This is a genomic window from Polaromonas sp. P3_B4 (assembly GCF_056402835.1).
Genome location: NZ_JBFUGQ010000001.1, coordinates 1 through 110,371, shown reverse-complemented (window position 1 = coordinate 110,371; position 110,371 = coordinate 1). Strand labels below are relative to the sequence as shown.

Sequence of the window (110,371 nt, the reverse complement as noted above, 5' to 3'; positions counted from 1 at the left end):
ACCTGCCGGCCAGGCGGGAAGCATCAGCTCCGGAAATTTATTTGCTATTAATTTAATAGCTGCTCGCGCTTACCCCTATTGGATAAAACGGCCAAAACCCTTGAATTCGGGCGCAAACCTGCGAAGCTAGGCTTTGACGAACAAACCGTCCAGTCGCTTGTCCCACCTGGCCCCTGGCAACACATCAGCCAGCTGCGTATCGCCAAATGCAAAAGTCCCCCGCAGCACCTGCGCCAGCACCGCGCGGTAATCATGGTGCGCCGGCAAGTCGCGTCCTTCGTTGAGTTGGGCCAGGCCCGTCCATTGGCCATGCCAGCGTCCGCCGGCGACGCGGTTGCCCATGAGCCACATGGCATTGCCGAAGCCGTGGTCGGTGCCGCGTGTGCCGTTTTCGGCGCTGGTGCGGCCGAATTCGCTCATCACCACGACAACATCGCCGGGTTCGGAAAAATCCTGGCGCAGCTGCGCGATGCCGCGCGCCAGGTTGCCGAGGTTGTTGGCCAGCTGGCCGGTGGCAGCGCCCTGGTTGGCATGGGTGTCCCAACCGCCGGCCGACAAAAAGCCGATGCGCAACTTTCGGTCGTTGCGCATCAGCGTGCCCAGGTGCTGCGCATCGAGTTGCAGGCCCACCGGGTCGGCCGCGCCGTTGCTGGCCGCCTGCATTTGCGCGTTCAGCGCCTGCGGATTGCCGGGCGTGCCATCGCGGTCCAGGCGCTTGTCTGCCATGCGCCTGCTGTCTTCCGCCATTTTTTCGGCCCTGGCGTTTTTCTGCTCCGTGAGCTCCTGCGCACTCTGCATGCGGCTACCCGCACCCTGGCGGAAGGCTTCGCTGATCTTGTCGTCACCGGCATACAGGTCCATCAGCGCCTGGCGGGTTCTGTCGTTGGCCAGCACGCCGGTGCGCTCGGCCGACTGGCCGCGAGGGATCAACCTGACGGCCGCCTGCCCGCCCAGAATGGCCGGATTGGCCTCGCCCACGCCGAGAGCGGTGGCGCCCGGTGCAGCGGCTTTGCCCAAGCCCGCTGTGGTGTTGAGCCACCCGGGCGCGCTGCTGGTCTTGCCGCCCTGCGCGATCTCCATCTGGTACTGTGCATCGAAATGCGAACGGTTGGGCGCAGGCAGGCCGGCCGCGGGCACAAAGCCCAGAACGCCTTGCTGCCACAGCGGCAGCAGTGGAGCCAGCGCGGGATGCAGGGCAAAGGTTTTGTCGAGCTTCAAGGCGGTTTGCGTCGTGCCGTCGGGCACCGCAATCGCGATGTTCGGGCGCAAAGCGTAGTAGTCCTTGTCTGCGTAGGGCACAAAGGCCGACAGACCGTCATACGCGCCGCGCAGGAAGACGACGATAAGGCGCCCGCCATCCAGGCCTGATCGGCTTGCGGGCAAGGCTTGCGCCCACACGCCGGGCGCTGCCAGCGACAAGGCGGACAACGCGCCCAGGCCCACCAGCTGGCGGCGTTGCAGCAGATTCGCCGATGAAAAAAAATTGGGGTTCATAGGAGTCCTTGTTGCGGCATATTCCATGTCCAGATCAAGCGTGAACGCGAAGGCCCGCTGCAGACAGTGCTACAGCACGGCAAGGCGGGCCGACAAAGTGCACTTTGATTTGGACATGGAATTATTTGCGCATGAAGTCAGGGCTGGCGAGCATCAGGCCGGTGCGCATCTGCGCGGGTTCCTGCGCAATGCGCTCGCGCGTCGCAATGCTGAAAAAGGCGTTGAGGTAAGCCGGCTCAGCTGTGCGCTGGGCCAGGCCCATGGCGTAATCGGCGCGGCGCGTCAAAGCCTCGGGCGCAAGCCAGGTACCGGCATCGGTTTTGTAGCCGTCGGGCGTTTGCCAGCCATGCATGGGCTGGCCGGCCTGCGCCAGGAAGCCCAGGGTTTGCACGATATCGCGGCGCTCCTTGACACCCCCGGCCGCAGTGAGCGCCGAACAGGCAAAGTCCAGCGGGGTTTTAAACAACTGGTTGTCTTGCGCCCAGAATTCCGGTGATTCGATCAGGGTGCGCATCACCGCGCGTATGTCGCCCTGGGTAGCCGTGAAGGCAGTCGCCAACCGGTTGACCAGCGCGGGCGAGGGTTTGTCGGCCACAAAAAAACTGGCCAGCCGGATGGACACACGCCGTGCCGTCTCGGGCCGGCGTGCCAGGAAGCGAATGGCTTCCTCGCCTTCCGCAACGCCCTCACTGCCGAACGTACGGCCCAGCAGCACCTTGCCCTCCTTGTCGTGCAGGCGCTCGGCAAAACGAAAACCCTCGCCGTCCTTGAGGTTCACCGTCCAGCCGGTGAGGATGCGGGCCAGTTCGTGCACGTCTTTTTGCGTGTAGCCGCTGTTCACGCCCAGGGTGTGCAACTCCATCAACTCACGCGCGTAGTTTTCATTGAGGCCGCGGCTGTTGCTCTGCGCCTGGTCCAGGTAGAACAGCATGGCCGGATGCCTGGCGCTGGCCAGCAGCAAGTCTTCAAAACGGCCCAGGGCGTTGGCGCGAATCACATTGATCTCGTAGTGGCCGACAAAGGGGCGCACCGGTCCCTTGCCGACGAACACATTGAGGTGGTTGAACCAGAACTCGGTCATGCGGGCCAGCAGCGGATTTTCCAGCGCCGGATCGCTGCAGGACATCAGCCGCCAGGCGGCCGCGCCCTGAGCCATCTCGCGGCTGAATTTTTCCCCGCCTGTATCGGCCGCGGCGGCCATACCGGGCTTGGGCGTTTCGCGCGCAGCCCGGCGCATCTCGCGCTCGGCCTGGAAGCTGCGCGCGATTTCATTGAGCGGTGCGTTGATGCCGGCGATTTCGGCAGGAAGGGTGGGAGGGCGCAGGCTTGCGGCATAGGCCGCATCCAGTTGCTGCAGCGCCCAGGCGCGCGGCGAGGCCGCGGCGGCCTGCGTCGAGGCCGGCGTGGGTGCATACCCCAGGCGCGAAGCGGCGCGCCATGTGGCGGCAAGCTTGGCCGGCGGCGGCACGGCATCGGCCTGCGCCTGCGCCGCCGGGGCGGCGAGGCAAGCCAGGAAGGCCGCGAGCATGCCGGCCTGGGTGATCGCTGTGGGCATCGTGTTCTCCTGGGGTCTGTTAGCAGGCCCTCGCCCCTTGTAACGCATCCGCCACGCCTTGCGTTGAATGCCGCCCGTGGCTTTACACAGGTTTACCGCCCCAGGGCCGGTGGTTACAGCGTCAGGATGGTGCAGCCCGTGGTCTTGCGGGCTTCAAGCGCACGGTGCGCCTCTGCCACGTCGGCCAGGGCAAAACGCTGGTCTATGGGGATATGGACTTTGCCGCTGATGACCATGGCGAACAATTCATCCGCCATTTCCTGTGTGGTCTCACGCGTCGCAATGTGGGTAAAGAGCGTCGGCCGTGAAACGTAAAGCGAGCCCTTGGCTGCCAGCAGGCCGATGTCCAGCGGCGGCGTCTTGCCCGAGGCATTGCCAAAGTTGGCCAGCAGGCCAAAGGGGCGCAGGCAGTCCAGTGACTTGAGGAAGGTGTCCTTGCCAACCGAGTCGTACACCGCCTTCACGCCCCTGCCGCCGGTGATTTCCTTGACACGGGCCACGAAATCTTCCTGGGTGTAATTGATGGCAAAGGCCGCGCCCTGCGACAACGCCAGCGCGCATTTCTCGTCAGAGCCGGCGGTGCCTATGAGTTGCAGGCCCATGGCCCTGGCCCACTGGCAAGCGATCAGGCCCACGCCGCCGGCGGCCGCGTGAAACAGCACATGGTCGCCGGCGTGCAAGCCGCCCTGTGGCTGCGTGCGCCGCAGCAGGTACTGCGTGGTCAGCCCCTTGAGCATCATGGCCGCGCCGGTTTCAAACGAGATCGCATCGGGCAGCTTGCACACGCACTTGGCCGGCATCACGCGCACTTCACAGTAGCTGCCGGGCGGCTGGCTGGCATAGGCCGCGCGGTCACCCGCTTTCAGGTGAGCCACGCCCTCACCAACAGCCTCGACGATGCCGGAAGCTTCCATGCCTAGCTGAAGCGGCATGGCAAGCGGGTAGACACCGCTGCGTTGGTACACGTCGATGTAGTTCAAGCCAACGGCCTTGTGACGGATGCGTATTTCGCCCGGGCCGGGGTCGCCTACCGTCACGTCTACCAGTGTGAGTTCTTCAGGTCCGCCGTGCTGGTTGATTCGTACGGCTTTGGAGGTGATGGAGGCCATGGATTTCCTTGCAAAGGTTGCAGATGGAGAAAGAAAAGGGGTGGCCGTCATGGTGCCATGAATCGAAATGGGCCGCAGGCGCCGAGGGTTGAACCCCGCGCGGCGAGAGGAAAACGGTCGTGCTTGATAAAGTCCCCGTCATGACCCAACGCCTCACGCCCGCCACCGCCACGCTGCTGGTGGTCCCTCCCTTGCTCTGGGCCGGTAACGCCGTCGTCGGCCGCCTCGTCACCGGCCTTGTGCCGCCCATGACGCTCAACTTCCTGCGCTGGGCCCTGGCCTTCGTGATCCTGTTGCCGCTGGCCTGGCGCCTGCTCAAACCGGGCAGCAGCCTGTGGCCTCACTGGAAACGTTTCGCGGTGCTGGGCCTGCTGGGTGTGGGTTGCTACAACGCCTTGCAGTATCTGGCGCTGAAAACCTCCACACCGCTCAACGTGACGCTGGTGGCGTCAAGCGTGCCGATCTGGATGCTGGTCGTGGGGGCGCTGTTTTTTGGCCAGACTGTGTCGAAGCGACAGACCACAGGTGCCGTGCTGTCGATTGCCGGCGTGCTGGTGGTGCTGTCGCGTGGCCAACGGGAATTGCTCATGCAGGTGCAGCTGGTGCCCGGCGACCTGTACGTGCTGCTGGCCACGCTGGCCTGGGCGTTTTACAGCTGGCTGCTGTCGCAACCCAAAGAGCCGGCGGAAATCCGCCGCGACTGGGCGGCCTTCCTGCTCGCGCAAATCGTGTTCGGACTGGCCTGGTCGGGTGCGTTTGCCGCCGGCGAATGGGCGTTGACCGACGCGCACATCCAATGGGGCTGGCCGCTGGCCGCAGCCCTGCTGTACGTGGCCGTGGGACCCGCGGTGATTGCCTATCGTTGCTGGGGCATGGGCGTGCAGCGTGTCGGGCCGGCGATTGCGGGCTTCTTTTCCAACCTCACGCCGCTGTTCGCTGCATTGCTGTCGGCGGCCTTTCTCGGTGAGTTGCCGCACCTCTACCACGCGCTGGCTTTTATGCTGATCGTGGGCGGCATCGTGGTGTCGTCGCGGCGCTGAAGCGCGCAGCAATTAGCGCAGCAGCGGTTTGATTTTCACAACACATTGTGAGAAATCGCTGCATAAAACTTGCCAAGCCCGCGTGGGCTCTTCAGAATCCGTTCCTTGCTTTGAGCCACTGTGCAACGAATAACCTTGCGCAGTAAACACCTTGAAGCCCTCAAGACCATGACTTTGTTCACTCACACCTGACGCACCCTCCACTGCCCCCGGCTGGATGTGGTGTCAACCATACCCAGCCCTGCGGGCAGTCGGTGCTGTGCCTTCACGTGTGAAGCGCGCTCCGAAAACCCCAGGCTGATTTTTCGCCGGGGTTTTGCTTTTTCGGAGCGTGCACATGAGCGCCAAAACTTTTTCCCGTGACTTTGCCGCAGGCAAGGTCAAGCATTTGCGGCGCATGAAGCAGCCGCTGGCCTTGACCTTGCCGTCACCCACACCGCGCAATCCCGTGGTGCGGGCCCTCGTCCAGCGTGCCATCACGTCGGGTGCGGGCAAACATATTCGCAGCAACGGCGCCCATCGCCGGGCTGAAACCGTGGCTTTGCAAAAAGCCCTCAAAAATTTGACTGACTGACATGAAGAACGATATGACAACCGAGACGGTGGCCGCAGCCCGCGTGCCGCCCGAGCTCATGCGCGAACGCAGTGCCCACCTGGCCCTCGTCGCCACCGAGCTGAAGACCGAGCTGTTCGGTATTGACGACATCATCGACCGGGTGATCGAGTCGATCCGCGCCTGGTATGTGCTGCCGCACATCATTCGCCGCCCGGTGATCGTGTGCCTGTGGGGCCTGACCGGCACCGGCAAAACCCAGCTCACGCGCCGCCTGGCGCAGAAGCTGGGTTTCTACGACCGCTTTGTCGAAGTGCAGATGGACGGCTTCAGCAACGGCAGCAGCTGGCGTAGCGCCGACTCCATCAGCGGCATGCTGGCGGAGTCCGCCGTTGCCGAGAGCGAGCCTGGCATTCTGGTGCTGGATGAATTCCAGCGCTTTCGCACCATCAACGAAAAGGGCGATGAGGTCGCCGTCAAACGCTACCAGGACGTGTGGCAGCTGCTGTCCGACGGGCGCCTGCCGCCGTCGCTGTCTTTTCTGCAGGAGCTGGAATCGTCCCTGGCTTTCTCGCTGTATGACCACGAACGCGAGGAACAGGCTGATGAAAAGCCTGCCAAGGACGGCGTCCAGGCCAAAAAGCTGAAGTTCGCCCTCTCGCCCTACCAGGCTCAGGAATTCAAGCAAAGCCTCAAGCTCAAGGAACCACTACAGGAGGTGATGACCTGGACACCCCAGCAACTGCAGGAGCGCATGCTGGCGTTCAGGGCATCGACCGACTCGTGGGAAACGGATTACAGCCGCTTGCTCATCATCGTTTCGGGCAACCTCGACGAGATGTATGAGGGAACCGCCAAACGCGTGGAAGACTGCGACACCGATGCCGACATCTTTCATGCACTGACGAAAAAACTGTCGGTCATTGACGTCAAGAAGGCCCTGGGAGAGCGCTTCAAGCCCGAGCAGATCGCCCGGCTGGGGAACAACCATGTGATCTACCCCTCGCTGAGCCAGGCCACGTATGAGCGGCTGATCCGCAGCACCTGTGCCAGATACGTTGGTGAAATGCAGGCGAGTGCAGGACTGTTTTTTGATCTGCATGAATCGGTGTACCAGGGAATTTATGCCAATGCGGTCTTCCCGGCCCAGGGCACACGCCCGCTGTTCTCGTCGATTCACGCCATCCTGAGTGCGCCGCTGGTGAATGCCGTGCTGTGGGCGTTTGAGCATGATGTGCCGGCGGACACCACGCTGCACGTGAGGCTGGACGCCGCCACGCAATCCCTGCACGTCAGTCATGGCGAGTGCGGGGGCGGGAGCATCGCCTACCCCGTGCCGCTGGACCTCAACCAGCTCAAGCAGCGCGCCAGCCCCGACTTTCGGGCCTTGCTGGCCGTGCACGAAGCAGGCCACGGCCTGGCCTACGGCCGCCTGTTCGGCCATGCGCCGCAGGAAGTCAAGATCAACGTGGCGTCTTTCGAGGGCGGCTACAACAGCTATGTGCGCATGAAGGCCGAATCACGTCAAAGCTGCCTGGACCGCCTCTGCGTGGGTCTGGCCGGCCGCGCCGCCGAAGCGCTGGTGTTTGGCGAAGACGCCTGCACCACGGGCAGCGAGAGCGACTTCAAGAACGCCACCGCCCTGGCCGCGCGCTTTGTGCGCCACTTCGGTTTCGGCAACCGGCTGAGCCACACCGACGTGACCCACGACATGGACGACAACCTCAACACCGATGTTGAGCCGACCAACGCCGAGATCGAGGCCCTGCTCGCGCAGGCGTACGCGCGCGCACAGGAGATTCTCAAAACCGATTCGGCCTTGCTACTGAGCATCGTGGACGAACTGCTGGCGCACGGCCAGGTGAGCAAGGAGAAGATGGCCGGCCTGCTGGGAGTGGGCATCGCGACGGAAGAGAGAATGCTCATGCCTTATGCCGAGCAGCTCCAGCTGTTCAGCCTGCAACACGGGCTGATGCAGCGGGTTAGCGCTACTGCAGTGGAGGCTGTCGAACCTGCGCTTGAATGATTGCCTGAACGTTAACGCTAACTTGAGCGCTGGGGCATTCAATCCAGGTCCAGGCCGAAGTTCCGCCTGAAGGCATCGCAAAACTCCACAGTCCCACTGAGGGACAGGGTGAGCGTATGCCGCGGCTTGCCGGGCAGGCCGGCTTCCACCTCCAACCGTCGCGAAACCTCGTCATAGTGCAAGGCCTCGGGCGCCGTCAGCTCCTGCATGCCGTGCAGGTCGTAATCCCAGTCAAAACCCTCCTCGAGCGGGCCGCGCCGCCCGGGGAATTCCGCGTGGGCCCATGCCAATACCTGGACGGCTTCAGCATGGACGGCCAGCACCTGGTCCGGCCATGTGGAGGCCATGGCTTCCAGCGTGCCCGTGCCGTCGCTGCTCTCGGCGTAATCGAATTGGAGGTAGTCCAGGCTCAAGGGAAGCGCCTGGTGCTCAATAAGTGCCCGGATAAGCCCCGCCGTCAGCCAGCACGTTTTGCCCCGTCATGTAGGCGGCATGCGTGCTGCACAGGAAGGCGCAGATGGCGCCGAATTCTTCGGGCGTGCCGAAGCGCTGGGCCGGGATGTTCTTGCGGCGCGCATCCATGATGGCTTCCAGGGGCTGGCCGGTTTTTTGCGCAGCGCCGCTCATGGTGCCGCGCAGGCGGTCGGTGTCGAAAGCGCCCGGCAGCAGGTTGTTGATGGTCACGCCTTGCGCCGCGAGTTTGGTGCGTGCCACGCCGGCCACAAAGCCGGTCAGGCCGCTGCGCGCGCCGTTGGACAGACCCAGGATGTCGATAGGCGACTTGACTGAGCTGGAGGTGATGTTGACGATGCGCCCGAAACCGCGCGCCGCCATGCCGTCGACCGTGGCCTTGATGAGCTCGATGGGAGTCAGCATATTGGCGTCCACCGCCTTGAGCCAGGCGTCACGGTCCCAGTCGCGGAAGTCACCGGGCGGCGGGCCGCCGGCATTGGTCACCACGATGTCGAAGTCCTTGCGCAGCGCGAACACCGCGGCGCGGCCTTCGGGTGTGGTGATGTCGGCGGCGACATACTGGACGCTGGCGCCTGCGGGTTTGCCCTTATCCGTCTTCAGTTTTTCAGCCGCGGCCTTCAGCGTTTCCTCGCCGCGCGCCACGATCAGCACATGCACGCCTTCGCGCACCAGCGCCTCGGCGCAACCCAGACCCAAACCCTTGCTGGCGCCGCAGACCAGCGCCCATTTGCCTGCAATACCCAAATCCATAATAATTCCTCATTACAACCACGGGGGAGAGCGGCTCATGATACTGAGTAAATACAAAATGCAGGCGGGAATGGTTATCGCTCCCCTGCTCACATCGCTGCTGGTTTTCAGTGCGGCGACACAGGCCCAGCCGCAAGGCGAGGCCGTACTGATCAAGCGCGCAGCCCAACTGCGCGAAGGTCCGGGCGAATCGGCCCGCAGCCTGGCCCCGCTGCCGGTTCAAACCTCGGTGACCCGGCTGGGCGAGCGCAACGGCGCATGGATCAAGGTCCGCATGGCCGACGGCACCAGCGGCTGGGTGCACATGTTTGACATCACGGCCCCCAGCTCGCAGGCCGGTGCCGGCACCGGTGCACTGCGCAGCCTGTCGAGCTTTTTCAACAAGGGCAGCGCACAGGCGCCGGGCGGCGCAGTGGCCACATCCACCGTCGGCATTCGCGGCCTGGGTGCGGAAGACCTTGCCAATGCCGTTCCCAACCTGGCGGCCGTGGCGCAAGCCGACGCCAACCGTGCGAACGCTGCGCAAGCCAGGCAGTTCGCGGGCGGTGCCTCGCTGAACGTCCGGCAGGTCGATCCCCTGCCCACACCCACACCGCCGGCTGCCGCACCCAGCACCAGAACCGAACAATACGGCGGCTAAAAACAAGACAAGAGGCACCGCAATGAATCTTCACACCCTCCAAACACTGGCAACTCCCGCACGCCATGCGGTTTTTGCATTGACCCTGCTGGCCGGCTTGCTCCCTCTGGGCGCTCATGCCCAGGATGCGGGCAAGGCGCTAGGCGGCCTGTTCCAGTCACTGATACGCCCGAACCAGCCGGCGCAGCCCGCCCCCGCGCAACCCAACTCTGCGGCCGGCCTGGCCGGCGCGTTGCTGGGCGCCAGCCTTACACCGGGCGGACAGCAGGCAGCCCAGGGTGGTGACCTGTTCCAGCTGTTGTCACAGTCGCTGGATCAGATTGACGAACCACGTGAAATCCAGATCGGCCAGCAACTGGCCGCCGTGCTACTGGGCAGCAAACCGCTCTACCCTGACGTGGCTGCGCAGCGCTATATCAACCAGCTGGGCCGCTGGATCAGCCTGCAGTCATCGCGGCCCGACCTGCCCTGGACCTTCGCCATCCTCGACGACCCCGGGTTCAACGCATTTGCCACGCCAGGCGGTTATGTCTTCGTCACCAAGGGCCTGATGGACCGCGTGGCGGACGAAAGCGAATTGGCCGGCATCCTGGCCCATGAAATCACCCACGTCACAGCCAAGCACCACTTGATCGCCATGAACAAGGCGGCACGCGCCGGCCTTCTGACGCAGGTGATCAGCTCTCAGCTGAAGAACGACCTGGGCGGCCTGGTGTCGTCGCAGTTGCTGGCGCTGGGCAAGAACATGTACACCAAGGGCCTGGACCAGCAGGACGAGTTTGACGCCGACCGTACCGGCGTGGCTCTCGCCGCGCGCGCTGGGTTCGATCCCTACGGCCTGGTGGCTGTGCTGCAGCAACTGCGCAGCGCAGCGCCGGATGACGCATTGTTTGCGCTGTCCCTGAGCACGCATCCGCCCGCCCAGACGCGACTGAATCAGCTTGAGCAGGCCATGGGTACCCGGCTGGACGCGTATGCAGGACAGCCATCCGTCACGGTGGCGCAGCGCATCAGCGGTGCGAACCGCAGGCCTACAGCGCAAGCGCCTGCGTCGACGCGTACACCCGCAAAGAAGTAGCAGCGCCCCTGACACCACGCGCTATTAAATTAATAGCCGCTTGCGCACGTATTACCTGGGCTAGAGGCCGATCTGATGCCTAAGCAGCTTCGGTGCGCGCGGGAATCCTTAACCCAGCATGAGCCGCGGGACTGGCTTTGCCAGACCGCAGGCGGGCGGCCCCTTCTGTAATGAAAGGGGCAGGGAGAAAGGCCGTAGGCCACACGAAGTGAGCGACCGTGAGGGCCACTATCTGCCTCTCGTGAAAACGAAGATCCCTGCAATCACCAGCACCGTCCCCGCCGCCACCCAGACCGTGAACGGCTCACCCAGAATCAGCACACCCATCAGGATGGTGGACATCGGGCCCACCATGCCGGTCTGCGCGGCCATGCCGGCGCCGATGCGTTCGATGGCCATCATCACCATCAGCACCGGTACCGCTGTGCACAAGGTGGCATTGAGCAGCGACAGCCAGATGACCTCGGGCGCGACGGCGGCGGCGCTCAGGGGCCGCAGCAACACAAACTGCAACAGGCACAACAGGCAGGCCACGGTGGTAGCCAGCCCCACCAGGCGCAATGAGCCGAGCCGCCTGACCATCTCACCGCTGTAAACCAGATAAAGCGCGTAGCTCACCGCGCTCAGGAACACCAGCAGCGCACCCCAGGCAGCGTCCGCGCCCTGCAGCGTGATCTCGTGGCCGAACACCAGCACCACGCCGCAGTAGCTGATGGCCATGCCGATGATTTGCAGCGCGCCAACTCGGCGCTTGTACAACACCAGGCCCAGCAGCAACACCAGCGTGGGATTGAGATAGAGGATGAGTCGTTCCAGTGACGCACTGATGAACGCCAGGCCGGCGAAGTCCAGGAAACTGGCGAGGTAGTAACCCGTGAAGCCCAGCCACAGCACGCCCAGCCAGTCCTTGCGCGTCAGCGGCGCCTTGCCCCGGCTGGCCCACCACGCCATCACCGCAAAGATGGGCAAGGCAAACAGCATGCGGTACATGATCAGCGTGACGGCGTCGACGCCGTAGCGATAGGCCAACTTGACAATGATGGCCTTGCCGCTGAACGCGATGGCACCGAAAGTGGCCAGCAGCAAACCAGGCGCTATGCTTTTAGTAGCTGCTTGCGCTCGTCCTGCTTGGGCTGTCGGCCTGTTTTTATCAGATTTATCGCTCAAGGTCGTTTCTTAAAAGCCCACGGCCTGGCCGTCGCGGCGTGGATCGCTGGCCGCCACATAGCCTTCGACCTTGGGGTTGCCGGCACGCCAGATGAACTGGCCGGCGCCAAAGTCCTGGTAGGAGTCGTTGATGACTTCCATGCGGTGGCCGCGGTCGGCAAGGCCCTGCACGGTACTCGGGTCCATCGTGGCCTCCACATTGATCTCAAGGCCGGCGTTGTAGCGCCAGCGCGGCGCATCGCAAGCCACCTGTGGGCTCTGGCCGTAGTCCAGCATGCGCACCAGTGTCTGCATGTGGCCCTGCGGCTGCATGTTCGCGCCCATCACGCCATAGCTCATCACGGGTTTGCCATCCTTGCTGAGGAAGGCCGGAATAATGGTGTGGAAAGGCCGCTTGCCCGGTGCGACCTGGTTGGCGCCCGGCAGCAGGCTGAAGGCGTGGCCGCGGTTTTGCAGGCTGATGCCGAACTCGGGCTCGACGCAGCCTGAACCAAAACCCATGTAGTTGCTCTGGATGAAGCTCACCATCATGCCGTCTTCATCGGCTGCCGTCAGGTAGATCGTTCCGCCCTTGACGGGATTTCCCGCGCCAAAGTCCTGTGCCTTTTTCATGTCAATGAGTTTGGCACGGGATGCCAGATACGCGTCATCGAGCATTTGCTCGGCCGTCACCTCCATTGACGAAGGCTCGGCCACGTACCGGTAAATATCGGCAAACGCCAGCTTCATGGCTTCGATCTGCAGATGCTGGGAATCCACGCCATCCACCGGGAGCCCGGCTACATCGAACTTATCAAGGATGCCCAGCGCAATCAGCGCCGCAATGCCCTGCCCGTTGGGCGGAATTTCGTGCAGGGTATAGCCCCGGTACTCCTTGCCGATGGGCTTGACCCATTCCGGCTGGTAGCTTTCAAAATCTTTGGCGGTGATGCTGCCGCCGTTTTGTGCGGAGAATTTTTCGATGGCCTGGGCGATGGCGCCGCCGTAATACGCCGTGCCCTTGGTTTGCGCAATAGCACGCAACGCTTTGGCTGCGGCCTTGAACTGGAACAGTTCACCGACATTCGGCGCCCGGCCCCAGGGAAGGAAAGATTGGGCAAAGCCCGGCAGCGATTTCAACTCCCCCGTAGCGGCCGCCCACTTCTGCTGCACCACGGGCGGCAACAAATAGCCGCGCTCGGCGATTTCAATTGCAGGCTCCATCAGGTCGGCGAAGGGAAGCTTGCCGAAACGCTCGCTCAAGGCCACCCAGCCGGCCACCGCACCCGGTACGCTCACGGAATCCATACCGCGTTTGGGCGGCGTCTGCGCATCGCTGCCGTATTTGCGCTTGAAGTAATCCGGCGTCCAGCTTTGCGGCGCGCGGCCCGATGCATTCAGTCCATGCAGTTCCTTGCCGTCCCAGAGGATGCAAAAAGCATCGCTGCCCAGGCCGTTGCTGACAGGTTCGACAATGGTCATGGCGGCGGCAGCAGCGATCGCGGCATCTACCGCATTGCCGCCCTTGAGCATCATGCGCAAACCGGCCTGCGCGCCCAACGGGTGCGAAGTCGAAACAACGTTGCGGGCAAACAGCGGCAGGCGGGTGGAGGTGTAGGGGTTGCTGTAGTTGAAATTCATGGGTCACCTGTGGAAGGCAAGGCAAGGAAGAATGGATGCCGGCGGTCATGGTGTGCAACCGCAGGCGGGAAGTCAAACTGACCGGCATCGTCACGACCAGGCGGCGCGATGCGGTGAAAGGCATCAATCGGCGCTGATTTTCCGCTCGACAATGATTTTCTTCCACCTGGCCGTGTCCGTCTTCACCATGGCCGCAAAGGCCTGCGGGGTGCCACCCGCGGGTTCGGCGCCCAGTCTGGCAAAGCGGTCTTTCACATCGGAATCGGCCAGGGCTGCGTTCACCGCCTGGTTGACCTTGCCTGCCAGGTCTGGCGCCATGCCTTTGGGGCCGTAAACCCCGAACCAGGTGACCGACTCAAAGCCCGGCAGGGTTTCCGCCACCGCCGGCAGATCGGGAGCGAGCGCCGTGCGTTTGAGGCTGGTGACCGCAAGGGCCCGCAGCTTTCCATCTTTCACATGCGGCATGCCGGTGACAAAGGAGTCGAACAGCACGTCGATCTTGCCGCTGATCAGGTCCGGCATGGCCAGTGCCGTACCGCGGTAAGGGATGTGCAGGATGAAGGTCCCCGATTGCGCCTTGAAGTATTCGCTCATCAAGTGGATGATGGTGCCGTTGCCGCTGGACGCGTAGTTCAAACGCCCGGGGTTCTTGCGTGCATGATCGATAAATTCGCCCATGGTCTTTGCCGGCGACGTGTTAGGCACCAGCACCACATTAGGGGAACTTGCCACATAGGCAATCGGCGTGAAGTCTGTTTCCGCGTTGTAGGGAATCCGGGGGTTGACGGCCGGCCCGATGCTGTGGGTGCTTGAAGTCGCCAGCAGCAGCGTGTAGCCGTCAGCAGGCGATTTGGACGCAGCATCGGCGCCTATCGTGCCGCCGGCGCCCGGCCGGTTTTCGACCACAACCGTCTGGCCGATTTTCTCGCCCAGCTTTTGCGACAGGGCCCGTGCCAGGATGTCCGTCGCGCCGCCTGCCGGAAACGGCACGATCATGCGAATGGGTTTGGACGGATAGTTCTGGGCCATGGCGGGGCCCACGAGAGTCACGGCGGAAGCCGCAGCCAGGGAAATAATATGTCTACGTTTCATCTGGCCATTGTGCAACGATTTTGAGCGCCGACTATGTCGCAAACAGGCAAAACAAAAGGCACCCGAAGGTGCCTTTTTTGTATGTGCTTCCCGTTGATCAGTCAGCTTCAACGAAAGCTTCTTCCCGTTTGTTTTTGATGCTTGGCAGCAGCACGATGGCCAGCAGCAGCACGGCGGCTCCCAGCAGTCCGGCCGACAGTGGACGCGTCACAAACACGCTCCAGTCGCCACGTGAAAGCAGCAGGGCCCGGCGCAGGTTCTCTTCCATCATGGGGCCCAGGATAAAGCCCAGCAGCAAGGGAGCGGGTTCGCAGCCGAGCTTGACGAACATGTAGCCGATCACACCGAAGATGCCCACCATCCAGATGTCGAAGGTGTTGTTGTTGGTGGAATACACGCCAATCGCGCAGAAAAGCACGATGGCCGGGAACAGGTAGCGGTAAGGCACAGTCAGCAGCTTGATCCACATCCCGATCAGCGGCAGATTCAGGATCACGAGCATCGCGTTGCCGATCCACATCGAAGCGATCAGGCCCCAGAACAGTTCAGGGTTGCTGGTCATGACCTGCGGGCCGGGCTGAATGTTGTGAATCGTCATGGCGCCCACCATCAAGGCCATTACGGCGTTGGGCGGAATGCCCAGCGTCAGCAGCGGAATGAAGGAGGTCTGCGCGCCGGCATTGTTGGCCGACTCAGGTGCTGCGACGCCGCGGATGTTGCCCTGACCGAAAGGCACTTCACCAGGCCGCATCTTGATTTTCTTCTCAAGGGCGTAACCCGCAAATGCGGCAAGCAAGGCGCCACCGCCGGGGAGAATCCCCAGTGCCGAACCCAGGAAAGTACCCCGCAGCACGGCAGGCGCCATGTTCTTGAAGTCTTCTTTGGTGGGGAAAAGTCCCGAGACCTTGGCGGTGAAAACCTCACGCTCATGCTCCGGCTGCGCCAGATTGCTGATGATCTCGCCGTAGCCGAATACACCCATGGCGATGGTCACGAAACCAATGCCGTCAGTCAGTTCGGGAATGTCAAAGCTGAAGCGGGCAACACCGGAATTCACGTCGGTTCCGACCAGACCCAGCAGCAGGCCCAGCACGATCATGGCAATCGCCTTGAGCAGCGAGCCGGAAGCCAGCACCACGGCGCCGATCAGACCCAGCACCATCAGTGCGAAGTATTCGGCGGGGCCGAACTTGAAGGCCAGCTCGGTCAGCGGCGGTGCAAACGCGGCCAGGATCAAAGTGCCTACGCAACCGGCAAAGAAAGATCCCAGGCCTGCCGCGGCAAGCGCGGGCCCGGCCCGGCCTTTTCTCGCCATCTGGTACCCGTCAATACAGGTCACCACTGAAGACGACTCCCCCGGCAGATTCACCAGAATGGCGGTGGTGGAGCCGCCGTACTGGGCGCCGTAATAAATACCGGCCAGCATGATCAACGCCGACACGGGAGGCAGCGCGTAGGTGGCCGGCAGCAGCATGGCAATCGTAGCCACAGGGCCGATACCCGGCAGAACACCAATCAAGGTACCCAAAATACAGCCGATCAGGCAGTACAACAAATTGATCGGCGTGAATGCCACGCCAAAACCTATCGACAAATGATTTAGCAATTCCATTTTTTATTCTCCTTAGCCGATAAAGAATGGCCAGACCGGGAACTGCAACTTGAGCAGGACGACGAAAGCCAGGTAACTGCCGATGGCCAGCACCGTCGCAAGAATGAAGGTGTTTTTGACCTTCCAGCCCTCTTCGGCCATGCTGGAAATGAAGGTCAGCGCATAAATCGCCACGATCATGCCCATGGCGGGAATCTTGATGCTCGGCAAACCGGCCAGCAAAATGCCAAATACCAGATTGGCCAGAATGATGAAAATGAGGGGCTTCCAGGCCCACTTGCCGATCTTGTCGCCGCCTACGGTTTCCACCACCAGCGCCTTGAAGGTAATAGCACCTCCCAGAACAGCCATCAAAATACCCAGCATGAGAGGGAAGTAACCCGGACCCATACGGGCACCTTCACCCACGTTGTAGGTGGTTGCCCCCCATGCGAACGCCACACCGACCCCCATGAACATGAGGCCGGAGAAAAAGTCTTTCTGACTCTTGATATTCACGGCTGTCTCCTCAATACATATAAAAGAAAGAATCGGTGGATTGTGCATTCAATCACCCGGCCCCCGCCATGTGGCTTTCACTTACCTTTCGTAATCTTTTGGCTTACCTCTTGCTTACAACGGGCCGGCCGCTGTAAAAGGCTGCAAGGACTCAGTCCAAAGACGGGGTGGAGGCCAAAATTTCCTCGATGGTTGTCAGACCCTCTGCCACTTTCAGCGCGCCGGCCAACCGAAGCGGGCGCATACCTTCGCTGACCGCCTGGCGGCGCAGCGCATCGATATTGGGTTCTTTCGAGACCTTTTCCTTGAAGCCTTCCGTGACGGTCAGCAGCTCATAAAGCCCCATGCGCCCACGGAACCCGGTCATCCGGCAATCCACACAGCCCACCGGCTTGTACGGCCGGTAGCCGCCGCTGATTTGCCAGGGTTTGACCAGGTCGGCGAGCGTTTCGCGTGAGGCGGCCTCGTCAGGCTGGCGGCAATTGCTGCACAAGGTGCGTACCAGCCGCTGGGCCAGCACACCCAACAAGGTGGCGTTGATCAGGTAAGAAGGAACCCCGAGTTCCATCAGGCGGGACACCGCCGACGGGGCGTCATTGGTATGCAGTGTGCTGAAAACCAGGTGGCCAGTCAGCGCGGCTTGCACGGCCATCTCGGCCGTCTGCAGGTCGCGGATTTCGCCCACCATGATGATGTCCGGATCCTGCCGCATCAGCGCGCGCAGCCCTTCGGGAAAGTCGAAATCCAGATGCGGCTGGACTTGTGTCTGGTTAAAGGAGGCCTCGATCATTTCGATCGGGTCCTCAATCGTGCTGACGTTGACTTCTTCAGTCGCAAGCCGCTTGAGCGTGGAATAAAGCGTGGTGGTCTTGCCGGAGCCGGTAGGCCCGGTGACCAGGACAATGCCATAGGGCCGCTTGACCAGTTGCTCCCATCGTTCGGCGTCGTGCTGCGAAAAACCCAGTGCATCCAGGTCCTTGACCGTGGTGTCCGGGTCAAAAATCCGCATCACCATTTTTTCGCCGAAGGCTGTGGGCAAAGTGGACAGGCGCATCTCAACTTCGTCGCCGCGCGGGTTGCGGGTCTTGATGCGGCCATCCTGTGGTCGGCGCTTTTCCACCACATCCATGCGGCCCAGCAGCTTGATGCGGGCGGTCATGGCGTTGTGCACGCCCATGGGCAGTTGATAGACCGGATGCAGCACGCCGTCGATGCGAAAGCGGATCACGCCCTGCTCGCGCCGCGGCTCCAGGTGGATGTCGCTGGCGCGCTGGTCAAAGGCGTACTGCCAGAGCCAATCCACCACCTGCACCACGCCCTGGTCGTTGGCGTCCAGCTGCTTGTTGCTTTTGTTCAGCTCAACCAGTTGTTCAAAGCTCGCCGACGTCGCCCCACCGCCGGCCTTGATCGCCGCCTTGACGGATTTGGCCAGTGCAAAAAATTCGGCGGTGAACTTGGTGATTTCGAGGGGGCTGGCAACCACAAGGCGTACGCTGCGCTTGGCCTGACGTTCGACCTCCTGCACCCAATCAGTCACGAAAGGCTCCGAAGTGGCAATCACCACCTCGCTGGGGGTCACCTGCACCGGCAGTACCTTGTGCCGCTCGGCATACATGGCCGACATGGTGTCCGCCACCTTGCCCACGTCCACCTTGAGCGGGTCAATCCGCAGGTAGGCAAGGCCGGCCCGTCCGGCCAGCCATTGCGTGATCGTTTCCATGTCCAGGGGTTTGCCGTCGGCCAGGCGTGTCATGCCGACACTGGCAAGCCGGGTTAACGGCGGCTGCGCGCTTTGCACCTGGGAGCAGCGTGCAATCGTGCGCTGGGCTTCGGCGGCGCTGATGACGCCGTCTTCGCTGAGCCACTCAACCAGCATGCGCCAGCCCAGCGGCCCGGCAGGAGGCTTTTTCACGTGCAGGTCTTTGGGGTGTTTGGGGTGCGTCACGGCGCTCATGGGTCGCACTGTACCCCATCCACCTGGGTCTTTACCATCCGCGCGGCATCATCATCACGCCGCCGGCGCAAAGAGCCGCAGCCATTTTTTGGCAGGCAGCTTCCAGCACGACTCGATGACACCGGCCTGCTGCAGCAGGTCGGCCCGCTCGGGACGCGTCGGGTCGCGTTGGGCCAGCACCACAGTGTTGCCTTCGCGCGTCGGCCGAAACGCCCAGACCGCCTCGGGCCCGAACGCTTCCGCAATTTTTGTCAGCGACTGCACGTAACTTGAATCACGGCCAAAAAGATTCACCGTCATCACGCCGTCTTCCGCCAGAAGCCCGCGGCAGTCTTCATAAAAATCCGCGCTGTCCAGCACCGGCGCCGCCGCTTCATGGTCATACAGGTCGACATGCAGGAAGTCCACCATTCCCTGGTGCACAGGGTTTTTGATTTCCAGCGCCGCATCGGCTTCAATGACATGCAGCCTCAGGTCGTCCCGCGGTAGCTTGAACCAAAGCCGGCAGGCCGTGATCACCTGCGGATTGATTTCAATCGCCGTGGTTTTCATGCGCAGCTTTTTATAGCAAAACTTGGTCAGCGCGGCAGAACCCAGGCCCAGCTGCATCGCGTGCTTTTTAGACACAGCCGCCGCGTCGGTGAACAGCAGCCCCGCCATCATGCGCTGCACGTACTCCAGTTCGATGTCATACGGTGCATCGCGCAGCATGGAGCCCTGCACCCATTCGGTGCCCAGATGCAAAAAGCGCACCTCACCGTAGTCGGAGAAATTGACTTCGGGTAGTTCGGCCGTCGTTTTCACTGTTTCTTTTTTTGACATCAAACCAGTCCATGCTTTTCAAATACTTCACGCCAGGCAGCGAGTTTGCGCTCAAAACTCCAGGAAGCATTCGCCGGGCTGGTGGAAGGCAGCTTGTAGAACTGGACCCCCACGCTCGGCACTGACGTGTCCTCGCTGCCCCCCGAGGGGGTGCTCGCGCCTTGGGGCTGCCCGGCGGCGCTCAGGGCAGCCTTCACAACCAATGAATGCTTGAAGCTTTCACCACCGTTATGCGCAATGGCTTCCAGCCTGGGACACAGGCCCTTGAGACCCGCCAGGTCGTTCACCACCGCATTGCGGATATTGCTGTCCAGGCTGCCCTCGCGTTCACAGGCAGCGTACACGTCCCACAGGCCAAGCCCTTTTGACAAAAGCCATTCGCTACGAATTTGATAGCTGCTCGCGCCCGTTCCCATTGGACCATCGGGCCAAATGGCTTGCAAAATCTTCCAGAAATGGTTTTGCGGGTGGCCGTAATACTGCTGCGCAGCCAGTGAGGCGGCGCCCGGAAAGCTCCCCAGTACCAGCAGCCGAGTGCCGGGAGAAACCAGCGGCGCCAGACCTGCCAGCACAGGTTTAGCGGTGTCCTCGGTGCCCTTTTTCACGCCAGAAGGGCTCTCAGTTTCGGCAGCGCCCGCAATGCGTTGGCGGTCGTTGCGGCCGCCAGCGACTCCAGCGGAATTCCCCGCAAATCCGCCACCTGCTTCGCAATGCGCGGCAACTCGCCCGGCTCATTGCGGCCCTGGGCCTGGCCCGCTTCGCGCTCCGCCGCGGTTTTGTAGATCCAGTGGGGCGGAATGTCAGGCGAATCCGTTTCCATCACCAGCGCCTCCAGGGGCAGTTCTGCCGCCAGGCGCCTGAGTTGCAAGGCAGGCTCAAACGTGACGGCGCCGCCAAAGCCCAGCTTCAGGCCCAGCTTGATGAATTCCGCCGCCTGTTGCTCGCTGCCGTTGAACGCATGGCCGATGCCGTGCCACCCGCCCTCGGGCGCCAGGTCGCGCAGGTGCTTGAGCAACTTGTCAGCCGATCGCCGCACGTGCAGGATGACCGGCAGGCCGTGCTTGCGCGCCAGCTTGAGTTGCTCGCGGTAGAAGTGCTCCTGGCGTTCACGCATCGGGCTTTGCGTCAGGGCAGGCACAAAATAATCAAGGCCAATTTCACCCACCGCGACCAATCGCGGATCAGACCGCCTCAACGCAAGCTCGTTATCCAGCGCCTGCAGGTCGGCGTCTTGCGCCTGGGGCACACACAGCGGATGAATGCCCAGCGCATAGCTGTCGGAAAAACGGTGTGCCAGCACACGGACTGCCTCGAAATTGAACACGCCCACCGCCGGCAGCACGCAGTGTGCAACGCCTGCAGCGGCTGCCCGCGCACGAACTTCAGCGACATCGACGGACAGTTCACCGGCGTCAAGATGGCAGTGTGTATCTACCCAGAAAGTCATTCAGTCAATGCGGCAGGGCACCCGGGATATGAAAAGAAGAGGTACAAAAAAAGGAACGGCCTGGCGCAGGCCTTGCTTGCGGAAGATGTTGACACAGAAATGAAATCGGGACACGCTATGCTTTTTTTGAGGAAATGCACGCGCAATTCGTTACCGTTTTTTTTGCCCCCCGATCTCTTTTCGTCAACCTCTGTCAACCACCGTCGACTGATAACCCAAGGAAAAGCCAACATGAAATTATCCCGTCTGATGAGCCACATTCTCGGAGCCGGCCTCGTTGTTTCAAGTATGGCCAGCCCCGCCTGGGCACAAGACCAGAAGTTGCGGCTGATTACCTGGGCCGACTATGTGCCGGCCGATGTCGTGGCGCAGTTCAAAAAGGAGACCGGGATCGACGTTGAGCTCACGCTGTCCAATAACGAAGAAATGATTTCCAAGCTGCGCGCCACCGGCGGCGCCGGCTTTGACCTGGCCCAGCCCTCGCAGGACCGCATCACCGGCCCGCAGCAGGAGTTCGGCATTTACAAGCCCATGGACCTCAGCAAGATCAAATCCGATCTGTTCATCCCGTCCATGCTGGAAGCCACCAAGAAAAACACCACGCTGGACGGCAAGGTTTATGGCCTACCGCACATCTGGGGCACCGACGGCCTCGTCGTCAATACCAAGCTGGCCAAGATGACCGACTACCCCGACCTGTGCAAGGCCGACGTCAAGGGCAAGACCGCCGTACGCCTGAAGCGCCCCACGCTGCTGGCCTTCGCCTTTGCGTCCGGCAAAGACCCGTTTGCGCTCTACAAGGACCCGAAAGCCTACGGCGCGCTGATGGACGAAGTCGGCAAGACCATGATTGCCTGCAAGAGCAACATCAAGTTCTACTGGGACAACAAGGACCAGTTGCTCAACGGCATGCGCGCCGGTGAAGTGGTGGGCGCCATGATGTGGGACACCGGCGGCTGGAAGCTCAATGCCGAAAAACCTGAAATCCAGTTCATCGCACCGAAGTCGGGCGCACTCGGCTGGATCGACACCTTCGCCATCCCAGCCAAAGGCCGCAACGATGCCGCCGCCTACGCCTGGATCAACTTCAACATGCGCCCCGAGATTGCCGCAAAAGTGGCAGGCTCTGCCGGCAACTTCACCGCCTCCAAGGGAGCCGACCAGCTGGCCGACCCCAAGCTGAAAGCCCAGTTCGCTGCCAGCTTCCCTGAGGCTGCTCTGAAAAATGTGAAGTGGTACCCAGCCGTTCCCGCCGGCATCGAAGACATCGAAGGCCGCGTATTAGACCGCGTGAAAGCAGCCCAATAACCGGCAACCGGCCTATCACCGGTGCACGCAGACCTTCAAGCCGAACACGTCGGTAAAACCTACGCCGGCCAGCCCGCGGTCAAGGACTTGTCCTTTACCGTGGAGCGCGGCAGCTTCTTTTCCATTCTCGGCCCGTCGGGCTGCGGAAAGACGACGCTGCTGCGCATGATCGCCGGCTTTCTGTCGCCCGATGCGGGCCAGATCCACATCGGCGGCAAACCCATGAACGGCGTGCCACCCAACCAGCGGCCCGTCAACATGGTGTTCCAGCACCTGGCGCTGTTCCCCATGATGTCGGTCGGCGAAAACGTCGGCTACGGCCTGGCGCGGCGCGGCTTGTCGCGCGCCGACATTGCCAGCAAGGTCGGCGCCATGCTTGAACGCGTGAGCCTGCCCGGCATGCAGGACAAGCGCGTCGATCAACTGTCAGGCGGGCAGCGGCAGCGCGTGGCGATTGCGCGCAGCCTGGTGCTCGAACCCACACTGCTGCTGCTCGACGAACCGCTGGGCGCGCTGGATTTAAAGCTGCGCGAGCACATGAAAGTCGAGCTCAAGCAGCTGCAGGCGGCCTTCGGCACCACCTTTGTTTACATCACGCACGACCAGTCCGAGGCATTGGTGCTGTCCGACCATGTCGCAGTCATGAATGCCGGCAGTTTTGAGCAGGTGGGTACACCGCAAGAGCTGTACTACCAGCCGCAAACGCCTTTCGTCGCGGGCTTTGTGGGCGCCAACAACAAGCTGCAGGGCAGTGCCGCCGCCGGCACGGAAGCCGGCAACGTGGTGGCGCTGACGACCGGCCAGGGCCTTGCCATGCGGGCCCGCGCTATCGGCAAAATCCTGACCGACCAGTCCGTGCAGGCGTTTGTACGGCCCGAGGCGATCAGTCTGGCCCGCGACGCCGCGGAGCTGCCCGCTGACCACACAGCCTACGCGGGCCAGGTTGAGAGCCTGCTCTTCGACGGCGCCAATTCGGCCGTATTGCTGCGCGAAACCACCAGCCGCACGGAATTTCGTATCGCGCTACCGCAGACCGGGCGCTTTGCCGACTTGCGTGTCGGTGAAACGGTGGCCTTCAGCTTCGACCCGGCGCAAGCCACCTGTTTCGGGACAGCCGGCGCCTAGCGCCCGCAAACCATGCAAGTCGCAGCCGCCATGCCCGCAGCAAATGCCGGACCCGCATCGGCACAGGCCAGGCTCATCCTGCTGTTGTTGCTCGCACCCGCGCTGATCTGGCTGGTGGGCCTGATCGTGTTGCCGCACATAGACCTGGCCATACTGTCGCTGCGCGAACGCATCGCACCCCGGCAATACGCGCCCAGCATCGCGCAGTACCGCACCTTTATCGACGAGCCGCTGTACTGGCACACCTTTGTGCGCACCGCCGTCATGTCCATCCTGGCCACGCTGATCACCTTGCTGCTGGCGTTTCCCATCGCCTGGACGATTGCCAAGCTGGTGCGCGGCCGCGCCAAGTCGCTGCTGCTGGTGATGTGCCTGATCCCCTTCTGGGTCAGCGAAACCGTGCGCACCCTGGGCTGGATGATTCTGCTGCGCGAATCGGGCGTGCTGCCCGCCGTGCTGGTGCAGCTGGGCCTCACTGATGCACCTGTAGAGCTGCTCTACCGCGACGCCACCATCCTGGTCGGCCTGGTCTATACCTCCATGCTCTTCATGGTGGTGCCGCTGATCAGTGCGCTTGAAAGTCTGGATGACACGCTGATAGAAGCCGCCTATGACCTGGGCGGCAACGGCCCTTCCATCCTGCGACAAATCGTCATTCCGCATGCCGCGCCCGGCATCCTCGCCGGCTGCATCGTGGTCTTCATGCTGACCTTGGGCAACTACCTCACACCCACGCTGTTGGGAGGCAAGAACTCGCTCTGGTTTACCGAGCAGATCTACACCCAGTTCATCACGCGCTTTAATTGGGAGCAAGGCGCGGCGTTTGGATTTTTGCTGCTGGGTTTGTCCACTGCCATCGTCTGGCTAGGGCTCAAGTTGACCGGCCAAAAATTTGGTGAAGTAATGAGGAAGACATGACGCCCCCCCGTTGGACCTCACTGCGTGTAGCTCCCTCCCCCCTAGCAGGGGGCGACCGCTGCGGCCCGGCAAAGCCGGTTCCGCGCCGTCACTGGCGAAGACTTGGGGAGAGTGTTAGATGATCGCCTCCCTGCCCCGGCCCGCCTGGCTGCGCACAGGCACGGTGGTGTATGGGCTGGCGTTTTTCGCCTTCCTGTTCCTGCCGCTGGTGGTGGTCGCAGTGTTTGCCTTCAATGACGCGCCCTACCCGGCACCGCCCTGGCGCGGCTTCACGCTCGACTGGTTTTTTGGCAGCAAGGCCGGGCGCACAGGCCTTTTTGCCGATCGCCCCATGCTCGCCAGCCTCTGGACCAGTGTGGTGGTGGCCGGCTGGGTCACGCTGCTGGCGGTGCTGGTGGGCACGACCAACGCCTTTTTGATTGAACGCAGCCGCTTTCCGGGCAAGCAGGCGCTGTCGATGCTGATGCTGGCGCCGCTGGTCATTCCCGGCGTCATCCTGGGTATTTCCATCCTGGCGTTTGCCAGCCGCCTGGCCCAGTTTGCCGATGACTGGTGGGGGCTGGAGCTGGATTTCCTGCGGCCGGGGCTTCCGCTGGTGGTGCTGGGCCAGTTTTCCTACATCGTGTCAATCGCCACGCTCATCATTTCGGCCCGCCTGAAACGTTTTGACATCACCCTGGAAGAGGCGGCATACAACCTGGGCGCCTCCCGCGTCGCGGTCTTCGCCACCATCACCCTGCCTTACCTGAAACCCGCGCTCATCGGCGCTGCAGCGATCTCGTTTTTGATGTCCTTCGAGAACTTCAACACCACGCTGATGCTGGTCGGCTCGGACGCACCGCTGACCGTCATGATGTACGGACGCATGCGCGAGGGCGCCACGCCGGTGCTCAATGCCGTCAGCCTGTTCCTGATGTTGGCCTCGGCGGCCCTGGCGCTGACCCTGCTGCGCAAGCCCGCCGACAGCCCCGGCGCCTGAAGCAGTCCAGGCCGCCCCAAAATCGGGCTCGAATCGAGCCCAGACTGCGCAGTAACAGGCGCTTTACAAAGCCCCCTACGCCTATACCCAAATCACGTGCACGGATGCACAAATCGTGATACGGTGCAACTGTAAATACGGGGCCTGAAGCAGGTTTTCACGCCCGGTGGTATCAGCCCGGTTTTGACATTGACCTCACAGGTGAACGGATGCGCAGGCCAGCCCTTTACAGCAGTTCAAACCGTCCGGCGCAGGGCGCGGGTGATGCCCAGGCGCAGCCGCCCGAGCAGGCTTCCGGCCCAGACGGCGCCATTCCAGCCCCCGCACCTTCCCGTTTTCCCCGCGCCTCCCGCCTGGCCAAACGGCTTGCCCAAAACCAGCTTTACCTGCTCTGGTCGGTCGTCGGCCTGCTGGCCCTGCTGCTGGCCATCAGCTTTGCCTCCCCGCTGCGGCCCGCGGCCCGCAAGCTGACGCAGGAAGACATCAACGCGGCCGTCCTCAAAACGCTGGAGACCACAGTCCTGCCCTCCCCCGGAACCCGCGCTTACGACACCATCATCCCCTCTGTCGTGCGCATCGTGGGGCTGGGTAAAGACAAGGACGGCAAGGAAGACGGCGAGCGCAGCGTGGGCACCGGCGTGGTCATCGTCGACAAGGGCATCATCCTGACCAACCTGCACGTGGTGCAGGGCGCCACCACCATCAAGGTCACGTTCGCGGACGGCCTCGAATCCACCGCCAGCATCACCGGCGTACAGCCCGAGAACGACCTGGCCGTGCTGCAGGCCCACAAGATTCCCGACGACATGATTGCCGCCACCATGCGCTCCACCGCCGACCTGGCGCCGGGCGACCGTGTCATGGCCGTGGGTTATCCCTTCGGCATCGGGCCCTCGGCCTCAGAGGGCATCATCTCGGGGCTCAAGCGCAACTTCCGCTCGCCCGAAGGCAAGCAGATGATGAGCAACCTGATCCAGTTCGACGCCGCCGCCAATCCCGGCAACTCGGGCGGCCCGCTGGTCACCATGGACGGCGAAGTGGTCGGCATCGTGACCGCCATCTTCAACCCCAACCAGCAGCGCACGTTTGTCGGCATCGGTTTTGCGGTGCCGATTGAAAACGCAGCCTCGGCCGCCGGCATGCCCCCCTTCTGAAGACTTTAAGGACATCGACGCATGGAACAGCACACGCCCGAACATTCCGCCGCCGGCCATGACGCCACCGCGCAGCTGATGGAGCAGATCCTCTATGAAGTCAAACGTGTGGTGGTGGGGCAAGACCGCTTCCTCGAGCGCGTCATGGTCGCCATCCTGGCGCAGGGGCATTTGCTGGTGGAAGGCGTTCCCGGCCTGGCCAAGACGCTGACCATCAAGACGCTGGCCAACACCGTGCAGGGCAATTTCAAGCGCATCCAGTTCACCCCCGACCTGGTGCCGGCTGACCTGGTGGGCACGCGCATCTATAACCAGAAAACCGGCGAGTTCACCACCTCGCTCGGGCCGGTGTTTACCAACCTGCTGCTGGCCGACGAAATCAACCGCGCGCCCGCCAAGGTGCAAAGCGCGCTGCTGGAAGTGATGCAGGAGCGCCAGGTCACGATTGCCGGCATCACCCACAAGGTGCCCGAGCCCTTCCTGGTCATGGCCACGCAAAACCCGATTGAAACCGAAGGCACTTACCCGCTGCCCGAAGCGCAGGTCGACCGTTTCATGATGAAGGTGCTGGTGGACTACCCGACCGACGAAGAAGAATTCGTCATCGTCCAGCGCGTCACCGGCCCGGCCGTGGCCGTCAGCGCCGTGGCCACCACCGAACAGCTGGCCGCACTGCAGGCCGAGTGCCGCCGCATCTATGTGGACCCTTCCCTTGTGCAATACGCCGTACGGCTGGTGTCGGCCACCCGCAACCCGACCAAACACGGCCTGAAAGACTTGCAGCGCTTCATCACCTTCGGCGCCAGCCCGCGCGCCACCATCAACCTGACCGAAGGCGCCCGCGCGCTGGCCATGCTGCGCGGACGCAGCTACGCCCTGCCCGAAGACATGACCGACCTCGTACCCGACGTGCTGCGCCACAGGCTGGTGCTGTCGTACGAAGCGCTGTCTGAAGGTCTGTCGGCCGACGGCCTGGTCGCGAAGATCATGGCCAAAATCCCGCCCCCAGCAAAACCCTTAGAGCATGAAAAACTCGCAGCCTAGTCCAACCCCCACTCCCGTCGCCAGCGCAGAACAACTGCTGCGCCGGCTGGAGTGGACCGTGCTGCGCCGGCTTGACGGCCTGCTGCAGGGTGACTACCGCACCTTGCTGCGCGGCACCGGCATGGACCTGGCCGACCTGCGTGAGTACCAGCACCACGACGACGTGCGCCATATCGACTGGAACGTCACCGCCCGGCTGGAGCAACCCCATGTGCGCGTGTTTACCGAAGACCGCGAAATGAGCGCCTGGTTCCTGCTGGACCTGAGCCCCTCGATGGACTTTGGCTCCAGCGAGCTGCGAAAGCGCAATGTGTCCGCTGAATTTGTCGCCGTGCTGGCCCGCATGCTGACACGCCACGGCAACCGCGTGGGCGCCATGCTTTACGGCTCCGGCGTTGATGCCGTGATTCCCGCGCGCGGCGGCCGCCACCACGTGCTGCATTTGCTGCACACCCTGCAGGCCCGGCCCGAAACCACACTTCTCGGCCCCACACGCCTGCATGAGTTGCTCGAGTCCGCGGCCAGCTTCATACGCCGGCGCTCCACCGTGTTTGTGGTGTCCGACTTCATCAGCGAACCCGGCTGGGAAAAGCCGCTGGGCCAACTCGCCCGCCGGCATGAAGTGGTCGCCGTGCGCCTGCTCGACCCGCTGGAGCTGGACCTGCCCGACCTGGGCCTCATTCCCATCCGCGACGTCGAAACCGGCGAGCAACTGCTGGTCGACACCCACGACGCGGGTTTCCGCAAACGCTTTGCACGCATCGCGGCCCAGCGCGAGGCCGAGCTGCGCCAGTCGCTAGCGCGTGCCGGCGTGGACACGCTGGAGCTTTCCACCGACGACAACCTGGTTGACGCCATCCTGCGGTTTACCGAGCTCCGCAAACGGCGCAGCCGTACATCAGGCGCCAACGCAGCAGGCGGCAAGCTGCCGGCTCACCTGAAACACGCCGCCTGAAGAAGCCGCCAAGGAACATCCATGAACTTCAGCTGGTTGACCTCATTCATGTCAAAACTTCCCCTGCCGACTTTTCTCTGGCCGGAGTTTTTATGGCTGCTGCTGGCCATTCCCCTGCTGGTGGCCGTGTATGTGTGGCTGCTGCGCCGCAAGAAAAAAATCGCGCTGCGCTACGCCAGCCTTTCCATCGTGCGCGAAGCCATGGGCCGCGGCCAGAGCTTTCGCCGGCATGTTCCGCCCCTGCTGTTTTTGCTGTCCATCGCCGCCATGCTGGTGGCGGCATCGCGCCCCTTTGCCGTGATCAGCCTGCCTTCACAACGTGAAACCATCATCCTCGCCATGGACGTCTCAGGCAGCATGCGCGCCACCGACGTCCAGCCCAACCGCCTGGTGGCCGCACAAAACGCCGCCAAGGCTTTTCTGGCCGATTTGCCGCGCAATGTACGCGTCGGCATCGTCGCGTTTGCCGGCACCGCCGCCGTCGTGCAGCAACCCACCCTCAGCCGCGAAGACCTGATCGCAGCGATTGACAAATTCCAGTTGCAGCGCGGCACCGCCATCGGCAACGGCATTGTCGTGTCGCTGGCCGAGCTGTTCCCCGACGCAGGCATCGACATCGCCTCCATGCAGTACGGAAGGGAAAAGCCCCGCGGCACATCGCTTGACCAGGCCCTGAACCCCGACAAGAACGCCAAAAAAGAATTCACCCCAGTCGCCCCCGGCTCCTACACCTCGGCCGCCATCATCCTGCTGACCGACGGCCAGCGCACCACCGGCGTAGATTCCATCGACGCCGCCAAGCTCGCAGCAGACCGTGGCGTTCGCATCTACACCGTCGGTGTGGGTACGGTGGATGGGGAAACGATTGGGTTTGAAGGCTGGTCCATGCGCGTCAAGCTCGACGAGGAAACCCTCAAAGGCATTGCCCGAGCAACACAAGCCGAGTACTTTTACGCAGGTACGGCGGCCGACCTGAAGAAGGTGTATGAAACCCTCAGTTCACGTCTGGCGATTGAGAAAAAAGAAACCGAGGTCTCGGGATTGCTGGCGCTTCTTGCCGCCGTGCTGGCGCTGGTGTCGGCCAGCTTGTCGCTGCTGTGGTTTAACCGGATTCTTTGAGAGAAAGCCCGCGCAAGCAGCGATTACGACGCAAAAGTGATCAGATCAGGTCGCCCCAGCCTTGACGACAAAGGCCCGCAGCCCGGCCATCTTGCCATCCCGAAAGCGCCAGACATCACAGTAGGCATGGCGGACCGCCTTCCCCTCTTCGTCCTTCAAGGTGATCTCCCCAAGCGCCGCGACAAAGTCGTGCTCCGCGATCATGTGATGGACTTCAAACTTCGGTGGCTCCTGGTACGCGGTCATCATCCATTGGCGAACGGCCTCTTTCCCTTTGATCGTCCTGTCGCCCACAAAAACCCATTCCGAATCTTCCGTGCAGAACTTCAGGAATCCTTCAATATCGCCTTCGGCGATAGCCGCGTTGGCCTTCCTCAGAATCTCTTTGTGTTTCTCTGACATCAAAAAATCCCTTCTTTGAGACTTGCCGCAGTTCTACCCGTTCAATGCTTCTGGCATTCCTTCGCGAACGAAGTCAGTGCCTGCGTGAAGGCTTCAGGGACCTCCAGCGGCGCGAATTCGCCGCTGCCGCGCAGCACCTCGCCTTTGATGCGCCTGGCGCCAGCGGTCTTCAAGGCGGGTAGGTAGTCGTCCGGTGAACGTCCGTCGGCGTCGCCGCGGAGGTAGAGCATCGGTGTTTCGATGTTCTTGTGCCTGCTGTTGTGCTGGGCATCGGCCTGCAGGGTGCGGTACCAGTCGAAGCCGGCCTTGAGCGCCTCGGGACGCTCATAGGCGCGCGCAAACGCGGCGCGATGTGCTTCAGTCACGGCCTCCTTGTTGCCCGCCAGGAAGTCCGTGAAAAAATCAAAGTAGGTACGCTGGTGGCCTGAAACCAGGAGCTCCGGCAGCTCCGGCAGCGCTTGAAATGCAAAGTGCCAGATGCGAGGATCCGACAGCACCTTTTCCCAGGGATCTATGCCGGGGATGACGGTATTCATGACCACAGCCCCCGCGATGCGGTGCCCGTGGTCGCGTGCGGCTGCATAGGCGATCATCCCGCCGACATCAAAGCCAGCCACCACCATTGAGCGCGCGCCGGCGCGTTCTGCTGCACTGACGACGATATCTGCCAGGATGGTTTTTTCGGCGGAAGGCGGCGCACCGCGCGAATCGCCAATCGCCGGCAAGTCAAAGACCAGGACAAAATGTTCGGTGGCAAGCGCATCGACCACCGGTGCATAGACTTCCTTGCAGTGAGGCCAGCCGTGCAGTAGCATAATCGCGGGCTTGGCGGAATCACCCGCCGCCAGCAGGCCCAGGCTCAGGCCTTCATGCTCTACGGTGTCGACGCGCATACGGCAATGTACGAATGCACGCGCATGGAGCGCCAACAAGGACACTCACGCGCGTGCGAGTCGTTCTGTGAACGAGGACCGGTTTACCTCTTCGGTTTGCTGACCTCGTGCCCGATCACACCGCCGACTGCGGCGCCGCCTACGGTCCCCAAGGCGCTGCCACCCGTAAGAGCCGCGCCGGCCACACCGCCTACACCGGCGCCGATGGCGGTGTTTTTCTCCTGAGTCGTCATGCCACTACAGCCCGCCAGACCGGCAAGCACTACCGCACAAAGCGCAGTTTGTTTGATTCCAATCATTTCAGTCTCCTTGAGAACGTTAATGAAAGTGAAGAGCAAATGCCGCTTGATCACGCCGCCAGACCCTCTTCACGTGAATGAATCGCACACGGTTACCGGCTGCACGCCGGGGTGGCTTTTCATTGCTGGTGTCTTCATGCTAGGAGGCTGCGGGTTCTGCGGTGTAGGACGAACTCCCGATATCGGTACGTACTACGCCCGGTACCTCCGGAGGAAATTTCGCATGCAAATCCCGCCCGGACCACTTCTCAAACCTGAACAGGAGCGCACACGCAGCGGGACGCAAACGCGCGTCATCCCATCAAGCGTCTCAGCCCCGTCGTGCCGCCTCTATCGCGGCGACGTCAATCTTTTTCATGGTCATCATCGCGTCGAACACGCGCTTGGCCACTTTGGGGTCGGGGTCGGCTATCCCATCAGTGAGCGCGCGCGGGGTGATCTGCCATGACAGGCCCCACTTGTCCTTGCACCAGCCGCATTCGCTTTCCTGCCCCCCATTGCTGACGATCGCGTTCCACAAGCGGTCGGTTTCAGCCTGGTCATCGGTGGCAATCTGAAAAGAGAATGACTCGTTATGCTTGAAGAGCGGGCCACCGTTCAGCCCGATGCAGGGAATGCCGGCGACGGTGAACTCGACCGTGAGCACGTCCCCCTGCTTGCCGTCGGGGTAGTCACCCGGCGCATAAAAAAGTTTGCCCACAGTGCTGTCGGGAAAGGTTTTGGCATAGAAGTTTGCGGCCTCAACGGCGCCACCGTCGTACCACAGGCAGATCGTGTTCTTGCTGGTCTTTTTGCTGGCCATGTCGTGTCTCCTGAAAGGTTGGGTATTCGGCACCCGGCGCCCGCCACGGTGCAAAGAACCCCCATGGTATCCATCCTGCATACCTGATTTGTCGGATGGGACTGATGCCCATGTAGGGATACTCCGATGCCCCAATGACAGCTGTGTGTTTGCCTATGCTCGTTCATATTGAGGAGGTGGTTGACAGACTAGCCGCCTAGAATCAGTTTGCAGGCTCAGGCCCTTCCTTTCTTCTCAAACTGAAACACAAAGAATTCTTCATGCGTTACGCCGTCATCCTGTCAACATTGCTTCTGTGCTCCGCCTGCAGCGAAACATCGTCGCCACCCGCCGCCGTCATCTCGCCCACAGTGCCCGCCACCACACCCGCCGCTACTACTGTCAATGCCACTGCACTCGTATTACCCGACGCCAAAGAGGCTACGCAAGCATTCCTTCTGATGATGGAGATGCAAGAGTACAAAACCGCCGAACTCAAGCTCGGCACCTGCATCCCGGCTGTTGATGCCAAGTACCCAGGCCAGATTGCTTGCACGGTGGCATTGAAGATCGGAGCTGGAAGTTCTGAAACCCAGGCAGACTTTTACCGTCGCGGTAATAAATGGGTGGCCCAGCCGAGCAGTTCGCAGGATAAGTTGCCGTTTCCGGATCCCAAGCTTTGATAGTTGTGCGAGCTTAGCGCGCCTCCAGTTGCCGCTCATGCCAAATGTCAGGTATCCCAAATCACAACCGAGGTAATTCATGAGTACGAGAAACACAATCGTTGCCCTTCTTCTTGGCGCTGTTGCTGCCGGTGCAGCCTTCGCACAAGTTGCTGTTACCCCGGCGCTGGATCATTCCACCCTTCTGCAAAGCGCAGATCCAAAACTTTCGAAAAACAAGCGCCTGGTCTATGACTTCTGGCGCGAAGTCTTCGAAGCCGGCCAGCTAGAGCTCGCAGAGAAATATCTGGCTGAAAATTACATCCAGCACAATCCGAATGTTCCCACTGGCCGCGCAGCGTTTGTCGAATTCTTCGGGAAGTTCAAGAAACCGAAGCCGATAGAAGTCAAGGTCGCAGCTCCACTCGTAGCCATTACGGCTGAAGGAAACCTGGTCATCCTTAGTTTTGTGCGCGAGCAGACGGATCCCAAAGATCCGTCAAAGAAGTACACGACGACGTGGTTTGACATGTTCCGCATTGAGGCCGGAAAGATTGCTGAGCATTGGGATCCGGCTGTAAAGCCGTAGGCCTTGTCGCAGCAACCTAACCGACCCATCAAACGGATGCCAGGCCAGCTACGCCGTCTTGGTCGCTGTTCGGATGTGAGCATCCAACCCAAACATCGGATCTCAGCTCAATGAATTCGAGACTCATCGCGGCATTGCTCGGAGTTTTTCTCCTCTGCGTTGCCTTGCTAAGCTTCGCCAGGCCAACTCTCTGCGCAACCGGTTGCGGCAATCTGCTGGAGCCGCTATTTCAAGCAGCCTACTATTTTCTTGGCCCTTGGGGTATACGCGGACTCCTGCTTGCACTCGCCGGTTTGATGTTCTGGGTCGCGATTCGAGGCAGAGAGTAGCGGTCGTGTATTACGGGCCGCCACCGCAGGCACAAACTGCCTATTGCACGTGGCATTCCCGCCGCAGCAACGCCAGCGCGTCGTGGAGCGCATGAACGGCATCGCTTTGTAGCGTGGCCTGCGCCTCTTCCACAAAGTCATCCCACAAGCTGGCGTATGCGTCCTGGTGCTGCACCGGCGCGTGGTCCACGATGTACTGGTGGGCCAGCGCGGGATCGAAACCGGATTTTTGAATCTTGCGCAGCAGGGTTGCGGCGCTTTTCTCGGTCAGCAGGGTCTTGGGCGCAGAGCCGGCGGCCACGCACAGGAACAGGGTCAACAGCGAACCATCGTCTGCATTGCTGCCGGTCACCTTGCTCCACACGGCGGATGCCTGACGGTCGTGGTGGTCGACCTCGTTCAGGCCGTCTTCCACCCAGAAATACCGGCCCATGAAGGCCGGGCTGCGGTCAAACAGCTGACGCGTCGGCAAGGCCGGATCGAGTATTTTTGGCGCGTCGGCCATCACGGACTGCCGCACCGCCTCGACCACATCCCGCAGGTGGGCAGGCAGCTTTTTCGGGATGGCGAGCGGCAGCGCAGCCGGAGCAGCTCCGTGTTTTTTGCGCAAGGCGGCGATCATTTTCTCGAATGCGACCCAGTCGGGCATCTCGGTGCGGCCCGCCGCCAGCACCAGCAAGGCGGTGCGAATCACCGCTTCGGCATCCTTGCCCGCTTCTTCCAGTTCGGCGGCGTCCATGCCCAGCTCGCCGGCAAGCCAGACAGCCGCATCCACCACCTGCGCCACGTGGCTACGCCTGGCAAGTTCGGCCTGGTAGTCGGCCAGGTTGCGCAGCGACCATTTGGCCAGCAGCGGAATGTGCTCGTCGGTGAAGCCGCCGCGTTCATTCATGCCGAAGTGGCTGTTTTGCGGCATGGCGATCAAGGCCTTGAGCATGTCCGAGCCGCCCTTGGAGCGAGACAGCAACGAGAAATCGCGCAGCGATTCAGCCGCCTGGTGGAGGTCACCCTCACAGGAATGTTCAAGGTACAGGCTAACCAGGTTCACCATGCGGTCGCGGGCTTTTTCAAGATCGGGGCGCAAAAACTCATTGCCAAAATAACGCGCGATCTGCACCATGCCCTTGGGGCCTTCGACCCGCATGGCTTCGATTTTTTCAGCACCGATGATGCCGTGCTGCACGCCGTGCTGCAGCGCCTTCTCGAAAAAAGGGCGCGCATCGTAGAGCGAGAGGGTGGAAGGCGACGACATGGTACGGGGCTTGTCTGGATAGTCTGGGGTGATCTGGCTGGTTTGGGTAAGGAGATGACTGCGAAGGCTCAGATCGCCGATTCCTCGTCGGACTCGCGCGCCGTCGGTGTGGCCTTGCCGCGATCGGTGTCGCCGGTCTCGACCTTGCCGTCGTCCTGCACATCGTCCTCGTTCTCGTCTTCCTCATCGCCTTCGGAAGTTATCGCCTTGTGCGCACTGCCCTTGGCGCGCAGCACCATCAGCATTTCAATGAACAGGTCCGGCAGTTCGTAACGCAGCAGCCAGGCGAGCTGCATCCAGTCCTGGTCGGCGATCTCATCCAGCTGGATGCGCGGCCTTTCGTAGGCCGAGGCCAGCAGGGCGGACTGGGACAACATCTTGCCGTACTCGTCGGCCAGCTCAAAGCCGCCGCTGCGCGCAAAGCCCTCGACACGGCTCCACTGGTCTGAAAAATAATCGGCGAGGGCGTCGCTGCCACCGTCCAGGTCGCCGATCGCGGTGAGGAATTCCAACGGGTCGGCATCCTCCCGGAAGATCACCGCATTGACCATGCCGCGCAGGTGTGTGCGGGTCAAGTCCTTGTAGAGCTTTTCAATCACCACGGCGCGGGCAAACTGCGCGGGCGTGACCAGCAGGCTGACCACCGACTCCCGGGAGTTGTCGTACTCGCGAATGACAGCCAGGACGTCCTTGGGCGGCAACTGTTCCAGCACCACCATCAGCGCTGCATCACCTTCGGCGTCCGCCAGCCCGACCAGCGCAGCCTCGGCGCCGACGATGTCGCCGGCTGCAATCAGGCTTTGGGTTTTTTCGATCAGGGCGAGATGATTCGTCATCAGTGTTTTACCTTCCAGTTCATGCTTGCTTGCATCAGTCTTTGGCGTCAAAGCCCTGCTGGACCAGCCAGTCGGAACCTGCCTCGTGGCGTGCCCGGGCATCGGCGCTTTGCTCACGATCGTCATCGCCCTCAAACATCACCAGGGCGCCGTCACCGTTCTCATCACTGTCTTCGTCGTCGTCGCCGTCACCATCTGCTTCGGCGTTCACCATCGACGCGGCCACCGGCAGACCCGCCATGTATTCCAGCCCCGCCGTCAGCGTCAGGAATTTCTCCCCGCCGGGCGCCTGCAAGACGATGTGTGCCAGGTCCTGAGCCCAGGGCGCCAGCACAAAGCCATCCGCCAGGCTACCCCAGGCCGGAAAGCAATCGGCATCAACATCGTGGCTGAGCAGGTGTTCCATCACGGTTTTTCCCGTGAAATCAAAACCCTGGTGAAACACCACCGCCACCATCTCTGGGCTGGTGTCCATCATCTGCACCAGAAAGGCCATCTCCTGGCGTTTGCCGGCCAGACGCTGGTGCAACACGTCGCGCCCCTCGGAGTCGAATCGCAGGTCATCCATCTCGGACTGGTAGGCCGAACGCAGGTCGAGGAAATAAGGGGAGACGCTCATGCCGCCGGGTTTTTCATGGGGTGTTCTTCTTTCGGTCAGCAAGGGTCACAGTAGCGGGTTGAGATAGTCGGCCCAGATGGCACGCGCCGTGTCTATCGGGCTGTCGAGCAGGTTGCGGCGGCGGTTGTCGTCATAGACCTGGCGCTTGTCCGCATCCGACAGCACCTCATAGGCCTGCTGCATCGCCCTGAAACGCTCAGGCGCCTCGGGGCTGGCATTTTTGTCGGGATGCCAGAAGGATGCTTTCTGGCGAAAGGCTTTTTTGACATCGGCCAGCGTTGCTGCGCTGTCCAGCCCGAGGGCGGTGTAGTGATCAATCATGCGAAAGTGGCTGTGTCCTGGACCGCAGGCAGGGAGCTGCACGGCATGTTGAAAGGCTCACGTACTGAGGAGATTCGCCTGCGCGCGTGGCGGAGGGATCACGGATTATGCCCGTCTGGTGCGGTGCAGGCTGGCGGCCGGTAAATGACCTTGTCTCGTACTTGCCGCCCGCAGTTCGCCACAGGTACAGCTGCGCTCGTCAATATTGAGGAGGCGGTAACCACACTGCCCGCCTAGAATCGGTTTGCGATGTTTGGTATTCTTTTTATCGACCTGAACGAAACTCACAATGGGCAATAAGTCTTTTAATAACAAGCACTTGGCTGGTTTTTTGACGGCCAGGTTATACCGCAGGCGCGATGTTATACCGCAGATCTTGCGGTATACATTACGTTAGACCTCACTAGACCCGCATCACAGAGAGACACGCATCCATGGCAGCCGACCTGTACGAAGCAATCGAACGAGTGATAGACGAACAGACCTTGCTGGAGTTCATCGCGCTTCTCGCCGCTGACTGGGACGAGGAGCGAGAGATTGAACAGGAGCGGCCTTCGGCTCCGTACGGGGCTGGTGCGCTCGGATGGGAGAACGGCAGTATCGGAGCATTCCTGGATGCCGGTTATCGTTGGGGCATCGCTTCAATCGACGGGCTGAAGTTCTACAAGAAGCCGGAGAACCCGTGGCAGCGGATTGCCCAAGTACTTCACGCGGGAAAATTCTATGAGTAGCCGCGGCTGGACGGTGAGGTCTAACAGGTCGTTCGACACGGACACGCAGCGGCATTGCGCCGCGAGCCGTGCGCTGGAGCATACGTCTCGCGGCGCAATGCCGCTGCGTGCCGGTCAACTCCGACGTTAAACCGCACAGTCCATGGCAGAAGCAACGTCAATGCTTATCAACTGCGGCCCACACGGGGAGCGCGTAGCGACCGTCGTTTGTCAGCACCTGTTGGATGCCGCGAAGCTGTCACCTGCTGGGTTCGTTGAGAACTCGTCCGATCCTGCGGATCTCCAAGCCTGGTGTCATGCGTGTGAAGAGAAATTCCTGGCTGAAGGCGAGATGACCGAGGTCTTCAAGGAATTCAATGGAATGACAATTGTCTGCATCGAGTGTTATGCGGGAATCAAATCTCGGCACACCATTCCGGCAGAGCAATAGAAATGGGTGAAGCGGTGCGGTTTAACATGCCAATCGACACGGACCAACAACAGCAGAAGGCGGCTTCGCCGCGCGTTGTTGTCGTCCGGTCATCTTCACGTTAGACCGCTAGGAAACATCGTGGCCTGCCTAGGTGTCCTCGCGGTTTTTTTTGTCGTGGGATGGGCTCTTATTGGCGCGATCTACTGGCTCGTACGTGACGACGGCGATCTGTGCGAAGACCTTCAGTGGACTAGCATTTGGTCTGCGATGACAAGCAACTACTACCGTGCCCTAGGATTTCTCCACTTCGGGCACCTAAGATATGGACACGCGGCGGTGAGCGTCCTGTGCCTAGTGCTAGTTGTCTGGGAAGCTGTGTTCCTTTGGTGGATTCTTAGGCATACCCCTTGTGAAACCTAGCTACCATCTGGCAATGTTTGGAGTTGAAGCAGCGCCCGCGCGGTCTAACAGGTCGTTCGACACGGACGCCCAGGCGCTTCCGTGCGCTTCCCGGTCGCCGGTCAACTCCAACGTTAAACGGCCACATTTCCTGATGCGAATCATCATTGACAGCTTGGACCCTAACGACGAAAAGCGGATCGGCTTTACGCCTATGCCGAGTTACGCCGTTTCTTTCAGCGGTTGGTTGATCTCCGGCACCGCGCGTTTTGTTCCAGCGTCAGAAGCCCCGATGCTTTGTGTCGGCGAAGTTTTTGACGTTGAAGTCAGCCAAGAGAGGATTTCCGAGTTTGAAGTCCTTCAGAATAGAGCCACCTTGGAGCCGTTGGCCATGAGGCCTGAGGCAAACGGGTTCATAGTTCATGGGGTTGTGTCGTCCGTTCAACCAGTTAACGAACCTCCGGGTCAGCAGTGCATCGTTGTTGTTGCCGGTGAAGCGCAATTCTTTCTCAGTAGGACAGAGATTGGCGATATCGACCTTTCGGTCGGAAACGCTGTGCGGTTCATCGCGCATGATGTGTCCCTCTGGGACGAAGCCATATGACGACGCTGGCGACTAACCCGTTTAACAGGTCGGTCCACGCGGACACACAGCCGCAGGTTGCCGCTGCGCGGCAGTTGCTGCGCGCCGGTCACCTCCAACGTTAGACCGCCACAGTTTGCAATGCAAAACACTATAAAGATCGCTATTGCCTCGGCTATCTTGTTGCTTCTCGGTTCCGGGTTCTTGTTCCTGGGGGGTGGCGCACTCATGCGGGGGGTTTTTTACATTAGCAAGTACCGAATTACGATCATTCACCAGGACCAATCGCCGTTATTCTTCTACGCTTACGTAGCTCACATGCTGTTTTTTGGTGGGCTTCTCCTGGCTGCCGGATTTGCTGTCTGGTTCAGCCGCGGCGAAACTAGAAGAGAGGCTATTTCTTTTGTGGACTCAGCTATCTTGAGTCACCCGAGTCCGCGCTGGTCGCTGATGGCTTTAATGATTGCCGTAGCCGCTGTTTTGATCGGCATAGCACTATTTGTTTTATGAGTTTCTACTTCGATCCGTTTCTCGGCTGCCTGTCTAACATCGCAGCCAAGTGGACGCGTAGCGGCTCCGCTTACGTCCAGCGTTAGCCGAAAAATGAAGCAGTTGACCATATTTCTTGTGGGCGTTCTCATGTCTGGTTGCAGTTACTCATTCAGCGCAGATGAGAAAGAGGCTAGAAAGCAGTTGCTGGAGCTTGCACCGCTTGGCTCTGACGCAAGGGATGCACTTCCGAAGCTTCAGGCCATGGGTTTTAAGTGCTTTTGGTCAAAGCAGGCCAGTTTTGCGGGAATCGAAGGTAAGAACGACTATCTGTACTGTGATAACCGCCAGATGGTCGGCCCACTCATACATAGACGTTGGCAGCTTGCTCTGGTTCATAGTGCCTACGTTGTCTCCGACGCGAGGTTCGGGATTGCACTTACAGGGCCATGAGTCAGCGCCTAACATTGCATCCAACCCGGACGCACAAGTGCGCCGGTTAATTTAAACGTTAGGCCTCCCAGAATGCGTCATTGGCTTTTCTTGTTCGTTCTTGCGTGGGCAGGGTTGGCCGGCGCTGCTGGCGAGCCTCAGCCAGTGGTACAGCACGGCCTCGCAAAGATCGGCCAAGAAATAGCCACCGAGCATTGCGGCGCGAAAGCGAAGGTGAGTCGGCAAGCGGTGAAAAATCGCTTTGACGAACCAGTTCTTGATCAACGCGAAACTATCCGATGCAAGAACTTGGTTGTGGTCGTTTACCAGGCTTCGATCCAGAGTCCGCCTCTTGAAATTCTCGAGTGGCTTACTGTCCGTGGGGCGCACACCAAGTTGCCAAAGCCCATTACTCCTGGGGCCACTCGCTCTGAGGTATTGGCCTTTGCAGGAAAACCAATGCAATCCGATCGAACTTCTCTCGTCTATCTCCTCAACGATGAAGGTCCCGATCAGCACACTGCAACGTTCAGGTTTTCCGGGTCGAAACTGGTGTCGATTACCTGGTGGTGGAGCGAGCAGTGAGGCCTAACCTTTCAATCGAAAGGACGACAGCCGGCGCGCCGGCTGTCTCCTCTCATTTCCGACGTTGGGCATCGTGATGCAAGCACTCCTGGTCTTGGCTGCCCTTTTGTTTGCCATTGGAACTGCGATCTACTTTGGCATCCGTTATGTGTCGGGCAAGTGTGGTGTTGCCAAGGCATCGGAGTTTCTCCTTTGGGCTTCGTGCGCGACGTCACTCTGTTTCATACCATGGGCAGACCTGATAGATGCCGTTGCGCTAGTTGTTTATGTCTGTGCCGCTGCAAGCATCAGATTGCTTGTGTTGAAAAGACCATTGCGTGAGCCAGAAATAGTTTTTCATATGGCAATGCTTTATCTATCGCTATCTCGCCTCGACAAGGTTACCGGCTACGGGCATCCGAACGGATACTTAGTGCTGGCCCAATACCTTTTTTTAATCACGATCGTATCCAGTTGCATTTACCAAATCTTCAAATCGGATAAGGCCTTCGCTATAGGAGGATTGCTTCTTCTCGTATTCCCGGTTTCTCATTTTCCACTTGAGCTCACACGAAACCTTGTCGCCAGAACGATGGCTCCAGATGTGGCAAACCTTTACGTTACGAAGTTATATGCGGGTGAGATATATGGTCTTCGATTCGATAAAAGCTATTGGGTTGACCGCTATTCTTCGAGCGAAGGAAAATTTCAGAAAAAGGACTCCGCGCTATTGAATGATGGCGGCGGAACAATGGACGCACAAATACCTATCATTGCATCCTGGGAGTTAGATATCGTCAAAATGCTTTTTGATGAACAGCGTGCTGGAAAATAAGCACCCATTACTTCACCGATGCCCGACCCATCATTTCACCGGACCAGCGCAAAAAGCCGCGCAGGCCAGTGAATTCAAACGTTACCTCACGTTGAGACCGATATAGAACACGCCCCTCGACAAGCACGTCACTTATCGACGCAGCAAATCAGCCCCACTCCGACAACCGCCCCGACACCAACCTGAACCGCCGCCCGCAACGCGAGGCCAGCGTTTCATCGTGCGTGACCAGCACAAATGCAGTGCCGAAGTCGCGGGCGAGTTGCAGCATCAGTTCAAACACACCGTCGGCGGTTGAACGATCCAGGTTACCGGTCGGCTCGTCGGCCAGCACGCAAGCAGGCTGCGTGACCAGCGCACGCGCAATCGCCACACGCTGGCGCTCACCGCCTGAAAGCTCTGCGGGGCGGTGATGAATGCGGTCTTTGAGGCCCACGGCCGCTAGCATCGCTGTCGCGACGCGTGCGCATTCCGCGGGAGATTCGCGTCGAATCCACAGCGGCATCGCAACGTTATCGAGCGCGCTGAATTCGGGCAGCAAGTGGTGGAACTGGTAGACAAAACCCAGATGCTTGTTGCGCAGGTCGCCTTGCTGCTGGGGCGAGAGGGCCGAGAGCGTCTGGGCCTTCAATTCGACCTGGCCGCTGGTGGGAGCGTCGAGGCCGCCCATCAGGTGCAGCAGTGTGCTTTTGCCGGAGCCTGAGGCGCCGACGATGGCTAACGTTTCGCCGGCGTGCACTTGCAGATCAACGCCGTGCAGCACCGTTAAATCGATCAGGCCTTCGTGGAAGCGTTTGGTAAGGCCGCTGGCTTTCAGCACGATCTCCTCATTCAAGCCGGGGCCGCGGGACTGGCTTTGCCAGACCGCAGGCGCAGCGGCCCCCTCGGGGGGCAGCGTAGTACGCGAAGCGACAAGCGTGGGGGTCATTTTTTCACTCATAACGCAGTGCCTCCGCGGGGTTGACGCGGCTGGCACGCCAGCTGGGGTAGATGGTGGCCAGGAAAGACAGCACCAGGGAGATGACGACGATCGGCATGATGTCGGCGTATTGCGGTTCACTCGGCATGCGGCTGATGAGGTAGATGTCTTTGGGCAAAAAGCTGGCGTTGAGCGCGCGCTCAATCGCCGGCACGATGACGTCGATGTTGAAGGCGATGCCCAGGCCCAGCAGCAGGCCCGATAGCGTGCCGATGACACCGACGAGTGCACCCTGCACCATAAAGATTTTCATGATGCTTTTGGGGCTGGAGCCCAGCGTGCGCAAGATGGCGATGTCGGCGCGCTTGTCGGTCACCGTCATCACCAGCGTACTGACGAGGTTGAAGGCCGCGACCGCCACGATGAGTGTGAGGATGATGAACATCATGCGTTTTTCAAGTTGCACGGCGGCAAACCAGGTCTTGTTCTGGCGCGTCCAGTCGCGAATCAGCAAATCGCCGCTCAGGCTTCGTGAAAGCTCAAACGCCACTTCACGCGCCTGGTGCAAGTCTTTGAGCTTGATGCGGATGCCGGTGGGGCCTTCGAGGCGGAAAATCCGCGCGGCGTCGTCCTGGTGCATCATGACCAGGGCCGAGTCGTACTCAAAATGGCCGGAGTCAAAGGTGCCGACCACCGTCATTTGCTTTAGGCGCGGCACCACGCCTGCCGGGGTGACCTGGCCGCTGGGCGCGATCAGCGTGACGCTGTCGCCCTCACGCACGCCCATGGCGCGGGCCAGCTCGCCGCCCAGCACCACGCCGAATGCGCCGGGCACCAGCTTGGCCAGCGTGGGGCCGGACGTTACGGCGAGGTCGGTGACCTGGCCTTCGAGCGCCGGATCAATGCCGCGCACGACGGTGCCCTTCATGTCTTCACCGCGCGCCAGCAGGGCTTGCGCCGCGATGAAGGTGGCGGCGCCGGTCACTTGCGGGTTGGCCTTGATTTCAGCAAGTGTTTTTTGCGGGTTTGGCAGGGCAGCGCCGTTGGGGGCGAACACCTCGATGTGGGAGATCACGCCCAGCATGCGGTCGCGCACTTCCTTCTGGAAGCCGTTCATCACGCTGAGCACGATGATGAGCGCGGCCACACCAAGCGCAATGCCCAGCATGGACACGCCTGAAATAAAAGAGATAAAGCCGTTGCGCCGGGTGGCGCGGCCGGCGCGGGTGTAGCGCCAGCCCACTATCAGCTCATAAGGAATTTGCATACTCAACCTGGTAGTCGTTGCGGGCCACTGGTGGCCAACTCGAACGGATTCTTATAGGGTGCGATTTGAGCGCCCAAATTTGAACGCCAATTGTGGCATCCCGGACAATAGCCCCATGTCAGCCAATTCCCCCACTCCTTTTGCAGGGCCGCACCTGCTGCTTCCCTTTGCGGCCTGCAGTGCACAGGCCTGGCTGCCCACGATGAAAGCGCTGCCGGCCGACAGCACGCGCAACCTCAAGCAGCTGCTCAAGGGCATGAAGTCAGTACACACTGATACGGCAGATGCACACACGCTGTCGCCGCCGCACGAGCGAGCCTTGGGCCTGGCGCTGGGGATTGCCGCCGCGGATACGCCTGACGGGCTGATTCCGTGGGCCGCGCAGGATGCGGCGCAGCATCTGCAAGCCGGCACCGACAAGGCCTGCGCCTGGGTAACCCCCTGCCACTGGGCCATGGGCCGCGAACATGCCACGTTGACGGACCCTGCTGCGCTGGGCCTGACCGAAGCCGAATCCCGCACCTTGCTGGCGGCCATGCAGCCTTACTTTGAAACCGACGGCATCACGATGCACTATGTGCCCGCACTGGGGCCCGAGCGCTGGCTGGCCGAGGGCGAGCTGTTTCGCACCCTGCCCACCGCGTCACTCGACCGGGTCATGGGCCGCAACGTAGACCCGTGGCTGCCCAGCGCACACAGTCCGCGCGGCGCGGAACGCAGCGCCGGGCCGCCCCAAGCAAGTTCAGCCCCCGAGGGGCTGGAGCCCGCGGCTCCAAGCCTGCCTGCGCAGGCTTGGACGGGCGACAGAGGCGAAGCGTCTCGCGAGCCGCGGCCTGCAAGGCCTCGCGCACTACACGAAGTGAGAAGCGTGGGGGCCATATCCCGCAAGATGAAGCTGCTGCAAAACGAAATGCAGATGCTGCTCTACACGCATGCGCTGAACGATGAACGCGCCGAGCGCCGCCAGCTACCGGTCAATTCTTTCTGGCTGAGCGGCAGCGGGGCCCTGCCCGCCGGGTATGAACCTGCCAGCCAGGCGCCGACCGTGCCGCGCAGCCTGGCGCAAGCCGTTTTTGCTGATGACTGGCAGGCCTATGCCCAAGCCTGGGCCGCACTGGATGCCGGCGAGATGGCGCAGCTGCTGGCCCGCCAACGCGCAGGCGAGGCCGTGCGGCTGACGCTGTGTGGCGAGCGCGGCTGGCAGACGTTTGAAACGCACCAGGCCGGCCTGTTGGCCAAAATTTCGAACCTTTTGATGCCGCAGCCCTTATGGTACTTGCGCGACCAGCTATAAAAAAGATAGTAAACACACATGAAAATACAGGTACGCGACGTGCCCCCGCGCAGCGTCTGGGCGCTGCAGCAGGCCGGCATTCACCCGCTGCTGGCGCAGCTGTACGCCGCGCGCGGCGTGAATGCGGCAGACGAGCTGGACGACGGCCTGGCCCGGCTGTTGCCGCCCGCGTCGCTGCACGGCGCCGCTGAGGCCGCGCGGCTGCTGGCCGACGCGATGGCGGCAGGCAAAAAGATCTGCGTGGTGGCTGACTACGACTGTGATGGCGCCACCGCCTGCGCCGTGGCGCTGCGGGGCCTGAAGCTGCTGGGTGCGCAGCACGTCAGCTACCTGGTGCCCGACCGCGTGACCGACGGCTACGGCCTCACGCCGCCCATTGCAGAGCGGGTGAAGGCCGGTGGCGCCGATGTGCTCGTGACGGTAGACAACGGCATCGCCAGCATCGACGGCGTGGCGCGTGCCCGCGCCCTGGGCATGCAGGTGCTGGTGACTGACCACCACCTGCCCGCGCTGAAAGACGGTGAAGTGGTGCTGCCCGAGGCCGACGTGATCGTCAACCCGAACCAGCCAGGCTGCACGTTTGAAAGCAAGTCGATTGCGGGCGTGGGCGTGATGTTTTATGTGCTGCTGGCGCTGCGGGCCGAGTTGCGCGAACGTGGTGCCTTTAATGCAGCCACACAACCCAAGCTTGATACGCTGCTGCCCCTGGTGGCGCTCGGCACCGTAGCCGACGTGGTAAAACTGGACGCCAACAACCGCCGGCTGGTGGCGCAGGGCCTCAAGCGCATACGCACGGGCCATCTGCCTGCAGGCCTGGCCAGCTTGTTCAAGGCGGCGGGCCGGCAGGCGCCGGTCGCCACCACCTTTGACTTTGCGTTTGCGCTGGGCCCGCGCATCAATGCGGCAGGCCGGCTCAGCGACATGACGCTGGGCATTGAATGCCTGCTGACCGACGACCCGGCGCGCGGCGACGAGCTGGCGCAAATGCTGGACGGCATCAACCGCGAACGCCGCGACATTGAGGCCGGCATGCGCGAGCAGGCGCAACTGGCGGCCGACGCGATGATTGATGAAGACGAGGAGCCGCCGCCGGCGATTGCCATCTTCGACCCTGAGTTCCATGAAGGCGTGGTCGGTATCGTGGCCTCACGCGTCAAGGACAAGCTGCACCGCCCGACGTTCGTGTTTGCCGCCAGCCAGGCCGACGGCAAAGAGCACGAGCTCAAGGGCTCGGGCCGCTCGATTCCCGGCTTTCACCTGCGCGACGCGCTCGATTTGGTGGCCAAGCGCCACCCCGGCGTGCTGCTGCGCTTTGGCGGCCACGCCATGGCGGCCGGCTGCACCATTGCCGAAGAGCACTTTGAAGTGTTTGAAAGCGCGTTGCAGCAGGTGGCGCACGAATGGCTGGACGCCGCCACGCTGACGCGCCGCATGGACACCGACGGCCCGCTGCCGGCCGAATACCGCCGCACCGACGTGGTCGACACGCTGCACAAGGAGGTCTGGGGCCAGGGGTTTGCAGCCCCCACCTTCAGCGAAGTGGTGGAAGTCGTGTCGCAGCGGCTGGTGGGTGAGAAACACTTGGCGCTCAAGCTCAAGCACCAGGGCCAGCCGGTCGACGGCATCTGGTTTGGCCACACCGAATCGCTGCCCGCGCGGGTGAAGCTGGCCTTCCGGCTGGATGCGGACGAATGGCAGGGCGTGAAGCGGGTGCGGTTTCTGGTGGAAGCGGCTGAGCTCTGACGGCCCGCTACCTCAAAGCCCTGGGTTTCTTAAGCGAATCGGGGTTTTGGCCAATAAGGGTGTGCGCAAGCAGCTCCTGAATTGATAGCAAACAGGGATACTTCAAGGGTTTCATCTGTTTACCCAAAAAGGCATAAGCCCTTACTCCAATTGAGAGTAATTCTCATTTAAGATGGGTTTTGCCCTTTTATCGGCTGATGCTTCGTTTGCCTCTTCGATTGCATATCGTTCGTTTGTTGACGAGGGCGCCTTCATCTTATGGAGCTCCGACATGCAAGGACCCTGTACCTCTCTGCCCGGCCTTGACCGTGAACACCGCGCCCTGCTCGCCCAGTACGGCGAGATCCAGAAGCGCTGCAGCACGGTGATTGCCGTGCAGGCCGCGGAAATCTCGCGCCTGCAATCCCAGGCGGTGCGCCTGCGTGCGGCGGCGATGGTGCGGGAGACGGCGCTGGCCTGGGAGCGTGAAGACCGGCAGGCCGTGGAGGCGGCCATCCCCGGCCTGCCCAAACGGCTGACGCTGGCGCGCCGGGTGGAGTGGTTGATGGGCCGTGTCCATGATTTGCAGGGTTTGGTGCGGGAACGCCTGGGCCGGCAAAAGAACACGGCGGCCCCGGCCACGCTGGCGGCGGCTTTATCAGCTTCGCAAGCCACAGCCGCCCTGCATGAAAAGTCGGTGCTGTGCGTGGGCGAGCAAGGCGCCGGCACCACCGCAGCCCGGCGTGTTGTTGAAATGGCTGGCGGGCACTTTTTGCACCATGCGGGTGACGACCTGCAGGACGCAGCCGCACTGGAGGCCAGCCTGGTCGCCGCCGACCTGGTGATCTGCCAGACCGGCTGCGTGAGCCACGACGCCTACTGGCGCGTGCAGGACCACTGCCGGCGCACCGGCAAGCAGTGTGTGCTGGTGGGCCAGCCGCAGGCCATGCAGTTTGTGCGCAGCCGGCAGGCGCCTGGCCTGCCAATCACTCCAGAAACCCAGAATATCAAGTCAAAAACGGCTCCAGCCTTTTAAGAGCTTGCGCGAGCAGCTATTGATTTAATAGCACCTCAGCAAGTTCTGCCGATGTCACTGCAACGCAAACTCACCGCCACGCGCAATCGCACGCTGGTAGGCGGGCCTGGCGTGGATGCGTGCCAGGAAATCCATCAGCCTGGGCCGGCTCTCGTTAAGCCCGCCGCGCGCGGCAGCCGCCTCCAGCGGAAAGCTCATCTGGATGTCTGCGCCGCTGAACTCGGCGCCGGAAAACCAGTCGCTTTGGCCCAACGACATTTCCAGGTAATCCAGGTGCTGCCGCAGTTGCGGCTCGATAAACGTCTTCTTGACTTTGCCGGCAATGGCGCGGGCTATCGGCTTGGCGAAGAACGGCATGGGAAAGTTTTCCACCTTGTCGAACACCAGCTTGAGGAGCAGCGGCGGCATGGCCGAGCCTTCGGCGTAATGCAGCCAGTAGGTGTAGCGCAGGTGCGCAGGCGTGCCGGCCTCGGGCGCCAGGCGGCCGGCGCCGTAGCGCGCCACCAGGTATTCAATGATGGCACCCGACTCGGCCAGCGTGAACTCACCATCGGTGATCACCGGCGATTTTCCCAGCGGGTGCACCGCGCGCAGTGAAGGCGGCGCCAGCATGGTTTTGGGGTCGCGCTGGTAGCGCTGGATTTCATAGGGCAGGCCCATCTCTTCCATCAGCCAGAGGATGCGTTGCGAGCGGGAATTGTTGAGGTGATGCAGGGTGATCAAGTGCGGCTCCATAAGACGGAAGCGCTGATGGTAGGCCATGGATTGCTGGCTTCAAGCTCCGGCGGCGACAGGAAGAAAACCTGAAAAGGGCAGGTGGCACCCCAGGGTGGGCACACCCAAACCTGACAGCGGAAGTTTCAGGAACTTCTGGTTACAGCATGCACCAGCATGGCAGGCAGGCACGGCTTCCTCGGCACCAGAAGCATGCATTTTGTACACAATCTTGAGATAAATCGCGTACAAAGCTGGCACAAGCCTTGCACAGAAGCTTGGCATGAACGCTCTTGCCAGCCCGCCTCCCGCCGCCATTGAAGCCATTGCGCTGACCAAACGGTATGCGCAGCAAGACAAGCCGGCGGTTGACGGCATCAACCTGCGCATTGCCAGCGGCAGCTACTGCTGCCTGCTCGGGCCTTCGGGCTGCGGCAAAAGCACGACGCTGCGCATGATGGCGGGCCACGAATCCGTTACCAGCGGCGACATCCTGCTGGAAAACCGCAACATCACCGACCTGCCCGCCGCCGGCCGCGGCACGGCCATGATGTTCCAGAGCTTCGCGCTGTTTCCGCACCTTTCAGCGCTCGACAACGTGGCCTTCAGTTTGAAGATGAAAGGCGTGGACAAGGCGGCCCGCCGCCAGCAGGCCAAAGATTTGCTGGAACGCGTGGCGATGGGCCACCTGGCCGAGCGCAAGCCGGCCGAGCTTTCCGGCGGGCAGCAACAGCGCGTGGCGCTGGCGCGCGCGTTGATCACGCAGCCGCGTGTGCTGCTGCTCGATGAGCCGCTGTCGGCGCTGGACCCTTTTCTGCGCATCCAGATGCGCGCCGAGCTGCGGCGCTGGCAAAAAGAGCTGGGGCTCACCTTTATCCACGTCACGCACTCGCAGGAAGAAGCCATGGCATTGGCCGACACCATGGTGGTGATGAACCACGGCTTGATCGAGCAAGTCGGTTCACCGCACGAAATCTACAACCGCCCCGCGAGTGAATTTGTGGCGCGCTTCATGGGCGGGCACAACGTACTAGACACACCCGCCGGCAAGATCGGCGTGCGCACCGACCACATGCAGATCACCCCGGCCGGCCAGGCCGCACCCGACGCAGCGCACAACCGGCGTGCCGTGGTGACCGATGTCGAATACCAGGGGCCCTATGTATTGCTGGGCCTGCAAAACCCGGGCGTATCGCCCACGGCCCACACCACAGCCGAGTTGTCGGTGATGGTGCCCGAGGCGACGTTTGCGGCGAGACCCTATGCGCCGGGTGACAGCGTGCAACTGTCATGGGCGCCCGAGGCGGCGCACACGCTGCAGGCCGCCCCTCCTGCCGTCATTAGTGCCTGATCCGTACGGCTCACAGAAATACAGATTTTTCAACCGTCCCTTCGCAAGAAGATTTCCACCCAAGCCACCAGGAGTTTTCACCATGTCCGACGCTCTTCCTGATCAAAAAAACACCGCCACCGACACCACCGTGGGCGGCGTGCCGCGCCGCGCTTTGCTCAAGGGCACAGCCGGCATTCTGGCCACAGGCCTGTTCCCGGCCGTGCACGCGCAGGAAAAAATCGTGCTGCGCTACCTGGGTACTGCGGTGAACCAGGACAAGGCCATTGCCGAGAAGTTCAAGGCCGACACGGGCATCACGATTCAGTACGTGGCCGTGACCACTGACGACGTGACCAAGCGCGCCGTGACCGCACCCAACAGCTTTGACCTGATTGACACCGAGTACTTCTCGCTGAAAAAGATCGTGCCCACCGGCAACTTGAAGGGCATTGACACCAAGCGCATCAAGAACGCCGACAAGATCACCTCGCTCTTCACCACCGGCACCGTGGCCGGCAAGGCCGTGGGCGACCAGGGCACCGCACCCAAGAAGGTAATTTATCTGGAAGGCGAAAAAAGCAAGGTCTTCGCCAAGAGCCCGACGCAGTTCATGTCGCTCATTCCCACGGTGTACAACGCCGACACGCTGGGCATTCGCCCCGATTTGATCAAGCGCCCCATCACCTCCTGGGCCGAGCTGCTGAACCCCGAGTTCAAGGGCAAGGCGGCCATCCTGAACATCCCGTCGATCGGCATCATGGACGCCGCCATGGTGGTGGAAGCCAAAGGCATCTACAAGTACCCGGACAAGGGCAACATGACCAAGAAGGAGATCGACCTGACGATCGCCACCTTGATCGAAGCCAAGAAGGCCGGGCAGTTCCGCGCACTGTGGAAAGACTTCAATGAGTCGGTCAACCTGATGGCCTCGGGCGAAGTGGTGATCCAGTCGATGTGGAGCCCCGCCGTGACGGCCGTGCGCACCAAGGGTATTGCCTGCAACTTCCAGCCGCTCAAAGAAGGCTACCGCGCCTGGGCCGCCGGCTTCGGCTTGCCTGCCACGCTGTCGGGCAAGAAGCTGGACGGTGCGTATGAGTTCATCAACTGGTTCCTCGACGGCTGGGCCGGCGCTTACCTGAACCGCCAGGGTTATTACAGTGCCGTGCTGGAAACCGCCAAGGCCAAGATGGAAGCGTATGAGTGGGCCTACTGGATGGAAGGCAAGCCGGCCTCGCAGGACATCAAGAGCCCGAATGGCGATGTACTGGCCAAAACCGGCGCGGTGCGCGACGGCGGCAGTTATGAAGCGCGCATGGGCGGCATCGCCTGCTGGAATGCGGTCATGGACGAGAACAATTACATGGTGCAGAAGTGGAATGAGTTCGTCGCAGCCTAAAAATTGGCACACCCCTGTTGACGCTCACTTCGTGTAGCGTCCTCTCCCCTTGCAGGGGACGACACTTGCGGCCCGGCAAAGCCGGTTCCGCGGTGTCCTGGAACAGGCTTCGCTTCGCTTGCCCTTGGTAGCTCATTTTTTTACTTTTGGATATTTATGGGTGCTCCTGCTGTTGCTGCGCATTCCGCTCCGGTCAAGGCGCCGGGGCGCGGCCTTGCGGCCTGGTGGCAGGCTACGCCGTTGACGGCGGTGTTTGTGGTGTTCTTTCTGGTTCCGCTGGCGCTGGTGTTGATGGTGAGCTTTTGGGACTTCAATGAGTATGAGTTGCTGCCGGGCTTTACGCTGAAGAATTACTTCGCCATCTTTGAAGGTTGCGGCAACACCTCGGAGCTGTGCGTCACTTTCAAAACCTATTTGTCGACCTTCAAGTTCAGTTTCCTGGTCTGGTTGATCACGCTGGTGACGGGGTTTTCGGTGTCGTACTTTCTGGCTTTTTATGTGCGCTCGCAAAGCGTGCAGACGCTGTTGTTTGTGCTGTGCACGATCCCGTTCTGGACGTCCAATGTGATCCGTATGATCTCGTGGGTGCCGCTGCTGGGCCGCAATGGCCTGGTGAACCAGAGCCTGACGGGCCTGGGCATCGTGAACCAGCCTGTCGAGTGGTTGCTGTTTTCGGATTTTTCGGTGGTGCTGGCGTTTGTGCACCTCTACACCATGTTCATGATCGTGCCGATCTTCAATTCGATGATGCGCATAGACCGCAGCCTGATCGAAGCGGCCAACGACAGCGGCGCCTCGGCCTGGCAAACGCTGTGGAACGTCATCGTGCCGCTGTCGCGCACGGGCATCATCATCGGCTCGATTTTTGTCATCACCATCGTGATGGGCGACTTCGTGACCATCGGCGTCATGGGCGGCCAGCAGATCGCCTCCATCGGCAAGATCATCCAGGTGCAGACTTCTTACCTGCAGTTTCCGCTGGCGGCGGCCAATGCGGTGATCCTGCTGGCTATTGTGCTGATGATCATCTGGGCGTTGACCCGCCTCGTCGACATCAGAAAGGAACTGTGATGAACGACAAACGCACCGCCGGCTTCTGGTTCCTGGCCGCATTTTTTGCACTGTTTGTGCTGTTCTTATACGGCCCGATGTTTGTCATCGTGGTGCTGAGTTTTCAGGGGCCTGAAGGGGGACTGACGTTTCCGCTGCGCGGTGTGTCGCTGCACTGGTTTTACAAACTGGCCGAAGGGCTTGGCGTGGTGGACATTGGCGCGGCGCTCAAGCGCTCGCTGGGCCTGGGCCTGGCCGTGATGGCTTTCACGGTGGTGCTGTCGGTGCTGGCCGGCCTGGCGTTTCGCAAGAAGCTCGCGGGCGGCAACACGCTGTTTTTTGTGGTGGTGGCCAGCCTGATCATGCCGTCCATCATCGTGTCGCTGGGCATTGGCCTGGAGTTTCGCCTGCTCGACACCGGCGTCAAGAAAGCGCTGGAGGCTTTCGGCATGGCCGAGGCGCTGGAAGGCTACGGCACGTCGCTGGGCTTGTTCACCTCGGCGCTGGGCGCGCACCTGACCTGGACGCTGCCCTTTGGCCTCTTGATCATGTTTGCGATTTTCAACCGCTTCAACCCGGCTTATGAAGAAGCCGCGCGCGACCTGGGCGCCACGCCGTGGCAGGGTTTCCGGCATGTGGTGCTGCCGCTGATCGCACCGTCGGTGGTGGGCATCGGCATGTTTGGTTTTACCCTGAGCTGGGACGAAATCGCCCGCACCTCGCAGGCCATCGGCGACGTGAACACCCTGCCGCTGGAGCTGCAGGGGCTGACCACCACCGTCACCACGCCGTCCATTTATGCTCTGGGTACCGTCACCACTGTGGTGTCGTTGCTGGTCATGGCGCTGGCCCTGGGCCTGGCCTGGTGGCTGGGCCGCCGGCAAAAGAAAGGCACCCGATGAGCGAGGCAACGCCCGTAACCCAGGCACCCCCCCTGACCGACAGCGAAATGTATGAGCGCGTGATCTCGGCCATCCTGGACCACCGCCTGCCGCCGGGCACCAAGCTGGTCGAAGACAAGCTGGCCGGTGCCTTCGGCGTGTCGCGCACGCGCATACGCCCGGTGCTGGTGCGCCTGGCCAATGAACAGGTCGTTACCCTCATCCCCAACCGCGGCGCCACCGTGGCCCAACCCACCGAGCAGGAGGCGCGCGAAGTCTTCGAGGTGCGCCGGCTGATTGAACCCACGCTGGTGGAGCTCTTCATTGCCAAGGCGAGCGAGGCCGACATGCAACAGCTCAAACGCTGCATCGACGACGAGGAAGCCGCGCGCCTGGCCGGCGACATGCACCGCGCGATCCGCCTGTCGGGCGACTTTCACCTGCAGATCGCCGAACGCGCGGGCCACCAGACGCTGGGCCGCATCCTGCGCGAGCTCACCTCGCGCACGTCACTGATTTTGATGACCTACAGCACATCCCACAAGGACAGCCGCGACGAAGCCGCCGCCTGCGGCTGCCGCGAGCACCGCAAGCTGCTGGACGCGATTCGCCTGCGCGACGTCCAGGAAGCCGCGCGCCACATGCGCGAACACCTGACGCGGCTGGAGTCGCAGCTGCAGTTCACGCCGCCGGCGGATGATGCGCCCGACCTGTCCACGCTGTTTAGTTGATGGCCCCCACGCTTTTCACTTCGAGCCTGCGGCGCGCTGCCCCTTTCCTCTCGTATTGGGGCCGCCCGCTTGCGGCCCGGCAAAGCCGGTTCAGCGGGGACTACCAGCAGGGGCCGCGGGACTGGCTTCGCCAGACCGCAGGCGCCGCCCCCTTGAGGGGGGAACAAGCTACACGAAGTGAGCTTGGACAGGGGTGTACCTATTTCACCGCCCCCTTGAGGGGGGAACAGGCTACACGCAGTGAGCCTGGACAGGGGTGAATTCTTAACCATGCGTAAGCTATTGGTCATTAATCCAAACACGTCGACTTCGGTCAGCGCCTTGCTGCAGACCCACGTACAAGCCGCCGCCGGGCTGCACGTGCAGGTGCGCACCGTCACCGCGCGCTTCGGCGCGCCCTATATCTCGGATGAAGCCAGTTACGCCGTCGCCTCTCACGCCACGCTGGACGCCTGGGCCGCTGCGCTGGCCGGCACAGGTGAAACGGGTGGCGCACCAGAAACACCTGACGCGGTGCTGATCGGCTGCTTTGGCGACCCAGGCCTGCTGGCGTTGCGCGAAAGCAGCCCGGTGCCGGTCACCGGCCTGGCCGAGGCGGCGTTTATCGAGGCGGCGCGCCACGGACGCTTTGCCATCGTCACCGGGGGCGAGCGCTGGGGGCCGATGCTGCAGCGGCTGGCCCAGGCGCTGGGCCATGCGCCTTCGCTGGCCGGCATCCACACCGTTGCCCCGACCGGTGCACAGCTTGCGGCCGACCCTGCCGCCGCGCGCACCCTGCTCGCCCAGGCCTGCCGCGACGCGGTGCGCCAGCTGGGCGCGCAGGCCGTCATTCTGGGTGGTGCAGGCCTGGCAGGCATGGCCGCGACCCTGCAACCCGGGGTGAGCGTGCCGCTGATCGACAGCGTGCTGGCCGGCGCCCACTGGGCCCTGCGCAGCCATGCACCGCCACCGCAGCGCAGCCAGCCGGGCTTCGACGTGCCGTGGGAGAAACTCTCGCCGGAGCTCACTGCTTTGGGGCTTTAAGGCTGTAGCCCAACAGGAACGGGCGCAAGCAGCTATATATTTCATAGCAGCCGGTCATTTCAAGCGTAGTGGCGCATATCAGGCGAGGCAGGGAACGCTATTAAATTTATAGCTGATCGCGCTTGCCTATATTGGTCTGGCGGCCTGAAACATCTCAAAACCGCCTTCAGTGCAAGGGCATCGCGCGCACGCGCAAAGCGAGCCTTCTGGGGTCAGGGAGATTGCACCCGGCCTGCACCAATACCCCGCAAAGCCTAAAATGGCTCAGTGACTCCCAAAAACATCCTGAATGCCGACCTGCACTGCCACTCTGTGGTGTCAGACGGCACGCTGACACCGGAGGCACTGGCTGAACGGGCCAAGGCCAACGGGGTCGAACTCTGGGCCCTGACAGACCACGACGAAATAGGCGGCCAGCACCGTGCCGCCGCCGCTGCCAAAGCGCAGGGCATGCACTACCTCACGGGCACCGAGGTGTCCGTGACCTTCGCGGGGCAAACGGTCCACATTGTTGGCCTGGGCTTCGACGCCAACGACCCTGCGATGCAACAAGGCCTGCGCAATACGCGCGGCGGCCGTGAACAGCGAGCCATGGAGATGTCGGACTCGCTGGCCAAGGTCGGCATCATGGGTGCTTACGAAGGTGCATTGAAGTTTGTCGGCAACCCCGAGCTCATTTCACGCACACACTTTGCCCGCTTCCTGGTGGAATCCGGCGTGTGCCGCGAAACACCTGAGGTCTTTCGCAAATACCTGACCGAAGGCAAGCCCGGCTATGTGCCCCACCGCTGGGCCAACCTGCGCGACGCCGTCACCTGGATCACCGGGGCCAAGGGCATTGCCGTGATTGCGCACCCGGGCCGCTACAAGTTCACCCCCAACGAGGAATACGCCTTGTTCACCGAGTTCAAGTCCCATGGCGGGCGTGGCGTGGAGGTTGTCACCGGCAGCCACACGCCGCAGGAATACCTCAAATACGCCGAAACGGCGAAAGAGTTCGGCCTGGCCGCTTCGCGCGGCAGCGACTTCCACAGCCCCGACGAAAGCCACACCGACCTGGGTACCCTGCCATTCCTGCCTGGCGAACTGACACCGGTGTGGGAGCTGCTGGTGGACCGCATCCAGTGATGGCCGGCCCCGCGAGAAAAACCTCTCCTGCCCTGACCGGCATTGCGCTTCTGGTAGCCGCCATGGCCTGCTTCGCCGCGCTGGACACCACCACCAAACGGATATCGCTGAGCGTGCCCATCCTGATGGCGCTGTGGTTTCGCTATGCGTTCCAGGCCGTGGCCACGACCGTGGTGATGCTTCCTGCGCGCGGGCGAACGCTGTTTCGAACGGCGCATCCCAGGTTCCAGCTTTTACGCGGCGTACTGCTGCTGACCAGCAGCGGGTTGGCGTTTTTCAGCCTCAAATACATGCCCGTGGGCGAGTTCACGGCCATCATCATGATCACGCCGCTGGTCATCACCCTGCTGGCATCGCTACAGCTGGGTGAGCGCGTACCGGCGTTGCGCTGGGGGCTGGTCCTGGGAGGCTTTGCCGGTGCGCTGATCATCATCCGGCCGGGAAGCTCCGGCTTTGACTGGACGCTGCTGCTACCACTGAGCCTGGTGGTGTCCAATGCCTGGTTCCAGATTTTGACCAGCCGCCTGGCCCGTACCGAAGACCCGGCGACCATGCACTTCTACACCGGCTGGGTGGGCACGCTCATCGCCTCGCTGGCCCTTCCCTTTGTCTGGATTTCGCTGGATTCCTGGGTGCTTTGGGCCTGCCTGTGCCTGATGGGCTTCCTCGGAGCCGTCGGGCACTTCATGATGATTCTTGCCTATGCGCGAACCACTGCATCAACCCTGACGCCGTTCCTTTACGCCCAAATCGGTTTTGCCATGCTGGGCGGATGGCTGATCTTTTCCCATGTTCCGGATCAGTGGTCGCTGCTCGGCATTGCCATGATTACCGTGTGCGGAGCCACTGGCGCCTGGCTTGCGGTACGCGAGAGCCGCATCATCATTGAACCCACCGAATCCTGAACCCCAAGCCGGCGGCAAACCTGTATGGCACAGTTTTTTGAAGTTCACCCCGAAAACCCGCACACCCGCCTGCTCAAGCAGGCGGTGGCGCTGCTTGAACGCGGCGGCATTGTGGCCGTGCCAACCGACTCCAGCTATGCGCTGGTATGCCACCTTGACGACAAGACCGCGGCCGACAGCCTGCGCCGTATTCGCGGCGTCGACGACAAGCATCACCTCACCCTGCTCTGCCGCGACCTGAGCGAGCTGGCGAACTACGCGCGGGTGGACAACAAACAATTCCGGCTGCTCAAGGCCGCCACGCCAGGGCCCTACACCTTCATCCTCGAAGCCAGCAAGGAAGTGCCGCGCCGCGTGAGCCACCCGTCGCGCAAGACCATAGGGCTGCGCGTGCCCGAACACAAGGTGCTGCAGGCACTGCTGGAGCTGCATGGCGCGCCGCTGCTGGCCACCACGCTGATCCCCCGGGACGGCACCGTGCCGTTGAACGACGCACACGAAATCCGCGAGCTGCTGGAGCATGAGCTGGCTGCCGTGATCGATGCAGGCGCCTGCCACCAGGAGCCGACCACGGTGATCGACCTGACGGCCATGGGCGACGGCGGCGAGCCTGTCGTGGTGCGGCAGGGCCGGGGCGAGCTGGCCGTGCTGGGTCTTTAGCGAGCCAAACGGGATTCTGGTCACATGCCGCTCCTTCCCCTTCAAGCAGGGGCCGCGGAACCGGCTTTGCCGGGCCGCAGGCGCAGCGGCCCCCTTCGGGGGGCAGGGAGCTACACGAAGTGAGCGACCGTGGGGGTCATAATTCGGCATGGATATCGCCAACCTGATTCAAACCGTCGCCATCTACGCGCTGCCGGTGCTGTTCGCCATTACCGTGCACGAAGCTGCGCATGGGTATGTGGCTCGCTATTTCGGTGACAACACCGCCTGGATGCTGGGCCGTGTCACGCTGAACCCCGTAAAGCACATCGACCCCCTCGGCACCATCGTCATGCCGCTGCTGCTGTATTTCGCCACCTCAGGCACCTTTCTGTTCGGCTACGCAAAACCGGTACCCGTCAATTTCGGAAATTTGCGCAAACCCAAACGCGACATGATCTGGGTCGCACTTGCGGGCCCCGCCGCCAACTTCATACAGGTCGTACTTTGGGCCGTGTTGTATGCGGTACTGGTCAACGCCGGTGTCCAGGAGCCGTTTTTCCTGGTCATGTGCCAGGCTGGCGTACTGGTCAATCTCGTGATGTGGGCCTTCAATCTTTTTCCTTTGCCTCCGCTTGATGGCGGCCGCATCCTGGTGGGCCTGCTGCCGTGGAAGCAGGCTCAGTTTGTCGCCCGCCTCGAACCATGGGGATTTTTCATCGTCATGGGGCTCGTTCTCCTTGGCATCGTCAGCGCTTACTGGCTCTGGCCACTGGTGGTGCTGGGATACAGCTTGCTGGATCTGATCAACCTCCCCATTTCATTGCCCCCAAGATTGTCATGAATACACCGTCCCCCACCCGTTTCCTCACCGGCATCACCACCACCGGTACGCCCCACCTGGGCAACTATGTCGGCTCGATCCGGCCGTCGGTCCAGGCCAGCTTTCGCGACGATGTCCGCAGCTTTTACTTCCTGGCCGACTACCACGCACTGATCAAATGCGATGAACCCGCGCGCATCCAGCAGTCCACACTCGAGATCGCGGCGAGCTGGCTGGCCGCCGGGCTGGACCCGGAGCGCGTGACGTTCTATCGCCAGTCCGATATCCCGGAAATCCCTGAGCTCACCTGGCTGCTGACCTGCGTCACGGGCAAGGGCGTGCTCAACCGTGCCCATGCCTACAAGGCCTCTGTCGACAAGAACGAGGCGGCCGGCAACGACCCTGACGCTGACGTCACCGCCGGCCTCTTCATGTACCCGGTGCTGATGGGCGCGGACATCCTGCTGTTCAAGACGCACAAGGTGCCGGTGGGGCGCGACCAGATCCAGCACATCGAAATGGCGCGCGACATGGCGCAGCGCTACAACCACCTGTACGGTGAGCACCTGGTGCTGCCCGAAGCGGTGGTGGAGGAATCAGTCGCGCTGCTGCCCGGGCTGGATGGACGCAAGATGAGCAAGAGCTACGACAACACGATTCCGCTTTTCACCCCACGCGAGCAGATGCGCAAGCTGATCGCCGGCATCCTCACCGATTCACGCGCACCGGGCGAACCCAAGGAAGTCGAGGGCTCGGCGCTGTTCCAGATTTACCAGGCCTTTGCGAGCGCGGACGAAACCCAGGCCCTGCGCAAGGCCTATGCCGAAGGCATTGCCTGGGGCGATGCCAAACAGCTGCTGTTCGAGCGCATTGACCGTGAAGTAGTGCCCATGCGCGAGCGATACCACGACCTCATCAGCGACCCGGCAAAGATCGAGGCGACCTTGCAGGCGGGTGCGCAGAAGGCGCGCGCGGAGGCCACGCCTTTCATGGGCGAGTTGCGTCGCGCCGTTGGCTTGCGCAACCTCGCGATAAAACCGGCTGGCACGTCGAAAGGGAAGTCAGTCAAAAGTGTTGCTCCGGCCTTCAAGCAATACCGTGAGAAGGACGGCCAGTTCTATTTCAAGCTGCAGGACGCTGATGCCAAGGTGCTTTTGCAGAGCCATGGCTTTGAATCTCCCCGTGAAGCCGCGCTGATAATTTCCACCCTGCAGAACGAAGGGGCCGGCGCGCTTGCTGCACTGCAAGATAAGCTTCAAATCTTGCCCGGTATCGAGGCAGCCGAGGTGGAAACAGCGCTACGTTTCTTTGCACCTGTAACTCCCTGAGTTGCGGTATTAAGCAATTTGGGCCAGGGGCTTTGATCATGCGCGGCGGCCTTCGACAGAATCACATTGGTACGAAAGACTTATTCATTGTTGTTTTAGGGTATTACCACCCTGAAAAAATACCGCAATTTCAAGTTTATTAGTGCCCCAAAGTTGACATTCACCAGTTATGCTCGATAGCTGACAGGAACGATACTTCAGACGTGAACTAATGAGTATTTTTGTAATAGATGACCATCCGCTGATGCGCGAAGCGGTTGTCATGTTGATTCGCCGCCTTAGCAGCAAAGCCACTGTGACCGAGCTGGACCGGCTCGCCGCGGTAATGCCTGCCGTGCAGCAACACGGTGTCCCCGAACTCATCTGCCTCGACTTGAGGTTGCCTGACACCAATGGTGTTTCGGGCGTGCGTGAGCTCAAACACCAATTCCCCAATGTGCCGCTGGTAGTGCTGTCGGCCGCGCCGGCCCAGGACTACGAGGACTTGTCCATCGAGGCAGGTGCCGATGCCTACATCCAGAAGTCTGCGGGGGCCACCGAGATATCGAACGTCCTGCGCGTCTTCCTGAGTGAAGAACTCGACCCGGAGCCATCCACCCCAACGGAAAAACTGTCCAAGCGGCAAAAGCAGTTGCTGGTCATGCTCGACAAGGGCATGAGCAATCGCGACATCGCCGAAGAGCTGCAGATCAGCGAGCACACGGTGAAAGTGCATTTGTGGCGGCTGTTCCGGCGCCTGAATGTCAAGAGCCGCTCGCAGGCCAGCCACCTGGCGCGCACCCAGGGCTTGCTCTAGCAACACCGGGCAACACTGGGCCGGGTAACACTGGGCCAGGTCACTGGCCCGGCGTGCGCAACTCCACCCAGAAGACGCTGCCACGCCCGCTCCTGGAGGCAAGCCTCACAGGATGCCCCAGCGCCTCACTCAGGCGCGAAACGATGGCCAGGCCCAACCCAAAACCTTCTTCGGTACCCTGCAGGGGAATCCGGTAGAACTCCTGAAAGATCGCCTTCTGGTGCTCTTTCGCGATGCCCACACCGGTGTCCCATATCTCGATGCATGGCACCCCGCGCCGCCGGCGCACAGCCAGCAGCACACCGCCTCGATGCGTGTTGCGCAGTGCGTTCGACAACAGGTTGCCGACCAGCCGCTGAAGCAGCACGGGGTCGGACCTTACCTGCCCCGCCGCAGGGCGAATCCTGAGGCGCAGGTTTCGCTCCCGCGCGAAGGGCGCGTATTGCGCCTCCAGATCCTGCACCAGCCCCGCCAGGTCTACGGCCTGCAGGTTGACCCGCAGTGGGCTGGACTCCAGCCCCGCCAGGTCGAAGAGGGAGTTGAACAGGTCGTTGACCGCCTTGGTGGACCGGACGATCTTGGGTGCTATCTGCGCTACGAATTCTGGCTCGGCAGCCAGCCAGCCGGCGTACAGGTCCAGGGCATGCACCGGCTGACGCAGGTCATGCGCGGCGCTGGCGATAAAACGGTTCTTGATCTCGATGGCCTCAAGGGCGGCACGGCTTTTTTCAGTCAACGATCTGATCAGTTCGGAGTTGTCGTACTGCAGTTCGAGGTTGGCACGCTGCACCTGGTGAAAGCGCTGGCCCGACACGCGAATGACCACCCAGTAAATCACGATCAGCACCACCATACCCCAGGTATTGAACGTGGAAGAAATTCCTCTTTCCAGCATCAGCTGGTAGAAAAATACCGTCAGGGTGGAAATGCCCAGGCCGTTCACATAGCCTTTGAAGCAGGGGAGCCAGGAGGAAAAGGTGCCCACCGCAAACCCGGCCATTCCGACCAGGACGATCATGCCGAGGAACTGGTCATACACGGGCGCTTTGAGGAAGTACACAAACATCGACGCCCCCCAGACCATGGCACTCATGGGCCACGTCCACGTGTAGCGCGCCATGAATGCGCGCAACGCAGGGCCGCTGACGCCCAGCAGCGAACGCTGGTAAATGCCGATGACGCGGTACCGCACCAGGGTCACCAGCGTCGCCGCCGTTGCCCAGATGCCCAGACTGAGCAGGTCTACATGGCGGTAAAGAATCACCACCATGGACACGATCAGGACCAGTGCGGAATGCAGGGCCGGGCGGGCATACCGCATGAAGATATGGATCAACCGCATTTCCACCCAATCCTCGCGCGAGATATCTGGCGCGCCCTGGATAGGCCGGATCGCTGTGGGGTGGTCCATGGAATGCGAGTTTACGTCGCATCCGGGGCCGCAATGCCATCCGCGGCGCACGCCTGTTGCGTTGCGGTCTAGGGACTTACGCTCAGTTAAAAGTCACGCCGGCCCAACGCACGCGGCCAAGCACGGAAAAATCCCGGTCTGTACTTTCGTAGCCCTGGATGTCAAACGGTTCATACGCCGGGTTGTAGCTGCTGACGCGCAATATCTTCCCGGGCAGGCGCTGCAGTTTTTTGACCAGCAAGGCGCCGTCAAGCCGTACCATGTGCACGCCCTCTGTCAGGGCATCGCGATCCCGCAAGTCAGTCAGCACTGCGTCCCTGGAATGCAGCCACGGCTCCATGGAGGCGCCCGCCACCGTGGACATGACAATGTCGTTATGGTCAATGCCCAGGTCATACCGGATGAACTGCACATCAAAGGGACGCATCGCCACGACCGACCCAAGGTCGTTGAATACGTCCCGGCCCGGCGAAGCGCGGAGGTCAAACAGGGGCGCATAGACAAACGTGCCGGTCTCGACCGCGCGCACGTCGCGCGCCACTGCCGCAGCAGCCCGGGTTTCGTCTGGAGCTTCCCGGCCCAGTAGCTGCCCGGGCGTCAACCGGTATTCCCTGGCGAGTACTTCCAGCTCGAACGCATCCGGCAGGCTGTCGCCACGCTCTATGTTCCAGATGGTGTTGCGGTGAACCCCGACCGTGGCCGCAACCTCATTGATTTCCCTTGTGCCCCGGGCCATGCGGCAGCGCTGGCCAAACTGGCGCATGAAAACCGACCTGGCTTCGGTTCGCACAGACCTGGCACTCGCCTTGTCGACGGCTGCTGCGGCCTCATGCAGGTACCACGCAACGGGCTCTTCTGCCTTGACCGGCGCTGCGGCGGTAAAGGAATAGTGCTGGAGCTTGCCAGATGAGCCAGACCCCCCCACCCCTGACGCTGCTTCTTTTGTGTTCATGAACACTATTTTGTTCCTCCAAGCACAAAATGAGCAAACATAACACTCATTTAATTGGTAAAAAATACAATAAAAGTAGCACAAATTGAAACAGGCAGAAAAAAATGTTTGACTTGGCTTGTTTTGTGCTCAGAATATTAGATATGAGCACAATTAAATCGACACCCGCACAGGAAGATATGCACCCCGCCGATGTCATTGCTGCCCTCCGCAAACGCGGTACCAGTCTTCGAAAAATTGCCATGGAAAACGGTTACAGCCACATACAACGCGTGCTGACCAGCCCCTGGCTGGCGGCCGAGCAGCTCGTGGCACGCGCCCTCGACAAAAGGCCCGAGGATCTCTGGCCGTCGCGTTACCTCAATCCCGCCAGCCGGGCGCTGGCCTTTCAGCAGACGCGCAAGATCACGGTCACCATGCCGCACCAGCGCAATCAGGCTCAGCGCAAACTGGCACATGAGCTGACCGCCAACAACGCTCTCACGGATGGACCTCCGTACTCCCAACCGTAAACATCATCAGAGCGCCTGAGCGAGATCGCGACCAATCATGGGCGACCTTATCACCCACGATGTACGTGCCCTGTGGTTGCGGTTGCGCGCCACCGGTGGCTGGTGGACGCTGGCCTCGCTTCATCCTCACTGGAAACCCACGTATGAACCCAACGATGTCCAGCAAGCCATGGACATGCTGGAAGCGGGCGGCTTTGTGGAAAGCCGCCACCAGACCAGCCGGCTGAGCTACAGCGTCACCCCGGATTGCCAAACTCTGCCCGGCCTTGAGCCTGACCAGGAACCTGCCACCCTCGCGGTGACCAAATGGTCCGATTGGCCCATCCGCCGATGGGTTGACTGGCAGGCAGCCAGAAATGAATTCATCGAAAGACGAATGGCCGGTGCCGCGCTACGGCGGCCACCTCATCCACACCGACACGACATCCAGTCAACCCGATCACAAAGGAATCACATGCTGCTATCCAGCACCGGAATCAAGTTACGCGTTCATCTACGTACCCACGACGGTGAAAACGTCTTTGTCGAACTGGAAAACGAAGACATCGAGAAAGCGGCAATGGCCAAAGCCAGCGTGACCGAAGCCGAAGTTCATCCCATCAGGATGATGTGCGTTGAATTTGTGCAGGCGATGACCAGCCCATTAAACAGCGGTGACCGCCTGAAAGCGTAACCGTAGCCTGGAAGGCCTTCCGTCCTTCGCCGGTGCTGCCCTGAGGGGGCCACCGACGCCGTTGCGGCAGCCGCTCCTCCTGGGCGCAGCGGCAGTGACAGTCACCAGCACTGCGCATCCGTGCCGCCAACGTGAGCAGCAGCAAATCCATAAACCCACAGCAGCATGAGCGCATGGAACGGTTTCATGGCGCCGGCCTTGTCACATATAGTGACATGTGTTCCTGCAAACATCTCCTCTAATTGAAGGATGTGATGTTCATCGAAATATAGGAAAGTGCACAGGTAAAGCGTGGTCGGTGCAATATGGCGTGATTTTTTGCACCAATTACTTACTACAGGTCCGCACTGCTACGCTTCAGTGGGCCTCCATGAAATGTCCCATTTGAAGAGGGTACGTCATGTCACAAAAATTTCCTGACGCAGACAGCACGACCAACCGCATCAGCCTGACTAATCCGCGCGTCGTGGAGTCGTGGTGCTCCGAGTTGAAATGCACAGAGTATGAATTGCGCGTGGCGGTCTATGCGGTAGGCAGCGAACCCGACGAGATCCGCAGTTATTTTCATCGCAGCAAGGACACCTGCCAGCAATGATTGCGAGCTGAGGTTTAGCCGTCAGTATCGGGAGCCATCCCAGGCTTCTGCCGGCTGGTCATGTATCCCGGCCTCCATTCTGCGAAACGCGAGGCGATGCTCAACATCCTCGCACCACCGCTGAAATGCCTCGGGAGTCGGCGCAGGTCCAACTCCCTTTTGAAAGGCCGCCATCTTTTGCATAAACGCCATATAACGCCGCGTGCGCTCGAGCTCTTCATGCTGCTCAACTCTCACAGCGGCGCGTAGCGTTTCCATAATTCTGGAGTTAGCCATACGCCCTCTTGGGCAGTTAAGAAAACACGGATCGGGCGTGAACTTTCCTGGAAACGTCAATAGGGCAGCAAGCTGGAAATTGTTAAGAATTTTTAATATCCATGGGGGTAGCGCTTGCGTTAGAAGTTAGAAGCGCGGCCCGGCAGAGTCGGGTTTTCTTCACGGCCTGTTCCTCTCCGCGCAAATCAGGGAACCGCCTGCATTCTCGAAAAGAACACATGCATGAGGTCCGTAAACGCGTCCGCCGGTATGGCGTCTGTTCGGTGCGCATCCAGTTCGGCAATGTGCTCGAGCTCCATGGGAAGCGCTTCAAGCGCCGCCATGGAAATGCCTTTGAAAATGCGTTCCCTTGTCGTCGTGATATAGACGATTCGGCAATTGTGGTGCCGCTTGTCGGTAGCGATGCTCACATACTTCTGAAGCACCGCTTGCTCCGGGCCTTCAATTATTTGTGCAAACACGCCTCCGCCATAAACAAGAAGGCCCGTGATGCCAAGAGGCGGGTTATTTTTCCCCGCGCTCTTCAAAACGCCATTGATCGCATCCTCGTTGATGCCATCTGCGGCATCACTGATGTAGAGCAGTCTGATCATGAGGCCGTGTCCTTGAGTTGAACTTTCAGCAGGCTGGAAGCATGCGTTCCATCGCATGAGGAGCCAGAGCGCTTCAGCATACGACGAAGCCAGACGCAAAGCAAAGTTAGCCACTCATGGAATTCATCAAAACGGTGATGTTCGGGTGTTGACCGCAAAACAAATGCGCGCAATCAATGCAGAATCAACAGTAACGGCACGACGAATGGATATTCGCACTCCGGAATGAAAAGTGGATGTGTGGATCTGCCGCAAAGTGCGCCGGTGTTTCCGCGATTTTGTTGCCTCGACTCCCAGCCAGGTGGCCAGCTTCTCGGCGTAGTGATAGCGCTTGCTGGCGCTGGCCCGCCTTGGATACTTGGGCTCGCTCTCTTCCGACCGCAGGTGCTTCTTTATTGTGTTGCGAGCCAGGCCTGTACGCCTTGAGATCTCGCGGATGGACATCTGATCTCGCAATGCCCAACGCCTGATGACATTCAATGTCGCCACGTCTATCACTCCTAATTTCTCCTGCTTTTAAAACAAGCAGGGTAGTGCCTACGTGGGTCAGTTTTGGATGGAAATTACTGCGCTAAGTGGGTCAGATTTCGATGGAATTCAACAGGTAGACATACGAACTAGCGCATGCGCGTAAACGATCGTAGTTAAAGAGCATGCCTTGGGGCGAGTCTAGCTGGACCATAATTATTCGCGCGGCTACTTTCCCTTATATGGGGTGAAAACATGGGGTGAAACGCAAGCCTCAGAAACGAAAAAACCCTTAAAAATCAAAGATCTTTAAGGGCCTTGCGTATCTGGCGGAGAGGGTGGCCTACGGCATAGGTCTTCCAACGACCTGACGGGTACGCTTTGCCAATACGGTACTCGAAACCGTACTGCATAGGTGTCGCCTAATGTCTCGCGGTATCCTCCACCAGTCGCGTTCGATCTGTAAGTCAATCTGTAGCGACGGAAGATCAAATGGCCAGAAAACTAAATCGACTATCCGCCTTAGAAGTCAAGAACGCCCAGCCGGGAGATACGCCAAATACGCCCAAGCTAATCGCTGACGGCGGTGGGTTGTACCTGCAAGTGACGCCGCAAGGATCGAAATCGTTCCTTTTTCGCTACACCTTCAATAGCAGGCCGCAGACCATTGGCCTAGGGGCAATCCACACCGTCGGCCTCGCAGAGGCTCGCCAATTGGCCCACACGTATCGTGCGATGGTCCTGAACGGAACAGACCCTAAGGTCGAGCGCGAACGCCAAAAAGTGGACAAAAAAACTGTCGCGAGCCCAAACTTTCAGTGGTGCGCGGAACAATACATCGAGGCCCACAAGGACGACTGGACAAACGACAAGCACGCCCACCAATGGCATCAGTCACTGCAAGATTATGTATATCCCAAAATCGGCCCCCTGCCCGTGCGAGATATAGACGTCCACCACGTGATGGGTGTTTTGAAGCCGATTTGGGCCACAAAAACCGAGACCGCAACGCGAATCCGCGGCCGAATCGAGCGCATTTTAGGGTGGGCAGCAATAAGCGGTTACCGCAGCGGGGAGAACCCAGCTCGCTGGCAGGCATACCTAAGTGAGCTGTTGCCGAAGCCGAGGAAAGTGACGCAAGTAAAGCACCATTCCGCCGTTCCCCACCGTGAGATTGCAGCCTTTTTGGTCAAGCTACGAGCGCAGCCAGATGGCGTAAGCGCGAGAGCGTTGGAATTCCTGACCTTGACCGCGATGCGTACAGGAGAAGTCATCGGCGCCCGATGGTCAGAATTCGACCTAGATTTGAAAGTATGGAACGTCCCGGCCGAGCGCATGAAGGCCAAGCGCCCGCATGCCGTGCCTCTAAGCGACCAGGCAGTGAAAATCGTGAGAGACATCACACATCTACCCGACGAAGAGTTCGTTTTTCGGGGGGTCAAGCACGGCACGCACATCTCGAACATGGCAATGCTTCAGGTTATGCGCCGCATGAAGTTGGATCATGTCCCCCATGGCATGCGTTCGACGTTTCGCGACTGGGCGGCGGACATGACCGACTTTCCCCGCGAGCTGGCCGAAGCGGCTCTAGCGCACGTCGTTGGTGACAAGACTGAGGCGGCTTACCTTCGCTCCGACAGGCTCGACCGTCGCAGGGCCATGATGGATGCTTGGGCGGCCTACTGCATGGCCTCGCCCGCTTCGACAAAGGAAGCAGCAGCCACTTGATTTGGCGTGGGAAATGGGGATTTCTGCAAAGTGATTTAGCCGTCGCTAAGTGGCCGCAGGCGGTTAAACTGAAGCTGTCAAATCGCGATTTCGCACGCCGAACAGCCAGATTTGTCCAAGCGCCAACAGCGCAGCCAGACGCGAACTGAGGCCTACCCCTCACGGCTCGCAGACTCGAATCCTTCCCTCCTTCAGTTTTTGGATTCCACCAATCCCGGTGTGGCCGCCGCATGGACGTTTGTTTTTCAACTCAACCAGGAACAAGACCATGGCAACTTCAAAATCCGCAACTAAAACCGGCCTTCCCGAGGGCTTTGTCTCACCATTCAAGGTCGTGGCTCAAGCTAGCAGGCATGACTGTGGGCTAGCCGCAGTCGGAACTTTGACCGGTGTAAGCCTCGACGATGTCTGGGCGGCTGCCATCAAGATTGGACTGCCCAAGATCGGTCAGTACTACGTTACTGAAGAACATATAGCAAAACTCTTGATGCAGCTCGGGGGCCTCGTCGGCTCACGATGGAAGGAATTCACGTCGTTCGACGCAATGCCGGCAGTAGCTCTGCTATGGGTAGACGCTGACCCCAAAGACGCTGACGGCGTAACTGGCAGGACCATCGTCTTCCATCACGTGCGTGGAGTACCGGACCAGTATCCCTCGTTCAGCTACTGCCTAGACGGGTACACGGCAGATGTCGAGAAGCAGGTAATAACCGACTACAAGCGCTTCTCACCAAGTGCATATTTAGAAGTCACCCAGAAGGCTGGCAACGGCGGAAAGGCAAAGTAGATGCCGCCGGTCCATAGCAACCTCAACATCCGCCCAGCCGCAGTAGAGGGGCGAGTGACGGTGGCGCCTGCTGATCTGATTGGAGCCAATGTCAAGCACGTCATGGTGCACGACTCCAAGGCGATGCATTTGGCCGATGGAACCGTGCTGCAATGTTCTGGGGCGGTGGACATATGGACCGAAGACCACACCATCGTGCTTCGCTCCCAACTGCGGTACAGCCGCCCGCCCCTATCGTCAGTGGAAGCAGGCCAGCCATCGGCGGATGCTACGGTAACAATCTGCTCCCATGAGGAAGCAGATCGCCTTTCGAGCAGGCTAGGACCGCGCTGGCAGCCCCAGTTGATGGGAAGTCAGGTGATCGCAGCATTTGATCCAGTCGGAGCCGAAGTTTGCATGCGGTCCAATGTTGGGCAAGAAACATGGATCACCTATCGTCGGGACTTGGACGGTTCGTGGTTTACGGCGCGGAGCCCAGAGCCCTTTGTCGTGGACACCATCCGGCTTGCAGGTTGTGAAGATGCATTCGGCTGGCTGCTCCCGGCGGCGCCTTACAGCTTGCTTTGGGATGGTTGGTCATGGCAAACCTTGGCGTATGCGTGGTCGTGCATTAGCTCGACAAAGTTCGGCGCTGATCGGGATCAAATGTTCCGACGGTTGTACTGCACCAGGCTAATGCAGCACCCGAATCTGCTCAGACGCTTTATGGAACTTCGATACCACGTAGAGTGCCCGTCCAATCCGTGGCTGGCTGTTCAGTTGACGGCTTTGCAGTCTGAGGTGTTTCGGTGATGGCGGGTCTGCGTCTGCGGGAGGCGCTCAATGCTCAGGACGTCGGGTAACCATCGAGTCAGAGTGGCGGAGGGCCTTCAATGTGGGACAGCCTGCGAAAAATCTCCCTACGCTCGGCAGCCGATGCTCGCCCCAGTCTGAAGATAAGTTCTGCGAGGTCATCTTCAGGTGCGTAGAAGAACGCGGCTGAAACCCTAAGAACCTTTCCTAGGGCGATTGCCACGTTCGTGTCGGGTTTATGTACGCCAACTTCATAGCGGTTGATACGAGTACTAGCGACACCAGGATCAATACCAGCTTCAATGCCAAGTTGCTTCTGAGATAAGCCCGCAGCAAGGCGCGCCTGCTTCAGGCGCTCCCCCCACTTATTGACTGATTGAATCTCGCGGCTCATAGCTACGAGATTCGTAATATTTGTATGATTGCGATACTACGAATTACGTAGTGTCAAAACGAAACAACAGATGTCTGTGGCCGGCAACTCAAAAGATAGATGACCAAGAACTCCTCGTCGCAGTTCGCGCGACATCAACACTAACAAACAACAAGGGACGAAAATGATCCGACGAACCATCTTTATGGCGACCTGCTTAGTTATTGCTCTCGTCACCGGCTGTGCCGACAAGCCCCCGGGCTGTGGGGACTCGCAAGTGACAGACCGAATAAGTGCGGCTATACCGCGCGACGCAGTCGAACTCATCTCAAACAACATCAGAGCGGCTGGAAACTGGAAACGGCCCGGCGCGGAACGGTTGCGAGCCGAGTTAGACGCTTTCGGCGAGTCAATCAAAGTCCAGGTCAAGAGAATCGCCAGTGAGGGCTTCGACTCATCTGCCAGAAAGCACAGTTGCACTGCTGACGTTCATATCACCACTGCTAACGGATCAACCGAAACCCATCGGATGGCCTACACAGTTCAAGGCATGGTGGATGGAAAGGACTTCTTGCTCAACCTCTCCGGCTACGAGTTTGTTTTGGGTTCGATGGCAGGAGGGTTTAACAACTATCAGATGCGGGCAAGCGCGAAGGCGCCCACCAATAGTTGTGTTGAAGCCAAGATGGTCATCGCTAAGAAGGAAATGGACCAGGTCTTAGACCGCATGATGAAAGTGGCGGAAGCAAACAAAGAGGAATATCGGGGTCTCAATCCAGTGCAGGAACAAGAGTGGGAAGAGAAGAGCTTACGGAAAGCGCGCCAGGAATGCTCCTGACATCAACCATCTAAGGACGTACATATGAAATTACTCATTCGCCTTGCTGCCGTCTTCGCGCTTTCTTGCACTGCATCGGCCTCCTTCTCGCAGTCAGATACTTCATTCAAGCCCACCGGGTTGGAACAAATGAGCATTCCCGGTTCGAGCTGTACTGGCTTCTGGGAGACGCCCAGCTTCAAATGCATCCCGATCAAGATACCGGCTTACCTAGCCCGCGCCAAAGACGGCAGCCGCAAGGCCCTGGTCATCATCAACGGCAACGCTGGTGGCGTAGACCGGCGCCACGGCGACTATGCGAGATACCTCGCCGATCACAATATCAATGCCATGGTCCTCGACAGCTTTATGGCGCGAGGGCACAAGGGCGGCGTTACGTCCAATCTCAACCACTTCCGAAGCTTGGGGCTAGACGGCGTCAACATGACCATTGACGCATTGACAGTTGCCACCGACCTGAGTAGCCGTGCTGAATGGGCTGAGACAAATATCGGCTACCTCGGCGAAAGCATGTCTGGTTCATCGGCTATCGGTGTGACTCGCCCCTACATGGGGAGAATTGTCGAGCAACAATCCGGCGGCAAGCTCCGCGACTTTGACGCTGTGGTTGGTTTGTACGCACCCTGTTTCGAGAGGAACACCATCGAACGGTTTAAGAAGATACCGCTTCTCCTGGTGATGCCGGAAAAGGACGACGCCACACCGGCTGCACTCTGCAAGCGCCAAGTGGAATGGATGAATGCCCGTGGAGGGAATGCGCAGTATGTTGAGCTGGCGGATGAGCATCACGACTTTGACGGGCCGTGGGCGCTCAAACGTTTCACAAGCAACAATACCGCTGGATGCGCTAACACACGAATTGGCGACAAGTTCGTGATGGATGACAGCAAGAAGGAATTTCCAGGTACGCCCGAAGGGTACAACGCTATGCGCGAACAGTGCACCACGTCTGGTTTCAGCAGCGGCCACCGTGGCAAAGAACGCGTGGGTTATGACATCTGGCTTGCCTTCTTTCAGAACAAACTGCTGGGCCAACCCACGCGATAAGGCAGTGCGAGACGTGCTGGCTTTCGTCAAGCCCATCAAATGAGCCTCTGGCCGCCAGACCAGACGGCATCACACACCACACCGAGGGCTGCAGTTGCAGCCTTTTTTTTATTAACTTTGTTGCACGTCAGACCGAAAGGCTGGCGTGCTTTTCTATGGGAGAACGAAAAGTGAATTCTAAGAAACGTCCGAAAGTCCAGAAGGTCGATGCTGAATACTTCACGACCCTTCGTCGAGAAGGCAAGGCACTCTTTTCGCTGGGACAGGTTTCCGCAACTCCGGCGGTTCTGGCACATCTGGAAAAGTATGCGATTTATCCAAGCGCTTTGTTGGGCCCGCATTGCCATGGCGAATACGGGCAACTCGACGAGGAAGACCGCAAAGCCAACGACAACGCATTGATCCATGGCGGTCGAATCTTCTCTGTTTTTTTTGTTGAACATTCCAAGATTTATGTGATTTCTGACTCAGCAGATGGACAGGGTGTCAGGCATTCAACAACCATTCTTTTCGCGCGGGAGTACTGATATGACATTCGCGGGACATGTTGTAGCCGACTACACCAAATCTTGTCATGACTTCTAAAACTAAACAAAAGCAGTGCGCGTTAGTGGCGAGCTTGACTGAGGCTGCGCAAGCACACTCGACACGGCGCAGCTATGCACAGGACATAAAACATTTCAAGTCTTGTGGTTACAGGATACCCGCCACGCCTGAACAGGTTGCTGAGTACTTGGCGACACACGGGGGAGTGCTAGCTGTCGCGACACTCCAGCATCGCTTGATCGCAATCTGTCGAGCCCATGCCGACATAGGCATTGAAAGTCCTACGAAAGATAGAGTAGTAAAACGGACTATGCAGGGAATCAAGCGTACCTTCGGGGTTGCACAAAAACAGGCCCGGGCGCTTGTGAAGGATGACCTACTTGAACTTCTCGGGCCCTTGGCTAAGCAGAAGCCAACAAAGGCATCCCGTGACAGGGCATTAATTTTGGTGGGTTTCGCTGGTGCATTTCGACGAAGCGAGTTGGTGGCCCTATGCGTGTCAGATATGACTAGGCATCCCCACGGAATGGAGTTCTTGATTAGACATTCAAAGACAGATCAAGTATTCAAAGGAAGAACGGTCTTCGTGCCATGCGCAGATGTAGAAGAACGCTGCCCTGTTCGATCCCTTGAACATTGGCTTGATCTCGCAGGAATATCGGAAGGCCCTCTCTTTAGACCGATCAACCGTTACGGAGATTTGAATGGCAGTGCGGCCCTGACACCGCACTCAGTTGGAACCATTATCAAATCTGCAGTGGCCAACGCTAAAGGGAACGAGGTTGCGAAATTTTATTCAGGCCATAGTCTGAGGTCAGGATTTGTGACAACAGCCGCACTCATGGGCATGGAAACAAGTGCCATCATGGGTCAGACCGGTCATCAATCATTGGAAATGCTGTACAGATACATCCGCCCTGTGGAGAAGAGGAGGATCAAAAGCCTGCTCTAGGACACTAGTCCAGATTCAAAATGCGCCTGGAAGCGCCACAATCCTTGATAGTGGTGGCAAACTCTACAATTATTGTAGGGGGCCACCATGGCAAACACGGACAAAAAATACAGCACGGACAAGTCATCCTATCTCCAGAGCTCAGTGAGTAAACGCATTGAGGCTCTTTTTCTGAATAATATTGGACTTATCGTTACGCGAGAGCTAATTCAGAGGGCCGCGCGTGATCCCGTAACTGGGAAAGAACCGGAAAACTGGCATCAACGGCTTTCAGAGCTTCGAACCGACAAGGGCTACACAATCTTGTCCTGGCGAGACCTCAAAACATTGTCCCCAGAAGAGTACCTGATGCCCAGCAGTGAGCGCCGCCAATCTGCAGGACGAAGAGTATTACCAACCGCTGCTTGTTGGGGCGAAGTTCTAGCGAGGGCTAAAGACCGATGTGAATGGTCTGAAGACGGCCAAAGGTGCGGACTAAATAACGGTGTCATCGACCCGATTGGGGGAGGCACTGTCAAGTTGACGCCAGACCACGTTACCCCACACTCAATCAATCCCAATACAGACACCGGCGACGCGCTCCAATGGCAAGCTCTTTGCGGACGACATCAAGTCATGAAAAAAAACTACTGGGATTCCGCATCGGGAAAAATAAACGTGAGCGGTATCCTTCAATCCGTGGGTGTCGCACAAAAGCAAGAAGCTCTGGGCTTCCTCTTGAAGTATTTCAATAAAGAGCTCAAAGATGATTGAAGTGTGGGAGGCGCAAGATGTTTTCAACGCAATTGCGACCTTCAAAAAGCGCCATCACAGATGCAATTGCCTGATCCTGGATCCTTGGTACAACAAGGGGGTCGGTGGTGTGAGAGAGGACTATGACGATTTCATTGAAAAACTCCTGAGGGCTAGCTGTGCCATCGCTGAACACGTCTACCTTTGGGGGTTTCCCGAAATCATCGCCAGATTCATACAGAAGATACCTGACAGCCACCGCTTTACTGCATGGTTGACTTGGTATTACAAAAACAATCCGTCAGTTATACGAGGCTGGCGTTCAGCCCAAAACAGTTGCTTGCACATCAGCGTACCGGATGGCAAGTTATACCCAGAGCATTTCTTAAACGAAGCACAGCTAGCCAAGTTAAGTGAAGGAAAACTGAGGTACATGCCCGGACCACCTTCAGTGATTGAGGCTCCACTCAATATTGGATTTATAGGGAAGTCAGAGCAGCTCGGCCACCCATCGCATAAGCCCATGGCCGTGTACGAGCAGATCATTCGCATGGCCACTAAACCCGGAGACTTGGTTTTTGACCCAATGTGTGGAAGTGGGACAACTGCCACTGTATGCAGAGTGCTAGGCCGAAACGCAATACTGTCAGATGTAGAAAGCAGCTACATCCAAATGACCCGTTCTCGACTTCAAGACACGCGACTTGATGACGTCCTCATCAAGTCTCTGTCACGCAATGAAAAAAACCGTGAGAAGAAAACCTCCATATGAAGATGCCCCGTAGTGAAAGGGTTTCGGCATTTCACAAAGAATATGTCCAAACAAGCCAGCGGCTAATGCTGAGCACATTTAATCAAGTTGCCACACCGAATGAGATCTTAGATGCTGACGCCTTGAAAGAGAGTTGCCTGTTGATAAAGGGTGATAACTTAAGCGCGCTTTGCATGCTCTTGGAAAACGACCACAGCGGAATCGATTTTTGCTATATCGATCCGCCATACAACACTGGTCAAAATTTTGTATATAAAGACAAGTGGCCAGTGCAAGGCAACTCTATTTGGGGAGAGCATTTATCGTGGATGTCATTTATGCTTCCGCGGCTAATAGCCGCTAAGCACCTCCTCAAGGAGAAGGGTGTGATGGCAATTAGCATTGATGACTATGCGTATGCGCACCTAAAAATCTTGATGGACTCAGTCTTTGGAGAGGCTAATTTCATCGCAAACCTAGTTGTCTGCAGAAGTAAAAACGGCAAAGGGAGTCGTTCAGACGTCGCGGTCAACCATGAATACGTTCTTATTTTTGGGAAATCAAAAGACTCTCAATTAAGAGGTCTTCCAGAACTTGAATCTTCGGATTACTCAAAATCCGATAGTTTTGGACAGTACAAGGTCGATGGGATGTTTCGCAAAAAGGGGGATGCAAGTTTAAGAACTGACCGCCCAAACATGTACTACCCTCTGTATTACACGCCAGACGGAAAAGTTTCAGTTGAGCCAATAGCTGAGAATTCTTCCGTCGTTTATCCGCTGGATTCGAAAGGAATCGAACGCCGTTGGTTGTGGGGACCAGAAAAGGCTGCAGCGGAGTCATGGAAATTATATGCGTCGAAAAACGGAACTATCTATGTCAAAAACTACCATGTAATTGACAAGAGGATAAAGCTACGAAGTATTCTTGATTCACCAGGTTATCTAACCGATAAAGCGACTGTGGAACTCAAAGAGGTCTTCGGGGAGAAGATATTTGAAACTCCAAAACCGATATCGTTAGTTACGGACCTGGTAGATTGCTGTTCGCCTAAACAAGGAGTCGTCCTCGATTTTTTTGCCGGAACTGGAACGACAGCAGTCGCGGTGCACCAACTCAATGAACGTGAAAAAACCGAACGCAGGACCATCTTGGTGGAGCAAATGCTACCGATAGACGCGAGTCATGTTGCAGCAAAAAAAGGATATGAATTTACAAGCGACATCACGGAAGCGAGACTGCGTTATTCTGCAACCATAAGTTCATCATTTCGCTACAGATGCCTGACCCTCTGAACCTATAGTTGCTTCTGCGGTCGATTTCGCCCGTAAGAGTTGAAGAGCTCTTTTCGCTTTCTGCCGCTCCTTATTTGCCACCCCACCATATTCGCACTGCTCCTTAAACATAGCGTAAGCATCGGCCGGCGGCTTGCTGACAGTGATTCCTTCGAACGATTGAAATATGGAGTAGAGACTTTCGAAGCGAGCTTTGTCGGCCTCAAAACTCCACTTCCAAGCTGCCGATTGTTGTGCCTGTCTGCGCATAGTGAAGTCGTAGACCAGATTATTGATGACCTGGACTAAATTCAACAGATTCAACGAAATATTCTGAAGTTCATCAGCGCTAATTCTTATTGGTTTCTCGATGAGCTCGTTATGTTGTTTGAGACCAAGCTTAATTGCATTCTTGGATCCAAGCTTACCGAACCGATGAACAATGCAATGACGAAGCTGACAAATACGGTCATATTCGTTTATGTAGAGCTTAAATCTGTCGCCGAAGAATTCCACTCCCATAACGCTTCGCAGCAACGTTTCGACGTGCTCCTTGGAGATCAATGTCATCTCCTCCAGGAAGGCTTCAGCTAGCAATTCTTTTGAGTGATAACGAGCTGCTCCGTAGGTCAGCTTTTGATCCTCTGCCCTTTTCTCCACAAATTCGTCTGCAAATACAAGTCGCGTAGTTAGATTCCGCAGATAGCTTTCAACTGATGAGATGAATCCAAGTAGGACCAAACCATTTAGCTGAAAGTCGATCTCCGCAATAGACGGGACGTTCTCCGGCGGAGCAGCATTTTGCTCGGCTTCTTCAACGGCAGCAGCCGAAATATTTGGAGGCTGCTGTTGCGGGGGCATAGCTGAAGCTTGTAAATCCGCCTCAGCACCCAGAATCCCGTGGGGCACCTCCAGCTTTTGCTCTACGCCTAACTCGGCGCCGGGTGTTTCTGGTTGGGCTGTACTTGCCGAGGAATCCGAAGATTGCGCATACCCTGCAGCAGGTATTTCAGAAACTGCTATCGGATTCGAGGAGGTGTCTGAAGTGGGCTCCACCTCCTCAGCTATTGCTAGCAGATCGGCGATTTGATCTTCAGCGAGAGATTCATCCGCCTCAGCAATCGTTGTGGCTGCCGGGCCGCGAGATCGCGATAACACATTCAACAACTTGGTAGTAGCAATGAATTGATCAATAGGTGATTTTGATTCTTTTGGAGCCGAGCCATCAACCAAAGAGGTCGTCACGCAGGCTTGGAATCTGTCGTTGATGGCGCACACCTCAAGCTGCACTAGCTTCGGCTCAGTAAGTCCAGCCGGTCGGGAAACTTCCGCCTGAGTGGTGGCCTCAGGTGGCATGATGGATGGTGCAGATGTATTCATGAGAAATAGTCATCCACGTACCGTTGAGCTTTCGTGACGATCTCCATTGAACGCTTACGCCCAATTAGCCCGGGTGAACGTATTTCTAGCGTAGGGTTTTGTGTCGCGATGATGTCCCCAATAGTCGCGAATTTTTCTTCCTGTAGTGCAACTTTTTGACGGCGAGTGATTGGTAACTTTTCCACAGACAAAGCCATGCACTCTTCAAATAATGATTTGTGAGTTAGCTCTGCACCACACACATGGCAAAACTTTTGCGATTCTGTCAAACGGGAAGTCCCGCACTTCGAACATTTGGCGAGATCAAGTTTTAATACCGCCCCTTCGGTAAGTTTCTCAACACTTACACGTAACAATTGGAGTTTGCGTTCTCTTTCAATGAACTGTACTTGGCTTCTCGCCGAGAAGCCCGAGCCTAGCTGAAACGCACGGGCTTTTATGAGAGGCGCTATGTGAGGTATGAAACGGAGATATGTACGATCTTCGCCGTGCTTGACAGAAGTCATCGGGTACATAAAGCCAACCTCAACTAAGAAGCGCAACATCCTGCCGTGTAGTACAGAAACGTCTTTGGCGGGTATCCCAATTAACAAGTGTTTGCCATCATTCGGTGTAGATGGATCACGATTTCTTTCGGCAACGAACTCGACTATGTTCTTAAAAAGAATGTCGCCCGCTGCGATTACGGTAGCGAATTGAGGAACTTTTACTGCAAGCGATTCGTACTCCGCGCTCATTAGCTCTACTTGTTGCTCTATTACAAAGTTAACTCCTTGCTGAGCCGTGCTCCATTGAGTTTCTTTATACGTCCTAACCATACTCAGCAAAACTCGCGGCACACCAAATGCTGCATACTTCAAAAGATCAATCACTCCGTCAGGAAGTGCGGCTGCCTGATGGTCCCAGGCGTCCAACAACTGATTCATCGTTTCGTTGTATTGCGGATCTTCAATGCTGAGCCAAGCGTTGATCGCCTGCACATCGTGCCGTAAATGGAATCGCGGGCCATACTGCGATGTACCAGGATAGACTGAAGCCTTAGGTGACACGTGTTCAGTTTTGAGGTCTTGGAATATATTAAAAAATTCCACCAAATATTCTGGGGTCATTGAAAGAGCCGCATCGTCCAGAAGCAGGATGAGGCGTGTACGGCCAGTACTCTGGAGTACGGCCACCATCCAACTGTTCAATGAATCAACCGTGAGTCGCTCCGATATTCCTACTGCTGAGGGCATTCCTCGACTCTCAACAATTGACACGTAGTCAACCATGTCTTCATGGTCCTGTTGAAAATGACCTGCTAAAAGAGAATGAGCAAGTCCCTTCTCATGTCCAGTAGCTATTAAAAAGTCACACGCTGCAATGGCGATTTTTGCAACTACCCAACTATTGAATAGCAGCAAAGCTTCAGAGGTCTGTTTTAGAAGAGGCTCTAAGCGGACGTACCGACTAAACGAGCAATAGACTGCTGCGGGTTTCGAGATGTCGGATATGCATTGCTCGTAGACATAGCGCATTTGATGAGTCTTGCCTGTACCACGTGGGCCGACTAAGAGCTTGCCTCCTGCAGCAAGGAGTGCCTTACGGATGGAGGCATAGAAAGCATTGTCTACCGTCTTTCCCACCAATACTGCCGCGTCCAGCTCGTCAGCTCGCTCAATAAATTCGCCCTCGAAAGTGTCGGTCATGTGCATGCTCTAGTTATTGCTCAAGTGGGATACTATCAAGCTCTCCTCCCTTGGTGCCCGAATTCATCGAAATGGCACGAATCGGTACGCAAAACCGGCACAGCCAAACCAGCTTGCTTTCGATAATGCGATATTGTCGAAGCTGTTTGAAATAACCAATGTTGGCTGCCGCCGCAACTCTTCGCCTCCTACAAATAGAGGAGGAGCATGCTTTTTAGGCCTTCGCAACTGGCAAGTCCTCCCAGCATGTTGTGTATTGCGGTGTCAGCAGGTTCTGCTTCATCTCAAAATCCCTCTGCGGCCCTCTCATGCCAGCGCTAGCCAGCACCACAGTGCCCCGACCATAGCGATCATTCAACCGGTCCAGCGCATCCATCAGATCACCCCGTGCTGGAGCCTCAGGTTCCAAATCCAATTCCCCCTGTTCCAGGTTTCCGTCTTGCAAATCAAGCAGCATCACTCCGGCTTTAGCAAAATTAAAACCTGGGCGGTAGATGGCTTCAATGCCGCGTACCGCCGCATTGACGAGTGCTACGGTGTCGTCTGTCGGGCGGCGCAACGGCAGAATAAGGCTTCGGCTGTACTTCGGCCCTGGCCGAAAAGCGCTGGTGTGAGCGAATACCTGGAGCTGGCCGGCCTTGCTTCCCTGGGCGCGCAGCTTGACGGCTGCACCGCTAGCGAAGCGGGTCACTGCGGCGATGAGGTCCGCTAACTCGGTTACCGCTCCGCCAAAGCTTCGGGTGAATGCAATCTCTTTCTTGGGGGCCGGCTGGTCTTCCAAGGTGATGCACTGCTGGCCCTGTAGCTCTCGTACAGTCCGTTCCAACACCACGCTCCAGCGCCTGCGCACGGTCGCGGGGTCTAAGCGCATCAGGTCTAGCACTGTATGCACCCCACCTTCATTTAACTGCTCCGCGATACGGCGCCCGACCCCCCATACTTCGGATACGTCGGTGGCCTGAAGCACGGCGTCAAGGTCCGCCGCTGGCAAGCTGGCCAGGTTGCAGACGCGGGCAAGCTCTGCAGGGTAGCTGCCAGCCTTGCGGTCAGCACTCTTGGCGATGTGGTTTGCCAGCTTGGCCAAGGTTTTTGTGGGTGCTATGCCTATACCGGTGGGGATGCCGGTCCACTGCAAAACGCGCTCCCGCACACGCTGTGCACGCGCTGTCAGATCACCTTTGACCCCAGCCATGTCAATAAATGATTCATCAATGCTGTATATCTCCTGCTCCGGACCTAGTCCACCCGCCACGGACATCATGCGGTCGCTCATATCGCCGTAGAGCACAAAGTTGGCCGATAGGGCCACGACGCCATGCTCTTCTGCCAGATGCCGGCATTCAAACCAGGGTGCCCCCATGCGAATACCAAGGGCCTTTGCTTCATTGCTCCGTGCGATAGCGCAACCGTCGTTGTTGCTCAGAACCACCACCGGGCGATTCTTCAAGTCAGGGCGAAAAGCCCGCTCACAGCTCACATAGAAGTTGTTGCCATCCACAAGTGCAAACATGGCATCACTTGAAACGCTTGATGGTCGCGGTAACCACACCGCAAATGGTCATGGTCTGACCGTCGCGAAAAAGAATGGGAGGAAAGGTGGCGTTGCCAGCACGTAACTGGACCATCCCATTGCGGCGGTAGAACTGCTTGACCGTGAAATCGCCGTCAATCTCCGCCACCACAATGTCGCCGTGCTTCGGATTGAGCGCCCGGTTGACCACCAAAATATCGCCGTCCGCAATGCCCAATTCGATCATGGAGAGGCCGCGCGCCTGCCACATGAATGTAGCGGCGGGATGGGTGATCAATAGCTCGTTCAGGTCGTGGCGCTTGACCGCGAAGTCTGTCGCTGGCGAGGGAAATCCTGCCGGAACCGTGCCCTCCACCCAAGCCACAAGCAAGCTGGGGCCCTGCGTGAAGCAGACGGCGTCTTGCGGCATAATACTGTACATGCATCCAGTATATGGCGAAGGTTAAAGTTTGACCATGTGCAGCAACTTTGAAGCTCTGCGAAACGCGGAAAAATACCGCACGGCCTTTAATGTTGAGCCGCCCCAAGAGCAGGGGAAGCTCGATATGTGGCCGGGGTACAAGGGTGTTTTCATCCGCCGGCCGAAGGAGGCGGGCAGCGGTGATGAGGCCGTCCCCGAGCGGGAGGCGCTACTTGGCGTGTTCGGATTACTCCCCCATTGGGCCAAGGACGAAAAGCTGGCCAGGAACACGTACAACGCGCGAAGCGAGACGGTGACCGAGAAGCCGAGCTTTCGGGACGCTTGGCGTTGGGGCAAACATTGCATCATTCCGGCCGATGCGATCTATGAGCCGGACCATCGTGGCGGCAAGCCGGTCTCAACGCGCATTGCCAGGGCCGATGGTGAGCCCATGGGGATTGCCGGCTTGTGGTCAGTCTGGAAATCCCCGGCTGGCGACTTGCACAGCTTCACGATGCTGACGGTCAATGCCGATGACCACGCGCTGATGAAGAACTTTCACCGAGTTGAAGATGAAAAGCGCATGGTGGTAATCCTGCCCGTCGGTGCCTACGATGACTGGCTACAGGCCGAGCCGAACCAAAGTATGGACTTCATGCGCCAGTATCCAGCGGACCGCTTAGTGGCCGCTCCAAAGGTCATCGCTCCAAAAGCAGGCAGCATGGAGCTTCTCTTGTAGATGAGATTAAGAAAGCCAGGTATGTCTGAATACGTCATAGGCGAAAGCCTGTACCAGAGTGGGAAGCTGATCGAGGTCACGATTCAGTGTCTCGATGCGCCTGAGCCACCGTATTACCACCTATACGAAGCTCACTGTGCGGAGCCTATGGATGTGGTTGAGCTTATAAAAAAGGGGGCGCGCGTTATGGCGTACCTCGCGGAAGAGCGGCTCGAAGTAGAGATAGTTCAACTCGAGGACGGAACCGAATCGGTAGAGGTTGTCCAGCAGGATCAACCAAGCGGGCGCCGGTCTTTGGCTGACCTTCCGGAATGTGAGTCTTAGACCGTCGGAACCTGAACCCTTAAAGAAACCGACAGTCACCACTTGGCTTCGGGTTTCGGTGCTGCCTGAGCGGCTTCCGGATTCACCGCCGCTCGCTGACTAACTAGTGGATCAGCAGATTGGACGAGTAGGCTTCCATCGTCGCGCAGACGCACGCTGAAGCGTTGCCCCGGACGCAAGCCGGCTTGAGAGACCACGTGCTGAGGAATGCGCAGCGCGAGGGCTGAGCTCCAGAGACCTAAAACAGGCATGTTTGAGTCCTTATTGATTGATAGCTTTTCGGCTATCGTGGCAAATTGGTGTCGCCGCTTGGTCAAACTTGACCACCAAAGCCTCAAAAACACGCTAGGCCACGTTTTCGCGCAACTCTGAGGCACTCCCCGCCAGAACCCTTTGCCATCGCAGCTACCCGCGTGCTGACATGATTGCGGCGCCACACGGGTATCAAGTTCTATTAGCCTAAGACGTTCATTGTGGTCAAAGACAACCTTTTCCCATGTCCGCCAAGTTCCAGCCCTCTGGTCTGGCTGTAGTGCGCAGCATTCAAGCTCTTGGGCAAGGCACCAGGTGTGCGATGAAGATAAAATAGTTCCAAGCTTTTCCAAGATCGCAATCTGCGAAAAATCGGACGTACACCGAGCTTGGCCTCTTAGCTTGTGCGGGCTACTGCTGCGCCTCTTCATTCGGAGGCGCTAAGGCCAGGTTAGGCGATAGGACTAGTTTCAAAATCCTGTCGGTACGGCCCCTGGTTTTACGGCCCTCTCGCACCTCTCAATCCTGCTCAAAAGGGCAGGATTCTGCTGAGGTGCAGGAATGAATGCGCCTCGGATTTCACGAGGACATATGTTAACAACCGCTATTTTTATCTCCGCATGGGAAGAGCGTGGTTTAGATACCGCTGCAGAACACGAAGGCATGGGGCCTGGACTTCTGGCTATTGAGCCGCGCGTGCTAGACAGGCTACTTGCTTACCATGAGCAGCAAACTCGTACTGGTTCGCTAGAACCGTACAAACCAATCCCTTGGGATTCGCGCTGCTGTCCGTTGTGCCGTGAGGTGGCCTTCAGCGCATGGCACTGGAGCGTGCGCGATCATGTTTGGAACCGCGTGCTTGTGGGGACACGGGACTTACAAGTTATTGGGTCCGAGGAAGGCGTTGACATTCAATTGATCGCGTCGTTGTCACCCAATCAGGAGGTCATTTCAAGCCCGTTCCGCAGTTCAGCACTAACCGGACTCGTTGCGAGGTTGGATGCAGGGGCAACGTTCTTGCTTGCAACAAAAGACACGGTCTACATGTTTGAAGAGTTCGCGTCCTTTGAGAATCTATTTCGTCAACACCTTGAAGGTAACTGGGGACTTGCGGCGGAATTTTGTTCGATTGACGAAGATGAATTGGCGATGCCTGAGGAACTGCCATGATGCCTCAACTCGATATGGTGGCATCCACCGATACCAAGGGCGTGTTGATGATCACTGGCTTTTGTCGTCAGCGACTCAACGTCGTTCGCAAGGACCCCGAACTCGGGTTCCCTGAACCGAGTCAGATCGGGCGATCTTTGCGTTGGTTCGTGCATGAAGTTGTTCAATGGATGCAAACCAAGAAGCGTAGTAGTGCTGCGCAGCTAGACCTTGCCTCGCGCAAGGTGCCTGTCGGACTGAAATCGACTAAGACGACGCGCCCACCTAATCCTTGGCCCTGGGCGTTGGTTGCTAAGACGGAGAGACCAACGCTGGCCGAGGTTCAGGCTGCCAATGAGCAAGTATGCGCGATGAGGCTTGAACCAGGTCAAATGCGTGTCGGCAGAGCCGTTTTGACTCGCGAGGGCAAGTCCGTCATGCGCTACAGGGTCATTGGCTTACCTCGCGAAGGGGTAACGCCGCTGATCACGATCCGTCGCAAGGTTACCTTTGGGGTAGCCGTTCCCGCAGAAGCGAGAGCCCGCTACGTGGTCGAGCAGCAAGGTGAATTGCACTACTCGCGCCGTGACAACAGGAACGGAATGGTGTCACCACTGCAAGAACGTCCAACCACCCGTACTCCACCTGACCACACCGCAAGTTCTGAGGTTTCCCTTACCGAACTGAAGAAGCAGTATGAAAGTGGTTCAAGCCTTGATGCGTTGTGCGCGCAGCACCGGATGGGCAAGAGCCGGCTGTCGAAGCTGTTACGGGAGGCAAATGCGCAGATGCGCCCTGCGGGCCGGAAACCACGTTCAGCCGCCTAAGAGTTCGGCCGCGCCACTGGCTATACCGATGGCGCGGCTGTATTCAGTAATCAACACACTTTTGCAAGCATGATCGACCGTATAACCGTCCAAGGCACCCTGAAGACCTTTGAACTTGGTGATTTGAACCGTGCGGCGCAGGTATTGTTCGCCCAAACTTCCAGCTCGAAGTTGAAGCCTGGCGTGGAGTACGTGCCGAGCCCTCTGACAGAAGCGCAGATTGAGATGACCATCGGACAGCACATCGAGCGCGACCGAGAACTGCTCGTAGCGCTCTTCAAGCTACCGCTGGCCTCTGCTGCCCTTGGCCAGAACTATATGCACGGTTGGACCGAGTGCCTGGGCGAAGAGTTGCAGGTAGGGTCTCAGTTGTTGCGAGTGATTTTGGAACAGTACTTGTTCCGGCCCGAAGAAGCGGACCGGTTCATGCGGACGGCCGAAGTGCTCTCCACGGAGTGGACGTGGCATATCGCCTGCGCAACGTACAAGGCCGCGAAGAGCTTGCTGATGCGCGTATATCGCCAGGTCAAGGTGCTGCACGCCCATAACAGCCGCCATGACATCTGTATCGCGGGGTATGCGTTCTATGACGAAAACCAGCGTGAAAGCCTGAAGATTTACCTGACCAACGGCAGCCAGATGAAGTTCTACGTCAAAGTGGACGAAATGGCCGATACCGGGCGGCGAAAACCTCGGGGGAAACCGCTTCACGCAGAACACTACGCGGACCCAGCGTCCATCCGAGGCGAGATCGGTACGCACCTACGTGTTGAGGCCATCCCCGGTCGAACCCATCTGCGTGAGCGTGAACTGCTGCACCCGGCTGCTTGGACGCCAGAAAAGGTGGAGGCTGTGGTGGATGAGGTGCTGGCGATGGCAGGGTTTAAGGTGCCCTACACCAACAATCCCCGGCAAGTGGACGTTTCCGGGTGCTCGAAGACGGTGCAAAGAACGTTTGAGCTGTATTGCGGGGAGGAGGGACTGATTGGGTTGAGCGAGGCCACGGTAACTCGGCATCGCAAGTCCCTGCTCAAGCTCGGCGTGGACATTGCGATTGACCCCGCGGAACATCAGCTTCTGAGCGGATCAATAGGTCGCCAGTTGCACTTCTCGAAGCGCTGGAAAGCGCCAGAACCACTGCGCAACTTCATGATGTCGGAAAAGACGTTGCCGATACTGTACGAAACGCTGAGCCAGATGCTGGCTGCGATCAGAGTTAGCAACTCGCCGGAAAAGCTTGCCCTCCTGGAGAAGCAACGGTTTATCGATGCAGTGCCAGGCAGAACCCGTTCAGCAGTTGCACAAACAGTTTTACCTAAAAGGTAAGTCGATTTGTAAGTTGAACTCAACTACAATGGTTGTTTTTTTTTTAAAACAACGACTTAGATCAAACTGTTTGGCGGAGAGGGTGGGATTCGAACCCACGGTACCTTGCGGTACGCCTGATTTCGAGTCAGGTACATTCGGCCACTCTGCCACCTCTCCAGTGTGGAAAACGGATTCTAACAGCTGTAGCCGGCCTACTTTGCGGCTGGAGCCAGCACCTTGATGCCGCCCATGTACGGTTGCAGCACTTCCGGCACGGTGACTGAGCCATCAGCGAGCTGGTAGTTCTCCAGCACGGCAACCAGGGTGCGGCCTACGGCCAGGCCGGAGCCATTGAGGGTGTGCACAAACTCGTTCTTGCCTTGCGCGTTCTTGAAGCGGGCCTGCAGGCGGCGGGCCTGGAAGGCTTCGCAGTTGGAGACCGAGCTGATTTCGCGGTAGGTGTTTTGTGCGGGGAGCCACACTTCCAGGTCATAGGTCTTGGCGGCGCCAAAGCCCATGTCGCCGGTGCACAGCAGCATGACGCGATACGGCAGGCCGAGCTTTTGCAAAATGGCTTCGGCGTGGCCCGTCATGGCTTCAAGCGCTTCGTAGCTTTTGTCGGGGTGGGTGATCTGCACCATTTCGACCTTGTCGAACTGGTGTTGGCGGATCATGCCGCGGGTGTCGCGGCCGTAGCTTCCGGCTTCGGACCTGAAGCACGGCGTGTGCGCGGTGTACTGAAGCGGCAAGTCAGCTTCGGCGACGATTTCATCGCGCACGAAGTTGGTCAGCGGCACCTCCGACGTGGGGATCAGGTACAGCGCGGTGCTTTCGGCTTCGGCTGCGCCCTCTTGCCCGCCTTTCTTGGCGGCAAACAGATCTTCTTCAAACTTGGGCAACTGGCCGGTGCCGCGCAGCGAATCGCCGTTGACGATGTAGGGCGTGTAGCACTCGGTGTAACCATGCTCGGCGGTTTGCACGTCGAGCATGAACTGCGCAAGCGCGCGATGCAGGCGCGCCAGCGGGCCTTTCATCACGGTAAAACGCGAACCGGTCAGCTTGGTGCCGAGTTCAAAGTCCAGCCCCAGGGGCTGACCCACATCGACATGGTCTTTCACTTCAAACGCGAAAGCCGGCGGCTCGCCGCCCAGGCCTTCGATCGGGGCCCATTTGCGCACCTCGACATTGCCGGCTTCGCCCGCGCCCTGCGGCACGCTTTCATGCGGCAGGTTTGGCACAGCCAGCAGCAGGGCTTGCATGTCGGTCTGGATCTGGTCCAGCCGCGCGGCGGACGATTCGAGCTCGGCCTTGGAAGCACTCACCTGCGCCATGATGGCGCTGGCGTCTTCACCCTTGGACTTGAGCTGGCCGATCTGCTTGGACAGCGTGTTGCGCTGGTTCTGCAACTCTTCGGTGCGGATCTGCAGGGCCTTGCGTTCGGCCTCCAGCGCCTGGAAGGCTTCCACGTTCAGGAAGGCTTGCGGGGTTTTACGGGTCTCCAGCCGGGCGATGGCCGACGGCAGGTCTTTGCGAAGCAGGTTGATATCTAGCATGGGGCCATTGTATTTTGTGCAGCTGCGATCACCAGAGCCCGTTCAGCTCAGTTCAGGCTGGCCGGGTCCAGATTGGCACCGCAGATGATGAGGCAGACTTTTTCGTCGGCGCGCGGGCGGTAGCGGCCGCTTTGCAGCGCGGCCAGCGGCAGGGCCGCCGCGGGCTCGACGGCCAGCTTCAGTTCTTTCCAGAGCCACAGCTGCGCGGCGCGTATCGATTCGTCGGTCAGCAGCAGCGCATCACGCACATGGGCCTGCGTGGCATCCCAGGCCAGGCTGCCGATGCGTTTGGCGCCCAGTGAGTCGGCGGCGATGCCGCCAACGGCCACGTCCACCGGCTCACCAGCCTCACGGGCTTTGTACAAAGTGGGCGCCAGCTCAGGCTCCAGCGCCACCACACGGCTGCGCTGCTCAAACCAGCTGGCCACACCGCCAATCAGGCCGCCGCCACCCACGCTGACCAGCACGGCATCGGGCACACCGCCCTGCTGCTCGATCTCTGCGGCCATCGTGCCAGCGCCGGCCAGTACTTCGGGCTGGTCATAGGCATGTGTCAGCAGCGCGCCGGTTTCCTGCTGGCGCGCCAGGCAGGCTTTCAGCGCGTCGGCGTACGCCGCTCCCGTCACCACCACCTCGGCACCCAGCGCGGCCAGCTTGGCACGCTTGGCGGGGGTCGACACTTCAGGCACAAAGACTTCGCAGCGCACGCCCAACTCGCGGGCCGCGGCGGCTGTGGCAATGCCCGCGTTGCCGCCAGAAGCCACGATCACGCCGCTGGCCGGAATGGGATTGGACAGCAGGCGGTTGAGCATGCCGCGCGCCTTGAAGCTGCCGCCGGTTTGCAGGTGTTCGAGCTTGAGCCAGACCTCAGCGCATTCCACGCCCAGCGCCTTGCCAGGCAGCTTCCACAGCGGTGTTTTATGAATAAAGTGGCTGTAGCCCGCTTCGAACTTGCGCAAGCAGCTCTCAATTTGATAGCGATTGGTCATATGGAAAAAAGAAGAAATCAGGTCAGAGCTGATGCAGCTGGCTGTCATTGACTTCCAGCATCTGGCCCTGCGCATCGAGCTTCAGGCCCTTGGGCAGCGGGAACTTGATGGTCTCCTCAATGCCTTCCATCTTGCGCACCGACACAGCGCCCAGCGCCTTGATGCGGTCTATCACCTGCTTGACGAGAATTTCGGGCGCCGAAGCACCTGCCGTGAGGCCGACCCGGCCCTTGCCCTCAAACCACGACTCCTTCAGCTCGCTGGCGTCGTCCACCATATAGGCCTCGGTGCCCAGCTTGGCGGCCAGCTCGCGCAGGCGGTTGCTGTTGGAGCTGGTCGGGCTGCCGACCACGATGAGGATGTCCACCTGCGGGCTCAGCACCTTGACGGCGTCCTGCCGGTTCTGCGTGGCGTAGCAAATATCCTGGTGTTTGGGTTCGCGCACTTGCGGAAAGCGCGCCTTTACCGCCGCACTGATCTCGGCCGCGTCGTCCACGCTCAGCGTGGTCTGCGTGACGACTGCCAGGCGTTCGGTCTGGGCAGGGCTGATGCGCCACACGTCGGCCACGTCTTCCACCAGGTGGATGCCGCTGTCGAGCTGGCCCATGGTGCCTTCGACCTCGGGGTGGCCCTTGTGGCCGATCATGATGAACTCGTAGCCCTCTTTGTGCAGCTTGGCCACTTCCACATGTACCTTGGTCACCAGCGGGCAGGTCGCGTCGAAAATCTGGAAGCCGCGGCGCTCGGCCTCTTTCTGGATGGCCTGGCTCACGCCGTGCGCGCTGAACACCAGCGTGGCGCCCGGGGGCACGTCGTCGAGCTCTTCAATAAAGATCGCGCCTTTTTCCTTGAGGTCGTTGACGACATAGGTGTTGTGCACGATCTCGTGGCGCACGTAAATCGGCCTGCCGAATTTCGTCAACGCCCGCTCGACGATCTCAATGGCACGGTCGACGCCGGCGCAGAAACCCCTCGGTTCCGCGAGAAGGATTTCCTGGGGAAGCAATCTGGATTCAGTCATAACACCCCAATCACTTGCACTTCAAACACCACCGGCTGGCCTGCCAGCGGATGGTTGAAGTCGAACTGCACCGCGTCGCCGCCCTCTTTGACCTGCTGCACCGCGCCCGCGTACTGCCCCGCGCCATCCGGCGTGGGGAACTGCACCACATCGCCGACCTTGTATTGTTCATCCGGGTCGCCCAGCTCATTGAGCAGCTTGCGCGCCACCCACTGCACCAGCTCCGGGTTGCGGTCGCCAAACGCAACGCCTGCGGGCAACTCAAACGTTGTGCGCGTGCCTTCGGGCAGGCCAATCAGCCGCTGCTCAATGGCCGGAGAGAGCTCGCCCGTACCCAGGCTCAGGGTGGCGGGCTTGCCGTCAAAGGTGTTGATGATGTCCGCGCCCGGTTTGCCGTCCACGGAGGGCCCGGCCATGCGGTAGTGCAGGGTCAGGAACGAGCCTTGCTGGACAAGGGTTGCTTCGGGGGATTCCACGGTGGACATAGGGCTTTCGGGGCCAGGCGGGCAGCCGGCAACGGTTTGTAAAGGGAGGATCAGCCCCCTATTGTAGAAAGCCGGGAGTGACCAGGCCGATCATCGGTTTTTTCGGGGTTTTCGAGTGGCTTCTTCGGAGTTTTTCGGAGTGTTTTGGAAGCTTGTTCCCCCCGTTTCCACAGCAGGCAGGCAGCCGGCCGCTTGCGCCGGGTTTTTCCTCAGCGCCGCATCGTGGATGACTGGCATGCTTTCTGCTGACTCACTTCCATGGACACTGCCATCACATCCCCACACACGCCAGCCCCGCCGGCCGGCCCGGATCACGACCTGCGGATTGACCCGCAGCGCCTCTGGGCCTCACTCATGGATCTCGCTGCCGTGGGGGCGACAGAAAAAGGCGGTGTATGCCGGCTGGCCCTGACCGAGCTTGACCGCCAGGGGCGCGCGCTCTTCGTGCGCTGGGCAACCGAAGCAGGCTGCACGCTGCGCGTGGATGCCATCGGCAACCTGTTCGCGCGCCGCGAGGGGCAGGACCCTTCGCTTCCTGCCGTTGCCACCGGCAGCCATATCGACACCCAGCCTACCGGCGGCAAGTTCGACGGGAACTACGGTGTACTGGCCGGGCTGGAAGTGCTGCGCACGCTCAACGACGCGGGCATACGCACCGTCGCGCCGCTGGAAGTCTGCGTCTGGACCAACGAGGAAGGCTCGCGTTTCGTGCCGGTGATGATGGGCTCGGGTGTCTACGCCGGCGCTTTCACCCTGCAGTCAGCGCTTGAGGCCGCCGACCGCGACGGTATCCGCGTCGGCGAGGCACTCCAGGCCATCGGGTTTGACGGCACGGCGCCCGCTGCGGTGAACGACGGTGCACCGCGCTTCGGCGCCTATTTTGAGGCCCACATCGAACAGGGACCGGTGCTCGAAGATGCCGACATTCCGCTGGGTGTGGTCACCGGTGCGCTTGGCCAGCGCTGGTATGACGTGGTGGTCACCGGCCAGGAAGCGCATGCCGGCCCCACCCCGATGACATTGCGGCGCGATGCCCTGCAGGGCGCCACCGGCCTCATGCAGGCCGTGCGCAGCATCGCATTGGACGAACAGCCTGACGGCCGCGGCACCGTGGGCTATGTGCAGGTGCATCCCAATTCGCGCAACGTGATCCCGGGCCGCGTGACCTTCACTGTGGATTTCCGCCATGGCAACGACGAAGGCCTGAGCCGCATGGACGGGCGCTTGCGCCATGCCTGCGCCGCACTCAGCCAGTCAGGCGGCCTCACGGTCGGGATTGAGCAGACCGTGTACTACCCGCCGGCACGCTTCGCCGAGCCGCTGGTGGCTGCCGTGCGCGAAGGCGCGAAGCGCATGGGCCTGGCCCACCTGGACATCGTGAGCGGTGCCGGCCACGACGCCGTGTACGTCGCCCGCACCGCGCCGGCCGCCATGATTTTTGTCCCCTGCAAAGACGGCATCTCGCACAACGAGATCGAAGACGCCAAGCCGGAACACCTGGCAGCCGGCGCCAACGTGCTGCTGCACGCGATGCTCGACCAGGCGGGTGTGGCCGCAGCATGAAGGTACTCGCGCCGCAGCCGCTGACGCCAGACGCATTTGCGCCCTACGGCACCGTGGTGCAGGTGCCGGCCGGCGCCGAAGGCCGTGCCATCAACGGCGGGACATCCGAGCGCTTCGACCTGATCGGCGACCTGCAGCTTGATGCAGACGGAGGGCGGCCGATGCTGGCGATATTTCGCGCACAGGCGCGGCGCTTTCCCCATGCAGTCGATGAAATGGAGTGCCATGCGCTGGGCAGCCAGACTTTTGTGCCACTGGGCGAGCGCCGCTTTGTCATCGTGGTGGCGCCGGCCGGCGCGCCGCCTTCTGGCGATACGCTGGCCGCCTTCATCACCGACGGCTGCCAGGGCGTGGCGCTTGCGCCCGGCACCTGGCACCACGCCTTGCTGGCGGTAGACGCAGGCGATTTTGTGGTGCTTGAGCGCGCCGCGGCAGCCGTCGACTGCGGCACCTGCCGGCTGCAACAACCCGTGACGGTTGCAGCGCTTGCATGAACCGCTTGAACTGCATAAGCTGCATGAACTACGCAACTGCCTGAAGGAACCCGGCCTGTGGTTCGCATTGGATTGATCTCCGACACCCATGGCCTCCTGAGGCCGGAAGCCCTCGCGTTCCTGCGCGGATGCGATCACATCATCCATGCCGGGGATATCTGCGAGCCGGGCGTCCTCGAAGCGCTGGCAACGCTGGCGCCGGTGACGGCGGTGCGCGGCAACAATGACCGGGGCGCCTGGGCCGACGCCCTGCCCGTCTCGACATGGCTGAACATCGGCGAAGTCACGATTCATGTGATCCACGATCTTGCGGAGCTGGACATCGACCCGGCCGCAGCGGGTGTGCAGGTGGTCGTGTCGGGCCATTCGCACCAGCCCCTGATCGAGGAGCGCGAAGGCGTGTTGTTCGTGAACCCCGGCAGTGCCGGTCCGCGCCGCTTCAGGCTCCCGATCACCCTTGCCGAACTCCAGATTGACGGCCCTGCCGTCAACCCGCGCATAGAAAAGATTCAGGCAGAGATTCAGGCCGTCGAGACAGACTGAAGGCGCCCTTTAGCTATCAAATCAATAGCTGGTCGCGCATGTTCTACATGGTCTGGGGGCTGATTCTTCTTAAGAAAATCAAAAATATTCGGCATCAAGCCTCAATGCGCTGCGCCAGTGCCACCAGCGCCCGGTCCGAGCCCGCCGGCCCGAGCAGTGACAGGCCCAGTGGGGCGCCCTCACGCTGGGCCAGAGGCATCGACAGCTGCGGAAAACCGCTCAGGCCGGCGATGCACAGCAGCCGGATGGCGCGGTTGCGGTAGTCCTCCAGCCCGGCCTCGCCTTCGCTGCGCAACGGCGCAATGTCGGGCATGGTCGGCATCAGCAATACGCCGTCGCTGCCAAGCAGCGCGGCCAGGTGGCTGCGAAAGGCCGCGCGAAAAGCACGGCCCGCACCGGCCTGCGCATCCGTCACATCACGCGACCAGGCAAAGCGCTCGGCCACGCCCGGCCCCAGCGGCGGCGCGTAGCGCTCAATCAGCGGCCCGTCGGTCAGCCAGGCCTCGTGCGCCTGTACGTACCGGAAATTCCAGTACATCGCATCGAAGGACTCCAGCGCCACGGTGGTGCCCTGCGCAGTGCCGAGCACGCCCTGCACCCGTTCGACGGCGCCCTGCAACGCAACGGCCGCCGCCGGCACGGCCAGCGACCACACGTCTTCAGGATGCAGCAGCCGCACGCGACCTGGCAGCGCGGCGGCATCGGGGCCAAGCAACACGTCGGCCACCCGTGCGAAGGTGTGAATATCCCGCGCGAACCAGCCGCAGGTGTCCAGGCTGGGCGCCAGGTCCAACGCGCCCTCCAGGCTGATGCGGCCATGCGTTGGGCGCAGCCCATACAGCCCGCAGTGATTGGCCGGCGCCCGCACGGAGCCACCGGTGTCCGTGCCCAGCGCGAAATCGCACAGGCCCGAAGACACAGCCGAGGCCGAGCCTGATGAACTGCCGCCGGTGATGCGGTCTTTGGCAGCGCCGTTGATCGGCGCGCCGAAGTGCGCGTTGTTGCCGTTCATCGAAAAGGCCAGCTCATCCGTGACCGTCTTGCCGGAAAACCGCGCGCCTGCATCGAGCAGCCGCTGCACGGTGGGCGCGGTACGCGTCTTGATGCCGGACATCGCCAGCACAAAAGGGCTGCCGCCACCTGTGGGATAGCCCGCCACATCGAACAGGTCCTTCACGCCGAAGCTGAGATCCGAGAGCGGGCCGGTGGCAGCGCGCGGCACCGGAGCGTCGGGATAGGGAACGAAGGCGTGGGCGGGGTCGTGCAGGGGCATAACGTGAAGGCGGTGATCAGGCAACCAGGGTGGGCGCAATCGCCGCGGCGGCATCGGTATGAATGCAGCGTGCACGGTGGTTCGGCGCCAGCTCGACCACCGGCGGCTGCGCGGCGCGGCAGGCCTCAGTGGCCAGTGCGCAGCGCTCGGCAAAGGCACAGCCGGGCGGCAGCGCCGACAGGTCGGGCGGCGCGCCGCCTATGGTTTCCAGCCGGGTGCCGCGTGCCAGCGCGCCGTGCGCCCGGCTCTTGAGCAGCGCGATCGTGTAGGGATGGCGCGGTGAGCGGATCAGCTCGCGCGCCGTGCCTTCTTCGACAATGCGGCCCGCGTACATCACGGCGATGCGGTCGGCCACCTCGACGGCCGCGCCGATATCGTGCGTCACGAAGATCACCGACAGGCCCAGGTCACGCTGCAGCTCGCGCAGCAGCAGCAAAATCTGGATCTGCACGGTCGCGTCGAGCGCGGTGGTCGGCTCGTCGGCCAGCAGGAGCTGCGGCTTGCAGGCCAGCGCCAGCGCGATCATCGCGCGCTGGCGCATGCCGCCCGACATCTCGTGCGGATAGGCCGCAAGGCGCCGCTCGGGGCTGGGGATGCGCACGCGCTCGAACAGCGCCAGCGCGCGCTGGTGCGCTTCAGCCTTGCCCACACGCTCATGCCGGCGTATCGACTCCATGATCTGGGCCCCCACCGAATAGACCGGGTCCAGCGCCAGCAGCGGCTCCTGGAAGATCATCGAGGCGACCTTGCCGCGGAAGTCGTCGAGCTCGCCGGTTGACATGGCGAGCACATCACGCCCGGCCACCTGCACCTGGCCGCCCATGCGGGTGCGGCGCTCGGGGTGCAGGCGCAGCAGGGTGCGCATGGTCACGCTCTTGCCAGAACCGGATTCGCCGATCAGCGCAACCACCTCGCCGCGCTGCACCTCCAGGCTCACGCCGCTCACGGCCTGCACGGGCATGCGCCCGCCGCTGAATGTCACGCTGAGGTCCTTCAGGCGAACCATCGGCTCGCAAGAGGAAGGAAACGAGGAAGAGGAAGAAGAGGCGTTCGCAGTCATGGGGTCACGCCGCCCTGGCCAGCGGTGCAGCATCCGGGTGTCCGCTGCCGGGTTCGTGGATCAGGCAACTCACGGCGTGCTGTGCGCCGGTGGCGATGCGCGCCGGCACCACCTGGCTGCACACCGGCGCGGCCAGTGCACAGCGCGGGTGAAAGCGGCAGCCCGAGGGCGGGTTGATCGGATTCGGCGGGTCACCGGCCAGCGCCGCTTCTTCGGTGCGGTGGTCCGGGTCCATTGAGGGCATCGACGACAGCAGCGCGCGGGTGTAGGGATGGGCCGGCGCGTCGTACAGCGCATCGGCCGGGCCGATTTCGGCAACCTGGCCAAGGTACATCACCATCACGCGGTCGCTCACGTAGCGCACCACATTGAGATCGTGGCTGATAAAGACATAGGTCAGGCCGAACTCGGCCTTCAGGTCGAGCAGCAGGTTGATGACCTGCGCCTCGACCGATTTGTCGAGCGCCGACACCGCTTCATCAAGAATCACCATGCGCGGCTGCAGCGCCAGCGCACGCGCAATATTGACGCGCTGGCGCTGCCCGCCCGACAACTCGTGCGGGTAGCGCTCGGCAAAACGCTGCGGCTCCAGGCCCACGCGCGCCAGCAGGTCGCGTGCGCGCGCAATCGCCTCGCGCCTGGGCACGTTGTGCACCTGCGGGCCGAAGGCAATCGAGTCTTCGATCGTGAGCCGCGGGTTAAGCGAAGCGTAGCTGTCCTGGAAGACCATCTGCACCTGGCGCCTGAACTCCTTGAGCGGCAGGTCGCGGCCGCCGACGGTCCGCCCGTCGAAGACAACCTCGCCGCCGGTAGGCGCGATCAGCTGCATCAACAGCCGCGCCGTGGTCGACTTGCCGCAGCCCGACTCGCCGACAACCCCCAGCGTCTCACCCTTGAGCACTTCAAAATCAACACCATCAACGGCGCGCACCACACCGCCGCCACGGCCCAGCGGATCCTTCTTGAGCGGGAAGTGCTTGACCAGCCCGGAAATCGTGAGCAAGGGTTGCGCGGGGCCTCCGACGTCGTTCATTGCGTCCATGGTTTCAGCCCTTGTTGTCCATGGCGGAGCGCAGACCATCGGACAGGATGTTGAATGAGATGGAGGTGATGAAGATCATCGCCCCGGGCAGTGCCGCGACCCAGGGCTGCACGTAGATCGCGGTGCGCAGCGTGTTGAGCATCAGGCCCCACTCCGGCTCCGGCGGTTTCACGCCGAGCCCAAGGAAAGACAGGCCAGAGGCGAGGATCATGGAGACCGCGATCAGGCTGGTGGCGTAAACAAAAATCGGCCCCAGCACATTACCCAGAACATGCACCCGCACGATGGTGAAAGGGCCGGCACCCGAGGCCCTGGCCGCCTCCACATAGTCGCGGTTACGCACCTGCGTGGTCACGCTTTCGGCCACCCGCGCAATCTGCGGAATAAACACGATGGTCAGCGAAATCAGGGAGTTGACGATGCCCGCGCCCAGCACGCCGGACAGTGCAATGGCCAGCAACACTGACGGAAAGGCATAAAACACATCGATGGTGCGCATGATGGCGGTGTTGACGAATCCGCCTGCGTAGCCGGCCAGGATGCCGATCGTCGAGCCGACGGCAAAGGCACAGACCACGGGCGTGATACCGATGAAAAGCGAGAGCCGTGCGCCCACGATCAGGCGGGAAAGCATGTCGCGGCCGAGTTCGTCACTGCCCAGCGGCAGGCCTTCGGTGCCGATCGGCTTGAGCCGCTTGAGCATTGACGAGGCGTAGGGATCTGCCGGCGCGAGCCATGGGCCGAACACCGCCAGGCTGATCAGCAGCAGCACCACAAAAGCAGCGGCCATTGCGACCGGGTCGCGCGTGAAGCGCAGCATGGCCGAGGCCCAGTAGCCGCGAGAACGCTGCATGGGCAGCGGCTTCACATCGACGGCAGCAGTGGAGGCGCTGGATGCGCTGGAAGTGGCGGTCACGGTGCTCATGGTCATGCCCTGGCGATGCGGGGGTCCAGCAACGTTTGCAGCACATCGACCAGCAGGTTCAGCACCACGAAGAACAGCGCCAGCACCAGAATCGTCCCTTGCAGGAGCGGCAGGTCACGCTGGAAGATGGCGGAGTTCAGAAGAAAGCCGGTGCCCGGCCAGGAAAACACGGTCTCGATCAGGATGGAGCCGCCCAGCAGGTAACCCAGTTGCAGGCCCATCACGGCCAGCGCCGTGGGGGCGGCGTTTTTCACCATGTGGCGGAACACGCCGAAGTGCGTGAGGCCCTTGGCGCGCAGGCCGACGATGAATTCCTGGTCAAGAATGTCGGCCACCAGCGCACGCACCGTGCGCGCGATGATGCCCATCGGGATCACCGACATCGTGATCGCCGGCAGGACCAGGAACTGGATGTGCTCCCAGTCCCAGGCCCAGTCGCTCGATCCACCCGGGCCGGCGCCTGTGGCCGGCAACAGCATCAGCTGCGAGCTGAAGACGATCACCATCACCATGCCCAGCCAGTAGTGCGGCACACTCACGCCCAGCACCGACAGCATCGAGGCCAGCCGGTCGACCCAGGAGTTGCGGAAGTAGCCGGCCACAAAACCGAACAGGCAGCCCAGCACAAAGCCGATGAAAGTGGCCACCACCGCCAGGCGCAGCGTATTGCCGACCGCGGTCATGACCTCGCCGGCAACCGCACGGTTGCTCGCGATCGACACGCCCAGGTCGCCGTGCATGGCGCGCCATACCCACATCGCGAACTGCTCGGGCAGCGAGCGGTTAAAGCCATAGAGCTCGCGCAGTTGCGCCTGCAGGTCGGCCGATGCGTCCGGCGGCAGGATGGACACCAGCGGATCGCCAGGCGCGAGATGCACCAGAAGAAAACACACGAGTGCCACGCCGACCATGATCGGCAAGGCGTAGATAACACGACGCAGGAAGTAGGCAAGCATGGGCTGGCGTTGAAAGCTGGCTCGAATAAGGAACGAGAGAACGGGAAAGCGAAAAAACGAGGAAGCGAGAGCGATAAAAGAAGCCCTTCCTCAGCGGAGAATGGGCTTTTCCACCGTGATCAGTCCATCGTCATGGTGGCAATGTCGATGAACCAGCTCTTGGGCTGCACCACGTTCTTGATCCTGGCCGACAGCGCACGCGGACCGACGTCGTGCGCAATCCAGACAAAGGGGGCGTCGTCCACGATGTGGGCGTGCAGCTTGGCCAGCGCGGCGTCGCGCGACTTCTCGTCGAAGCTGGTACGCGCATCGGCCACCAGCTTGTCGATATCGGCGTTGCCGTAGTAGCCCCAGTTGTTGGACACCGGCGGGAAGGCCTTGGTGCTCACGAAACGCACCATGGCAAAGAACGGGTCCATCGCCGCGAAACTGATGTTGACCGCATTGGCGCCATTGGCCGACGGGTCTTTCGCGCCCTTGCGCCAGTTGGTGAACAGCGTGTTCCACTCGATCACGTCGAACTGCACGTCAAAAAAGCATTGCTTGAGCGACTGCTGCGCAAACTCGTTCATCGGCAGCGGCTGCATCTGGCCCGAGCCTGAGGCGGAAATCTGCACCTTGACCTTGAGCGGCTTGGCGGCCGAAAAACCCGCCTGCGTCATCAGCGCCTGGGCTGCCTTCACGTCGTACTTGATGTCGAACTTGGGGTTGCCCCACCATGGGTGTCCGGGCGCCACCGTGCCCTTGGGTTCGGCCATCATGCCGCCCAGCAGTTGCTTGATGCCCCCGCGATCCACGCAAAGGTTGGCCGCCTGGCGCACGCGCCTGTCGAGCCAGGGCGAGCCTTCGGCGAATGACAGCTGCCACGGCCACACGTGCGGCTGGGCGTTGGAATAGATCTTGAAGCCGCGCTGCGTGATCTGCGCCATCGCATCAGGTGCGGGAGCCTCGATCCAGTCGACCTGCCCGCCCAGCAGCGCCGCGGTGCGCGCATTGGCTTCGGGCATGGGCAGCATCACGACCTTGTCGATCCTGGGCACGCGTTTGGCGTCCCAGTAGGCCTTGTTGGCGGCCAGCTCAAGGCGCTCACGCGCCACGAAGCGCGTGACCTTGAAGGGGCCAGAGCCGGCCGGATCGGCGGCGAAAGCCGTCCAGGCCGCCTTGGCGCGGTCAGCGGGTACGGTGACGCCGGCCGGCACGGCCGCGAGCTTGGCGGACCAATGCGCCGGCGAGGCCATGAACAGATTCGTGAGGTTGATCGGCAGGAAGGAGTCGGCCTCGCTCGTGGTGAGTTCGACCGTCATGTCGTCGATCTTGCGGGCGGTGCGCAGGGTCGGCATGCGCGAAGCGGTCACACCGACCTGGCTGGGGTCGAACTGCGGGGCGTCCTTATCGAGCACCTTCTGCACGTTCCAGATCACGGCATCGGCATTAAAGGCTGAACCGTCGTGGAACTTGACGCCGGGGCGCAGCTTGAAGACCCACTTGGTCTTGTCCTTGGCATCCACGGCCCAGGAAGTGGCAAGCGCGGGAATCAGCACGCTCGGCGCGTCGGCCTTCGAGAGATCCCATTGGGTCAGCGAATCGTAAATCGGGATGCCGGTAAAACGGTTGCCTTCAAAGCCCTGGTCGGGCTGGCCCAAGGTGCGCGGAATGTCGGCCGCCGTCATGGCGATGCGCAGTACTTTTTCCTGTGCATGCAGGCCGGTGGCAGCCAGCGAGGCGGCGGCAAGCAGGGCCATGGACACCGGCGCGCGCAGCCAGATCAGAGACAGACGGGACCCGATAACTTTCATGGAGCACTCCTGTAAATAAGGATATGCCCGCAAGGAATATGCCAATGGTTTCAGCGCCGATGCTTGCAAGGTGAGCTCCGCCGCAGTGCATGCGTCACTGCCTTGGTGCATCGCTTCAAAATCTCGCGAACCGTCTCGCGTGGCATGGCATTCGTGGGGGGACGGCAACTGTTTGTAAACTGTTCCCGTCCAGAGCAAGGGAACCCGTCCGGGTCCGCACTGCTTTTGGTGGTTCTTTCCCCTCACCCCTTTCACCGGCTTTTTCTTCCATGCTTCTCAAAGACCTCCCAGAGGACGCCCGCCCCCGCGAAAAACTGCTGGCCCGCGGCCCCGGCGCGCTCAGCGATGCCGAGCTGCTGGCCCTGCTGCTGCGCACCGGCCTGCCCGGCAAGAATGCGCTGCAGATGGGGCAGGAGCTGGTCGACACCTTTGGCGGCGTGGCCGGGCTGCTGCACACCGGCCCCGAAGCGCTCAAAAGCATCAAGGGTCTGGGCCCGGCCAAACGCGCCGAACTGGTCGCGGTGCTGGAACTTTCCCGGCGGGCGCTTGCCGAAAAGCTCCGTGAAAAAACGCTCTTTGACACGCCGCAGGCCGTGCGCGACTATTTGCAGCTGCAGCTGGGCAGCCGGCCGCACGAGATTTTTGCGGTGCTGTTCCTCGACAGCCAGCACCGGCTGATCGTTCTCGAAGAGCTGTTTCGCGGAACGCTGACACAAACGTCCGTCTACCCGCGCGAGGTAGTGGTGCGCGCCCTGGCGCTCAACGCCGCCAGTGTGGTGCTGGCCCACAACCACCCCAGCGGCACCGCCAGACCTTCACGCGCCGACGAGGCGCTGACGCAAACGCTCAAGTCAGCCCTCGCGCTGGTCGATGTGCGTGTGCTGGACCATTTTGTGGTGACAAGTTCCCAGGCAGTGTCGATGGCCGAGCTGGGCTTGCTGTAGAAGTCGGAACGCTTTCTAGATTGCCTCTTTTTTTACAATTTCCGGATTGATGGAGAGAAAGGGGTTGGACTTCCCGAATGCCTTCACAGCGGCATCGATTTCGGGTTGCCCGAACGCGGACAGGCCCTCCGATTTGGGGTCGAGATAAAACAGCATCGCCAAGGCCCGCCTGCGCTCGGCAGGGTTCCTCGTCAACCTGGCTTCCAGTGCATAAGCCCAGGATTGCCAGGGTTCGAACTTCTGGCTCTTCTGGGCCCACTCCAGCGTCAAGGCCCTGATCTTGCTGCTGCCGGTCATTTCCGCCACCAGTTCGGAAATCTCTCCAAAGGTGTACTGCGTCAGCAAGGCCCTTTTCTCAGTGTGCGGCCGCAGTTGCCGCGCGCGTTGAAGGAATTGCAGTGCTTCTTCGTTTTTGCCGGATGCTGCGGCAAGAATCGCCATGGTCAGCTGGTAGTCAAAGTCTTGCCTGGAGGCCTTGGTGCCGCTTACCATCTTCTCAATAATTGAGGTGTCTCCCGCCTTGACAGCCGCATAAGCGTAGTAAGGAAAATAGCAGGTCAACGTTGAATTGACCTGGTAATCGGTCAGGTCGTAAAACGTTGCCGACTCGGAGAAGATTGCCTTCGCACCGGCAAAGTCCTTGAGTTTGATGGCCCGGTAAGCTTCCACAAAATACGCATGCATGGATTTCACATGCTGTTTCACAGGAGCTTTCTGCGCGACCGGATGTCCTTCCCAAATCGGATTGGGGTGTCCGGGCACTTTCCATCGCTGCAGATCCAGTGCGTCTACCGCCTGAGACAAGCTGCTGGAAGGCGTGCGGTCCGTGGTTGCAAAACGCACAAGGTGAACGGTTGCGGCGATCGTACCCTCCACTGTGCCCCCGAATTTCCCCTGTTGCGCCCAACTCACGACCTCCGCTTCAGGCAGACCGGAGATGTGATGCCCGACCAGCGCGGACTCCCAAATGTGAGGAGCGCGGCTTTGTTTCGCCAGCATTTCAAAACCGGCCCAGGCCTCCCTGGAATGGCCACTTGCGTGAAGAAGCCCCAGATAGTCCCGGTGGGCATACGACTCCTGGTAACGCTGGGCACGCCGCAAGGTGCTGGCCATCGCCCCCTGCAGATCGCCGGCAAGAAGCTTCAGACGCGTATCGCTCGTGATTTCGCCGGACGATCCCGATCCCTGAGAGACGGCGATTTGATAGAACGGCCTGGCAAGGTCGAAATAACCCGCCCAGTAAAAATACGACCCTGCCTCGAAAGCAAGGTTTGCGGTCGCAACCCGGCCGTCTTCGGACCCTTTCTTGAAGCCCTCGTAAGAATGAAACATCTTGGCGGCAGCTTTGACGTCACCCGCCGCGAACAGCATCCATGCCAAATCGCTATAGGAAGTCCACCGCGTGGGTGCAAGCTTGAGGTTGTCGCGATAGTAAGCCTGCGCTTTCGCGGTGTCCCCCTGCCTCCTGGCCTCGGCGCCGAGGATGCTATTGAGTTGCGGGGAGCCGACGAAACGCCCGTTGATTGACGCTAAAAGATCGGTGTCCCGCCCCTGGTCGGGGAAAAAATGACGGTACGTCCCGTGCAGCTCCGTGAAGGTTCCGATTTCCCAAGTGGCACTCTTCAAAGCGGCAATTTCGTTTTCAATACTTATCTCCAATTTACCGCCGTCTGCCCAGGTCCAGTAATAAGGACGGAATGGCACATCGGCATAGTAAAGATTGTTATAAGGTCCGTAGTACTGACCGCCGTCAGCATTGAAATGATTCAAGGCCCGTAATGCGGTGAGCGACTGGCCTTGCTCCCAGTAGGCTGCATCGAACGCGTTTTGGTGCGCGGCCTTGACCAACTGCTCTCTTTCGGCTCCAGTGGACTTTCCGGCGAGCTTCGCCTCCGCTCTTGAGCGCTCATACGCGTAGGACGGGTAACCCTTGTAGATTGCGTCAATGCTGTTCGCAAAGATCAGGGCCTTGTTCGGAATGCCCTGGACGTTGGACAGGAAATTGATGCGGTTCATCAGGTTGTCATGGCCAATACTCTCGAGCAAGTCCAGATAGTCAAACGGGCCCGGCTTGCCGGGTGCGGGCCCGCAGCACAAACTGGCCGCATTGGCCTCGATGAACTTGCGGCCGTGATGAAACACCGACAGATCCACCATGGTCTGAACCTTGTCGGGGTCAGCAAGTGGCAATGCCGCGCGTGCCATGTCCGCCATTGCATACCCCTTGACCGGCAACTCATAGTCAAGAAGCATTTTCAGGGAAGCATTCTCGTTCTGAACCCACGGTTCTGTTTCTACAAAAACCCGCGTCACGATGAACGGCCATATCGTTCCGGGCAGCTTCAACGCTGCCACTTCGGCGCCTGCCTTTTTGGTTGTCATCGTGCCGTAGGCGGTAGCGATCCTGTTCTCATCGATCTTTTGCAGCAAGCGTTTTAAGGGATTCTTTTCAAGCGCCGCCATTGCACGCACGTCCAGGATATTTCCGTTCAGGGCGGCAAGCAATTCTTTTTCCTCGACGGTCTGCACATCGCCCAGTGCCTTGATGGCAGCCATGCGCAGACCCAGTGCCATGTAGGTCCTCGCCCTGAGCGCCCGGTAGTCGGGTGATTGCGGCGACAGGCCCAAAAGCGCCAGATGCGCCTTTTCAGCAAATATCTCTTTCGTTCTTTCGTTGGTTGTGGGCGCCAGTGCGCTGTACACCAGGAAAGCGTATGCATCCTGCGCCGGGTTGCCAGACGGTGCCACCAAGCCGAACGGAGATGCCGGCAGCGCTTCCAGTTCCAGGCTGCTGACTGTCTTTTCATAAAGAGGCGAGGAAGGGTTGGCGCCTGCCGCCTTGAGGATTTCCGGCAACACGGATTCGTAGGCCTCGACGGCCGGAATTTCATCCCCAAAAGGGATATTTTCAAATTTTTTGGTTTCCACCGGAGCAGCCCAAACAGCGCCATTGCGCGCAGTGCCCGTGTAGTCCTGGGTCCGGATGGCGATCGCCATTTTTCCTTTCCGGTCGTGCCCGGCGTAACCCCAGACAATGCGCTTTGCCCCCACGGCATCGGCAAGCTTGTAGATTTCCTCCTGCTTGAGGTGGCGCTGCCCCTCACCAAGTGCTTTTGCCACCAGATAGGGGTCGGGAATTTTCACTTTCTGCGATTGGGCGACGCCCGCAGCGAGTTCCGCAGTCATGATGGACCGGCTTGCCCTGTCGACACCCCAGCCCCAAACCTGGAACGGTACAACCAGCACATCAAACTTTCCGCCAGACAACACCTGACCGTAGAAAAGCTTTTCCTTGCCCTGCCAATCGGAAGCCTGCGGTGAATAGCGCGGCGGCAGGAAGCGGGCCATTGCAGTATCTTCAAAAGACCGTTCCATCGCGATCTTGTTCTGGATGTCCGCTCGAGCCTTTGCCGCAGAGGCCTCCCGTTTCGCCCTCTCCTCCTCCGCGGCGGCCTCGGTGCGAAATGCCTGAACCTTACTGACAGCCAATACACCACTGCAGAGCAACAGAACTCCGCAAAGCACGGCGGTAGACCGTTTCATTTTTCTCTCCCTCAATTCAAAATCCGGATCTGGCAGAACGTGCGTCGATGACCTGATACCGCTCAGCAAGTTAGCGGAACATCGTAACGTAGCCATCGCCAGATCCGCCGCTGAATGACCCGACGCGTGGTTTATCTACATCGGTGAGTACTGAAGCACTACGATAAAGTAAGCATCATGAAAGCGCCCGCACTCAAAAGCCTGCAGGACCTCAAGGCCGTCAAGCGGGACATCGAAGCCCGCGCGAAGCTTGAGAAAGAACAGGAAGCCGCGCGCGTGGCAGCAGCCGCCAGGGCCAAAGCCGAGAAAGAACTCTTCTCGCGCGCGGTCGGCCCCGTCAAGGCCCTGCCGGCCAAACACCTGCCGGGCCACAAGGCGGCGTTGCCGGTGGCGCAGGCAGCGCCCATCCCGGTGCAGCAGCAACGCGATGAACTTGCGGTGATGCGAGAAGCGATCTCGGACGAGTTCGACGTGGAAACACTGCTGGACACGGATGAAGCGCTGAGCTTTCGGCGGCCCGGCATGGGGCCTGACGTGGTGCGCAAGCTGCGCCGCGGCGGCTGGAGCATCCAGGGCCAGCTTGACCTGCATGGCCTGCGCCGCGAGGATGCGCGTGAAGCGCTGGCTCACTTCATCAGGGACGCACACAAGGTCGGCTGGCGCTGTGTGCGCGTGGTGCACGGCAAGGGCCTGGGGTCTCCCGGCAAGACGCCGGTGCTCAAAGGCAAGGTGCAAAGCTGGCTGATCCAGAAGCAGGAGGTGCTGGCATTTGTGCAGGCGCGGCCGGCCGAGGGCGGCGCCGGGGCGCTGGTGGTGTTGCTTGAAGCTGGCTAGGCACACCCCTGTCGGCGCTCACTGCGTGTAGCGCCATCTCCCCTTGAAAGACTGAGTACACCCCTATCGACACTCACTACGTGTAGTGCCTTTTCCCCTTGCAGGGGACGGCGCCTGCGGTCCGGCAAAGCCGGTCCCGCGGCACCTGCTGGACAGATTCCGCAGGCATCCCAAGCGCTATCAATTCAATAGCTGCTCGCGCATGATGTGATTGGGTGGGAGGCGTATTTGATGCCTGAAATCCACCCTAAAAGGCCTCGAGGGGCTGCTTTTTTTACTTGGCGGACACCAAAAACCCGGTTTGACGCCGCGAAAAGGCACTTTTTACAAACAAAAAGTGTCTGTATCCGAATCAGGATCTGCGCGAGCAGCTATATTTTTGATAGCAAGTCAGATACTCGAACCAGTCCCGGTTCAGCCGCCAGCCGTTCAAAGCCCGAACCCCGCTCGTCCAGCCGCGGCGCATTCATAACCGTGCCTGAACACAAGCTCATACATCGGCAGCGGCACTTTCTTCAGTGAGGTGGGGTAGGCAGCGGCCGCCCTGACGCTGTTTGCGTCCAGCCATTCGCCGGCCGGGCAGTCGGCGCCGGCGCGTTCGGCGACCTCCCGGGCGGTAGCGCCTATGCGCAGGTAGGCGGCGCGACCCGGCTCGCGCGCGGCGTAGGCCATGAGCCCCCTGGCGCGCAGCGCGCGGACCTGGTCGGACATGATGTCGGCCACGTGCTTGAGACGAAAGATGCTGAGGGGGCCCATCGCAAAACCCACCGGCAAGGGCGCGCCTGCGTCAGACGCGATGATCACGCCGTCGATTTTGGGCTTGGGGCCAAAGCCGGCGTCAAAGAACGGCTCCAGCCCGAGGTTGTCGTACACACCGCCGTCGTAGAGGTGGATGCGGGCAAAGCGGTCTTCGGCCGGCCGGGCGTCTTCGCCGGAGGCGAACATCGGCAGCTTCCAGTCAAAGCTGTCGGTCGGCAGGACATAAGGGCCGATCAAGCCCGGAAAAGCCGCCGACACGGCCATCGCGTCACGCAGCGGCAATTTCTTCAGGCGCGTGGAGCCCAGCATCCAGTCGCGCAGCGCGTCGCCTTCGATGCTGGCGCGTTTGCCGGTTTCAGCGGTGGTAGCGTTCACCACCCAGGTCGGCGAAGCAGGAATATCTTCCATCAATGCGTTGATGCCCCATGTGCTGCCGATGGCCGATGCCAGCACGTTGGCACGCGACAGCGCAAAGCGCCAGTTGCGCGGGTGCAGCATGGCGCGCATGGCGGCGTTCTGCAGGTCTGTGGTGGTCAGCAGTGTTTTCACGCGCGGCAGCAGCACCTCCAGGCATTCATTGCTGCCGGGCCAGCGCATCGCGTTGAGCTGCAGCAAGAGGCCCACCAGCAGGCTGCCGCCCGAAACAGTAGATACCTTGCTGACCCGCTCCAGCGCCTGGTGTTCCGCCAGGAAGCTCAGCACGCCGCAGTGAAACACCATGGCGCGCGTGCCGCCGCCCGAAAGGGCCAGGTAGACCGGCTTCATGCCGCAGCCTTGCAGCGCACATATAGAGGAAGCGGGCGATGCGCAGTGATCGCTGTGGAGAAGCCGTGTTGCATGTTATTTGCCGTGGATGGGTAGCAGGCCCCGATTCTCCTATGCCTGCCGCCTCAAGTCCTGCGGCGAGTCCAAGTCGGCCCGCTGGTGCCAGCTTTTGCCGACCTTGACCGGGAGCGGCAGTCACCAAGATATCAGAGGGGACCGGTGCAGCCAGTCATTCGCCTGCACCTGGTCCAGGACGAAGTCCGCGACGTCCTGTCTCGCAATGGTTCCTCCGTGAAAACCGGACAAGTCTGTCAGGGTACGGATCTTGCGCCGCGCTGGCTTGTCGTTCAGCACGGAAGGGCGCACCAGAACCCAGTCCAGCCCGCTGGCGCGGACGGCAGCCTCCTGCCGATTCTTGTCGGCGTAGACCTTGCGCAACAGAACGGGATGGATCAGCCGGTCGAACAGGAACCCGCCATGGCCGGCGCTGTCGCCCGCGCCCATGCCAGTGATGCACACAAGGCGCGAGACCTGCTCCGCTTTCATGGCGCTCACGAGCGCCCGCGTCGCCGAGGAGAGAACGGTCACCTCGCGCAGCGGGCTGACCGGTGTGCCCAGGGCGCTCACGACGGCATCGCGACCTCGCAGGGCCTCACGCAGCGCACTTTCGTCAAGGGCATCGCCGATGATGATCTCGGCGCCCTTGAGACCGCTCGCCTTCTGCGGGGAGCGCACGAGCGCGCGAACGTCGAATCCCCGTGCAAGCGCTTCCCTGACGATCAGCCGGCCCGTGCCGCCGGTGGCGCCAAGAACCAGAATCTTCGGGCGAGCAAGCGAGATGCCGGCAGTGTTCAGTGTGTTCATGGTCCGGCCTTTAAAGTTCGCCCTGCGCGAGCAGTTCACGGGTGCGCTTGAGCGTCGAGACGAGCGCGCTTTTGTAGCCTTGCTCGCCGTCCATCCAGGCTTGCTCGGCCTGCTCTTCGGGGCCGCCCGGCGTCTTGCCGCGCAGGCCGAGATAACCGTAGAAGCGCAGCTGGAGCTCTCCGGATTCGTCTTCGAACAACTCGTTGACGACCGCGCCTTCGCGCGGGCCGGTGGCCTGGAAGAAGGTCACCTTGCTTTCGGGCTCGAAGGCAATGATCTCGCGCAGGTCGGCTCCGGCGATGGTGGCTTCGCGGACGATGTGCGTCGCGCTTTCCTCGACGACTTCGCAGCGCGTGCAAAGATCTGGCGGCAGGAAGCGGCGCGCGTCCCGCGCCTTGAGAACCAGGCCGGCCCATGCCTGGGCACGCGTGAGCTTCACTTCGCCTTGCGGATTGACGGGCACTGTAGCGGTTGAATAAATCATGGTGGTATTCCTTTGGTGTGGCTTGCTATACCGCCGGCTCTTATGCCGATGCGGATGCGGCGATTTCGGTAGCGAACTCGCGGTAGGACCGCAGCGGGCGCCCGAGGAGCGTCGTCAGGCGCTTGACGTCACCCGATTCGGGAACCATCCCCACCGTGAGGAAACGCTCGCTCATGAGGCGCATGTCGTACGCCATCCAGGGCGGCATGAAATTCAGCAGGTTCTTCTCAAAGCCGGCGGTGTCGTCTCCGCCATAGGTGATCGGGCGGTCCAGCACAGTTGACCAGATGGCGGCGACATCATCGCCTGTCAGCGTGTCGGGGCCGACGAGGTTGATGCGCTCCAGCGGAAGCGGTTTCGACGCCTGCTCGCGGCGCAGCAGCTCGATCGCCGCGATCTCGCCGATGTCCCGCGCGTCGATCATGGCCAGGCCCTTGCTGCCGATGGGCATGGGATAGACGCCGTAACCGGTGACCACGTCCTTGACGGTGAGGTCGTTGTTCATGAAGTAGGCGGGGCGCAGGATGGTGGCGGCGAAACCCATCTCTTCGAGCATCCGCTCGACACCGAATTTGCCCGCGAAGTGGGGAACGTTCAGGTAGCGGTCGCTGTGGATCACGGAGAGATAGACGACGCGCTCGACGCCGGCTTCACGCGCCAGATTGAGCGTGAGCAGGGCCTGGGTGAACTCGTCGGGGACCACGGCGTTGAGCAGGAACAGGGTGGACACGCCTGTGAACGCGCTCCGCAGTGCCGCCACGTCGAGCAGGTCGCCTGGAACGACTTCGACGCCGGCCGGGAAGTTCGCCTTTGCCGGATCGCGGACCAGTGCGCGCACTTTGGCGCCACGCTGGACGAGCTGCTGGATAACCTGGCGGCCGACGTTGCCAGTTGCGCCAGTAATGAGGATGGTCATGAAATTACTCCGTTGTGTGTTGAAGGAGCCTCAATCTTGGTTGATCCACTCAGTATCCGATAGCCGTTATATTTAGACACTTCGTCTCACTGGTGGAACATATGGACTTGCTTGCCCTTGCAGACTTCAACCTCGTGGCCCGGCATGGCGGCTTTGGGCGGGCCGCCCGCGAATCCGGGCGGCCCAAGGCGACCCTGTCACGGCGGGTGGCCGACCTAGAGAGCGGCCTCAACCTGCGTCTCTTCGAGCGGGGGGCGCGGACCCTCAAGCTCACCGAGGAGGGCCGCTCACTGTACGAAAGGACCTCTGTTTTGCTGGCCGAACTCGACGAGACGGTCGCCACGATCACCTCCGGCGGTGAGACGCCGCGAGGCACATTGAGGGTAAGTGCGCCACTTCTCTTCTCGCAAGCCGCCATGGGCAAGCTCGCCGCCCGGTTCGCGCTGAAGCATCGCGAGGTCCGGCTCGAAGTCATCCCTGAAGATCGCCCGGTCGATATGGTGGAAGAGGGCTACGACCTGGTGATCCGCGTCAACCCCGACCCGGACGAAAACCTGGTGGGGCGGATTTTCTTGCGGGACCGCCTGGTTGTGGTGGCCAGCCCTGACCTGAACCGCCCATCAGGCAAGGCGCCTGTTCCCGTCGTGATGCGGGCAGGCGGGGCAGGAAACCCGAATGAACCCTGGGAAATGACGGGGCCAGACGGTGAACAACGGTTTGCGGTGGACCCCGTCCTGCGCCTGTCATCGCTGTTCATGGTCCGCGACGCAGTCCGGGCAAATGTCGGGGCGGCGCGTATTCCCCTTTCGCTGATCTCCCACGATCTCGCAGCCGGAACCCTGGTCCATTGGGGCGACGTGAAAGGGCCTGAGATTGCCCTCTGGGCGCTCTATCCATCACGCCGCCTGCTGAGCGCCCGCGTATCCGCTTTCCTGGACTGCCTGAAGGACGCCTTTCCCAACGGATCACCGGAGGAGTTGGCGGACTACATCGGAATGTGAGCGCCGCATCAATGTCCGGTGCCTGATGTCGGGCGAGCCGAACAGCTCGCTCACGGCGGCCGGCGCGAACGGCCGCCATGGATGTGAACGAATGCTCATTTCCGTTGGCCTCAGGCCACTGGCGCGTGGAATATGGCGCCGACCTCTTCTTTAGTTGCCAGGGGCATCCGCGCAATGCGTCACATCTCGTTAGAGTCGCCTTACTAAAAACAAAGAGGAGTTGTCTGGATGAATGCGCTGCACAGGAAAAAACTTGGCATTGAAGATGGCCACCGGATCGTCCAGAGGGACATCAAGGTGGAAGCCAGTGAAACCCACGTGACGTCGGTGTACTGGTATGACGAAATTGACGGGCAGGGAGATTTTGTGCGCGGCCATGTGCTCAGGGAAACCAACTTCATCCAGAAAGACAGGCAACCCGAACCCGCCAAGGCAGCAGAAGCCCCGCGCAATCGCGGTGAGGATCATCCGGATGATTTGTCGGCCAACTCGCTACGGGCGCACATTCGTGAGCGCATGTGGCTTCACAACGTGCTGCCTCACGGCCGGCGCCGATACGCTATCTAGCGGGATCAATACCGGCCACATCCCTTTGCAGTCGGGCGCTAGCAGCTATATTTTTGATAGCATTCAGTGACCCAGCATTGCACCGGGGCGCTGCATCATCACTCGCCCCTGTTGCGCATCCAGTCGGCCGTCTGGAAAAACGACGCATTGAGCCGCGTGCGCAGCGCTTCATCAACACCGGTTTCACGCATGGCCTGGTCCATGCACGCCAGCCACTGGTCACGCTCGGCAATGCCGATCGAGCCGCCGCCGGTTTGCTGCGGCATGTGGCGCATGCGCAGGCGCGGGTGGCCGAAGCGGTCGGTGTAGTACTGCGGCCCGCCCAGCCAGCCGCATAAAAACCAGAAGAGGCGCTGGCGGGCGTTGTCCAGGGTGCTGCCGTGCGCGGCGCGCAGGGCTGTGTAGCCGGGCTCCAGGTCCATCAGGTCGTAGAAGCGCTCGACCAATGCCTTGACGCGCTCTTCGCCGCCTATCCAGGCGTAGGGAGTTTCGAAGGGAGGGTTTCCTGGGGGCTTTTCTTCTATCTGCATCTTTGGATTATCGAATGTTGGGGTTTGGGGTTGGTTGAGAGGGGTCATTGGCCGGTTCTCGCTCCGGCTATGCGTCTTCTTCTGAGAGCTGCTGGCCGGGGGTAGCCCGGCGGCTACTCACTTTTCTTTTGCTTCGCCAAAAGAAAAGGCGACCCTGCTGTCTGCGTCCCTGCGCTTCGCTTCGGGCAACCTGCGGTGCTCGGTTCAGGCGGGGTCTCGCTCGAACTCGCCTTCGGCTCAGACAATCGCGATCCCTGATCCGCCTGAACCTGTGCTCCTCGGCGCAGACAGAAGGGATGGGGAGAGGGAATACCCAACAGCCGAAGACAGGAATCCGAATGCCTGAAGAAACAAGGACTCGCCGTGGCGAGTCCTTGTTGGTATTTGTGTTGGTTTTGTATTTTTGTCCCCGCTCCCGATTGGCCCTTGTGGATGCGCCGAGGAGCGGAGGTTCAGACGGATCAGGGCAAAAACTTGTTTGAGCCGAAGGCGAGTTGTTTTTGACCCCGGCTGGACCGAGCACCGCAGGTTGCCCGTAGCGAAGCGCAGGGACGCAGGAACCAGGGTCGCCTTTTCTTTGCTTACTTTCTTTTGGCGAAGCAAAAGAAAGTGAGTTGCAT

111 protein-coding genes, 1 tRNA gene and 1 pseudogene are annotated in these 110,371 nt (G+C 60.3%); 61 read left to right on the top strand and 52 right to left on the bottom strand.

Translation table 11 applies throughout. The features are described 5' to 3' along the window. Positions 1–126: 126 nt before the first annotated feature. The 3 genes from AC1DVV_RS00565 to AC1DVV_RS00555 form a co-directional block, all read right to left on the bottom strand. Complete coding sequence (locus AC1DVV_RS00565) at positions 127–1,494, bottom strand: DUF1501 domain-containing protein (protein WP_477702319.1); 1,368 nt, start codon at positions 1,492–1,494, stop codon at positions 127–129. A gap of 121 nt (positions 1,495–1,615) precedes the next feature. Further along, entirely contained in the window at positions 1,616–3,049 is a 1,434-nt protein-coding gene (locus tag AC1DVV_RS00560) for a DUF1800 domain-containing protein (protein ID WP_477702318.1), read from the bottom strand. Positions 3,050–3,162: 113 nt separating this feature from the next. Next, positions 3,163–4,158, bottom strand: coding sequence for a quinone oxidoreductase family protein (locus tag AC1DVV_RS00555; RefSeq protein WP_477702317.1), 996 nt, complete (start codon positions 4,156–4,158; stop codon positions 3,163–3,165). 140 nt (positions 4,159–4,298) lie between these two features. Here AC1DVV_RS00555 and AC1DVV_RS00550 point away from each other — a divergent pair, with 140 nt between their 5' ends. From AC1DVV_RS00550 to AC1DVV_RS00540, 3 genes are all read left to right on the top strand, one after another. Further along, complete coding sequence (locus AC1DVV_RS00550) at positions 4,299–5,198, top strand: DMT family transporter (protein ID WP_457279515.1); 900 nt, start codon at positions 4,299–4,301, stop codon at positions 5,196–5,198. A 337-nt stretch (positions 5,199–5,535) separates the two neighbouring features. Further along, positions 5,536–5,772, top strand: coding sequence for a hypothetical protein (locus tag AC1DVV_RS00545; RefSeq protein WP_457279516.1), 237 nt, complete (start codon positions 5,536–5,538; stop codon positions 5,770–5,772). A 13-nt stretch (positions 5,773–5,785) separates the two neighbouring features. Continuing rightward, positions 5,786–7,777 (top strand): AAA family ATPase, encoded by a 1,992-nt coding sequence (locus AC1DVV_RS00540; protein ID WP_477702316.1) that lies wholly within the window; start codon positions 5,786–5,788, stop codon positions 7,775–7,777. A 38-nt stretch (positions 7,778–7,815) separates the two neighbouring features. Here the strand turns inward: AC1DVV_RS00540 and AC1DVV_RS00535 are convergent, their stop codons facing one another. Continuing rightward, a complete protein-coding gene (locus AC1DVV_RS00535) occupies positions 7,816–8,190 on the bottom strand; it encodes a hypothetical protein (protein WP_477666164.1) in 375 nt (124 codons plus the stop codon). A gap of 16 nt (positions 8,191–8,206) precedes the next feature. Beyond that, entirely contained in the window at positions 8,207–9,001 is a 795-nt protein-coding gene (locus tag AC1DVV_RS00530; protein WP_477666163.1) for an SDR family oxidoreductase, read from the bottom strand. A gap of 70 nt (positions 9,002–9,071) precedes the next feature. Here AC1DVV_RS00530 and AC1DVV_RS00525 point away from each other — a divergent pair, with 70 nt between their 5' ends. After that, positions 9,072–9,641, top strand: a complete 570-nt coding sequence (locus tag AC1DVV_RS00525; protein ID WP_457279521.1) for an SH3 domain-containing protein — start codon at positions 9,072–9,074, stop codon at positions 9,639–9,641. Positions 9,642–9,663: 22 nt separating this feature from the next. Beyond that, positions 9,664–10,719 carry a M48 family metalloprotease gene (locus tag AC1DVV_RS00520; RefSeq protein ID WP_477666161.1) on the top strand — a complete coding sequence of 352 codons (1,056 nt, stop codon included), beginning with the start codon at positions 9,664–9,666 and terminating at the stop codon, positions 10,717–10,719. Between the two features lie 228 nt (positions 10,720–10,947). Here the strand turns inward: AC1DVV_RS00520 and AC1DVV_RS00515 are convergent, their stop codons facing one another. The 9 genes from AC1DVV_RS00515 to AC1DVV_RS00475 all read right to left on the bottom strand — a co-directional run bounded on the left by AC1DVV_RS00515 (position 10,948) and on the right by AC1DVV_RS00475 (position 20,931). Next, on the bottom strand, positions 10,948–11,817 hold the full coding sequence (locus AC1DVV_RS00515; RefSeq protein WP_477666388.1) for a DMT family transporter: 870 nt from the start codon (positions 11,815–11,817) through the stop codon (positions 10,948–10,950). A gap of 78 nt (positions 11,818–11,895) precedes the next feature. Continuing rightward, complete coding sequence (locus tag AC1DVV_RS00510; protein WP_457279523.1) at positions 11,896–13,506, bottom strand: gamma-glutamyltransferase family protein; 1,611 nt, start codon at positions 13,504–13,506, stop codon at positions 11,896–11,898. Between the two features lie 123 nt (positions 13,507–13,629). Next, positions 13,630–14,598 (bottom strand): Bug family tripartite tricarboxylate transporter substrate binding protein, encoded by a 969-nt coding sequence (locus AC1DVV_RS00505; protein WP_457279524.1) that lies wholly within the window; start codon positions 14,596–14,598, stop codon positions 13,630–13,632. A gap of 97 nt (positions 14,599–14,695) precedes the next feature. Further along, the gene (locus AC1DVV_RS00500) at positions 14,696–16,210 is read right to left on the bottom strand and encodes a tripartite tricarboxylate transporter permease (protein ID WP_457279525.1); all 1,515 of its coding nucleotides are present in this window, start codon (positions 16,208–16,210) and stop codon (positions 14,696–14,698) included. A gap of 12 nt (positions 16,211–16,222) precedes the next feature. Then, positions 16,223–16,708: a tripartite tricarboxylate transporter TctB family protein gene (locus AC1DVV_RS00495; protein ID WP_457279526.1), complete on the bottom strand. Its 486-nt coding sequence runs from the start codon at positions 16,706–16,708 to the stop codon at positions 16,223–16,225. A gap of 151 nt (positions 16,709–16,859) precedes the next feature. Then, complete coding sequence (tfpB, locus tag AC1DVV_RS00490; RefSeq protein ID WP_457279527.1) at positions 16,860–18,662, bottom strand: type IV pilus assembly ATPase TfpB; 1,803 nt, start codon at positions 18,660–18,662, stop codon at positions 16,860–16,862. 54 nt (positions 18,663–18,716) lie between these two features. Continuing rightward, a complete protein-coding gene (locus AC1DVV_RS00485) occupies positions 18,717–19,484 on the bottom strand; it encodes a class I SAM-dependent methyltransferase (protein ID WP_457279528.1) in 768 nt (255 codons plus the stop codon). Further along, entirely contained in the window at positions 19,484–20,089 is a 606-nt protein-coding gene (locus AC1DVV_RS00480; protein ID WP_457279529.1) for a DNA-deoxyinosine glycosylase, read from the bottom strand. Before AC1DVV_RS00480 ends, AC1DVV_RS00485 begins: the two co-directional genes overlap by 1 nt. Beyond that, a complete protein-coding gene (locus AC1DVV_RS00475) occupies positions 20,086–20,931 on the bottom strand; it encodes a TatD family hydrolase (protein WP_477666160.1) in 846 nt (281 codons plus the stop codon). The genes AC1DVV_RS00480 and AC1DVV_RS00475 overlap by 4 nt, the downstream gene beginning before the upstream one ends. A 231-nt stretch (positions 20,932–21,162) precedes the next feature. Between AC1DVV_RS00475 and AC1DVV_RS00470 the strand changes: the two genes are divergently transcribed. From AC1DVV_RS00470 to AC1DVV_RS00435, 8 genes are all read left to right on the top strand, one after another. Then, on the top strand, positions 21,163–22,239 hold the full coding sequence (locus AC1DVV_RS00470) for an extracellular solute-binding protein (RefSeq protein WP_477685922.1): 1,077 nt from the start codon (positions 21,163–21,165) through the stop codon (positions 22,237–22,239). 21 nt (positions 22,240–22,260) lie between these two features. Then, positions 22,261–23,364 (top strand): ABC transporter ATP-binding protein, encoded by a 1,104-nt coding sequence (locus AC1DVV_RS00465; RefSeq protein WP_477702315.1) that lies wholly within the window; start codon positions 22,261–22,263, stop codon positions 23,362–23,364. A gap of 12 nt (positions 23,365–23,376) precedes the next feature. Beyond that, positions 23,377–24,282 (top strand): ABC transporter permease, encoded by a 906-nt coding sequence (locus AC1DVV_RS00460; protein ID WP_477702314.1) that lies wholly within the window; start codon positions 23,377–23,379, stop codon positions 24,280–24,282. A 118-nt stretch (positions 24,283–24,400) separates the two neighbouring features. After that, complete coding sequence (locus AC1DVV_RS00455; protein WP_477702313.1) at positions 24,401–25,261, top strand: ABC transporter permease; 861 nt, start codon at positions 24,401–24,403, stop codon at positions 25,259–25,261. Positions 25,262–25,470: 209 nt separating this feature from the next. Further along, positions 25,471–26,415: a S1C family serine protease gene (locus AC1DVV_RS00450; RefSeq protein WP_477666156.1), complete on the top strand. Its 945-nt coding sequence runs from the start codon at positions 25,471–25,473 to the stop codon at positions 26,413–26,415. A gap of 21 nt (positions 26,416–26,436) precedes the next feature. Further along, the gene (locus tag AC1DVV_RS00445) at positions 26,437–27,459 is read left to right on the top strand and encodes an AAA family ATPase (protein WP_477702312.1); all 1,023 of its coding nucleotides are present in this window, start codon (positions 26,437–26,439) and stop codon (positions 27,457–27,459) included. Beyond that, complete coding sequence (locus tag AC1DVV_RS00440; RefSeq protein ID WP_477702311.1) at positions 27,440–28,414, top strand: DUF58 domain-containing protein; 975 nt, start codon at positions 27,440–27,442, stop codon at positions 28,412–28,414. Before AC1DVV_RS00445 ends, AC1DVV_RS00440 begins: the two co-directional genes overlap by 20 nt. Positions 28,415–28,435: 21 nt before the next feature. After that, positions 28,436–29,533 carry a VWA domain-containing protein gene (locus AC1DVV_RS00435; RefSeq protein WP_477707087.1) on the top strand — a complete coding sequence of 366 codons (1,098 nt, stop codon included), beginning with the start codon at positions 28,436–28,438 and terminating at the stop codon, positions 29,531–29,533. A gap of 45 nt (positions 29,534–29,578) precedes the next feature. Here the strand turns inward: AC1DVV_RS00435 and AC1DVV_RS00430 are convergent, their stop codons facing one another. The 4 genes from AC1DVV_RS00430 to AC1DVV_RS00415 all read right to left on the bottom strand — a co-directional run bounded on the left by AC1DVV_RS00430 (position 29,579) and on the right by AC1DVV_RS00415 (position 31,929). After that, the gene (locus tag AC1DVV_RS00430; protein ID WP_477702309.1) at positions 29,579–29,935 is read right to left on the bottom strand and encodes a nuclear transport factor 2 family protein; all 357 of its coding nucleotides are present in this window, start codon (positions 29,933–29,935) and stop codon (positions 29,579–29,581) included. Between the two features lie 41 nt (positions 29,936–29,976). Continuing rightward, positions 29,977–30,828 (bottom strand): alpha/beta fold hydrolase, encoded by an 852-nt coding sequence (locus tag AC1DVV_RS00425; protein ID WP_477689964.1) that lies wholly within the window; start codon positions 30,826–30,828, stop codon positions 29,977–29,979. Between the two features lie 83 nt (positions 30,829–30,911). After that, positions 30,912–31,127 carry a glycine zipper 2TM domain-containing protein gene (locus AC1DVV_RS00420; RefSeq protein ID WP_477666151.1) on the bottom strand — a complete coding sequence of 72 codons (216 nt, stop codon included), beginning with the start codon at positions 31,125–31,127 and terminating at the stop codon, positions 30,912–30,914. A 310-nt stretch (positions 31,128–31,437) separates the two neighbouring features. Further along, positions 31,438–31,929: a VOC family protein gene (locus tag AC1DVV_RS00415; RefSeq protein ID WP_477666150.1), complete on the bottom strand. Its 492-nt coding sequence runs from the start codon at positions 31,927–31,929 to the stop codon at positions 31,438–31,440. A 260-nt stretch (positions 31,930–32,189) separates the two neighbouring features. On the opposite strand from AC1DVV_RS00415, the gene AC1DVV_RS00410 reads away from it, so the two are divergent. Beyond that, entirely contained in the window at positions 32,190–32,591 is a 402-nt protein-coding gene (locus tag AC1DVV_RS00410; protein WP_477666149.1) for a hypothetical protein, read from the top strand. A 79-nt stretch (positions 32,592–32,670) separates the two neighbouring features. Further along, entirely contained in the window at positions 32,671–33,159 is a 489-nt protein-coding gene (locus AC1DVV_RS00405) for a nuclear transport factor 2 family protein (protein ID WP_477666148.1), read from the top strand. A gap of 369 nt (positions 33,160–33,528) precedes the next feature. Here AC1DVV_RS00405 and AC1DVV_RS00400 read toward each other — a convergent pair whose 3' ends face one another. The 4 genes from AC1DVV_RS00400 to AC1DVV_RS00385 all read right to left on the bottom strand — a co-directional run bounded on the left by AC1DVV_RS00400 (position 33,529) and on the right by AC1DVV_RS00385 (position 36,516). After that, a complete protein-coding gene (locus AC1DVV_RS00400; protein WP_477702308.1) occupies positions 33,529–34,740 on the bottom strand; it encodes a hypothetical protein in 1,212 nt (403 codons plus the stop codon). A 68-nt stretch (positions 34,741–34,808) separates the two neighbouring features. Then, the gene (locus tag AC1DVV_RS00395) at positions 34,809–35,576 is read right to left on the bottom strand and encodes a hypothetical protein (RefSeq protein WP_477666146.1); all 768 of its coding nucleotides are present in this window, start codon (positions 35,574–35,576) and stop codon (positions 34,809–34,811) included. Between the two features lie 34 nt (positions 35,577–35,610). Then, positions 35,611–36,195 (bottom strand): hypothetical protein, encoded by a 585-nt coding sequence (locus AC1DVV_RS00390; protein WP_477702307.1) that lies wholly within the window; start codon positions 36,193–36,195, stop codon positions 35,611–35,613. Positions 36,196–36,240: 45 nt separating this feature from the next. Further along, on the bottom strand, positions 36,241–36,516 hold the full coding sequence (locus AC1DVV_RS00385) for a DnaJ domain-containing protein (protein WP_477666144.1): 276 nt from the start codon (positions 36,514–36,516) through the stop codon (positions 36,241–36,243). Positions 36,517–36,950: 434 nt separating this feature from the next. On the opposite strand from AC1DVV_RS00385, the gene AC1DVV_RS00380 reads away from it, so the two are divergent. The 7 genes from AC1DVV_RS00380 (at position 36,951) to AC1DVV_RS00350 (ending at position 40,961) form a co-directional block, all read left to right on the top strand. Beyond that, complete coding sequence (locus AC1DVV_RS00380; protein WP_477666143.1) at positions 36,951–37,247, top strand: DUF7660 family protein; 297 nt, start codon at positions 36,951–36,953, stop codon at positions 37,245–37,247. A gap of 142 nt (positions 37,248–37,389) precedes the next feature. Next, complete coding sequence (locus AC1DVV_RS00375) at positions 37,390–37,677, top strand: hypothetical protein (protein ID WP_477666142.1); 288 nt, start codon at positions 37,390–37,392, stop codon at positions 37,675–37,677. A gap of 535 nt (positions 37,678–38,212) precedes the next feature. Next, complete coding sequence (locus AC1DVV_RS00370; RefSeq protein WP_477707086.1) at positions 38,213–38,662, top strand: hypothetical protein; 450 nt, start codon at positions 38,213–38,215, stop codon at positions 38,660–38,662. A gap of 120 nt (positions 38,663–38,782) precedes the next feature. Next, positions 38,783–39,151 (top strand): hypothetical protein, encoded by a 369-nt coding sequence (locus AC1DVV_RS00365; protein ID WP_477707085.1) that lies wholly within the window; start codon positions 38,783–38,785, stop codon positions 39,149–39,151. Positions 39,152–39,244: 93 nt separating this feature from the next. Then, complete coding sequence (locus tag AC1DVV_RS00360; RefSeq protein WP_477707084.1) at positions 39,245–39,583, top strand: hypothetical protein; 339 nt, start codon at positions 39,245–39,247, stop codon at positions 39,581–39,583. A gap of 72 nt (positions 39,584–39,655) precedes the next feature. Further along, positions 39,656–40,147, top strand: coding sequence for a hypothetical protein (locus AC1DVV_RS00355; RefSeq protein ID WP_477702869.1), 492 nt, complete (start codon positions 39,656–39,658; stop codon positions 40,145–40,147). A 73-nt stretch (positions 40,148–40,220) separates the two neighbouring features. Then, on the top strand, positions 40,221–40,961 hold the full coding sequence (locus AC1DVV_RS00350) for a hypothetical protein (protein WP_477707083.1): 741 nt from the start codon (positions 40,221–40,223) through the stop codon (positions 40,959–40,961). 148 nt (positions 40,962–41,109) lie between these two features. Here AC1DVV_RS00350 and lolD read toward each other — a convergent pair whose 3' ends face one another. Then, positions 41,110–41,784: a lipoprotein-releasing ABC transporter ATP-binding protein LolD gene (gene lolD, locus AC1DVV_RS00345; RefSeq protein WP_477702680.1), complete on the bottom strand. Its 675-nt coding sequence runs from the start codon at positions 41,782–41,784 to the stop codon at positions 41,110–41,112. A gap of 109 nt (positions 41,785–41,893) precedes the next feature. After that, on the bottom strand, positions 41,894–43,147 hold the full coding sequence (locus AC1DVV_RS00340; RefSeq protein ID WP_457279550.1) for a lipoprotein-releasing ABC transporter permease subunit: 1,254 nt from the start codon (positions 43,145–43,147) through the stop codon (positions 41,894–41,896). A 115-nt stretch (positions 43,148–43,262) separates the two neighbouring features. Between AC1DVV_RS00340 and AC1DVV_RS00335 the strand changes: the two genes are divergently transcribed. The 3 genes from AC1DVV_RS00335 to AC1DVV_RS00325 all read left to right on the top strand — a co-directional run bounded on the left by AC1DVV_RS00335 (position 43,263) and on the right by AC1DVV_RS00325 (position 47,199). After that, positions 43,263–44,441 carry a hypothetical protein gene (locus AC1DVV_RS00335; RefSeq protein WP_477702668.1) on the top strand — a complete coding sequence of 393 codons (1,179 nt, stop codon included), beginning with the start codon at positions 43,263–43,265 and terminating at the stop codon, positions 44,439–44,441. Between the two features lie 18 nt (positions 44,442–44,459). Further along, positions 44,460–46,184 carry a single-stranded-DNA-specific exonuclease RecJ gene (gene recJ / locus AC1DVV_RS00330; RefSeq protein WP_477702669.1) on the top strand — a complete coding sequence of 575 codons (1,725 nt, stop codon included), beginning with the start codon at positions 44,460–44,462 and terminating at the stop codon, positions 46,182–46,184. A gap of 271 nt (positions 46,185–46,455) precedes the next feature. Next, entirely contained in the window at positions 46,456–47,199 is a 744-nt protein-coding gene (locus tag AC1DVV_RS00325) for a DUF2325 domain-containing protein (RefSeq protein WP_477702670.1), read from the top strand. Positions 47,200–47,253: 54 nt separating this feature from the next. On the opposite strand, the gene AC1DVV_RS00320 is transcribed toward AC1DVV_RS00325, so the two are convergent. Next, positions 47,254–47,922, bottom strand: coding sequence for a glutathione S-transferase (locus tag AC1DVV_RS00320; protein ID WP_477702671.1), 669 nt, complete (start codon positions 47,920–47,922; stop codon positions 47,254–47,256). Positions 47,923–48,196: 274 nt separating this feature from the next. On the opposite strand from AC1DVV_RS00320, the gene AC1DVV_RS00315 reads away from it, so the two are divergent. From AC1DVV_RS00315 to AC1DVV_RS00260, 12 genes are all read left to right on the top strand, one after another. Next, the gene (locus AC1DVV_RS00315; RefSeq protein WP_477702672.1) at positions 48,197–49,264 is read left to right on the top strand and encodes an ABC transporter ATP-binding protein; all 1,068 of its coding nucleotides are present in this window, start codon (positions 48,197–48,199) and stop codon (positions 49,262–49,264) included. Positions 49,265–49,346: 82 nt separating this feature from the next. Further along, on the top strand, positions 49,347–50,642 hold the full coding sequence (locus tag AC1DVV_RS00310; protein ID WP_477702673.1) for an ABC transporter substrate-binding protein: 1,296 nt from the start codon (positions 49,347–49,349) through the stop codon (positions 50,640–50,642). Positions 50,643–50,798: 156 nt separating this feature from the next. Then, entirely contained in the window at positions 50,799–51,713 is a 915-nt protein-coding gene (locus tag AC1DVV_RS00305) for an ABC transporter permease (protein WP_477689982.1), read from the top strand. Next, positions 51,713–52,594, top strand: a complete 882-nt coding sequence (locus AC1DVV_RS00300) for an ABC transporter permease (protein WP_477707082.1) — start codon at positions 51,713–51,715, stop codon at positions 52,592–52,594. Before AC1DVV_RS00305 ends, AC1DVV_RS00300 begins: the two co-directional genes overlap by 1 nt. Further along, positions 52,591–53,304, top strand: coding sequence for a GntR family transcriptional regulator (locus tag AC1DVV_RS00295; RefSeq protein WP_477695714.1), 714 nt, complete (start codon positions 52,591–52,593; stop codon positions 53,302–53,304). The genes AC1DVV_RS00300 and AC1DVV_RS00295 overlap by 4 nt, the downstream gene beginning before the upstream one ends. Positions 53,305–53,574: 270 nt before the next feature. Continuing rightward, positions 53,575–54,327, top strand: a complete 753-nt coding sequence (locus AC1DVV_RS00290) for an aspartate/glutamate racemase family protein (RefSeq protein WP_457279558.1) — start codon at positions 53,575–53,577, stop codon at positions 54,325–54,327. Positions 54,328–54,594: 267 nt separating this feature from the next. After that, positions 54,595–55,455: a 3',5'-nucleoside bisphosphate phosphatase gene (locus AC1DVV_RS00285; RefSeq protein ID WP_477702675.1), complete on the top strand. Its 861-nt coding sequence runs from the start codon at positions 54,595–54,597 to the stop codon at positions 55,453–55,455. Beyond that, positions 55,455–56,360 (top strand): DMT family transporter, encoded by a 906-nt coding sequence (locus AC1DVV_RS00280; RefSeq protein ID WP_477702681.1) that lies wholly within the window; start codon positions 55,455–55,457, stop codon positions 56,358–56,360. Before AC1DVV_RS00285 ends, AC1DVV_RS00280 begins: the two co-directional genes overlap by 1 nt. Before the next feature lie 24 nt (positions 56,361–56,384). After that, positions 56,385–57,020, top strand: coding sequence for an L-threonylcarbamoyladenylate synthase (locus AC1DVV_RS00275; RefSeq protein WP_477702676.1), 636 nt, complete (start codon positions 56,385–56,387; stop codon positions 57,018–57,020). A 148-nt stretch (positions 57,021–57,168) separates the two neighbouring features. Then, positions 57,169–57,843, top strand: coding sequence for a site-2 protease family protein (locus AC1DVV_RS00270; RefSeq protein WP_477648057.1), 675 nt, complete (start codon positions 57,169–57,171; stop codon positions 57,841–57,843). After that, positions 57,840–59,150, top strand: a complete 1,311-nt coding sequence (locus AC1DVV_RS00265) for a tryptophan--tRNA ligase (RefSeq protein WP_477702677.1) — start codon at positions 57,840–57,842, stop codon at positions 59,148–59,150. Before AC1DVV_RS00270 ends, AC1DVV_RS00265 begins: the two co-directional genes overlap by 4 nt. Positions 59,151–59,361: 211 nt before the next feature. Further along, positions 59,362–59,946 carry a response regulator transcription factor gene (locus AC1DVV_RS00260; RefSeq protein WP_457279564.1) on the top strand — a complete coding sequence of 195 codons (585 nt, stop codon included), beginning with the start codon at positions 59,362–59,364 and terminating at the stop codon, positions 59,944–59,946. Between the two features lie 40 nt (positions 59,947–59,986). Here AC1DVV_RS00260 and AC1DVV_RS00255 read toward each other — a convergent pair whose 3' ends face one another. Beyond that, positions 59,987–61,357, bottom strand: coding sequence for a sensor histidine kinase (locus AC1DVV_RS00255; RefSeq protein WP_457279565.1), 1,371 nt, complete (start codon positions 61,355–61,357; stop codon positions 59,987–59,989). An 82-nt stretch (positions 61,358–61,439) separates the two neighbouring features. Further along, complete coding sequence (locus tag AC1DVV_RS00250) at positions 61,440–62,309, bottom strand: XRE family transcriptional regulator (protein ID WP_457279566.1); 870 nt, start codon at positions 62,307–62,309, stop codon at positions 61,440–61,442. 143 nt (positions 62,310–62,452) lie between these two features. Between AC1DVV_RS00250 and AC1DVV_RS00245 the strand changes: the two genes are divergently transcribed. The 3 genes from AC1DVV_RS00245 (at position 62,453) to AC1DVV_RS00235 (ending at position 64,089) form a co-directional block, all read left to right on the top strand. Beyond that, the gene (locus AC1DVV_RS00245) at positions 62,453–62,821 is read left to right on the top strand and encodes a helix-turn-helix domain-containing protein (protein ID WP_457279567.1); all 369 of its coding nucleotides are present in this window, start codon (positions 62,453–62,455) and stop codon (positions 62,819–62,821) included. 37 nt (positions 62,822–62,858) lie between these two features. Then, positions 62,859–63,494 carry a hypothetical protein gene (locus tag AC1DVV_RS00240; protein WP_477702678.1) on the top strand — a complete coding sequence of 212 codons (636 nt, stop codon included), beginning with the start codon at positions 62,859–62,861 and terminating at the stop codon, positions 63,492–63,494. Positions 63,495–63,894: 400 nt separating this feature from the next. Then, positions 63,895–64,089 (top strand): DUF3606 domain-containing protein, encoded by a 195-nt coding sequence (locus AC1DVV_RS00235; protein WP_457279569.1) that lies wholly within the window; start codon positions 63,895–63,897, stop codon positions 64,087–64,089. 461 nt (positions 64,090–64,550) lie between these two features. On the opposite strand, the gene AC1DVV_RS00230 is transcribed toward AC1DVV_RS00235, so the two are convergent. Together AC1DVV_RS00230 and AC1DVV_RS00225 are read right to left on the bottom strand one after the other, a co-directional pair. Then, complete coding sequence (locus tag AC1DVV_RS00230) at positions 64,551–64,958, bottom strand: BLUF domain-containing protein (protein ID WP_477666125.1); 408 nt, start codon at positions 64,956–64,958, stop codon at positions 64,551–64,553. Between the two features lie 240 nt (positions 64,959–65,198). Further along, positions 65,199–65,456: pseudogene (locus AC1DVV_RS00225) on the bottom strand (IS21 family transposase); the annotation flags it as partial. Positions 65,457–65,918: 462 nt separating this feature from the next. On the opposite strand from AC1DVV_RS00225, the gene AC1DVV_RS00220 reads away from it, so the two are divergent. Both AC1DVV_RS00220 and AC1DVV_RS00215 read left to right on the top strand, forming a co-directional pair. Then, positions 65,919–67,154 carry a tyrosine-type recombinase/integrase gene (locus tag AC1DVV_RS00220; protein ID WP_477702861.1) on the top strand — a complete coding sequence of 412 codons (1,236 nt, stop codon included), beginning with the start codon at positions 65,919–65,921 and terminating at the stop codon, positions 67,152–67,154. Between the two features lie 268 nt (positions 67,155–67,422). Further along, positions 67,423–67,941 carry a hypothetical protein gene (locus AC1DVV_RS00215; RefSeq protein ID WP_477707081.1) on the top strand — a complete coding sequence of 173 codons (519 nt, stop codon included), beginning with the start codon at positions 67,423–67,425 and terminating at the stop codon, positions 67,939–67,941. 850 nt (positions 67,942–68,791) lie between these two features. On the opposite strand, the gene AC1DVV_RS00210 is transcribed toward AC1DVV_RS00215, so the two are convergent. After that, positions 68,792–69,127 carry a helix-turn-helix domain-containing protein gene (locus AC1DVV_RS00210; protein ID WP_477702899.1) on the bottom strand — a complete coding sequence of 112 codons (336 nt, stop codon included), beginning with the start codon at positions 69,125–69,127 and terminating at the stop codon, positions 68,792–68,794. Between the two features lie 163 nt (positions 69,128–69,290). Here AC1DVV_RS00210 and AC1DVV_RS00205 point away from each other — a divergent pair, with 163 nt between their 5' ends. The 7 genes from AC1DVV_RS00205 to AC1DVV_RS00175 all read left to right on the top strand — a co-directional run bounded on the left by AC1DVV_RS00205 (position 69,291) and on the right by AC1DVV_RS00175 (position 75,267). After that, positions 69,291–69,944, top strand: a complete 654-nt coding sequence (locus tag AC1DVV_RS00205; RefSeq protein WP_477707080.1) for a hypothetical protein — start codon at positions 69,291–69,293, stop codon at positions 69,942–69,944. A 24-nt stretch (positions 69,945–69,968) separates the two neighbouring features. Next, a complete protein-coding gene (locus AC1DVV_RS00200) occupies positions 69,969–70,991 on the top strand; it encodes a dienelactone hydrolase family protein (RefSeq protein ID WP_477707079.1) in 1,023 nt (340 codons plus the stop codon). A 155-nt stretch (positions 70,992–71,146) separates the two neighbouring features. Continuing rightward, positions 71,147–71,518, top strand: a complete 372-nt coding sequence (locus AC1DVV_RS00195) for a hypothetical protein (protein ID WP_477707078.1) — start codon at positions 71,147–71,149, stop codon at positions 71,516–71,518. Positions 71,519–71,565: 47 nt separating this feature from the next. Then, positions 71,566–72,489 carry a site-specific integrase gene (locus AC1DVV_RS00190; protein WP_477707077.1) on the top strand — a complete coding sequence of 308 codons (924 nt, stop codon included), beginning with the start codon at positions 71,566–71,568 and terminating at the stop codon, positions 72,487–72,489. A gap of 87 nt (positions 72,490–72,576) precedes the next feature. Next, entirely contained in the window at positions 72,577–73,242 is a 666-nt protein-coding gene (locus tag AC1DVV_RS00185; protein WP_477707076.1) for a hypothetical protein, read from the top strand. Further along, complete coding sequence (locus tag AC1DVV_RS00180; RefSeq protein WP_477707075.1) at positions 73,235–73,993, top strand: DNA methyltransferase; 759 nt, start codon at positions 73,235–73,237, stop codon at positions 73,991–73,993. Before AC1DVV_RS00185 ends, AC1DVV_RS00180 begins: the two co-directional genes overlap by 8 nt. After that, on the top strand, positions 73,990–75,267 hold the full coding sequence (locus AC1DVV_RS00175) for a site-specific DNA-methyltransferase (RefSeq protein ID WP_477707074.1): 1,278 nt from the start codon (positions 73,990–73,992) through the stop codon (positions 75,265–75,267). Before AC1DVV_RS00180 ends, AC1DVV_RS00175 begins: the two co-directional genes overlap by 4 nt. On the opposite strand, the gene AC1DVV_RS00170 is transcribed toward AC1DVV_RS00175, so the two are convergent. The 4 genes from AC1DVV_RS00170 to AC1DVV_RS00155 form a co-directional block, all read right to left on the bottom strand. Further along, positions 75,238–76,626, bottom strand: a complete 1,389-nt coding sequence (locus AC1DVV_RS00170; RefSeq protein ID WP_477707073.1) for a hypothetical protein — start codon at positions 76,624–76,626, stop codon at positions 75,238–75,240. The genes AC1DVV_RS00175 and AC1DVV_RS00170 overlap by 30 nt on opposite strands. Further along, positions 76,623–78,314 carry a zinc ribbon domain-containing protein gene (locus tag AC1DVV_RS00165; protein ID WP_477707072.1) on the bottom strand — a complete coding sequence of 564 codons (1,692 nt, stop codon included), beginning with the start codon at positions 78,312–78,314 and terminating at the stop codon, positions 76,623–76,625. The genes AC1DVV_RS00170 and AC1DVV_RS00165 overlap by 4 nt, the downstream gene beginning before the upstream one ends. A 214-nt stretch (positions 78,315–78,528) precedes the next feature. Beyond that, complete coding sequence (locus AC1DVV_RS00160; protein WP_477702572.1) at positions 78,529–79,824, bottom strand: Y-family DNA polymerase; 1,296 nt, start codon at positions 79,822–79,824, stop codon at positions 78,529–78,531. Positions 79,825–79,828: 4 nt separating this feature from the next. After that, entirely contained in the window at positions 79,829–80,254 is a 426-nt protein-coding gene (locus tag AC1DVV_RS00155; protein ID WP_477702573.1) for a LexA family protein, read from the bottom strand. A 46-nt stretch (positions 80,255–80,300) separates the two neighbouring features. Between AC1DVV_RS00155 and AC1DVV_RS00150 the strand changes: the two genes are divergently transcribed. Beyond that, positions 80,301–80,984 carry an SOS response-associated peptidase gene (locus AC1DVV_RS00150; RefSeq protein ID WP_477702574.1) on the top strand — a complete coding sequence of 228 codons (684 nt, stop codon included), beginning with the start codon at positions 80,301–80,303 and terminating at the stop codon, positions 80,982–80,984. 21 nt (positions 80,985–81,005) lie between these two features. Beyond that, on the top strand, positions 81,006–81,308 hold the full coding sequence (locus AC1DVV_RS00145; RefSeq protein ID WP_477702575.1) for a hypothetical protein: 303 nt from the start codon (positions 81,006–81,008) through the stop codon (positions 81,306–81,308). 35 nt (positions 81,309–81,343) lie between these two features. Here the strand turns inward: AC1DVV_RS00145 and AC1DVV_RS00140 are convergent, their stop codons facing one another. Next, on the bottom strand, positions 81,344–81,559 hold the full coding sequence (locus AC1DVV_RS00140) for an AbrB/MazE/SpoVT family DNA-binding domain-containing protein (protein WP_477707071.1): 216 nt from the start codon (positions 81,557–81,559) through the stop codon (positions 81,344–81,346). Between the two features lie 592 nt (positions 81,560–82,151). Here AC1DVV_RS00140 and AC1DVV_RS00135 point away from each other — a divergent pair. The 3 genes from AC1DVV_RS00135 to AC1DVV_RS00125 all read left to right on the top strand — a co-directional run bounded on the left by AC1DVV_RS00135 (position 82,152) and on the right by AC1DVV_RS00125 (position 84,862). Next, the gene (locus AC1DVV_RS00135; RefSeq protein ID WP_477702577.1) at positions 82,152–82,730 is read left to right on the top strand and encodes a hypothetical protein; all 579 of its coding nucleotides are present in this window, start codon (positions 82,152–82,154) and stop codon (positions 82,728–82,730) included. After that, positions 82,727–83,536: a hypothetical protein gene (locus tag AC1DVV_RS00130; RefSeq protein ID WP_477707070.1), complete on the top strand. Its 810-nt coding sequence runs from the start codon at positions 82,727–82,729 to the stop codon at positions 83,534–83,536. The genes AC1DVV_RS00135 and AC1DVV_RS00130 overlap by 4 nt, the downstream gene beginning before the upstream one ends. A gap of 69 nt (positions 83,537–83,605) precedes the next feature. Next, a complete protein-coding gene (locus AC1DVV_RS00125) occupies positions 83,606–84,862 on the top strand; it encodes a hypothetical protein (protein WP_477707069.1) in 1,257 nt (418 codons plus the stop codon). A 71-nt stretch (positions 84,863–84,933) separates the two neighbouring features. Here AC1DVV_RS00125 and AC1DVV_RS00120 read toward each other — a convergent pair. From AC1DVV_RS00120 to AC1DVV_RS00100, 5 genes are all read right to left on the bottom strand, one after another. Next, positions 84,934–85,021: transfer RNA gene (locus tag AC1DVV_RS00120), tRNA-Ser, on the bottom strand. A 35-nt stretch (positions 85,022–85,056) separates the two neighbouring features. Continuing rightward, a complete protein-coding gene (gene serS / locus AC1DVV_RS00115; RefSeq protein ID WP_477702580.1) occupies positions 85,057–86,397 on the bottom strand; it encodes a serine--tRNA ligase in 1,341 nt (446 codons plus the stop codon). 47 nt (positions 86,398–86,444) lie between these two features. Next, positions 86,445–87,386: a threonine/serine dehydratase gene (locus AC1DVV_RS00110; protein WP_477702581.1), complete on the bottom strand. Its 942-nt coding sequence runs from the start codon at positions 87,384–87,386 to the stop codon at positions 86,445–86,447. A gap of 22 nt (positions 87,387–87,408) precedes the next feature. Further along, on the bottom strand, positions 87,409–88,407 hold the full coding sequence (gene ispH, locus AC1DVV_RS00105; RefSeq protein ID WP_477666122.1) for a 4-hydroxy-3-methylbut-2-enyl diphosphate reductase: 999 nt from the start codon (positions 88,405–88,407) through the stop codon (positions 87,409–87,411). Beyond that, entirely contained in the window at positions 88,404–88,892 is a 489-nt protein-coding gene (locus tag AC1DVV_RS00100; RefSeq protein ID WP_457279574.1) for an FKBP-type peptidyl-prolyl cis-trans isomerase, read from the bottom strand. The genes ispH and AC1DVV_RS00100 overlap by 4 nt, the downstream gene beginning before the upstream one ends. Positions 88,893–89,150: 258 nt before the next feature. Between AC1DVV_RS00100 and AC1DVV_RS00095 the strand changes: the two genes are divergently transcribed. Genes AC1DVV_RS00095 through AC1DVV_RS00085 form a run of 3 tightly spaced genes read left to right on the top strand, consistent with a single transcriptional unit; the run spans position 89,151 to position 91,492 of the window. Next, on the top strand, positions 89,151–90,455 hold the full coding sequence (locus tag AC1DVV_RS00095) for a Zn-dependent hydrolase (protein WP_457279575.1): 1,305 nt from the start codon (positions 89,151–89,153) through the stop codon (positions 90,453–90,455). Next, positions 90,452–90,949 carry an ureidoglycolate lyase gene (locus tag AC1DVV_RS00090; protein WP_477702582.1) on the top strand — a complete coding sequence of 166 codons (498 nt, stop codon included), beginning with the start codon at positions 90,452–90,454 and terminating at the stop codon, positions 90,947–90,949. Before AC1DVV_RS00095 ends, AC1DVV_RS00090 begins: the two co-directional genes overlap by 4 nt. A gap of 57 nt (positions 90,950–91,006) precedes the next feature. After that, positions 91,007–91,492, top strand: a complete 486-nt coding sequence (locus AC1DVV_RS00085) for a metallophosphoesterase family protein (protein WP_477702583.1) — start codon at positions 91,007–91,009, stop codon at positions 91,490–91,492. A gap of 94 nt (positions 91,493–91,586) precedes the next feature. Here AC1DVV_RS00085 and AC1DVV_RS00080 read toward each other — a convergent pair whose 3' ends face one another. The 6 genes from AC1DVV_RS00080 to AC1DVV_RS00055 form a co-directional block, all read right to left on the bottom strand. After that, positions 91,587–92,765, bottom strand: a complete 1,179-nt coding sequence (locus AC1DVV_RS00080; protein ID WP_477702584.1) for an amidase — start codon at positions 92,763–92,765, stop codon at positions 91,587–91,589. Positions 92,766–92,781: 16 nt separating this feature from the next. Then, a complete protein-coding gene (locus AC1DVV_RS00075; RefSeq protein WP_477702591.1) occupies positions 92,782–93,771 on the bottom strand; it encodes an ABC transporter ATP-binding protein in 990 nt (329 codons plus the stop codon). Positions 93,772–93,829: 58 nt separating this feature from the next. After that, on the bottom strand, positions 93,830–94,867 hold the full coding sequence (locus AC1DVV_RS00070) for an ABC transporter ATP-binding protein (protein WP_477694507.1): 1,038 nt from the start codon (positions 94,865–94,867) through the stop codon (positions 93,830–93,832). A gap of 4 nt (positions 94,868–94,871) precedes the next feature. Further along, entirely contained in the window at positions 94,872–95,792 is a 921-nt protein-coding gene (locus tag AC1DVV_RS00065; RefSeq protein WP_477702585.1) for an ABC transporter permease, read from the bottom strand. 2 nt (positions 95,793–95,794) lie between these two features. After that, positions 95,795–96,748, bottom strand: a complete 954-nt coding sequence (locus AC1DVV_RS00060) for an ABC transporter permease (protein WP_457279581.1) — start codon at positions 96,746–96,748, stop codon at positions 95,795–95,797. 119 nt (positions 96,749–96,867) lie between these two features. After that, positions 96,868–98,490: an ABC transporter substrate-binding protein gene (locus AC1DVV_RS00055; RefSeq protein ID WP_477702592.1), complete on the bottom strand. Its 1,623-nt coding sequence runs from the start codon at positions 98,488–98,490 to the stop codon at positions 96,868–96,870. A gap of 323 nt (positions 98,491–98,813) precedes the next feature. Between AC1DVV_RS00055 and radC the strand changes: the two genes are divergently transcribed. Next, entirely contained in the window at positions 98,814–99,488 is a 675-nt protein-coding gene (gene radC / locus AC1DVV_RS00050) for a RadC family protein (RefSeq protein WP_477666118.1), read from the top strand. Positions 99,489–99,503: 15 nt separating this feature from the next. Here radC and AC1DVV_RS00045 read toward each other — a convergent pair whose 3' ends face one another. Continuing rightward, entirely contained in the window at positions 99,504–103,031 is a 3,528-nt protein-coding gene (locus AC1DVV_RS00045; RefSeq protein WP_477666117.1) for a tetratricopeptide repeat protein, read from the bottom strand. 177 nt (positions 103,032–103,208) lie between these two features. On the opposite strand from AC1DVV_RS00045, the gene AC1DVV_RS00040 reads away from it, so the two are divergent. Further along, on the top strand, positions 103,209–103,865 hold the full coding sequence (locus AC1DVV_RS00040; protein ID WP_477702586.1) for a Smr/MutS family protein: 657 nt from the start codon (positions 103,209–103,211) through the stop codon (positions 103,863–103,865). Between the two features lie 429 nt (positions 103,866–104,294). On the opposite strand, the gene AC1DVV_RS00035 is transcribed toward AC1DVV_RS00040, so the two are convergent. From AC1DVV_RS00035 to AC1DVV_RS00020, 4 genes are all read right to left on the bottom strand, one after another. After that, positions 104,295–105,389 (bottom strand): patatin-like phospholipase family protein, encoded by a 1,095-nt coding sequence (locus AC1DVV_RS00035; protein ID WP_477702587.1) that lies wholly within the window; start codon positions 105,387–105,389, stop codon positions 104,295–104,297. Positions 105,390–105,584: 195 nt separating this feature from the next. After that, the gene (locus tag AC1DVV_RS00030) at positions 105,585–106,253 is read right to left on the bottom strand and encodes an NAD(P)-dependent oxidoreductase (protein WP_477702588.1); all 669 of its coding nucleotides are present in this window, start codon (positions 106,251–106,253) and stop codon (positions 105,585–105,587) included. Positions 106,254–106,263: 10 nt separating this feature from the next. Continuing rightward, entirely contained in the window at positions 106,264–106,737 is a 474-nt protein-coding gene (locus AC1DVV_RS00025) for an AtaL-like protein (protein ID WP_457279587.1), read from the bottom strand. A gap of 40 nt (positions 106,738–106,777) precedes the next feature. Next, positions 106,778–107,653 (bottom strand): SDR family oxidoreductase, encoded by an 876-nt coding sequence (locus tag AC1DVV_RS00020; protein ID WP_477702589.1) that lies wholly within the window; start codon positions 107,651–107,653, stop codon positions 106,778–106,780. A 101-nt stretch (positions 107,654–107,754) separates the two neighbouring features. On the opposite strand from AC1DVV_RS00020, the gene AC1DVV_RS00015 reads away from it, so the two are divergent. Then, on the top strand, positions 107,755–108,654 hold the full coding sequence (locus AC1DVV_RS00015) for a LysR family transcriptional regulator (protein ID WP_477702590.1): 900 nt from the start codon (positions 107,755–107,757) through the stop codon (positions 108,652–108,654). Positions 108,655–108,882: 228 nt separating this feature from the next. Next, positions 108,883–109,221, top strand: coding sequence for a hypothetical protein (locus AC1DVV_RS00010; RefSeq protein WP_477669767.1), 339 nt, complete (start codon positions 108,883–108,885; stop codon positions 109,219–109,221). Positions 109,222–109,319: 98 nt separating this feature from the next. On the opposite strand, the gene AC1DVV_RS00005 is transcribed toward AC1DVV_RS00010, so the two are convergent. Then, positions 109,320–109,751 carry a group II truncated hemoglobin gene (locus AC1DVV_RS00005; protein WP_477666112.1) on the bottom strand — a complete coding sequence of 144 codons (432 nt, stop codon included), beginning with the start codon at positions 109,749–109,751 and terminating at the stop codon, positions 109,320–109,322. Between the last annotated feature and the right edge of the window lie 620 nt (positions 109,752–110,371).

What these genes read in the sequence shown, in the direction of transcription:
- AC1DVV_RS00415 (WP_477666150.1), bottom strand. Translation starts at nt 31,929, where the DNA reads ATGGCCAGCAAAAAGACCAGCAAGAACACGATCTGCCTGTGGTACGAC.
- AC1DVV_RS00250 (WP_457279566.1), bottom strand. Translation starts at nt 62,309, where the DNA reads ATGAACACAAAAGAAGCAGCGTCAGGGGTGGGGGGGTCTGGCTCATCT.
- AC1DVV_RS00190 (WP_477707077.1), top strand. Translation starts at nt 71,566, where the DNA reads ATGACTTCTAAAACTAAACAAAAGCAGTGCGCGTTAGTGGCGAGCTTG.
- AC1DVV_RS00295 (WP_477695714.1), top strand. Translation starts at nt 52,591, where the DNA reads ATGAGCGAGGCAACGCCCGTAACCCAGGCACCCCCCCTGACCGACAGC.
- AC1DVV_RS00080 (WP_477702584.1), bottom strand. Translation starts at nt 92,765, where the DNA reads ATGCCCCTGCACGACCCCGCCCACGCCTTCGTTCCCTATCCCGACGCT.
- AC1DVV_RS00440 (WP_477702311.1), top strand. Translation starts at nt 27,440, where the DNA reads ATGAAAAACTCGCAGCCTAGTCCAACCCCCACTCCCGTCGCCAGCGCA.
- radC (WP_477666118.1), top strand. Translation starts at nt 98,814, where the DNA reads ATGCTTCTCAAAGACCTCCCAGAGGACGCCCGCCCCCGCGAAAAACTG.
- AC1DVV_RS00435 (WP_477707087.1), top strand. Translation starts at nt 28,436, where the DNA reads ATGAACTTCAGCTGGTTGACCTCATTCATGTCAAAACTTCCCCTGCCG.
- AC1DVV_RS00390 (WP_477702307.1), bottom strand. Translation starts at nt 36,195, where the DNA reads ATGAGCGTCTCCCCTTATTTCCTCGACCTGCGTTCGGCCTACCAGTCC.
- AC1DVV_RS00475 (WP_477666160.1), bottom strand. Translation starts at nt 20,931, where the DNA reads ATGACTTTCTGGGTAGATACACACTGCCATCTTGACGCCGGTGAACTG.
- AC1DVV_RS00370 (WP_477707086.1), top strand. Translation starts at nt 38,213, where the DNA reads ATGCGAATCATCATTGACAGCTTGGACCCTAACGACGAAAAGCGGATC.
- AC1DVV_RS00060 (WP_457279581.1), bottom strand. Translation starts at nt 96,748, where the DNA reads ATGCTTGCCTACTTCCTGCGTCGTGTTATCTACGCCTTGCCGATCATG.
- AC1DVV_RS00265 (WP_477702677.1), top strand. Translation starts at nt 57,840, where the DNA reads ATGAATACACCGTCCCCCACCCGTTTCCTCACCGGCATCACCACCACC.
- AC1DVV_RS00315 (WP_477702672.1), top strand. Translation starts at nt 48,197, where the DNA reads ATGAACGCTCTTGCCAGCCCGCCTCCCGCCGCCATTGAAGCCATTGCG.
- AC1DVV_RS00255 (WP_457279565.1), bottom strand. Translation starts at nt 61,357, where the DNA reads ATGGACCACCCCACAGCGATCCGGCCTATCCAGGGCGCGCCAGATATC.
- AC1DVV_RS00375 (WP_477666142.1), top strand. Translation starts at nt 37,390, where the DNA reads ATGGCAGAAGCAACGTCAATGCTTATCAACTGCGGCCCACACGGGGAG.
- AC1DVV_RS00470 (WP_477685922.1), top strand. Translation starts at nt 21,163, where the DNA reads ATGAAATTATCCCGTCTGATGAGCCACATTCTCGGAGCCGGCCTCGTT.
- AC1DVV_RS00065 (WP_477702585.1), bottom strand. Translation starts at nt 95,792, where the DNA reads ATGAGCACCGTGACCGCCACTTCCAGCGCATCCAGCGCCTCCACTGCT.
- AC1DVV_RS00420 (WP_477666151.1), bottom strand. Translation starts at nt 31,127, where the DNA reads ATGATTGGAATCAAACAAACTGCGCTTTGTGCGGTAGTGCTTGCCGGT.
- AC1DVV_RS00205 (WP_477707080.1), top strand. Translation starts at nt 69,291, where the DNA reads ATGATCCGACGAACCATCTTTATGGCGACCTGCTTAGTTATTGCTCTC.
- AC1DVV_RS00455 (WP_477702313.1), top strand. Translation starts at nt 24,401, where the DNA reads ATGATCGCCTCCCTGCCCCGGCCCGCCTGGCTGCGCACAGGCACGGTG.
- AC1DVV_RS00525 (WP_457279521.1), top strand. Translation starts at nt 9,072, where the DNA reads ATGGTTATCGCTCCCCTGCTCACATCGCTGCTGGTTTTCAGTGCGGCG.
- recJ (WP_477702669.1), top strand. Translation starts at nt 44,460, where the DNA reads ATGAAAATACAGGTACGCGACGTGCCCCCGCGCAGCGTCTGGGCGCTG.
- AC1DVV_RS00010 (WP_477669767.1), top strand. Translation starts at nt 108,883, where the DNA reads ATGAATGCGCTGCACAGGAAAAAACTTGGCATTGAAGATGGCCACCGG.
- AC1DVV_RS00500 (WP_457279525.1), bottom strand. Translation starts at nt 16,210, where the DNA reads ATGGAATTGCTAAATCATTTGTCGATAGGTTTTGGCGTGGCATTCACG.
- AC1DVV_RS00290 (WP_457279558.1), top strand. Translation starts at nt 53,575, where the DNA reads ATGCGTAAGCTATTGGTCATTAATCCAAACACGTCGACTTCGGTCAGC.
- AC1DVV_RS00165 (WP_477707072.1), bottom strand. Translation starts at nt 78,314, where the DNA reads ATGACCGACACTTTCGAGGGCGAATTTATTGAGCGAGCTGACGAGCTG.
- AC1DVV_RS00450 (WP_477666156.1), top strand. Translation starts at nt 25,471, where the DNA reads ATGCGCAGGCCAGCCCTTTACAGCAGTTCAAACCGTCCGGCGCAGGGC.
- AC1DVV_RS00280 (WP_477702681.1), top strand. Translation starts at nt 55,455, where the DNA reads ATGGCCGGCCCCGCGAGAAAAACCTCTCCTGCCCTGACCGGCATTGCG.
- AC1DVV_RS00110 (WP_477702581.1), bottom strand. Translation starts at nt 87,386, where the DNA reads ATGACCAATCGCTATCAAATTGAGAGCTGCTTGCGCAAGTTCGAAGCG.
- AC1DVV_RS00155 (WP_477702573.1), bottom strand. Translation starts at nt 80,254, where the DNA reads ATGCCGCAAGACGCCGTCTGCTTCACGCAGGGCCCCAGCTTGCTTGTG.
- AC1DVV_RS00445 (WP_477702312.1), top strand. Translation starts at nt 26,437, where the DNA reads ATGGAACAGCACACGCCCGAACATTCCGCCGCCGGCCATGACGCCACC.
- AC1DVV_RS00160 (WP_477702572.1), bottom strand. Translation starts at nt 79,824, where the DNA reads ATGTTTGCACTTGTGGATGGCAACAACTTCTATGTGAGCTGTGAGCGG.
- AC1DVV_RS00385 (WP_477666144.1), bottom strand. Translation starts at nt 36,516, where the DNA reads ATGATTGATCACTACACCGCCCTCGGGCTGGACAGCGCAGCAACGCTG.
- AC1DVV_RS00565 (WP_477702319.1), bottom strand. Translation starts at nt 1,494, where the DNA reads ATGAACCCCAATTTTTTTTCATCGGCGAATCTGCTGCAACGCCGCCAG.
- AC1DVV_RS00215 (WP_477707081.1), top strand. Translation starts at nt 67,423, where the DNA reads ATGGCAACTTCAAAATCCGCAACTAAAACCGGCCTTCCCGAGGGCTTT.
- AC1DVV_RS00405 (WP_477666148.1), top strand. Translation starts at nt 32,671, where the DNA reads ATGAGTACGAGAAACACAATCGTTGCCCTTCTTCTTGGCGCTGTTGCT.
- AC1DVV_RS00540 (WP_477702316.1), top strand. Translation starts at nt 5,786, where the DNA reads ATGACAACCGAGACGGTGGCCGCAGCCCGCGTGCCGCCCGAGCTCATG.
- AC1DVV_RS00510 (WP_457279523.1), bottom strand. Translation starts at nt 13,506, where the DNA reads ATGAATTTCAACTACAGCAACCCCTACACCTCCACCCGCCTGCCGCTG.
- AC1DVV_RS00380 (WP_477666143.1), top strand. Translation starts at nt 36,951, where the DNA reads ATGGCAGCCGACCTGTACGAAGCAATCGAACGAGTGATAGACGAACAG.
- AC1DVV_RS00520 (WP_477666161.1), top strand. Translation starts at nt 9,664, where the DNA reads ATGAATCTTCACACCCTCCAAACACTGGCAACTCCCGCACGCCATGCG.
- AC1DVV_RS00275 (WP_477702676.1), top strand. Translation starts at nt 56,385, where the DNA reads ATGGCACAGTTTTTTGAAGTTCACCCCGAAAACCCGCACACCCGCCTG.
- AC1DVV_RS00140 (WP_477707071.1), bottom strand. Translation starts at nt 81,559, where the DNA reads ATGCCTGTTTTAGGTCTCTGGAGCTCAGCCCTCGCGCTGCGCATTCCT.
- AC1DVV_RS00135 (WP_477702577.1), top strand. Translation starts at nt 82,152, where the DNA reads ATGTTAACAACCGCTATTTTTATCTCCGCATGGGAAGAGCGTGGTTTA.
- AC1DVV_RS00090 (WP_477702582.1), top strand. Translation starts at nt 90,452, where the DNA reads ATGAAGGTACTCGCGCCGCAGCCGCTGACGCCAGACGCATTTGCGCCC.
- AC1DVV_RS00005 (WP_477666112.1), bottom strand. Translation starts at nt 109,751, where the DNA reads ATGCAGATAGAAGAAAAGCCCCCAGGAAACCCTCCCTTCGAAACTCCC.
- AC1DVV_RS00180 (WP_477707075.1), top strand. Translation starts at nt 73,235, where the DNA reads ATGATTGAAGTGTGGGAGGCGCAAGATGTTTTCAACGCAATTGCGACC.
- tfpB (WP_457279527.1), bottom strand. Translation starts at nt 18,662, where the DNA reads ATGAGCGCCGTGACGCACCCCAAACACCCCAAAGACCTGCACGTGAAA.
- AC1DVV_RS00305 (WP_477689982.1), top strand. Translation starts at nt 50,799, where the DNA reads ATGGGTGCTCCTGCTGTTGCTGCGCATTCCGCTCCGGTCAAGGCGCCG.
- AC1DVV_RS00410 (WP_477666149.1), top strand. Translation starts at nt 32,190, where the DNA reads ATGCGTTACGCCGTCATCCTGTCAACATTGCTTCTGTGCTCCGCCTGC.
- AC1DVV_RS00125 (WP_477707069.1), top strand. Translation starts at nt 83,606, where the DNA reads ATGATCGACCGTATAACCGTCCAAGGCACCCTGAAGACCTTTGAACTT.
- AC1DVV_RS00185 (WP_477707076.1), top strand. Translation starts at nt 72,577, where the DNA reads ATGGCAAACACGGACAAAAAATACAGCACGGACAAGTCATCCTATCTC.
- ispH (WP_477666122.1), bottom strand. Translation starts at nt 88,407, where the DNA reads ATGACTGAATCCAGATTGCTTCCCCAGGAAATCCTTCTCGCGGAACCG.
- AC1DVV_RS00400 (WP_477702308.1), bottom strand. Translation starts at nt 34,740, where the DNA reads ATGTCGTCGCCTTCCACCCTCTCGCTCTACGATGCGCGCCCTTTTTTC.
- AC1DVV_RS00195 (WP_477707078.1), top strand. Translation starts at nt 71,147, where the DNA reads ATGGGAGAACGAAAAGTGAATTCTAAGAAACGTCCGAAAGTCCAGAAG.
- AC1DVV_RS00075 (WP_477702591.1), bottom strand. Translation starts at nt 93,771, where the DNA reads ATGGTTCGCCTGAAGGACCTCAGCGTGACATTCAGCGGCGGGCGCATG.
- AC1DVV_RS00045 (WP_477666117.1), bottom strand. Translation starts at nt 103,031, where the DNA reads ATGAAACGGTCTACCGCCGTGCTTTGCGGAGTTCTGTTGCTCTGCAGT.
- AC1DVV_RS00230 (WP_477666125.1), bottom strand. Translation starts at nt 64,958, where the DNA reads ATGATCAGACTGCTCTACATCAGTGATGCCGCAGATGGCATCAACGAG.
- AC1DVV_RS00055 (WP_477702592.1), bottom strand. Translation starts at nt 98,490, where the DNA reads ATGGCCCTGCTTGCCGCCGCCTCGCTGGCTGCCACCGGCCTGCATGCA.
- AC1DVV_RS00555 (WP_477702317.1), bottom strand. Translation starts at nt 4,158, where the DNA reads ATGGCCTCCATCACCTCCAAAGCCGTACGAATCAACCAGCACGGCGGA.
- AC1DVV_RS00460 (WP_477702314.1), top strand. Translation starts at nt 23,377, where the DNA reads ATGCAAGTCGCAGCCGCCATGCCCGCAGCAAATGCCGGACCCGCATCG.
- AC1DVV_RS00550 (WP_457279515.1), top strand. Translation starts at nt 4,299, where the DNA reads ATGACCCAACGCCTCACGCCCGCCACCGCCACGCTGCTGGTGGTCCCT.
- AC1DVV_RS00245 (WP_457279567.1), top strand. Translation starts at nt 62,453, where the DNA reads ATGAGCACAATTAAATCGACACCCGCACAGGAAGATATGCACCCCGCC.
- AC1DVV_RS00130 (WP_477707070.1), top strand. Translation starts at nt 82,727, where the DNA reads ATGATGCCTCAACTCGATATGGTGGCATCCACCGATACCAAGGGCGTG.
- AC1DVV_RS00035 (WP_477702587.1), bottom strand. Translation starts at nt 105,389, where the DNA reads ATGAAGCCGGTCTACCTGGCCCTTTCGGGCGGCGGCACGCGCGCCATG.
- AC1DVV_RS00300 (WP_477707082.1), top strand. Translation starts at nt 51,713, where the DNA reads ATGAACGACAAACGCACCGCCGGCTTCTGGTTCCTGGCCGCATTTTTT.
- AC1DVV_RS00430 (WP_477702309.1), bottom strand. Translation starts at nt 29,935, where the DNA reads ATGTCAGAGAAACACAAAGAGATTCTGAGGAAGGCCAACGCGGCTATC.
- AC1DVV_RS00310 (WP_477702673.1), top strand. Translation starts at nt 49,347, where the DNA reads ATGTCCGACGCTCTTCCTGATCAAAAAAACACCGCCACCGACACCACC.
- AC1DVV_RS00070 (WP_477694507.1), bottom strand. Translation starts at nt 94,867, where the DNA reads ATGGACGCAATGAACGACGTCGGAGGCCCCGCGCAACCCTTGCTCACG.
- AC1DVV_RS00325 (WP_477702670.1), top strand. Translation starts at nt 46,456, where the DNA reads ATGCAAGGACCCTGTACCTCTCTGCCCGGCCTTGACCGTGAACACCGC.
- AC1DVV_RS00210 (WP_477702899.1), bottom strand. Translation starts at nt 69,127, where the DNA reads ATGAGCCGCGAGATTCAATCAGTCAATAAGTGGGGGGAGCGCCTGAAG.
- AC1DVV_RS00360 (WP_477707084.1), top strand. Translation starts at nt 39,245, where the DNA reads ATGAAGCAGTTGACCATATTTCTTGTGGGCGTTCTCATGTCTGGTTGC.
- AC1DVV_RS00340 (WP_457279550.1), bottom strand. Translation starts at nt 43,147, where the DNA reads ATGCAAATTCCTTATGAGCTGATAGTGGGCTGGCGCTACACCCGCGCC.
- AC1DVV_RS00530 (WP_477666163.1), bottom strand. Translation starts at nt 9,001, where the DNA reads ATGGATTTGGGTATTGCAGGCAAATGGGCGCTGGTCTGCGGCGCCAGC.
- AC1DVV_RS00015 (WP_477702590.1), top strand. Translation starts at nt 107,755, where the DNA reads ATGGACTTGCTTGCCCTTGCAGACTTCAACCTCGTGGCCCGGCATGGC.
- AC1DVV_RS00040 (WP_477702586.1), top strand. Translation starts at nt 103,209, where the DNA reads ATGAAAGCGCCCGCACTCAAAAGCCTGCAGGACCTCAAGGCCGTCAAG.
- AC1DVV_RS00175 (WP_477707074.1), top strand. Translation starts at nt 73,990, where the DNA reads ATGAAGATGCCCCGTAGTGAAAGGGTTTCGGCATTTCACAAAGAATAT.
- AC1DVV_RS00240 (WP_477702678.1), top strand. Translation starts at nt 62,859, where the DNA reads ATGGGCGACCTTATCACCCACGATGTACGTGCCCTGTGGTTGCGGTTG.
- AC1DVV_RS00505 (WP_457279524.1), bottom strand. Translation starts at nt 14,598, where the DNA reads ATGAAACGTAGACATATTATTTCCCTGGCTGCGGCTTCCGCCGTGACT.
- AC1DVV_RS00200 (WP_477707079.1), top strand. Translation starts at nt 69,969, where the DNA reads ATGAAATTACTCATTCGCCTTGCTGCCGTCTTCGCGCTTTCTTGCACT.
- AC1DVV_RS00095 (WP_457279575.1), top strand. Translation starts at nt 89,151, where the DNA reads ATGGACACTGCCATCACATCCCCACACACGCCAGCCCCGCCGGCCGGC.
- AC1DVV_RS00365 (WP_477707085.1), top strand. Translation starts at nt 38,783, where the DNA reads ATGCAAAACACTATAAAGATCGCTATTGCCTCGGCTATCTTGTTGCTT.
- AC1DVV_RS00425 (WP_477689964.1), bottom strand. Translation starts at nt 30,828, where the DNA reads ATGCGCGTCGACACCGTAGAGCATGAAGGCCTGAGCCTGGGCCTGCTG.
- AC1DVV_RS00260 (WP_457279564.1), top strand. Translation starts at nt 59,362, where the DNA reads ATGAGTATTTTTGTAATAGATGACCATCCGCTGATGCGCGAAGCGGTT.
- AC1DVV_RS00270 (WP_477648057.1), top strand. Translation starts at nt 57,169, where the DNA reads ATGGATATCGCCAACCTGATTCAAACCGTCGCCATCTACGCGCTGCCG.
- AC1DVV_RS00485 (WP_457279528.1), bottom strand. Translation starts at nt 19,484, where the DNA reads ATGTCAAAAAAAGAAACAGTGAAAACGACGGCCGAACTACCCGAAGTC.
- AC1DVV_RS00335 (WP_477702668.1), top strand. Translation starts at nt 43,263, where the DNA reads ATGTCAGCCAATTCCCCCACTCCTTTTGCAGGGCCGCACCTGCTGCTT.
- AC1DVV_RS00560 (WP_477702318.1), bottom strand. Translation starts at nt 3,049, where the DNA reads ATGCCCACAGCGATCACCCAGGCCGGCATGCTCGCGGCCTTCCTGGCT.
- AC1DVV_RS00220 (WP_477702861.1), top strand. Translation starts at nt 65,919, where the DNA reads ATGGCCAGAAAACTAAATCGACTATCCGCCTTAGAAGTCAAGAACGCC.
- AC1DVV_RS00395 (WP_477666146.1), bottom strand. Translation starts at nt 35,576, where the DNA reads ATGACGAATCATCTCGCCCTGATCGAAAAAACCCAAAGCCTGATTGCA.
- serS (WP_477702580.1), bottom strand. Translation starts at nt 86,397, where the DNA reads ATGCTAGATATCAACCTGCTTCGCAAAGACCTGCCGTCGGCCATCGCC.
- AC1DVV_RS00150 (WP_477702574.1), top strand. Translation starts at nt 80,301, where the DNA reads ATGTGCAGCAACTTTGAAGCTCTGCGAAACGCGGAAAAATACCGCACG.
- AC1DVV_RS00020 (WP_477702589.1), bottom strand. Translation starts at nt 107,653, where the DNA reads ATGACCATCCTCATTACTGGCGCAACTGGCAACGTCGGCCGCCAGGTT.
- AC1DVV_RS00145 (WP_477702575.1), top strand. Translation starts at nt 81,006, where the DNA reads ATGTCTGAATACGTCATAGGCGAAAGCCTGTACCAGAGTGGGAAGCTG.
- AC1DVV_RS00025 (WP_457279587.1), bottom strand. Translation starts at nt 106,737, where the DNA reads ATGATTTATTCAACCGCTACAGTGCCCGTCAATCCGCAAGGCGAAGTG.
- AC1DVV_RS00355 (WP_477702869.1), top strand. Translation starts at nt 39,656, where the DNA reads ATGCGTCATTGGCTTTTCTTGTTCGTTCTTGCGTGGGCAGGGTTGGCC.
- AC1DVV_RS00170 (WP_477707073.1), bottom strand. Translation starts at nt 76,626, where the DNA reads ATGAATACATCTGCACCATCCATCATGCCACCTGAGGCCACCACTCAG.
- AC1DVV_RS00100 (WP_457279574.1), bottom strand. Translation starts at nt 88,892, where the DNA reads ATGTCCACCGTGGAATCCCCCGAAGCAACCCTTGTCCAGCAAGGCTCG.
- AC1DVV_RS00235 (WP_457279569.1), top strand. Translation starts at nt 63,895, where the DNA reads ATGTCACAAAAATTTCCTGACGCAGACAGCACGACCAACCGCATCAGC.
- AC1DVV_RS00030 (WP_477702588.1), bottom strand. Translation starts at nt 106,253, where the DNA reads ATGAACACACTGAACACTGCCGGCATCTCGCTTGCTCGCCCGAAGATT.
- AC1DVV_RS00545 (WP_457279516.1), top strand. Translation starts at nt 5,536, where the DNA reads ATGAGCGCCAAAACTTTTTCCCGTGACTTTGCCGCAGGCAAGGTCAAG.